The sequence below is a fragment of the Rhizobium sp. BK538 genome (genome assembly GCF_014197575.1).
In the GTDB taxonomy this organism is placed as follows: Bacteria; Pseudomonadota; Alphaproteobacteria; order Rhizobiales; family Rhizobiaceae; genus Rhizobium.
Genome location: NZ_JACIFT010000001.1, coordinates 1 through 113,046, shown reverse-complemented (window position 1 = coordinate 113,046; position 113,046 = coordinate 1). Strand labels below are relative to the sequence as shown.

Genomic DNA, 113,046 nt, shown 5'->3' with positions numbered 1-113,046 from the left:
GCGAACCCATCATCACCCGCGTCTACAACGACCTGCCCGTCGACCGGGCCCAAAACAACGGCTTCGGGCGCAACGAAACCCAGCTTCATTTCCACAACGCGCACAATGGCGCTGAGAGTGATGGTGCCGCGAATGTGCATCATTTCCCCGGCACGTTCTACGATTACCGCTGGAGCACGACGCTTGCCCGGCGCGACAAAATCAACACGCAGGCAACCGATCGACGGGCATCAGGACCGGACGACAACACCAGCCTTGTCAACGTCTCTGGAGATTTCCGCGAACTGCAGGGCAGCATGTTCGCGCATGATCACCGTTTCTTCTTCACGGCGGAGAACGTCTATAAAGGTAACCTTGGCGCTATCAACTACTATAGCGGCCCCGACCGTGGCAACGAGGCGTTGTCGGACGGCGTCAATCTACGGCTGCCGAGCGGCAAATTGCTGGGTTGGGGAAACGTCGATTTTGACGTCAATCTGATATTTTCCGATGCCGTATGCGACGCTGCGGGCCAGCTTTTCTTCGACATTTTCGACACTGACGGAATGCTCGGGGACGTGCCATTGGTCAATTTCGGCTATGCGCCATTCTTCGAAGTGCTGCCGCGAAAGTACCGTTTCCGCACCCTGAACGCGTGCGTGTCGCGATTCCTGAAACTCGCACTCGCGGATGCCAGGGGAAATGCCGTCCCCATCAAATTTATTGCCAATGATGGAAATCTTGTTGTCAACACCCTGACATTAAAGTCGCTTCCTTTGCAGGGGATCGCCGAACGCTACGACTTCGTCGCTGATTTTTCCGGTTTCCGCATTGGTGACAGAATACAGGTGGTCAATCTGATTCGTCACGAAGACGGTCGTGGTCCCAAGGAGGAGCTCAGCCTGGCCAACGCGCTGCGGGGCGTTTCCTCCGATCCGGTCGTCGGACCAATGCTTGAGTTTCGCGTGGTTGGCGCAGTCGAAAGCGTGGATGTCCCCGGTGTCATCCACCGCGCCACGGACCCGGACAGCAGTCAGGTTCCGCCCAAGTTGACTGAGCAGATTCCGATCGTCGCTCCGGTGCGCACAAGACTCGTCGAATTCGGCAGGTCGGGGAAGGGAGATGCCCGCGGGGTCAACGGATGCGTGCCCGATTGCGGCGAATTCGTCAGCTTTCCGTGGACCATTCGCGTCAACGGCGAGGCTTCCCACTCGATGAACGCCAACAGGATTTCCCTGCTCATCCCGAAGCCTGGCGAGGTTGAACATTGGACCTACAAGAACGGCGGCGGCGGGTGGGATCATCCCATTCACCTTCATTTCGAGGAGGGGATAACCATTTCGCGCAACGGAATGAAACTCGATGCGACCGAGAACCTGCAGAGGAAGGACGTCTGGAGGTTGGGCGAAGGCGGCAGCGTCACCTTCCAGGTTCAGTTTGGCGAATTCGGCGGCGCCTACGTCAACCATTGCCACAACACGGTGCATGAGGATTTCTCGATGCTGGCGCGGATTCAGCTGCTGACCGGTGTCGCTGGCACGCCTCAAGCTGCGGTGACCCCAACTCCCAATCCAACCCAGGACGGTGTGTTTTTCACCACACCGGAAATTCTGCCCGAAGGCGTGCCGAAAGGCTGGATCAACACGCAGTTGCAGGCGGCCGTCCAGGTCGGAAGCGTTGTGAACCCTTGATAGGGCGGTTATTCGAAGTGTTATTATACCGACGAGCGCCGTTTCCGGACTCTCATGGTTTCCCAAAATGGCGCGAATCTGAATCTGGAGGGGTCGATTCCGGCAGGGGCGAAATGACAGTGCGCCGGGAGACCGGCAAGGCGTTCCTCGAACTTAATTGCGAACGTCGCAATGCTGGCATCACCGCACCAGTGCGCGAAAATGCTTTTCTGATCGCGCTTCACTGATGGTCAGCATGCTGGAGACGATCGCAAACAGCGGCCATGACTTTCCGGTTCATTACGTCCATGGTGCCGAGAACGGGCGGGTCCATGCGACGATATCGCACGTACGCGACATCGCCAAAGATTGGAAGTCTTTTAGAACGGCAATCTTTTATGGCAATCCGCATGTTCGAGACGAGAGAGGCATTTACTTCGACCACGATGGCTACACCACTGTCGATTGACTGGCCGAGAATACACCGATCGCGGAAGCAGACTTTTACCTTTGCGGCCCAAGACCTTTCCTGGCCGCTTTTGTGAGCGGTCTCGCAAAGGCTGGGGTCCCGCAGGACAGGATCCACTACGAATTCTTCGGCCCGGCCGACGAACTCGAAGCCGCATAGGCATTCGAAACGGCGAAGCGGTCAGGAATGGCCGCTTCGCTAATTGATGCATCGTTTGAATATCTTTATGCCAGTGCCTACGATTTTCGTGAAGGATCTGCGAATGCGTCTGACCGTCTATTCCGACTACGCGTTGCGGCTCATGATTTATCTGGCGCTTAAAGGGGAGCGGCTGTCGACGATCGCAGAAGTCGCCGAAGCCTATGATATCTCCAAAGCGCATCTGATGAAGATCACCCATGAGCTCGGGCAGAAAGGTCTGATCGATACGGTGCGCGGTCGTCAGGGCGGCATGCGGCTAGCGCGTGGTGTCGAGCAGATCGGTGTCGGCGAGATCGTTCGGGCCTGCGAGCCTGATTTTGCGATCGTGCCTTGTATGGAAAACACCAGCGAGATTGTCTGTGTCGTGCAGCCTGCCTGCGTGTTGAAACGAGCGTTGGCCGCCGCCGCGGCTGCATTTCTCGATGTGCTCGATGGCTATACGCTGGCAGACCTTACCCGACCGTCGATGGCGTTGCGTCGTCTGCTTGCACTGCCGGAGCCGGACGCCCGCGCGGGACGGCCGGCATAACCGAAGGTGGTAGGCGATCGTTACGCCGGGCGGGCGTGAATGGGTTCCGCGCGGTGCCAGTTTTCCAGGATCCGACCATCGGTGTGGCTTTGCTTGGCCCAGCGGATGCCGTTCGCGATAACCTTGTGCACGGTCTTGTCGTGGTAGATCGGATAGGTCTCATGTCCAGGGCTGAAGAAGAAGATGCGGCCACGACCGCGCTGGAACGTGCAGCCGCTGCGGAAGACCTCGCCGCCGGAGTACCAGGAGATGAAGACGAGCTCGTCGGGCTGCGGGATGTCGAAAGGTTCGCCATACATTTCCGAGGCGTTGACCTCGAAATAGGGCGGCAGCCCCTGTGAAATCGGGTGCGCCGGATTGATCACCCAGACCCGCTCGAGATCGCCTTGCGGTGTTTCGCGCCAGGAGAGATTGGCGTTGGTGCCCATCAGCCGGCGAAACAGTTTCGAGTGATGGCCGGAATGCAGGACAAGAAGGCCCATCCCCCTGAGAACACGCTGCTGGATGCGGTCGATCAGGCCATCGCTCACTTCCTCATGCGCCATGTGCCCCCACCACAGCAGCACATCTGTGTCGTTGAGCAGGGAATCCGGCAGCCCTTGGTGCGGATCGTCGAGCGTGCCGCGGCGGATCTCGAATTCCGGGTGAGCAATGCCGGCTGCGATCGCACCGTCGATCCGATCAGGGTAGATTTCCTGAACCTCTTTGTGCAGCTGTTCGTGGCGGCCTTCGTTCCAGATGGTGACCTTGATTGACATGGGATCCTCGATGTTATGAAGCTTGGGCCGGACGGATGACGCGGCCGGCGGAATCAAACAGATGGCAGGCGGATGTATCGGCTGTGAGCGACACGCGGTCGCCCGGCCGCAGCGCGATGTCGCCTTCGGCGCGGACGACGATCGGCTGCTCTTGCGAGCCGACGGTCATGTAGGTTTCAACGCCGAGACGTTCGACAATGATAACCTCTGCCGAAAAGTCGCCCTGCCCGTCCGCTGCAATCTTCAGATGCTCCGGACGGATGCCAAGTGTCGCCTGGCCCTGCGGCACAATTCCGCCGGGATCGGGCAGGTCGAGCGACAGACCGAGCGCGCTTCGGGCATGAACCTTGCCGGCGATCGGTTTCGTGACCGTCACCGGAATGGTGTTCATCTTCGGAGAGCCGATGAAGGTCGCGACGAAGTCGTTGTCGGGCTGGTGGTAGAGGGTCATTGGCGCGCCCTGCTGGGCAACGACGCCTTTGTTGAGAACCACGATGCGGTCGGCCATCGTCATGGCCTCGACCTGATCATGCGTCACGTAGACGACAGTCGCCTTCAGCTCGCGATGCAGGCGCTGCAGCTCGGCACGCATCTGCACCCGCAATGCCGAATCGAGATTGGACAAAGGCTCATCGAAAAGGATCAGCGATGGCTTCTTGATGATGGCGCGACCAATGGCGACGCGCTGTCTCTGGCCGCCCGACAAGGCAGCGGGGCGGCGATCGAGATAGTCGGTGAGCTGCAGAATTTCGGCGACGGCTTCGACCTGGCGGCGGATTTCCGCCTCCGGAACCTTCTTCAGGCTGAGGGAGAAGCCGATATTCTCCGCAACCGTCATATGCGGATAAAGCGCGTAGGATTGGAACACCATGGCAATGCCGCGCTTGTCAGGGGGAACATCGTTGATGCGCTTGTCATTGAGGATGAGGTCGCCAGCATCGATGCCCTCAAGACCCGCGATCATGCGCAGCAAGGTGGACTTGCCGCAGCCCGAGGGGCCGACGAACACCGCGAACTCGCCGTCTTCCACAGTGATATCGACGCCCTTGATGACCTCCAATGCGCCGTAGAACTTGCGAACGTTCCTGAGATTGATCATCGTAAAACTCTTTCTGGTGTCAGCCTTTGACGCCGCCGGCAAATGTCTGCACGAGGAAGCGACGTGCAAAGCCGAAGGCGACGACGGCCGGCAGGAGGTAGATGAAGGCGAGCGCGGCAAGTAGACCGTAGTCGATCTCGTTGATGCGCAGGAATGCGCGGAACAGGCCGAGCGGCAGCGTCTGCAGTTCCGGCGAGGAGAGGAAGATCAGCGGTAGCAGGAAATCACCCCAAGCCGACATGAAGGCAAATAGTCCGGCGGCCGCCAGTCCCGGCAGCGCCAGAGGGATGAGCACACGGCGAATGCGTTGCAGGAGTGTCGCGCCGTCCATCAGCGCCGCCTCTTCATAGTCGCGCGGCAGGCCGTCGAAGAAGGTCTTCATGATCCACAGCGCCAATGGCAACTGCATTGTCGCAAGCACGAGGATCAGTCCGAGATAGCCATCGATGAAACCGGTCCAGCGCATGATCGGCCTGGTGTATTCGCCAAAGATTGGTCGCAGGACGGCGCCTTCGGCATTGTTTAGCGTTAGAAGGAACTTATAAAGCGGAACGACGAGCGCCGTCGGCGGCAGGACGCGGATCAAGAGGATGGCGTAAAGGAACGGCAGCTTCCACCAGGCCCTGGTGCGCGACAGTGCGTAGCCGCCGAGGCCGGCCAGCACCATGACCAGCACGGTTGCGCTGCCGACCACGAAGAGCGAGTTGAACAGCCACTTGGCGCCGTCTTCCTTGGTGAAGACACGCAGGTAGTTGGCGAAGCTCCATTGCTCGGGCCAACGAAGGAACAGTTGGGCGTTGCCATCGAAGGACGCAAGAAGCACCCAGAAGAAGGGAACCGCGCAAAAGATCGAGATCAGTGACAGCGTTGCATAAGCAAGCAGGTCAGACCGGGTCTTGTTGGCATTGTCGCTCGGGGAAATCACAGCCATCTCAGACTTCCACCTTCATGGCTCTGACATAGCCAATACCGAGGACAAGCGAGATCAACAGGGCCACTACCGCCACAGCGGCGCCGTAGCCAAGTTGGAATGCCGTAAAGGACTGGTTGTAGATATAGATGCTGACCAATTCCGTCGCCCCGCCCGGGCCGCCGCGGGTCAGCGCGTAGACGAGACCAAAGACGGCGATGGTCGAGACGGCGGAGATCAGCATGTAGAGCAGGATCGTCGGCATCATCAACGGCAGGGTGATACGGCGAAACATCTGCGAGGGTGTTGCACCATCCATGCGGGCAGCCTCATAAATCTCGTTGGGGATCGTGCTGAGGCCGGCGGTCAAGAGGATCATCGCCGTGGCGATCCCACGCCAGGTGTTGACGATGATGATCATCGAAAGCGGAAAGACCTGTAGCCAGTCGGCCGGCGTTACGCCAAAGAAGCTGACGATGCGGCTGAGCGTCGCTTGCTCGCCTCCCGCCAGCATGGAGATCCACATGAAGCCGGCAACAACCTCCGGCGCGGCGTTCGGCAGAAGAATGATCGAGGAGAAGAGCCGCCGGAAGTGGATGCGACGACGAAGCGCCATCGCACAGACCAGGCCGAGCACGAACTGGCCGATCACCGCCGAGCCAACGACAAACAGGAAGGTGACGAGCAAGGCATTCCAGAATTTCGCGTCGTTCAGCAACCGTGCGTAGTTGCGAATGCCGACAAAGCGGGGACGAAGCGCGGCAGCGCCGGTCAGCGCTTCATTGGTGAAGCTCAGATAGACGGAGTAAAGCGCGGGATAGATCACGAAGGCCAGAAGCAGGGCAAGTGATGGCAACAGGATCAGAAGAAGCTGCCGTTCTGCGCGCCTTTCGTGGACGTTTCGGGCCATGGAAAGCTCTATAACTCGTTCGAACGGAAATCTGGAGACGTGGGCTTACCCACGTCTCCCTCGCGTTAGGGGTAAGCCACAGCTTACTTTACGACGTCGTCGCCCAGTGTTTCCTTGACGTAGTCGACAAGAATCTTCTGTGCGCCGGCGGCATCGGTTTCCTTGCGCAGCAGCGCTTCTGTAGCGCGCGCAACACCTTCCGAAACGGTACCGAAGCCGGAGGCCTGCTTGAGGAAGGTGCCGTTTCCTGCTGCGGCATGGATCGGAACGAGTTCCGTCAGCTTCTGGAAGTCGGCGTTTTTAGCCGCATCCTTGCTGGATGGAATGTTGCCGATACGGGCTGCATATGAGACTTGTGTCTCCACAGAGCCAATCTCTATCAGCGCCTTTTTGGCGAGTTCCACGTTGGCAGACTTCGAGTTGACGGCCCATGGCGCTGCCAGGTTGGCAAGGACATACTGACCACCGGTTTGGCCCGGAACGGTCCAAGTGCCGACGACCTTGGTCACCTCAGGAATCGGGTTCTTGCTTTCACGGCCCCAGTCGAAGATGTAGCACCAGGAACCGCAGGTGGTTGCGGCCAGCTTGCCGGCTGGGAACATCTGATACTTCGGCACGACCCAAGGCTCCGGTCCGAGCAACGGCTGCGTTGGCATCAGGTCATTGTCGATGAGCTGCTTGTAGACATCAAAGACATCCTTGATGCCCTCGCCGCGAAGATCGAGCTTGCCGTCGGCATCGACGAGCTGCGGCGTCTTGGAGCCAACGACCAAATGCTGGAAGCCCTCGTCGAAGGCCCCGCTTCCCCAGGAAACACCGGCCGGGAAGAGCAGACCATAGGCGCCGGTCTTCTTCTTGATTTCAGCGGCTCGATCGAGAAGGTCCTTCCAGCTCTTCGGCTGCTCGGTCGAGATACCAGCTTTGTCGAGAACGTCCTTGCGATAGTAGATTTCTTGGATGCCGAGCATGAACGGCATGACATAGGTTTCGCCGTCCGGGCTGACCGCCAGCTGCTTGGCGACATCATAGAAATTGGCATAGCCGTCCCATGCCTTGATTTCCTTGGTCACCGGCGCGAGGTAGCCAGCCTCGACCATGTCGGCGACGGCGGCCGTTGTCGGGATGGAAAAGAGGTCAGGCGCGTTGCCGGCGCCGAGCTCGGTCAACAGCTTCGTCAGATAGTCCTTGTCAGGCGCGGGGTATTCGACGACCTCGACGGTCACGCCGTATTTCTTCTCGATCTTCTCGACCGTCGACTTCATGGCGTCGATGCCGGCCTGACCATGATTGGCAATTCGGATTGTCTCAGCATGCGCCAGCGTCGAAACGGCGCTGAGCAAAATGGCGCACAGGCTACCAATGACCGTCTTCTTCAACGGAAGTCCTCCCTTTTTGGTTCGCGGCGCCCTCCAGCACCACAGCTGAAAATGTACACGCATTCCAATTGCTGGCAAGTTGGTTTTTGATCGGACTTTGTATGCATTGATAACTAATTGAATTTACGTCATTTAATAGACCTTGTCTTCATGGTGCCATTTGTGTAACCGTATACAAACTGCATACGGGAGGATTTTTCATGTCACGAAAATTGCGGCTTGGTGTCATTGGCGCAGGCCTGAAAGCGGCTGAGTATGCGGCAAGCTGGGCCCGCATGCCCGAGATCGAATTTGTCGCGCTTGCCGATACGACCCCTTCATCTCGCCAGCGTCTGATCGACGTATGCATTGCCGCTGGTGCGCCAGCGCCCCGAAGCTTCGATGATTGCCGAGAAATGCTGGCGTCTTGCCGGGGCGAGCTTGATATCGTCTATGTCTCCACGCCACATGCGTTTCACGGCGAGCAGGCAACGGCTGTCGCAGAAGCCGGGCTCGATCTCTTCCTCGAAAAGCCGATGGTGACGACGGTAGCGGAAGCCGAACGGCTGATCGCGGCACAGAAGAAGAGCGGTGTGACCATTGTGACCGCTTTCCAGGGCGGTCTCTCTCCCCTGGTGATCGATACGCGTAAGCGGGCGCTTGCCAACGAGTTCGGCGATCTGATCGCCATATCGGGAATGATCTGGGAAAGCTGGTCCAGCAACTATGACGGTCACTGGAAGCAGCAGCCGGAGATATCGGGTGGCGGCTTCATGTTCGACACCGGCGCGCATATGATGAACACCGTGTGCCTGCTTGCCAATTCGGATTTCGAGAGTGTGTCGGCCTATATGAATAATCATGGCAAGAAGGTTGACATCGCCACGGCCGTTTCCGCCCGCCTCAAGAACGGCGCGCTGGCGACGCTGACGGCGGCCGGCGAAGGTCCTCCCGGCTGCGCCTCCTACATCACCTTCTTCTATTCAAGAGCGATCGTTCGCATCGACGCCTGGGGCGGCTGGCGGGAGATCAGCGTCGGCCGTACGTCGAAGCCGCGCGAAGAGGCGGAAATTCTCGACAATCCGATGAAAAACTTCCTCGCCATTCGCGCTGGGACGATGGAAAACACCGGCTCCGTTGAAATGGGCCTGCGATTCGCTAGGCTCTGGGATGCAATCAAGGAATCGGCTGCGGCGGACGGGATGCCCGTCAGGATTGCCGCACCATAGCGATGGCTGGAATGCTTGGATGAACAAGAGACGGATCACCTCGAAGGAACTGGCAAAGCTCGCCGGGGTGTCATCCGCCACGATATCACGGGCGTTCGCCCCCGATTCCAGAATCGGCAGCGCGACCCGCGACCGCATCCTGGCGGTCGCTCGCGAGTATGGGTATCAGCCGAACGCGATCGCCCGCTCCCTCAACAATCAGCGATCGCGGCTGGTGGCGCTGGTCGTCAATGCAATCGGAAATCCGTGCGAGGCAGAAGAGCAGCAGCTTCTCGTGCATCGGCTGCAAGCCCGGCAGCTTCTTCCAATCATTCTGTGCTGCGCCGACCATGATGACCGGCTGCAGCTCATGCGGCTTGCCTCCACCTATCAAGTGGATCACGTCGTCGTCTTTTCCGACATGGTATCGATGCAGGATGCAGTCGATATTTTCCACACGACGAAGCCGATCATCGTTTCCTTCGAACCGCTCGACAATGAGAAGGTCTCAAGCATCCGGATAGACGGGTCGGCGGCCGCTGACGAGATTATCGACAAGATTGTCGGCGACGGAAAGAAGCGGTTCGCCTACCTCTCGGGAACGAAGTCGAGCTGGATCGACAAGCTGCGGCGCAAGTGGTTTGTCGATGCGCTGGCCAAACGTGGCCTGACCCTGCAGGCGGAGGCCTTTGGTGACTACAGCTACGATTCCGGCTTTAAGGAGGCCGTTTTGCTTCTCCACCGCACCAAGGTGGATGCCATCATCTGCGGCAATGACGTGATGGCGATTGGCGCTCGTGATGCGGCCCGGCGCGTGCTCGGCAAGAGCACGCCTGATGATATTGCCATTGTCGGTCAGGATGGGATTGCGATGGCGGCGTGGGACTGCAACGACTTGACGACGCTCAGTCTCGACCATGTCGCCTTCATCGATGCGGTCGTGGAACTCATCGAGCGCCACGATGCCGAACTGGAAGGCCCCCATAGCATTACGCTAACCTGCACGGCGCGATGGGGATCGACGGCGTGAAGCGTCCAACGGCCTCTGGACCTACCGAGATCGCGCGCTCACAACGTTTTCGGCCTCTTCGCGGCTCATGCCAAGCACGATCCTTCCTATGTCGAAGCTGAAGCCGTTGCGCGCGAATGCGGCCATTTCTTTGGTTGCGCGCTCCCGATCGGTGTCGGGACGGCGGAACGGCCCGAAGGCGCGCTTGCGTGCAAAGACGACGGCAGCCAGCAAGTCATCCGCTTCATCAAGCGCAGTCGCAATGACCTCTCGATCGACGCCCTTCTGTGACAGCTTTTGAGCGATGCGCCGTTTTGATCTGCCGTTGCGAACGCCAGAGCGCGCGCTGACTTCGGCATAGGTAGCGTCGTTCAGACCACCGTGGTCACGGGCGAAGGTCACGGCCGAGTTCGCAACCGCCTTGAGTTGCATCTCGCTGATATCCTCGAATTTCTGTTTCGCTTTCCTGACAATGGCATCGAACAGTTGCCTTTCGGTCAGCATCCGCCGCTCAAGCCGATAGATGGTCGAGTTTCTGGCCCAGCTCAGCATCCGTGCCGTCGGGAGGTCGGACGGCGTTTGATCGTCACTCACGGTTCGGTCGGGTCCTTGATGCTTACCTGCGAGAGCAGCCAGGCGGTAAATGCCAGGCCAAGCGCATGTTCACGCTTACCGTCGGGTGTCACGACGTAATAGCTGTTTTCTGTCGACATCGGCTGATCGAAGACGATCTGCAGCTTTCCGGAGCTCAATTCTTGCTCGATCAGATAGAGTGGCAGAAGCGCAAACCCCATGGACATTGCAGCGGCTTCGATGATCATCGAGAACTGGTCGAACCGATTGCCACGATATGAGGGATCAACGTCGATGTCGCAGTGTTCGAACCACTGTCGCCAAAGTCGCGGGCGAGTGGCCAGATGCAGCAAGGGCTTGTGTGCGAGTTCCACCGGACGGGCAACCGGATCCGATTGCAGCAAGGTCGGGCTGGCGACGGGAACGATTTTCTCGTCGCAGAGAAACGTGCAGGTTGCCCGTGCCCAGATCGGTTGGCCGTAGTGAATGGCGAGGTCGAAGCTCTCCTGATCGAAATCGAACAGCTCCGAGCGCGATGCTATGTCAACGAGCGAGCCGGGATGGGCGGCCAGGAAATCCGGCAGCCTGGGCGTCAGCCAACGACTGCCGAAAGTCGGCAGGGTGGCGACCGAAAGCGTTGCTGTCGCGTCCGCGCCGGATGCCGCGCGGATCATCATCTCTTCCGTCTGATGCAGCAGTCGCCGTGCCTCCGGCAGCAGCCGCTTGCCGGCTTCCGACAGGATCGCCCGCTGCCGAACGCGCTCGAAGAGCAGGACGCCGAGCTGGGTCTCCAAATCCTTGATCTGTCGGCTGATCGCGCTTTGGGTCAGATTAAGTTCGAGAGCTGCCCGCGTGAAGTTGCCGTGGCGAGCGGCAGACTCGAATGACTGCAGCGTGGTCAGGTCGGGCATCAGCTTTCGAGGCAACGTCATTCCAAAACCGCATCATCTCAGCTTCATTTATCGTTATTCATCTACTCCACGCACGATATGATCGCAATCCAGAATGAACTCTCCATTGGTACTGTGAGATAAAATATGTCGACCAGAAGTTTCGTCTCTTCCTGTGACATCCGCTCTGCATTCTCCGCGGCGATGTCGGCCATGTACCGTACCGAAGTTCCCGCCTACGGTACGCTGATGAACATTGTTGCCAGGGTGAACGCGGCGACGCTTGCCGCTGATCCGGCTCTCAAGCAGAGGCTGGAGGAAACCGACTCGCTCGAGCGCGTCTCCGAAGAGCGCCACGGCGCCATCCGCCTCGGGACCGCTGCCGAACTCGCGATGATGGGACGCGTCTTTGCGGTGATGGGGATGTACCCCGTGGGCTACTATGATCTCAGCGAAGCTGGGGTCCCTGTTCACTCCACTGCGTTCCGTCCGGTCGGCGACGAGGCGCTCAAGCGAAATCCGTTCCGTGTCTTCACGTCCCTGCTGCGCCTCGACCTGATTGCCGAGGAGAAACTGCGCGCCGAGGCCGAGGCGATCCTGCGCAAGCGTCAGATCTTTACCGCTGGTGCCATCGAACTGACGGAAAAGGCCGAGCGCCAGGGCGGTCTCGATGATGACGATGCCAAGCGCTTTGTCGCGGACGTGCTGGAGACCTTCCGCTGGCATCATCACGCCAATGTCGACCTCGCCATGTATAAGCGTTTGCATGATGCGCACCGGTTGGTTGCCGACGTCGTTTCCTTCAAGGGGCCGCATATCAACCACCTGACGCCACGTACGCTCGACATCGACGAGGTGCAGCGATTAATGCCGGAGTATGGCATTGCGCCGAAGGCGGTCGTCGAAGGTCCGCCCAGCCGTCGCTGTGCGATCCTGCTGCGGCAGACGTCGTTCAAGGCGCTTGAGGAAGCCGTCTCTTTCAAGGATGCAAGTGGCAGCTGGCAGGAGGGCACGCATACGGCCCGGTTCGGCGAGATCGAAAGCCGCGGCATTGCGCTGACGCCGAAGGGCCGCGCCCTTTACGACAAACTCCTGACGGGTTCGCGCAAGGTCGTGCGCCCGGCCGCGGACGGCTCGAATGCAGCCGCCTATGAGAAGGCGCTTGCCGATGCCTTCGTTCCCTTCCCCGATAGCTGGGCCGAGATCCGCCAACAGGGCCTTGGCTATTTCCGCTACTCGCTGACGGAGAAGGGCGAGAGCGCAATTGCCTCAGCCGATGCCGGCATCGATCAGCTGGTGGCGGACGGTCTCGTCTGCTTCGATCCGATCGTCTACGAGGATTTCCTGCCGGTCAGCGCAGCCGGCATCTTCCAGTCCAACCTCGGCGACGAGGCGGCGCAGGCGTTTACCGCAAGCCCCAATCAGCAGCGCTTCGAGCGCGACCTCGGCATCCCGGTTCTCAACGAATTCGATCATTACGCCGGTATCGAGGCTCAATCGATCGCCGAATGCCAAGCACGCCTGACCGCTGCCCAAGCGGCCGAGTGAAACGGCGCCACCGACAAGATTCAAACACTTAAACAGAGGGTCGTTACATGACCGTAGCAGCAAGAACAGTGAACGTGACACAGGAAGCCGTTGCCCTTCTCGATAAGATCGGTGTCGACAAGGCGCTTTACACCGGCGGAGACATGGCCTCTTACAGCCCGGTCACCGGTGAGCAACTGGCAGCCCTGAAAACCGACAGCCGCGACGCAGCCACGGCGAAGATCGAGAAGGCCGCTTCAGCGTTCCAGTCCTGGCGCCTTGTTCCTGCGCCCAAGCGCGGCGAGCTCGTCCGCCTGCTGGGCGAGGAGCTGCGTAGCGTCAAGATGGAGCTTGGCCGCCTGGTCTCGATCGAAGCCGGCAAGATCCCGTCCGAAGGTCTCGGAGAGGTCCAGGAAATGATCGACATCTGCGATTTCGCGGTGGGTCTGTCCCGACAGCTCTACGGCCTGACCATCGCAACCGAACGCCCGGGACATCGGATGATGGAAACCTGGCATCCGCTCGGTGTCGTCGGTATCATCTCTGCCTTCAATTTCCCGGTCGCTGTCTGGGCCTGGAATGCTGCCCTTGCGCTGGTCTGTGGCAACGCGGTGGTGTGGAAGCCTTCCGAGAAGACGCCGCTGACCGCACTTGCCTCGCAGGCCATCCTGCAGCGAGCCATTGCGCGTTTCGGCGATGCGCCGGAAGGCTTGAGCGAAGTGCTGATTGGCGATCGCGCCATCGGCGAGGTGCTTGTCGACCATCCGAAGGTGCCAGTTGTTTCGGCAACGGGATCGACGCGCATGGGCCGGGAAGTCGGTCCGCGTCTCGCCCGCCGCTTTGCTCGTTCGATCCTGGAGCTTGGCGGCAACAACGCTGGTATCGTCTGCCCGTCTGCCGATCTCGACATGGCGCTGCGCGCCATCGCCTTCGGCGCCATGGGTACGGCCGGCCAGCGTTGCACGACGCTGCGCCGTCTCTTCGTGCATGAGAGCGTCTACGACGAGCTCGTGCCGCGCCTGAAGAAGGCCTATGCCAATGTCTCTGTCGGCAATCCGCTCGAAAGCACGGCGTTGGTCGGCCCGCTGATCGACAAGCTCGCCTTCGATAACATGCACAAGGCGCTTGGTGAGGCGAAGGCCCATGGCGGTCAAATCAACGGCGGCGAGCGCGTCGCGCTGCCCCACGACAAGGCCTACTATGTGAAGCCGGCCCTCGTGGAAATGCCCTCGCAGCTCGGACCGGTGCTCGAGGAAACCTTCGCGCCGATCCTCTACGTGATGAAATACACCGATTTCGACAAGGTCATCGAAGCGCACAATGCCGTCGGTGCGGGTCTGTCGTCGTCGATCTTTACGCTGGACCTGCGGGAAGCCGAACGCTTCCTGTCGGCCGACGGATCCGATTGCGGCATCGCCAACGTCAATATCGGAACGTCTGGCGCCGAGATCGGTGGTGCGTTCGGTGGCGAGAAGGAAACGGGCGGCGGCCGCGAATCCGGTTCCGACGCGTGGAAGGCTTACATGCGCCGCGCCACCAACACGATCAACTACTCCAAGGCGCTGCCGCTCGCGCAGGGCGTCTCCTTCGAGATCGAGTAGGTGCAACCATGACGATCGACGTGAAAATTGAGGAGGCGGGCCTAAAGCCCGCCTCAAGGATATCCGCTATCGGTGTCTCCGAAATCCTGCAGATTGGCGCGCGCGCGGCAGCCATGAAGCGGGAAGGCAAGCCAGTCATCATCCTGGGCGCCGGCGAACCCGATTTCGAAACACCGGACCATGTCAAGCAAGCTGCCTGGGATGCCATGCAGCGTGGCGATACGAAGTATACGGCGCTCGACGGAACACCGACGCTCAAGGAAGCCATCCGCACCAAGTTTCAGCGCGAGAACAATCTCTCTTTCGAAGTCAGTGAGATAACTGTCGCCACCGGCGCAAAGCAGATCCTGTTCAATGCGATGATGGCGACCGTCGATCCCGGTGATGAGGTCATTATCCCGACGCCGTACTGGACGTCATACTCCGACATTGTTCAGATCTGCGAAGGCAAGCCCGTTCTCGTTGCCTGCGATGCAGACAGCGGCTTTCGGCTAACCGCGGAGAAACTCGAAGCGGCGATCACGCCGCGGACGCGCTGGTTGTTGCTGAATTCGCCGTCCAATCCTTCGGGTGCGGCCTATAGCGCCGATGACTATCGACCATTGCTGGACGTGTTACTCAGACACCCACATGTCTGGCTCATGGTGGACGATATGTACGAGCACATCGTCTATGACGATTTCCGCTTCGTCACGCCGTTGCAGTTGGAACCGCGCCTGCGTCAGCGTACGCTGACGATCAACGGCGTGTCCAAGGCCTACGCCATGACCGGCTGGCGTATCGGCTATGCCGGTGGCCCGAAAGTGCTCATCAAGGCGATGGCCGTGGTACAGAGCCAGGCAACGTCCTGCCCGTCCTCGATCAGCCAGGCCGCGGCTGTTGCGGCGCTGAACGGGCCGCAGGATTTTCTCGCGGAGCGGACGGAGAGCTTCAGGCGGCGGCGCGATCTGGTCGTTTCGGGCCTCAACGCGATCGATGGTCTTGATTGCCGCACTCCCGAAGGCGCCTTCTACACCTTCTCCGGATGTGGCGGAATTCTCGGCCGGACGACGCCGGGCGGCCGCAAGATCACGACGGACAGCGAGTTTTGCGCCTACCTTCTTGAAGAGGCCAATGTCGCGGTGGTACCAGGCTCGGCTTTCGGCCTTTCGCCCTTTTTCAGGATCTCCTACGCCTCGGCGGAATCGGATCTCAAGGAAGCACTGGAGCGGATCGCGACGGCGTGCCGTCAGCTTGGTTAAACTGGCAAGGAGGCAGGGAGTTCCGTTGCCTCCATCTTTCGTTTCAAGTGATTTACAGCTTCGACACAAAAACGCCCGGAGATTATCCGGGCGTTTCTTATTGGCTACGCTATACCGACACGCTTAGCCGGCGATCTTTTCGCCATAAGCCTTTTGCGCATAGTAGTGGCCGAAGCGGCTGTCCAGGAACGCATCGAGACCGATGTCTTCCTGCCGTACGAAGCCCTTCGTCGGCAGCTCTTCCTTGGCCAGCATGTCAAGTACGGCGCAGATGCTCGATGCGGTGGTGATCTGGATGGCGCTCATCATGCGACCTGCAACGACAGCGCTGTAGACCTTGTTGGCGTAGGTCTCCTGCACAAGTCGACCATTCTTCCAGCCGGAAACCGTCACGAAGATGATCACGACATCCTGCATCGTCGAGGGTAGCGCGTGCTCCAGAATATCCTTCAGTACTTCGCGGCGGTGGCGCAGGCCAAGATCGCTAAGCAGCGCCTTCATGATGGCCGCATGACCGGGATAGCGGATGGTGCGGTAGTTCAGGGTCCGCACCTTGCCCTTCAGCGTTTCGCACAGGGTGCCGAGGCCGCCGGATGTGTTGAAGGCCTCGTAGGTCACGCCATCAAGGGAGAACTCTTCCCGCTCTTCCAGAGCCGGAACTTCGATCAGTTGTCCGTCGACAATGGCCTCGCAGGGCTCGATGTACTCGTTGATAACGCCATCGGTGCTCCAGGTCAGATTGTAGTTCAAGGCATTCGAGGGATACTGCGGGAGGGCACCAACGCGCATGCGGACGCTGTCGAGCGTGTCGAAGCGGCTGGCGAGATCGTTTGCAACGATCGAGATGAAGCCCGGAGCCAGGCCGCACTGCGGAATGAAGGCGGTTGACGCGCTGGCCGCAATCGCCTTGACCCGGCGCGTGGATTCGACGTCCTCCGTCAGATCGAGGTAGTGCACGCCCGCCTCGGCGGCGGCCTCGGCAATTGCGATCGTCAGATGGAACGGGGCGGCACTCAGGACGGCAAACTTGCCGGAGAGAAGTTTGACCAGCGAAGCGTGGTCGGCAATGTCGACTTCCGCAAGGCTGAGGGCGGAATTCGCCTCCATGTGATCCAGCTGCTGTTTGCTGCGGTCGGCCAGCGTGACGTGGTAGTCGCCGGAATGGATGAGAAGACGGGCGATCGTCGAGCCGATCTTGCCGGCGCCAATGACGACGATGTTTTTCATATGCGTTCCCTCTACTGGATCAAGAAATCTTTATGCCTTCTTTATTCCTGTCTGTTTGGTTGATTCACAGCGCGAGAATGATAAAATCGACTGGATTTTGTTGGCGTATCGCCGGTGGGATTAGTCAATATGACGATGAGTGATAAGGATCGGCAACTTCTGTCGATTCTCAGCGAGAATGCCCGTATGCCAACCGCCGTGCTGGCGCGCAGGCTTGGCTTGTCGCGCACCACGGTGCAGGCGAAAATCGAGCGCCTGGAACGGGACGGCGTTATTGCAGGCTATGGCGTGCGGCTATCGGATGATTTCGAGGGCGGCCAGATAAAGGCGCATGTGCTCATCACCTTGGCGGCCAAGGCACTCGGGCGCGTTACGCAAGAACTGCAGTCGATTGCGCATGTCCGTTCCGTCCATTCGGTGAGCGGCAGCTTTGATATGATCGCGATCGTTGCGGCGGCATCGATCAGCGAACTCGACATGGTCATCGACAAAATTGGCGATATCGATGGCGTCGAGAAAACGCTCTCGTCGATCATCTTGTCGACGCGTATCAATCGCTAGCGTCTTTAAGTTTGGCGCGCCTATCTTGCGTAATGGAAACTCGATCGCCGTCGCGCCCGCCGCCATACGCGGGCTCAAGACGCTGGATTGGATCCTACTGATAGGTCCATCCTGTGAACATGAGTGGAGGCTATCGTGAGGCCGGGCGCTATCCGGACGAGGAGTGGAATCGCGGCCTGACGACGATCTTGCTGGTAAAGCCGCTGTGGCGCCTCGACAGTCAGGTCCCTTGACGTCCGCATGTCGGACCCACCGCTAGGCGCGATAGAGGACAGCTGCACCGGTAAGTCCGGCGCCAGCCGCCGCAAGAAGGAGGGTTTCACCATTCTGAAGAGGTCGGTTGGCGGCATCCAGCGATAAGGAGAGCGGGATCGTTGCGGCCGAAGAGTTCCCAAATCGGTCAAGCGAACAGACGGTCCGTTCGGCTTCTATCCCGAGGTTGGCTGCGACCGCCTGAAATATCCGGACATTAGCCTGGTGCGGCACGAAGCGAGTGATTTCGCCAGCGTCTACGGCGGCTCTTTCGAGCGCCCTTTGTGACGCAGAACTCATCATTTCGACCGCCCGCGAAAACACCTCGCGTCCATCCCGCATTGTCATGAGAAACGCGTCGGCGGCCATGCTGGGGGCGAAAGGCCTGTTGCTGCCGCCGGCTGGGATCGAAATCAGGTCGTAGCCGCTCCCATCCGAACATAGGTCAGCGCCAAGAACCCCGGCGGCGGGATCACTTGATGGTGTCAACACGACTGCCCCCGCCGCATCCGCAAACAGAACGCAGCTGGCGCGTTCTGCGGGGTTGATGCGCCGGCTGAGGATATTGGCGGCGATGACAAGAACGGCCCTGCCCTGCGCGCGCACGAAGGCGTCTGCGAGCGTCAGTGCGTACAGGAAGCCGGAACAGGCGCCGGCAAGGTCGATTGCGCCGGAGTGCTCTAGTGCGAGCCTGTGCGCCACGAGCGGCGCTGTTGGTGGCAGCAGGTGATCCGGTGTGGAGGTTGCCAGCAGCGTCAAGCCGATCTCAGAACGGCTGATCCCGGCATTGTCGAGCGCCATGGCTCCTGCTTCTGCGGCAAGGCCGCTCAGGGTGTCGCCCTCTTCGACCCAGTAGCGAGTGCGAATGCCCGTGCGGCGCTCGATCCAGCCGGTTTCCAGTCCGAGGGATTGTTCGATTTCGGCGTTTTCGACGCAACGGCCGGGGACCCTGTGCCCGAAGCCTGCCATGCGCGCGGAGCGGACGTTCCTCATGCCGGAGTTCCGATCAAGACGCTTGCCGCCTCGTCGATCGCATCATAGAGGCGGTCGCTCTCGGTTTCCGATACGCAGTAGGGCGGCATGAGATAGATGACATTTCCAAGCGGGCGGATGAGAAGCTGACGCTCTCGGAAGAAGGCGCGCAACCGCGGTCCTATGTCGGCTAAATATCCGTCTGAGGGAACAGCCATGTCCAGAGCGGCAATGGTTCCGGACTGACGCACATTCCTGAAGCGCCGATCTTCGGCAAAGCGTGCTAGCCGCGTCCCTTGCAGGGCAACGAGGCGATCGATGCGTGCCTGAACCGGCTCCTGCGACCAGATCTTCAAATTCGCGACCGCAGCCGCACAGGCGATCGGATTGGCGGTGTAGGAGCTCGAGTGGAAGAAGGTCTTGCGGCGGTCGGTCGAAAGATGCGCATCAAAGATCTCGCCTGTGCAAAGTGTTGCGGCAAGCGGCAAAGTGCCCCCGGTCAATCCCTTCGATGTGCAGAGGATGTCGGGACAAATGCCCGCCTGTTCGGAGGCAAAAAGTGTGCCCGTCCTGCCCCAGCCGGTCATCACCTCGTCGGCGATCAGGAGCACGCCGTGGGATTGGGCGATCTTGCTGAGTTCGCCAAGCAGCGAGGGCTCGTACATCTTCATGCCACCGGCGCCAAGCACCAGCGGCTCGATCAATAGTGCGGCAACACGGCCGGAGCGGCAGGTGAGCTCGAAGGCGTCAAGCGTGCTTTGCTGCGTACCTGGCTCTGGAAAGGCAAGCCGGTCGACGCCAAACAGCAAGGGTTCATAGGCCGCATTGAAGACGCCCCTTTCGCCGACGGACATGGTGCCGATCGTGTCGCCATGATAGCCATGCTCCATGACGACGATCCGGTCGCGACGTTGCCCGGTGTTGTGGAAGAAACCGAGTGCCATTTTCAGCGCGACTTCGACGGCCGTCGAGCCACTGTCGGAATAAAAGACGTGCTCAAGCCCTGCCGGGCTTACGGCGATCAGTCCACGAGCAAGATCCTCCGCCGGGGCGTGAGTGTATTCGGCAAGGATGATTTGGTCATAGCACTCCGTTGCCGTGCGGATAGCCTCCATGATTGTCGGGTGCCGATGGCCGTGGGTGACCACCCACCACGAAGAGATGGCATCAAGAATGCGGTTGCCGGCCTCGTCGATGAGATAGGCACCTTCGGTCCCCACGACCTTCTTCATCGTTGGCTCAAGGGCATGCTGCGTGAATGGATGCCATACGGGGGAGCGTGTCATGACTTCGGGCTCCGAAACATCGCGACGTCGAAACCGCGATGAAAGGCCGCCATCAGTCGGTCGTGGGTAAGCGGGCTTGTTGGCTCCAGGCGACCCAGCGCGCGCGCTCCGCTCATGTGGACAATGATCTTCTGCGTCTCGATGTTCTCTTCGCCCACAAAGGCAATACCGAAGATGGGAACCGAACGTCGCTGCAGTGCTTCCACCGACATCAGCGTATGATTGATGGTGCCGAGCGAGGTTCTGGCGCACAGGATGACCGATGCCTGCCATCGGGCGAAAACGTCGGCAAAAAGGATGTCTGATGTCAGCGGGACGAGAACGCCGCCGGCGCCTTCAATGACAAGCGGGCCGGAGGGCGTCGGCGGCACAAGTGCGTCCGGATCTATCCTCACGTCGTCGAGCGCTGCCGCGTGGTGCGGGGATGCAGGCGTCTTCAGCCGATAGGCCTCAGGGACAATCCGGTCGGGTGATACCCTGCCCAATCGGGCGACGATTTCAGCATCAGTCTCCTCGTTGAGCCCCGCCTGAACAGGTTTCCAGTAGTGTGCCCCGAGCGCAGCTGTCAAAGCGGCCGAGAAGACCGTCTTGCCGATACCCGTATCGGTGCCGGTAACGACGAAGCGCTGCGTCATTGCGGCTCCTCCCGCAGGGTGACGGCGAGGTGTTCGAACAATCGGGAGACGGTCGTTTCATCGACGTTCAAGGTGATGGAGATGCGCAACCGCGCCGTGCCTTCGGGCACGGTTGGTGGACGGATGGGCCTGACGTCGAAGCCCGCGCTGCGCAAGCGCTCGGCGATGAGCACCGCGCGACGATTGTCGCCGATCACAACGGGCAGAATCTGCGATTTGCTCGCGTGCATCCCGGTTGCCGCTTCCATCTCGCGACTGGCGAAAGATACGAGTCCGGCAAGCTTGTCGCGCCGCTCGGGCTCATCGGCGAGGATCCTCAACGCCTCTCGCACCGTCGCAGCCATGAGCGGAGATGGTGCTGTCGAATAGATGAAATTCCGGGCGCGGTTGATAAGGAAATCGCAGATGATTGCCGGTCCAAGGATGAGTGCGCCTGATGCGCCAAGCGCCTTGCCGCAGGTATGCAGGGTAATGCAGTTTTCGGGATGAACGAGACCTTCCGACAGACCGCGCCCGCCCTGGCCGTAGATGCCCGTCGCGTGCGCCTCGTCGATGATAAGAAAACCATCATGCTGCGTTGCAAGATCCATCAGCTCGCGAAGCGGGGCGCGGTCGCCGTCCATGGAATAGAGGCTTTCGACGGCGATCCACGGGCGCCCAGTGCCGCCGGCACGACGCCATGTGCGGATCGCATCGGCGACTGCGTCCACGTCGTTGTGTGTGGTTGCGACCGACGGTGCGCGACTTTTCGAGACCCCCTCATGGGCGCTGGCATGGATCAGCGCGTCGTACACGATGATGTCGTCGCGCTGCGGCAAGGTCGAAAACAGCGCCACATTGGCGGCATAGCCGCTGCCGAAGTAGAGAGCCCGCGCCGCTCGGAAATAAGCGGCTGCCTCCTGCTCCAGCGCCTCATGCTCGGGATGATTGCCGCGAAGCAGCCGCGAGCCCCCTGCCCCGACCGGCACGCCGCGATCCATTGCGTCGCGAAGCGCGTCCTTGAGCCGCATTGAATCGGCCAAGCCGAGATAGTCGTTCGAGGTGAAATCGGTGCCGGATAGCGCGACGAGGCTCCGGCTCCTCCCCTTGCGATCGAGGCCGGCGAGCTTGCGCTCATAGACCGCAAGGCTGGCGGTGGTCATTCCGCTCGCTCCAGTTGCTCGGCCTTCAGCCCCAGGCGACGAAAGAGTGCCGCATCCTGATCCTCGCCGGGATTGTCCGCGGTCAGCAGGGTCTCGCCCACGAAGATCGAGTTGGCGCCCGCAAAGAAACAGAGCGCCTGGGTCTCGTCCGACATGTCCGTCCGACCTGCGGACAGGCGCACATAGGACGTGGGCATCAGAATGCGTGCCAGTGCGACGGTGCGAACGAAATCGATCGGGTCGATCGGCTGAGCATTGGCGAGCCTCGAGCCGGCGATCGGAATCAGCATGTTGATCGGCACGCTCTCGGGGGGCGTCGGCAGGTTTGCAAGCGTGACAAGCATCGAGATGCGATCTTCGGCCGTCTCGCCCATGCCGAGAATACCGCCGGCGCAAACCTTGATGCCCGCTTCACGGACATTGGCGAGGGTCTCCAGCCGATCGGCAAAGCTGCGGGTCGTGATGATTTCGCTATAGAAGCGCTCGGAGGTATCGATGTTGTGATTATAGTAGTCGAGGCCGGCGTCGGCGAGCCTGGCGGATTGCTGCGGCGTCAGCATCCCAAGCGTCATACAGGTCTCCATCCCCAGCGCGCGGACGCCCGCGACCATCGCGACAATCGCATCCATGTCGCGGTCCTTGGGGCTGCGCCAGGCGGCACCCATGCAGTATCGCGTGGCGCCCGCGTCCCTGGCTTTTCGTGCTTCGGTGAGAACGCGCTCGACTTCCATCAGTTTTGAAGCCTTGAGCCCGGTCGGATAGTGGGCGGACTGGCTGCAATAGCCACAGTCTTCGGCGCATCCGCCGGTCTTGACCGAGAGGAGGCGGCTCATCTGCACCGCGTTCGGGTCGAAATTGGCACGGTGGACGCCGTGAGCACGATGGAGAAGGTCGTTGAAGGGCAAATTATAGATAATCTGAGCTTCTGAGTCGGTTGCGAAGTCTAAGGGAGCGCTGTTGCCTTTAATCTCTTGCGTCAAATTCGCTGAGGGGGGCTGCATTGGTTCAAAATCCTCTCGTCATGAAGCTTCGATTCGTAGATAGAAGACAGTTTTATCTATAATTGTCTGAAACGGTATTAGGCAAGCGTGTTTTTCTGCTCATCCGTAATGACCGGAGTTGGCCGCGAAGCAGGCGCTCGTTCGGGCCTGCAGCATCAGGACGTCTGGCCCTGGCTACCGCAACAGCCGGGATCAGGCGCGCCTGCCAGGAGCGAGCCTGCCGTGACTGGCGGTAAGGGTGCCGCAGGACGGTCGACTGAGCTCATCCATTTCGGGCGTTGCAGGCGCTGCAGTGTGGCACCATTGGACCGGGTGTAAACCACGTCGGGCTTTCCGGTCGTCGACACTAGCCGACGATCGCAAACCGCTCGCGGGAGGCATGCTGCAGTCGCCGCGGCGGTCCCCCGATCCATTGCACGTGCCGCTCCAACGCAGTCACGGCATTTTCGACCTTGCCGGCACGAAGAAATGTGAGAATCGTGCGATGATCGTTGTCGACCCGCGGCTCCCAGTCCGTCAGCCAGGTGGCGAACAGAAATCGAGCGCTCGCGGCATGGAGGTCGTCAATGGCGGAGAGCAAGCGCGGCATACCGCAAGGCTCGAGGATGAGCCGGTGGAATCTGCGATTGGCCTCTTCCCAGGTGCGGACATCGCGCGCATTGTCGCCGTCGATCGTCGCCTGTTCGGCTTGATCGAGACGTGACGGCGTGAGGTGTTCGGCCGAGTGGCGCAGTGCCAGACCTTCGAGGGCGGCGCGCATCTTCGCAACCTCCTGCACCTCCTTGAGATCGAAGGAGGCAACACGAACGCCGCGGCGCGGTTCGCTGACGGCGAGGCCTTGGGCTTCCAGGCGGCGCAAAGCCTCGCGTACGGGGACGTGCGACGATCCGAATTCCTCGGCGATATGGTCCTGCTTGAGCTTGGAGCCGGGCGGCAGGGCGCCTGTCACGATGCGCTCTGCGAGCGCGCGACTTATACGGCCAGCTATCGTGTCGTCGTTATGAATAGTCATATTTTAGAGATAGTTCCTGCGCTCGACGCTGTCGAGGTGCGTGCCACGCGTGGCTGTGGATTTGTCTGCGGCATCTATCCGACGGTTTGGAAGACGATGGATCATGACAATCTGGCCGGCAGCATCCTTGGCTGCTGTTGGCGGCGTCGCCAAGCGGTTTCAGGCGTCTCGCGGAGGGGGATTGCACGTATCCTGCGTGGCCGATTGACTGCTCAGCATCGCGGCGGCGATGGTCTTAGAAGCAGCTTTCCAGACATTGAACGGGAGCTCAAGCGTCATTTCGTTTCCGGTCGCTACGCGGCTGCGAGAGGCGTCCGAACGAGAGGGAGTGGCTCGCTGCCGCCACGCGATCGACGAGGTGGGGTCGCCGCTCGCCGGCCGCCACGATTGGCCTGATCCAAGCGGGCGTTGAAGGCCGTTCGCAAGAGATATTCTGCCGCGTTGACCAAATGCGCCCGCCTTGCGGATCCACGGATGTGACCCGATGGAGGGGTCGTGTTGTTGGGAACCGCCACGGTGGTATGCCGGGGCGAGGTGCCGAGGCAAACAGAAGACGGATTGCCGGCCGCAACCGGGCTTCAAGCCGTTGCTGACGGTGAACTCTGGTCGGCACGAGCGAAGACACTTGCGGATTGATGAGGCACGTTCAGGGGTAGTCGCCATAGCGTCCGCCTTGGCGATATACCATGCAATCGTGGTCGGCCTGCGCGAGGCAGTGTGCGCATCCCGGCGCCTTGGGTTGGCTGCGCAGTTTGTGATCGCGCCATCTGCTTGAAGCTGGATAGCGGGCTCGGCAGAAGCTGTTTGCTGATCATCTCAGCTTACATCGATGTCGTTGCGTTGAGCCGGCGTCGCGCGAACGCGGTGCGGCCGTGGGCCTCCCTGGCCCTGGGAGGTTTGAAAGGGATCCGCAATTTCACGTAGGCCGGGTGCCGAATTTGAGGCGCATGTGCAAGCTGCTTTTGGCGAATACTGGCGGTCATCGTGATCCTTTGATGGGACGCTTTTCCTGGCAGGGGCCTCTGGCGCTCAGGCAGACTAGCGCAAGATGTTCGGCGCATAGGCAACGGCATACGATCACCGGGAATGCCTGGGGCATTTCGTTCGCCTGCCGCCAGTGATGAGGTCGACAGTGGGAAACACCGGTTCGTAGGCGTGCATTGGCGAGGCCTCAAGGTAGGGTGAGGCCGTGGCATCGTCGTTGGTTTGCGGCTGGTGTCGGATGGGCTTGGTAGGCTCATTGGTGGCGAGACGGGCGGCTGTCATTGTGCAGTTAGGCAGAGTTCCCCGCGGGGAACATTTGGGGAGCCATCGGTCCTGTGCTGCCGTTGAACGGGGCGCAGGTTCGCCCGACAGCCCGCCACGCTAGGTTTTGCTGGCTGCCGATTTCGCAGATAGCCGGCGGAATGCGGTTGACAAATCACTGTCTCGTCCCCGATTCTATCAATAGTTCACGATGCAGGATCGTTCGCAGGAGGCGAAAGCGGTTCATTTCTGGACCCGATGCCCCCGCAAGGCACCTTTGGCGGCATTTTTCCAGCCTCTGCCGCCGGTCAAAGCAATAAGGTCTAGCGGAAGCGAATGCGGCTTTAATTGCCGTAAGCGAAAATACGCACGCTTAACCAATGGTTTAGTCAACGTAACGCTGACCTCGTCAGCAGGCGCTTCGGAAGCGATCGACGCACGTCGAAAGCACTTTTTCTCCCGGCCGTTTCCACCAGTTCCCCGCCGAAAAGATCTCCACTTCCTGCGGACCGCGATAGCCGGCCGTTTCGAGGGCGCGGCGGATTGCCTTGAGGTCTATGACACCGTCTCCCATCATCCCGCGGTCGAGTAAAAGATCCGTTGTCGGAACCAGCCAGTCGCAGATGTGGTGTGCCAGGATCCGGCCAGACGCGCCGGCGCGCGCGATCTGCTGCTCAAGTTTCGGATCCCACCAAACATGGTAGACGTCGATGGCAACACCGACGCCGTGGCCAAGTAGGTCGCAGATATCGAGCGCCTGCTCGAGCGTATTCACGCAGGCGCGATCGGCGGCATACATCGGATGCAGCGGTTCGATCGCAAGCGGTATGCCGGCGGCGCGCGCATGCGGCAGGATTGCGGCGATACCATCGGCCACCATTTCGCGTGCGTGCGCGAGATCTCGGGATCCTGCAGGCAGGCCGCCAACGACCAGGACGAGGCAGTCCGCGTTGAGAGCGGCAGCCTCATCGATGGCCTTCCTGTTGTCGTCGATTGCTGCGGCGCGTGCCGCAGCGTCGGCCGCGGGGAACATGCCGCCGCGGCAAAGGCCTGTCACCTGCAACTTGTTGTCGGCCACGATGCGGGCGGCTTCCGAGAGGCCGATGGCGTGAACCTGATCGCGCCACGGGGCGATTGCAAGGATATCCTGCTTGAGGCAGGCTTCGACAGCCTGTCTCATGTTATACTGCTCGCGAACGGTCGCGAGATTGATCGAAAGGCCGTCGACTGCCATGCGTGTTTCTCCCTCACCTCGCCGGTGCGAAGTGGATGCCGAGGTGTCTCAAATCCCTGCTGTGGCGAGGATTGTTTTCATTCTGTCGGTGGCGAGGTCCGGGTCGCGCAGGACGCGAGCCTGGTCGGCAAGGCGGAAGAGTTCCGCAAGATGCACCACCGAGCGCGCGCTCTGTTGGCCGCCGAGCATCTGGAAGTGGTTCTGGAAGCCATTGAGATATGCAAGGAAAACGACGCCCGTCTTATAGAACCGCGTCGGCGCCTTGAAGATATGGCGCGATAGTGGCACGGTCGGAGCCAGGATATCATGGAAGCCGACGAGATCGTCTTCGGTAAGCTTTTGTAGGGCTGCGCTCGCCGCAGGTGCGACGGCATCGAAAATGCCGAGCAGCGCGTGTGAGTACCCCTGCTCGTCCCCGGCGATAAGCTCGGCGTAGTTGAAGTCGTCTCCGGTGTACATCTTGACCGCCGGATCAAGCCTCCGGCGCATGACGATCTCCTTTTCCGCTGAAAGCAGAGAAATCTTTACGCCGTCGACCTTGCTTGCATGATCATTGATGATGGCGACCGCCGTTTCCATGGCCTGCATATCATTGCGCGAGCCCCAATAGCCGGCGAGCGCAGGATCGAACATGTGGCCGAGCCAATGGATGATCACTGGCTGGCGAACCTGCTGCAGGATGCGGTCATAGACACGCACGTAATCCTCGGGGCTCTTGGCGGCCGCGGCGAGAGCGCGGCTTGCCATGAGGATGATCCTGCCGCCCTGCTCTTCGACATAGGCGACCTGCTCTTCATAAGCGTGGGTCACATCGTCAATGCTCACCTCCGGACCGGGGGGCAGATGGTCGGTGCCGACCCCGTAGGCGATCAGCGCATCAGGGCGTTTGCGCGCTGCCGATTGGACATTGGCGATCAGTTCCTTGGCGCCCGTCCAGTCTAGCCCCATGCCGCGTTGGGCCGTGTCCATCGCCTCGGCCACACCGAGGCCGAGATCCCACAGGTATTCGCGGAACGCAACCGTGCGCTCCCAGTCGATGTTGCGATCGAGCCAGGGATCGTTGTCGGCCAACGGATCGACCACCACGTGCGCGGCCGCAAAGGCGACGCGGTTGAAGGCGTGCCCGCCGGCCGGGCGTTCCGGTGCGGCAAGCGGTGTGTTGGCGACCGTGTAATCCTGCAGGGTACCGCCGGAAACGGGAAGACGAAGTGTCGCTGCCATGGTCGTCAGGCAACCTTGCGGACGGAGGAGTCGGCGAGCGAGGGGACATCCACCCAGCGGCGTTCCTTCCAGCTTTGGTGTGCCAGTTCGGCAAGTTGAACGCCCTTGGCGCCTTCGCGCAAGGTGAACTTCCACGGTGCATCCTCGACGACGTGGCGCAGGTAGTCTTCCCACTGCGCCTTGAAGCCGTTGTCGAACAGCTGGGTTTCCGGCACCTCGTCCCAAGTCTTGTAGAAGTCGATCGTCTGCGGCTGGTCAGGGTTCCAGACCGGCTTCGGCGTATTGACGCGATGCTGGGTCCAGCACTTCGTCAGGCCGCACACGGCCGAGCCATGGGTGCCGTCGACCTGGAAGGTCACGAGGTCGTCACGACGCACGCGAACTGCCCAGGAGGAGTTGATGTGGGCGACGATCCCCCCTTCGAGCTCGAAGGTCGAATAGGCCGCATCGTCGGCATCGGCCCGGTAGGTCTTTCCATTCTCGTCGACGCGACTTGGGATATGGGTGGATGCATAGCAGCTGACGGCCTTGACCTCGCCGAACAGGTTGTCGAGCACGTAGCGCCAGTGCGGGAGCATATCGAGGATCATGCCGCCACCATCGGCCGCGCGATAGTTCCAGGAGGGGCGTTGCGCCTTCACGCCCCAATCACCCTCGAAGACCCAATAGCCAAATTCGCCGCGCACAGAGAGTATCTTGCCGAAGAAGCCGCTGTCCCTCAGCAATGCGATCTTGCGCAGACCCGGCAGGTAGAGCTTATCCTGCACGACGCCATTCTTGACGCCGCGCTGCTCGGCGAGCGTCGCAACGGAAAGCGCCTCCTCGAGCGTCTCGGAGATTGGCTTTTCGCAATAGACATGCTTGCCCGCCTCGACTGCCTTTTTCAGCAGCGCGACGCGCATTTGCGTCGAGCCCGCATCGAAGAAGATCTTGTTGTTCGGATCCGCAAGGGCGCGATCGAGATCAGTGGTGGTGCGCGTCAGGCCGTGCTTGCGGGCAATCCATTCGATCTTGTCGGCGTTGCGTCCGACGAGGATCGGATCGGGCATCAGGTAGTCGCCGTTGGAAAGCTGGAGGCCCCCCTGCTCGCGGATTGCCAGAATGGACCGCACCAAATGCTGGTTATAGCCCATGCGGCCGGTGATCCCATGCATGATAATGCCAAGCGAAATCGTCGCCATCTGCGTCTTCCTCCCAAGTAAATAACTATTTAGTTACATAAGTGACATGCGCTCCCCATGCTGTCAACCCGGCCCAAGAAACACGGACTTGTCGTGGGACTGAACTCCCCGAAAGTCGCTTGCATGTCGTTGCAGCAATCCTGTAGCGCAATCCCTCCGTTTCGCCCTGAACGCCGAACGCAAACCGCTGGATATCCGTGGCGGAACCCCTTATGCGGTAGGCTAGGTGATTGGTTTGAATTCCGGCAAGTCGAGTATATGAAGGCAATTTCTGGCACCAACCTAGAGCAGGCGAAATCGCACAACCGGCGTGTCGTGATCGAAGCGATCCGAACGAACGGGCCGTTGTCGCGGGCGGCACTGGCTCGGTTGACGGCACTCAGCACGCAGACGGTATCGAACATCGTCGAGGAGCTGGAAGGGTCTGAGTTACTGAAGGCGGAAGCCCCGTTAAAGGCAGCCCGTGGGCAGCCGATCACGCCCTACTCGATCAATCCGAACGGTGCCTATTCCATTGGTCTGGAGCTGGAACGGGATCATGCAGTTGGCGTGCTGACCGATCTTTCGGGACGTGTCCGGGCCCGGATCGAAAAGGCCGTCGACAGACCGACGCCCGGCGAGGCGATGCCGATCCTTGCCGGTATCGCCGACGAGCTGCAACGGAGCTTCCGCTTCGATCGCGCCCGCTTGCTTGGTGCCGGCATTGCGATGCCGGGGCGTTACGCTGCCGAAGGCGTGACATCGCTCAGCCCCGTGACGCTGCCTGGCTGGCAGGATTTTCCCGTGGCCCGGGAACTTGCCGGTCTTGTCGGCGCGCCTGTCCTCATCGAAAACGACGCGACGGCCGCCGCGATTGGCGAGCGGCTCTACGGTGTTGCGCGCGGGCTAAGCAGCTTTGTCTACCTGTTTCTCGGCGGGGGCATTGGTGCTGGCATGTTTCTCGACGGCCATCTCTACAAAGGAAGCGGCAGCAATGCCGGCGAGATCGGCCATATGATCGTGGTCCCCAATGGTCTGGCCTGCGTGTGCGGCAAGCGTGGTTGTCTGGACCGCTACGTCTCGCTCGGCTCGGCCTACGAATATCTCGACATTCGTGATTTCGAACAGCACGATCCCGAAACTCTTGCCGCCCTTATCGAGAAAGGGAACACTCGGATTGATGCCTGGGCAGAGGCTGCCGCCGAACCCATGCGTCAGACAATCGATTTTCTCGAACTGGCCTTCGACCCGCAGACGATCGTGCTTGGCGGTTCGATGCCTCCCTCGCTGCTGCAGCGCCTCGTTCGTCAACTCGAACCCTTGCATACGCCAGTTAATCCCGGGGCGGAGCGGAACCTGCCCCGCATTATGATCGGTGCGACTGGCAGAGACACGGCGATCTTGGGCGCTGCGGCACTGCCGATTTTTTCGGAAACGAACCCCCAGTTCGATGTCCTTCAAAAGCCTCTAGGCTGATAGCCTCACGGATAGGCGTAGAGGACCGGCATCAGTCCCGAGACCGCCTTGAAGCGCTCCCAGGATTTGTCGACCGGTTTCGTCCAGGCGCTCTCGGCAAGAGCCGAGATCCGCGGAAACACCAGGCGGTCGAAGACGGCACGATCGGTCATCGGTTCCGACCAGATGCAGGCCTGGATGCCGCGCAGCTTCTTCTTCTGCTCGTCGCTCCAGCCTTCCACCGGATCGAAATTGTAAAGCTTCTCCGGCTCCGACCACCCGGCCCAGCTGGCGCCCGGCTCATCCCAATCGGGACTGTTGGCCATGTCGAGGTAGTAGACCTGCCCAGGGCAGACGACCATTTCGTAGCCTTGACCGGCGAGCGCTGCCGAGACTTCGACGCTTCGCCAGCCGCAGAGATAGCTTTTTGCCTTGTCGATGACGTTGCCATGCGCGGCCTCCTCCCATCCGCCGGTAATGCAGCCTTGCTCGGCAAGAAAGGTCTGGATCCGCGCGAGGAACAAAGATTGCAAAGCGGCGGCCCCAGAGCCGTCGATATCATCGGCGCCGTGCGTATTGGTGATGACGTTGAGGCGCTTGGCATGCGCGTCGGCAATGGCGTCTCCGCCGATCTGGCGCAGTCGCGCCAAGGCTTCCGGCGAGCCCGACCAGGCGCCAAGGGGCACCTCGTCGGCGCCGATATGGATCGTCTTGAAGGGGAAGAGTTCGATCAGCTCGCGGAAGATGGTTTCCAGAACCTCATAGGTCTTCTCGCGGGCCGGGTTCACGCAGTTATCAGGGAAGCCCTGGACCGAATAGTAGCTTCCGGCTTCCTGCGGGTCGCGAAGTTCCGGGATCGCCTGCTGCATGGCGTAGCAATGTCCAGGCACGTCGATCTCCGGCACGACCTCGATGCCGAGCGCCTTGGCGTGTGCCACGATCTCGCGAACCGCAGCCTTGGTGTAATAACCGCCGGTGCGGGCTGCGCTGGAACCGAGCAGCGGCGGAATGGCAAGGCCATGTCCGCGCCAGGCGCCGACCTCGGTCAGGGCTGGATAGGCGTCGATTTCGACGCGCCAGGCCTCGTCGTCCGAAAGGTGCCAATGAAAGCGGTTGACCTTGTTCCAGGCGAGGATACTGAGCAACTTCTTGATTTCGGCCGTGCCATAGAACTGTCGGGCGACGTCGAGATGCAAGCCCCGCCATCCCATGGATGGCTCGTCGCGGATCTCGCCTTCAAGCGGGAAGCGGAATGCCTGCGGATAAAGGTGCGCGCCGCGCCAAATCTGCCCCAGAGTGATCAGGCCGTAGAGCAAGCCCGTTTGCGTGCTGGCGGAAATGCGAACGATATCGCCGGCGAAGGAAACGCCATAGGCCTCCGCAGCGAAGCCGTCGATCACATCAAGCATGACAGGCATTCCGCCTTCGGAGGCAGGACGAACAATCCCCTCGACGGCAAAGAGCTGTTCGACAAGGTCGGTAAAGGCAGCCGCTGCGGCAATGGCCTGGGGATTGCTGGCGTTGAGCGCGAACCCCGAAGGGACCGAACGCTTGCCCGACACCGACACCTCGTGCGGCCACGGCACGATCGCAACAGGTACCGGTGGATTGGCCGGCACGGGATAGATTTCTGCGCCACGCTTCAATGGCGCATTGTTGGCGAGCGATCGGGTCGGCTCCACCGATAGCGCAAGCGTGCTGCCGTTGGCAAACGCCACATAGGCGCCGGTTGCCCCATCCGTCCAATGTTGAAATGGCCAGCTGAGGGAGGAGATGGTCAACGTCCATGTCTTGCCGGACTCAAGCTCGAAATTTTCGGGCGGCAGAAATTCAGTGAAGTTCGATAGCCGGCGACCGATCGTGCCACCCTCGATCTGAACTGCTGGATCGACCCGTCCCGGTCCGCTGATGCAGAGCGTGAAATCGGCAATCGACTTCGACGAAAGGTTCTTGAGTGTGAGCGTGTAGGCCTGGGCTCGTTCTTCCGAAGCGGGCAGCCATGAGCTTTCGAGCCGCAGGGCGGGTTGGCGCTGTATCGACATGATCATCTCTTGATAGCGTTGCGGGGGATTAGGTTCTGAGCATTCCGGCATAGACGCCGGGAGCGGAATTGGGGATCGGCATGGCGCCCACCGCCTTCTCGTAGAAGGCGGCAGGCCCGACATCGCCTATAATGGCGTATCCGTAGCCCATGGTTCTGAGATCGAAGAGGCTGGCAAGCAGCAAGGCATGTCCGATCCCCAGCCCGCGCGATCCTTGCTCGACGCCGGTCGGTCCAAAAAAGCTGCGCGCAATGGATTCATGGCAGGCAAAGCCGACCAGGTGCTGGTCACGGATTGCGATAAAGCAGGTTGGCGGCTGGCGGGTCAGTGCGACTGCCGTTTCGCTCGCCCAGCCGTCGCCAAATTCCTCAGCGACCCATTTGGTCACGAGTTTGGCTTCCGGTGCGAGTGGGCGCCGGATCGTCACGCCAAGATCCTTCATCCTGGCGGTGAGATCGGTATTCGGCTCGAGGACCGATAGATTGACGAGATAGTCCAAGGTTGCCTCCCTTAGTTCGATGCAGCCAGTGGGCGGATGAAATGGTTTGGTCCGACCTGTTCGACGGCCGTCGACGGCGGCCGGCTCAGGGCACGGACCTTTTCGGCCTGCTCGAGAAAGCGAGCACTTCCTCCGGTGACGAACGGCTTGCCGCCATCGGGTACGGCCGACAGCAGCAGTTGCGTGTATCGGTGCCGTGGATTGCTGATGACCGCGTTCGTATTCCCCCACTCGACCATTTGACCGGCAAACATGACGACAATTTCCTCAGCGACATGCGCGGCCGTCGCTATGTCGTGTGTGATGTAGAGAAGCGCGAGGTTCTTTTCACGCTTGATGCGCGCAAGAAGCTCGAGAATTCCCATGCGGATCGACACGTCGAGCATGGAGGTTGGTTCGTCCGCCACAAGCACGCCCGGCTGTACCGCGAGAGCACGCGCAATATTGACGCGTTGCCGCTGGCCGCCCGAGAGCTCGTGCGGAAATTTCCGTTTTGTGAGTGCAGGATCAAGTCCGACATCGGCAAGGAGCGTCGAGACCGCATCCGACAGGGCTGCCTTGCCCTCGGCGTGCTTGTGCAGGATGAGCGGTCGCGACAGGTGGTGCTCGATCGAAAAGACGGGATTGAGCGACGAGAATGGATCCTGAAACACCATCTGGACCTCCCGGCGGTAAGCGCGCTCATCCGCAACGGGGCCGACATCGGTGAAATCGCGTCCCCTGAACCAAAGCTTGCCTGTCGTCGGCTGATCCATGCGCGCGATGATGCGGGCGCACGTGGTCTTGCCGCAGCCAGACTCCCCGACCAGCGCAAGAGCCCTGCCGGGATTGAGCGATAGCGAGATCCCGCGCAAAGCGTGAACAGGGCCGAAGCGGCGTTCGATATCGGTCAGACGGATCACCGGCTCGGACAAAGCCGTAGACAGTTGAGGGCTCGTGCTCATGCGATCGCTCCCGCCAGGTGCCGGCCCGGGAGCTGCGGTATGGCGTTCCATAGTTTGCGGGTATAGTCGTGAACCGGCGCCTGGCTGACCTGCCTGACGTCACCGACCTCGACGAGTTCGCCTTTCAGCATGACCCCGATCCGGTGGCAAAGCTGTGCCATCAGGTGCAGGTCGTGGGTGATGAACAGTACCGAGAAGCCGTAGGTTCGCTGCAGGTCGATGACCTGCTCGAGGATTTCCCGCTGCACCACGACGTCGAGCGCGGTCGTCGGCTCGTCCATGATGATCAGTTCCGGCCTCAGCGCCAGGCAGATGGCAATGACGATTCGCTGCCGCATGCCGCCGCTGAACTGGTGCGGATAGTCGGAAAGGCGGCTGGTGGGAATACCAACCAGTCTGAACATCGCTTCGGCCTGTTGGCGCGACTGGTTTTTCGAGCAACCGGTGTGTCGATGCAGCACGTCATGAAACTGTGCATCGATGCGCACCAGCGGGTTCAGCGAGTTCATGGCGCTCTGGAACACCATGCCGACGCGTTTCCAGCGGATCTTCTGCATCTCCACCTGGGGCAACTGCAAAAGGTTCTGCCCATCCAGAAGGATTTCGCCGCTGGCGACCCAGGCCGGCGGTTTCGACAGGCGCGTGATGGCATAGGCGATTGTGCTTTTTCCGCAGCCGGACTCGCCGGCAAGGCCGAACAGCTCGCCTCGGCCGATGCTGAAGGACACATCCTTCACCGCTCGGAACTCGCCCTTGTCGAGCAGATAGTCGACGTTGAGGTCGCGGATCTCAAGGAGATCATTGCTCATCTGGCAGCCTCCAGATTGCGATTGCGTGCACGATTGAGCCTGAGCCAGCGGCTGAGTGCCGGGCCGGAGCGAAGCTGCGGATTGGCGATCTCGTCAAAGGTGAAGTTGACAAGCGCCAGGCCGAGGCCAATCAGCGCGATGCCGGCGGCCGGCGCTCCGATATCCCACCACGCGCCAAGGATGATCGCCGACGAGTTCTGCGCGTTGTAGAGCATGGTTCCCCAGCTCACCTGCAAGGGGTCGCCGAAGCCGAGATATTCCAGCGTCGTCTGTGCGACGATGGCGTAGATGATGCTGCCGACGAGGTTGATGCCGATAAGCGGCAGCAGGTTCGGCAGGAGCTCCACGAAGACGATACGCCAGCCCGGTTCGCCGATCATTCGCGCAGCCGTGACGAAATCGCGGGTCCGCAGCGCAAGCGTTTGCGATCGGGTCATACGCGCTCCCCAGGGCCAGGACGTCAGAGCGATGATTGCCATGATCGCGAGCGGCCCGACTGTGCCGGCAAACGATGCAAGCAAAATGAGGAGCGGTATGTTCGGTATGACAAGGACGGCATTCGTCGCGAGGTCGAGTGCGGCGTCCGTGCGGCCGCCGACATAGCCGGCAATCAGGCCGATCACCGTGCCAAGAACCGTGATGGCGATACCTGTCGCAAAACCGACTGCGATCGATGTGCGCGCGCCCCAGACGAACTGCGTGTAGACATCACGGCCCATCTTCGTCGTGCCCATGACATGCTCGATAGTGGGCGGCTGATGCGACCGGCCAACACGTGCGCTCGGGTTCGCCGGTGCAATGACCGGCGCCAGGATCGCCATCAGGCAAAGTGCCAAGATGATGACGAGACCGACGATCGCCTTGCGCTGCTGGCGGATCAGTTTCAGTGCAGCATTCATTCGGCGGCCTCCCGCAATCTGGGGTCAACGAGACCATAAATGATGTCGACGAGGAGGTTGGCTCCGAGCGTTGCCAGCGTCATTAATAGTAGCTGCCCCTGGATGACGGGATAGTCGCGGGCGACGCTTGCGGTAAACAAGGTGAGGCCTAGACCCGGATAGTTGAAGACGATCTCGGTAACGATCGATCCGCCGAAGACGGCGCCGAGCATCAGCGCAAGGTTCGTCAGCACCGGGAGCATGGCGTTTCTTGCACCGTAACTGAACATCACTGTCATCGAGGTCAATCCCTTGGCACGACCCATGGTGACGTAGTCTTCGCCAAGCACGGAGATCATCGACGATCGCATCGTCGTCTGGAATTCCCCGATGAGATAAGGCGACAGTGTCAGCACCGGCATGATCGCGTGAAAGAAGACGCTTCCGACGAAAGCGAAATTCAATCCGGGGTCCAGGCCCGGATCGTAGGCATAGCCGACGGGAAACCAGCGGAGCGACACGCCGAACACGAAGAGCGTCGTCAGTGCGACGATCACCGGCGGAACGGCGATCATGACGACCGACAGGGGTGAAACGATCGTGTCGAAACGGCCGCCGCGCCGCCACGCGGCCACCGCGCCAAGCGTCACGCCGATTAGCAAGGAAAACAGGATCGCCGTGATGACGAGGAAGGCGGTCCACAGGGTCGAGCGAGCGAGCACCTCGACGACGGTCTGCGGATAATATTTCACCGAAACCCCGAGATCGAGTGTTGCCAAACCTTTCAGATAGTCAACGAATTGGGTGGTGATCGGCGCGTTGATCGCCCCGAAGCGCGCCTTTATCGCTTCGATCGCGGCGGGTGTGGCGCGAGAGCCGAGCTGGGCGATCATCGCGTCGACAGGCGTCCCCGGCATCAACCGGGGAACCGTGAAGTTCATGACAATCGCAAACACCAGCGCGATCGCGTAGACGCCAAGGCGTCGAGAGGAAATATGCATCCTGTCGCTTCCCTAGCCGAGCTTATTGCACGGGCTTCAGACGCAGCAGGTGCACGAGACGCATACGGTTGTTGTCATGGTTTTCCGGGTTCATGACGGGTTCCTTGTCCGTCACCCAGCCGGTGAAGCGCTTGGTCGAATACTGATACCATGTGGGGCCGTTGAACACCGGCACCATCGGCATGTCGTCCGCGACGATCACCTGGATCTCATCAAAGAGCTTCCGGCGTTCGTCATCGCTCGTTGCCTTGCGGTAGGCGTTGAACGCCTCGTCCAGCTTCGGATTGGAGTAGCGCGTCGCCGCGCTCGTGATGCGACCGGCAAAGGCCGTCGACATCGACTGGTAGTAGCCGCGGAAGGGTGTCGAGCCGTCGGCGCGGGAATTCAAGGCGACATCGAAGCTGCCGTCGAGCAACTGCTTCTGCCACTGCTCGTACTCCGGCGTTGCCACCGATACGTTGAGGCCGGCCGCACGCAGCCCTTCCGCGGCAATCTGCGCATCGTCGATCCAGTCGGTCCAGCCGTTGGGGATGATGATCGTGAAGGCGATCGGCTGCCCGCCCGGCGTCGTCCGGAAGTTGTCGGCGCCCTTCTTGTAGCCGGCGTCGTCGAGCACCTTGTTTGCCTTGTCGACATCATAGGCCATCCACTCGTCGGCGGCACCTTCGGCTGCCTTGTTGCGCCAGGCTTCGAAGCGCGGCGGCAGGCCGCTTGCATGCTGGCTGGCGACCGGATAGCCGAAGCCCGCGACATCGACCATCGAAGCGCGATCCATGGCGAGGCTGAAGGCGCGGCGGAAATTGAGATCGTTGAAAGCCTGAGCGTTTGCGCCATTGCCGGTCTTCAGGTTCATCTGGAACGCAACGGTTTCGGCCGGCGGCTGCCAATAGCCGTTGTTCTTGGGATCCAGCGCCACGAATGTCTTGTCGATCTGCGGCAGGAACGAACCGATCCAGTCCATCGTGCCTTCCGGTAGTAGTGCCAGCATCTGATCATTGCCCGATATCTGCGGGAGTTTCAGGCAATCGACATGCAGCGAGGCTGCATCCCAATAGTTCGGATTGCGGCACTGTTCGTAGACTTGTGGCGTGAAACGGCGGATCTCCGTCATCGGGCCGGAGCCGACCGGGTTCTCGTTCTTGAAGGCGACCGGATCGGCGACGTCCTTCCAGATGTGTTCCGGCACGACAGGGAAATCGGCAAGCGATTCGGGGAACTCGGTATTGACGTCCTTGAGGTTGATCTTGACTTCGCTTGGCGACGGCGCCTCGACCGACGCGACTGTCTCACCGACGCCGACGGTATCGGTCGCCGGGTTCTTGAGCATCAGTTCCAGCGTGTACTTGACGTCCGCTGACGTTAACGGCTGGCCGTCCGACCATTTGACGCCATCGCGCAAGACATAGGTGATCGACTTGAGGTCGTCGGAAAACCTGTAGCTTCTAGCCAGCCGGAAAATGGGTTTGCCGCCGTCATCGGCATTGAAGATCACCAGCGGCTCGTAGATGAAATCCATCGTGCTCTGGCGTCGGCCTGCGAGGTCGAAGGGATTGAAATTCCTGACCCAGCTCGTCTGCTCCTCGATATGCATCGACAGCGTTGTCTCAGCGTTCGCCGGCGTTGCGAGGACGCCTCCGCAGGTCATGAAAGAGACTGCGAGGCCAGTCGCAGACAAAAGGATAGCGCGGCGCGAAAACGCGCAATAACGCCTTGTTTTCATGGTCTTAAGTTCCCTCTTTTGAGCTTGATTTTATTTAGTCAATCAATTTGATTTAATCAAACTACGATTTTTCGCATCGGTCAATCCGAGGCGCGGAAAATTATTCGCGGGAACCACAAGTGGCGGTGGAATGCGTTAAAGAATGGAGGAAGAAGCCGCGTGGAGGGCGCCACAGGCAAGGTGAACGATGCTTCACGACCGGTGGAGTTTACGCCGGCCTGACGGCGTCCGGATGGGCTGCCTTGAAGGCCGGCAGTGCATTGCACGCATCGGCAATGCGCGCGACGCGGGGAAACGCCGACATTTCGATCCCCCAGCGACGGGCGTTGTAGACCTGCGGCACGATGCAGAAATCGGCCATTGTCGGCGTGTTGCCAAAGCAGAAGCGGCCCGTCGTCGGATTGTCAAGCATCTGCTCGAGTGCGCGTAGTCCGTTGCCCATGAACTTGATCATCCATTCCGTTCGCGCGCCCTCATCGCCGGTAAGGCGGGCGACGTGGGAGACGACGTTGAGGTTGCAGATCGGATGGATATCCATCGCAACGGCATAGGACAGCGCCCTCACCCGTTGCCGCCCCATGACGGTATCGGGCAGGAACCGGCCTTCTGGTCTTGTCTCGGCAAGGTATTCGATGATGGCCAGCGATTGGGTCAGCGTATGCCCATCGATGCGCAGGCTCGGAACCAAGCCCTGGGGATTGATGCTCAGATAATCAGGATCCCTGTGAGCCGAGGCGAGCAGGTCGATCGGTACGGTATCATAGGCAAGCCCCAGCGTTCGAAGGGCGATGCGGACCCGATAACTCGCCGAGGAACGCCAGTAGTCGTAGAGCACGATCTCTGTCATTGGCGCTCATCCCCACTGTAGCGCTGCACCATCTGCTCGATCGCGCCGAAAATCGATGCACCATGCTTGTCGTTCATCTCGATGCGTACGGTATCGCCGAAGTGCAGGTAGGGCGTCCTCGGCCCGCCGAGCTCGATCGTTTCGATCATCCGGATCTCGGCGATGCAGGAATATCCATTGCCGCCTTCGGCGATGGGCTTACCGGGGCCGCCATCACGCTTGTTGGAGACAGTCCCGGAACCGATGATCGAGCCTGCGGTCAAAGAGCGTGTCTTCGCCGCGTGCGAAACGAGCTGCCCGAAGTCGAATGTCATGTCGACGCCGGCATTGGCGCGGCCAAATGGAACGCCGTTCAGACTGACCAGCAGCGGAAGATGGAGCTTGCCGTCCTGCCAGGCGTCGCCGAGCTCGTCTGTCGTCACGGCCACGGGTGAAAAGGCCGATGAGGGTTTCGATTGGAAGAAGCCAAATCCCTTGGCGAGTTCATCGGGAATAAGGCCCCGCAACGAGACATCATTGACCAGCATCACTAGCCGGATTGCGTTGCGCGCATGTTCGGGCGTCGCGCCCATCGGCACGTCGTCGACAATGACGGCCACCTCGCCTTCCATGTCGATGCCAAAGCTCTCGTCGGCGGCAAGGATCGGATCGCGAGGTGAAAGGAAGCTATCGGAACCCCCCTGGTACATCAGCGGATCGGTCCAGAACGTGCGCGGCATATCCGCGTTCCTGGCTCGACGCACCAGTTCGACATGGTTGACGTAGGCCGATCCATCCGCCCATTGGTAGGCGCGCGGCAGCGGCGAATGCACATGCCGTTGGTCAAAGGGCCGAGATAGCTCTGAGCCGGCTTCCAGTCGCTCGGCAATGCGGGCAAGCCTGGGCGCGGCGGCCGGCCAGTCGTCCAGCGCTGCCTGCAGCGTGCGGGCGACCTCGCCGGCATCGGCAAAGCGTGTCAGGTCTCTGGAGACGACGATCAGCCGGCCGTCCCTTGAAGTGTCTTTGAGTGTGGCGAGTTTCATGGGATCTGTCCGAGTTCGGCTCACTTAATGCCCGGTGTTCCATCGAAGCGCCTTTCCAGGCCATCCCAGCAATCGATGTAATCGTCCTGCAGCGTCTCCAGTTCAGCCGCATATTTCGTCAGCTGCTGCGGGAAACGGGTCTCGAACATGAACGCCATCGTGTGATCCAGCTTGACCGGTTTCAGTTCCGTGTTGGACGCCTTTTCGAAGCCTGATGCATCCGGCCCATGCGGCAGCATCATATTGTGCAGGCTCATGCCGCCCGGAACAAAGCCTTTTTCCTTGGCGTCATATTGTCCATGGATCAGGCCCATGAACTCGCTCATGATGTTGCGATGGTACCAGGGCGGTCGGAAGGTGTGTTCGGCAACCAGCCAGCGCGGCGGAAAGATCACGAAGTCGACGTTCGCCGTGCCCTCTTCGCCGCTCGGTGCCGTCAGCACCGTGAAGATCGATGGATCCGGGTGATCGAAGAGAATGGCGCCGACCGGGGAGAAGGTGCGCAAGTCGTATTTGAATGGCGTATAGTTTCCATGCCACGCTACGACGTCGAGCGGCGAATGCCCGATCTCCGTCACATAGAACTTGCCGCACCACTTCACATGCACCCGGCACGGTGTCTCTTTGTCCTCGAAGGCTGCAACCGGGGTCTTGAAGTCGCGCGCGTTTGCCAAACAGTTGGCGCCGATCGGCCCACGATCCGGCATGGTGAACTTCGCGCCGTAGTTTTCGCAGATGTAACCGCGCCATTCGGGTCCCCCGCCGAGACGCGCGACCTTGAACATCATGCCGCGGGGTACGAGGCAGATCTCCGCAGGCTCGACTTCCATCACGCCCATCTCGGTGAAGACGCTGATGGCGCCGAGTTGTGGAACAATGAGCAGTTCGCCATCGGCATTGAAGAAATAGTCATCGACCATGTCATCGTTGAAGGCATAGGCATGCGCAGCCATGCCGACCTGGGTCATGACATCGCCGGCCGCCGTCATCGTTCGGATTCCGGCAAGAAAGTCCGTGCGTACTGTCGGTGTCGGGACCGGATCCCACCGCAGCTGACCAAGTGGCAAGGAGTGATCATCGAGACATGGCGCCGATTTCCAGAATGGACAGCGCGCATTGGCAAATCTGCGGGCGTGACGCACGCTTGGCCTGATGCGGTAGAGCCAAGAACGCTCGTTCGTCCCGCGCGGAGCGGTAAACGGTGAGCCCGAAAGCTGTTCTGCGTAGAGACCATAATTGCATTTCTGCGGACTATTCTGGCCCTGCGGCAGTGCCCCGGGAAGCGCCTCCGTCTCGAAGTCGTTACCGAACCCCGGCATGTAGGCGAGCGCGGCGGCTGCGGCCCGTGCACGTGGTGCTTCGGTCGTGTCCATGCTTGCATCTCCTCCACTGATATAGTTACAAACGTAACCGTCGATTTTGTAACTATCAAGGAGCGGAACATGGCGGGCGGATTCGAGCTGGACGGCTTCATTCCCTACCGGCTCAACCGGGCATCGGAACTGATCAGCCTGTCATTCGCCCGGCGGTACAAGGAGGAGTTCGATCTGACCCGGCCGGAATGGCGGACATTGGCAGCGCTTGGCAGCGTCGGCGTGATGACGGCAAAGGACGTTGGTGCTCATTCGCACATGCACAAGACGAAGGTGAGCCGGGCCGTTCGCGCGTTGGAACAGCGCCACTGGTTGAAGAGAGTTCCAAGCGACATCGACCGACGCTTCGAGCAGATCGAACTCACGGCGCTTGGCCGCCAATACTATCAGAAGATCACACGCCTAGCGGACAAATACCAAGAGACGGTGCGCCTCATGCTCGGCGAAGAGGCGATCCGGCATCTCGATCTTGCGCTCGCGGCGATCGAGGCCTCTGCAGGGCTGCGACGTAAATCGAAATGAACTATGAGCCAGTCAACGGATAGCCCTCGAAGGTCTTCAAGGTATTGAGGACAATCGAGGTCTTCACGTGCTGGACGGATTCGTGCGGCAGAAGCACGTCGTTGACGAAGCGTGAAAGGCCGGCAAGACCACGGGTTGCGACCTTGAGATGATAGTCCATTTCGCCCGTTAGCGCATAGGCCTCCAGGACCTCCGGAAGACCATTGACCAATTGCGCAAAGCGGCGGGCGTTGTCGCGATTGTGCGTCGCCAATGTAACCGAGATGACGACCAGCAGGTTGAGCCCCAACCTCTCCGGATCGAGATTTGCCTGATAGCCGCGAATGAAGCCCTCGGCTTCCAGCCGCGTTCGTCGTCGCGAACATTGCGAGGCTGAAAGGGCGATGCGTTCGGACAGTTCGATATTGGTCAAACGTCCGTCGCTTTGAAGCTCGGCGAGGATCTTGAGATCGAATCCATCCAGTTGCTCAGGCATTGTATGAAATGTCCATTATGTGCGTGTTCCGTGCGTATAATTTGCCTGACGCGCTCACAATGCAAGCACATTGCATCGAAGCAGGGCCATAATTGCATCAAATTGCTACAGCCGCAGGAGCAGCAAATGGGCCCGTATCCACACGACGCACCGCCGTCTCAGATTACCCCGGACAACCCCGCAGGAACGGATGGGTTTGAATTCGTCGAGTTTGCGCATCCTGAGCCGGAGAAGCTCGCGGAACTGTTCACGCGCATGGGATATCAGGCTGTCGCAAAGCACAAGACCAAGAACATTACCGTATGGCGTCAAGGCGACATCAACTACATCGTCAATGCCGAACCGGGCAGCCATGCCATGCGCTTCGTCGACAATCATGGTCCTTGCGCTCCGTCGATGGCATGGCGTGTTGTCGATGCCAAGCATGCATTCGAGCACGCCGTTGCCAAGGGCGCGACCCCTTATGAAGGGGATGACAGGACCCTTGATGTGCCGGCGATCGTCGGTATCGGAGGATCGCTTCTCTACTTCGTGGAGCGCTACGGTGCGAAAGGCTCGGCTTACGACCTGGAGTTCGACTGGCTGGGCGAGCGTGATCCGCGGCCAAAGGGCGTTGGCTTCTTCTACCTCGACCACCTGACCCACAACGTCTATCGCGGCAACATGGACAAGTGGTGGGATTTTTATCGGGAACTCTTCAATTTCAAGCAGATACACTTCTTCAACATCGACGGCCGCATCACTGGGCTGATGAGCCGAGCAATCACCTCGCCCTGCGGCAAGATCCGTATTCCGCTCAATGAATCGAAGGACGAGACCAGCCAGATCGAGGAATATCTGAAGAAGTACAAGGGTGAAGGCATCCAGCACATTGCTGTCGGCACCGACGCCATCTACGAGGCGACGGACAGCCTCGCCGAGAATGGCCTTCGCTTCATGCCCGGCCCGCCCGAAACCTACTACGACATGTCATGCGAGCGCGTGCACGGACATGACGAACCGATCGACCGGATGCGCAGACATGGCATTCTCATCGACGGCGAAGGCGTGCTCGATGGCGGCACGACAAAGATATTGCTGCAGATCTTCTCGAAGACCGTGATTGGCCCGATATTCTTCGAGTTCATCCAACGCAAGGGCGACGAAGGCTTTGGCGAGGGCAACTTCCGGGCGCTCTTTGAATCCATCGAAGCCGACCAGATACGCCGCGGCGTGATCAAGCCGGCTGCCGCCTAGCGGTTGACGTAACTGCGAAATCAATGGCCGTCGGGGGCAACAGCCTCCGGCGGCACCGTTTCGAGCAGGTTCTTCCGATGAAAGATAAACAGGCCGGCGATGACGATGATCGTTGCGCCTGTGATCACGTAGAGATCCGGAACGTCGCCGAAGAACAGGTATCCCAGCGCAATTGCCCAGATCAGCAGGCTGTATTGCAGCGGTGCCAGCAGTGACGCTGGGGCGAGCTTGAGTGAACGTGTGATCAAAAGGTGGGCGCAGGAGGCAACGACGCCAAGCGCAAGCATCCCACCGAGTTCGACCTGCGTGGTTGGCTGCCAGGTGCCGATTGATAGCACCGCACCGACGAGGAGGGCGGCGATCATTTGCCATGTCACGAGCGTCGTGTCGCTGGTGTTGCGCAGATATCGGTTCAGAACCAGGGCCACCGCAAAGGACAGGCTGCCGACAATGCCGAAAAGCGAGGGCAGCGACAACATCGCCGAGGATGGCCGCAGCGCGATCACCACGCCGCAGAACCCGACGAAGACTGCGAGCCAACGGCGCCAGCCGATCCGCTCGTTGAGGAAGAAATGCGAGAGCGCGGCGACATAGATCGGTCCGGCCATGTAGAAGGTCATCACGTCAGCGAGCGGCAGGTAGGCGACGGCGGCGTAAAACAGGCCGACATCGAGTGTCGCCAAGAGCACGCGCAGGACCTGCAGCCCCTTCAGCTCTACCTTGACAAGCTGGGCAGGACCTTGCCGAGCGATAAGCGGCCCCAGAATGATGAAACTTCCGAGTGAGCGGATGAGCAGCACTTGCCCGACAGAGAAGTTTGTCACCAGCCACTTACCCATCGCGTCGTTGAGGGCGAAGAGAAAGTCCCCGAGCAGCATCAAAACAACGCCCATCAGTACGAAGTTCTTGAAGGCAGTCGCGGTAGGCTGCGGTTGCATGTCGGATTCCCGTCGTCGGCCGCCGCCTCGTTGCGGCAGGCGTGGCGTCGCGCATATGGTCTGGGGTGTCAAGTCGTTGCGGAGGCTATTGCGACTTGCCGCGGAGCATTTCTATGATCGCCGAGAAATCGCGGCCGCCGTTCCCCTGTTTCTCGAAAAGGGCGTAAAGCTGGGAGGCTTCCGCCCCAAGCGGCGTCGATGCACCGGTGGAAAGTGCCGCCTCCTGCGACAGCCTCAGATCCTTCAGCATCAGTGCGGCCGCAAAGCCCGGCTTGTAGTCGTTGTTCGCGGGCGACGTCGGCACCGGCCCCGGGACTGGGCAATAGGTGCTGATAGACCAGCATTGTCCCGACGAGGTCGAGGCGACGTCGAACAGTGCTTGATGCGAAAGGCCGAGCTTCTCGCCGAGTGCGAAGGCCTCGCAGACACCGATCATCGATATGCCGAGGATCATGTTGTTGCAGATCTTGGCCGCCTGTCCGGCACCCGCCTCGCCACAGTGAACGATTTTCTTGCCCATCGCTTCCAGGATCGGCTTGGCCTTCGCAAAGGCGTCGTCGGAACCTCCAGCCATGAAGGTCAGCGTACCAGCCGCGGCCCCGCCGGTGCCGCCGGAAACCGGGGCATCGAGGGAAAGGCAGCCGGCATTGCTTGCCATTTCGTGCGCCTTGCGGGCGCTATCGACGTCGATCGTGGAGCTGTCGATCACAAGCGTACCGGCGGGAATGGAGCGAAGGATATCAGTCCAGGCGCTGAGCACGTGCTTGCCCTGCGGCAACATCGTCACGACGATCTCCGCGTCCGAGACAGCCTGGCTGATATGGCTCGCGGCCGTCACGCCATGTGCTTGCGCGGCCTGCAGGACAGGGGCTGCCAGATCGAAACCCGTGACCTGATGACCCGCCTTGACGAGGTTGGCGGCCATCGGCCCGCCCATGTTGCCGAGCCCGATGAAGGCGATCCTTGCCATGACATTCTCCTATCTGTTGTCTTCCAGGATCATGGCCGCCGCTTTTTCGGCGATCATGATCGTCGGCGAATTGGTGTTGCCCGACGTGATCGTCGGCATCACGGAGGCGTCAGCGATCCGAAGCTTCGACAGAGCCCTGAACTTCAGACGGGGATCGACGACACTTTCGCGATCCGAGCCCATCCGACATGTTCCGACGGGATGGAAGATCGTGGTGCCAATGTCGCCGGCCGCCTGCGTCAGTTCAGCATCCGTGCGGTAGCTCGGGCCGGGCTTGAACTCCTCCGGATTGAACCGCGCGAATGACGGCTGTGCTACGATTTTCCGCGTCAGGCGTATCGAACGGATAGCTATGTCGCGATCGCGTTCGGTCGAGAGATAGTTCGGGCTGATCGTCGGTTGGGCGGCAAAATCCGGGCTCGCCAGATGCACCGAACCACGGCTCTCCGGCCTCAGATTGCAGACGCTCGCTGTGATGGCCGGGAACGGGTGGACTGGATCGCCGAACTTGTCGAGCGACACTGGCTGCACGTGATATTGAAGATCGGGCGTCTCCTTGTCGGGACCGGAGCGGGTAAAGACGCCGAGCTGGCTGGGTGCCATTGCCATCGGTCCTGAACGCCTGACGAGATATTCCAGGCCGATCGCCGCCTTACCGATGAGCCTTGTTGCCTTCTCGTTCAACGTCGGAACGCCGGTGACTTTGTAGGCCATCCGAAGCTGCAGGTGATCCTGCAGGTTCTCGCCGATGGCCTTCACCTCGATGGCGACCTCGAGGCCCGCATTCTTGAGCACCTCACCGCGGCCAAGGCCCGACAATTCCAGAATATGCGGTGAACCGATCGCGCCGGCTGCCAGGATCGTTTCCCGTGCCGCGTCAGCACGCTTCGTGGTGCCGCCATGCTTGTAGTCGACACCAGTGACGGCGCCCTCCTCGATCACCAACCGGGAGACCTGAGCCTTTGTCAAAACTGTCAGATTGCCTCGTCGCATGGCAGGACGCAGGAATGCCTTGGCGGTGTTCCAGCGAATGCCGGACCGTTGATTGACGTCGAAGTAGCCTGATCCCTCGTTGTTGCCGGTGTTGAAATCCGGGCTTTCGGGAATGCCCGCCTCCTTGGCGGCGGCCTGGAATGCATCGAGTACCGCCCAGCGCACGCGGGCTTTTTCCACGCGCCACTCGCCGCCTGTGCCATGCAGCTCGTTTTCGCCGCGATAGAAGTCCTCCGATTTGCGGAAAAACGGAATCACCTCGTCCCAGCTCCAGCCGGTGCATCCCATCTGTCGCCAGAGATCATAGTCGCGCGCCTGGCCACGCATGTAGATCATGCCGTTGATCGAGGAGCAGCCGCCGAGCACCTTGCCGCGCGGATAGTTGAGCGCGCGTCCGTTCAATCCATCCTGTGGCGCGGTCGTGAAGCACCAGTCGGTGCGCGGGTTGTTGATGCAATAGAGATAGCCGACGGGGATATGGATCCAGTGGTAATTGTCGCTGCCGCCAGCCTCCAGCAAAAGCACACGCGTGTTCCGGTCTTCGGACAGCCGGTTGGCGAGGACGCAGCCGGCGCTGCCGGCGCCGATGATGATGTAGTCGAAGCGATCCATGCGAATGCCACCCCGCGGCTTAGCGGCGGTAGACGAAGCCGAGTTTCCGACCGAGGCGCGATGCGTAGAACTCACCGATGATGCCGCGGCGGAATATCAGCACGCAAATCATGAACACGATGCCGGTGATGATCGTCACCGGAAATTCTGATGTCGCCAGATAGTTTTCGAGCGTGACGACGAGGCCAGCGCCAAACAGCGGGCCGATCAGCGTGCCGATGCCGCCAAGCAGGGTCATCAGGATCACCTCGCCCGACATCTGCCAGGCAACATCGGTCAAGGTCGCGAACTGGAAGACCAGCGATTTGACCGCCCCGGCCAGGCCTGCAAGAGCGGCCGACATCACGAAGGCGCCAAGCTTGTAGCGGGCGACGGAATAGCCGAGCGATATCGCCCGCTGCTCGTTCTCGCGGATCGATTTGAGGATCATTCCGAATGGCGAATTGATGAAGCGCCAGATGATCAGAATGCCGGCGACGAAGACGGCCAGCACGAAATAATACATGTTGGTCGAATTATTGAGATCGAGGAGGCCGAACAAATGGCCGCGCGGCACGGATTGGATTCCGTCCTCGCCATGCGTGAACTCCGATTGCAGGCAGAAGAAGAAGAACATCTGCGACAAGGCCAGCGTGATCATGGCAAAGTAGATGCCTTGGCGGCGGATCGCGAAAAAACCCATAACGAGACCGAGGACGGCGGCACCGGCTACACCGACCACGATGCCGAGCTCCGGCGAAAATCCCCATTCCTTGACGGCATGGGCCGTGAAATAAGCCGCTCCGCCGAAGAAGGTCGCATGGCCGAACGACAGAAGGCCAGTATAGCCGAGCAACAGATTGAAGGCGCAGGCAAACAGCGCAAAGCACAGAAGCTTCATCAGGAAGATCGGATAGAAGAAGAATGGCGCCAGCAGCAGGAGCAGCAGGCCGATGATGAGGAAGGCCGCCTGCACCGAAAGGGCGGTGCGGCTCTTTTCCGGTCTCATCGTTTCAGTGATCTCTGTCATCGTCATGCATCCCGGCCGAAGAGGCCCGCAGGCCTGATGAGAAGAACAATCGCCATGATGACGAAGATCACGATGTTGGAAGCTTCGGGATAGAAGACCTTGGTGAGACCTTCGGCAATACCGAGTACGTAGCCAGTGATGATCGCCCCCATGATCGAGCCCATGCCGCCGACCACGACGACGGCGAAGACGACGATGATCATGCTGGAGCCCATCAGCGGCGACACCTGATAGATCGGTGCGGCCAGCACGCCTGCAAAGGCCGCGAGACCGGCTCCAAGCGCATAGGTCAATGTCAAGAGGACCGGCACGTTGACGCCGAATGCCTGGACAAGGGTCGCATTCTCGGTGGCGGCCCTCAGATAGGCACCGAGCTTCGTCTTCTCGATCAGGAGCCAGGTGCCAAGGCAGACGACAAGCGACACGACCACGACCCAGCCGCGATAGATCGGCAGGAACATGAAGCCGAGATTGACTGCACCGGCAAGAGCGGCGGGTTGCGCATAGGGCTGCCCGGAAGAGCCATAAAGGTAGCGGAACGTGCCCTCCACGGCGAGTGCGAGCCCGAAGGTGAAGAGCAGGCCGTACAGCGGATCGAGGTCATAGAGCCGGCGAAGGAACAGTCGCTCGATCACCGCGCCGGCAAAGCCGACAATGACGGGCGCCAGGATCAGCGACGGCCAATAGCCGATGCCGGCGTAAGCAAGCAGAAGGTAGGCAGCGAAGGCACCGAGCATATACTGCGCGCCGTGCGCGAAATTGATGACCCGCAACAGACCGAAGATAATGGCGAGCCCAAGACTGAGGAGAGCGTAGAACGAACCGTTGATCAGGCCGATCAACAATTGGCCCATGAACGCCTGCAGGGGAATGCCGAAGATCATCGTCATCAGATCACACTCCCAGAACCTTGTGCAACGTATCCATCCGATCGGGTAATTCGCCCACCGGGAACTCTGACACCATCTGTCCGTGGTCCATAAGATAGAAGCGATCGGCGATCCGGCTAGCGAAGCGGAAATTCTGCTCGACGAGCAGGATCGTCATGCCGCGTTCCTTCAGTTCCTTCAGGACTTCGCCGATGCGCTGGACGATGACGGGCGCAAGCCCCTCGGTGGGTTCGTCAAGCAGGAGCATGCGAACGCCGGTGCGCAGAATGCGGGCAATCGCCAGCATCTGCTGTTCACCGCCCGACAGCTTCGTGCCCGGACTGTTGCGGCGTTCGTAGAGATTTGGAAACAGCTCGTAGATTTCGTCGACGGTCATGCCGCCGGGGGCAACGACCGGCGGCAGCATCAGATTCTCGGACACCGTCAGCGTCGCGAATATGCCCCGCTCCTCCGGTACGAAGCCGATGCCCCGGTGTGCCGTCTTGTGCAACGGCACATGCATCATGTCCTCGCCGGCAAAAGTCAGCTTGCCCTTGCGGGCGCGCACGATGCCGGTGATGGTGCGCAGTGTCGTCGTCTTTCCGACGCCGTTGCGGCCAAGGATGGTAATCGTCTCGCCTTCGGCGATACGCATGTTGACGCCGTGCAGGATGTGGCTTTCGCCATACCAGGCGTTGAGCCCCTGGACCTCCAGAAGTGTCGTCATCAACCCTCCTCCGAGCCCATATAGGCCTGGCGCACCCGCGCATCGGCGCTGACTGTCGCGTAATCGCCCTCGGCAAGGATTTCTCCACGCTGCAGCACGGTCACATGCTGGCAGATGTTTGCGACGACAGACAGATTGTGCTCGACCATCAGAACGGCGCGGTCGCGCGCCACTTCACGGATCAGCGCCGAGACAACGCCCACATCCTCGTGCCCCATGCCAGCCATCGGTTCGTCGAGCAGAAGCACCCGTGGATCAAGGGCAAGCGTCGTTGCGATCTCGAGCACACGCTTGCGGCCATAGGAAAGATCAGCCGCGATCGCGTCACGCTCCTTGGAAAGACCGACTTTCGCCAGCAGCTGTTCGGCGCGATCGTTTAACGCGTCAAGGGCCGAAAGCGGGCGCCAGAACTGCGTCGACAGGTTGTTTGGCCGCTGCAGTGCCACGCGGACATTGTCGAGAACGCTCAGGTGCGGAAATACGGCCGAAATCTGGAACGACCGCACCAGCCCCATGCGCGCGACCTTGTCAGGCGCCGTTTTGGTGATGTCCGTGCCCATCAGCGTGATCGTACCGGCAGTGGGCTGCAGGAACTTCGTCAGCAGGTTGAAGACCGTGGTCTTGCCCGCGCCGTTGGGGCCGATCAAGGCGTGCACACTCGCATCGTGAACATCCAGATCGACATTCTTGACGGCGGTGAAGCCGCCGAAATCGCGGCGCAGGCCACGGGCGGAGAGCACCACCCGCGGCATCGCATTTGATTGTGTCGCGGAAACCGCCATCGGTTCAGTTCACCAGGGCGCAGCCGCTCTTGGCGGGATCGATATAGGCTTCCTTGCCGGGGATGGTCGCCAGCACGTTAAAGTAGTCCCACGGCTCCTTGCTGTCGGCCGGTTTCTTGACTTGAAGCAGGTACATGTCATGGATCATGCGGCCGTTCGGGCCGACCGTTCCGCCGCGCCCGAAGACGTCATCCACCGGCATTTCATGCAGTTGCCTGGCAACGGCATCGGTGTCGTCGGTACCGGCCTTCTGGATCGCCTTCAGGTATTGAAGCACGGCCGAGTAGGTGCCCGTATGGACCATGTTCGGCATCCTGCCTGTTCGGGCAAAGAACTTCTTGCCGAACTCGCGGCTCTTGTCATCGAGGTTCCAGTAGTAGCCTTCGGTCAGTGTCAGCCCCTGTGCGGCATCGAGGCCGAGGCCATGGACTTCGGCCAGTGTGAAGAGCAGCGCCGCCAGATGCTGGCCGCCCTGGGTGATGCCGAATTCGGCTGCCTGCTTGATGGCGTTGGAGGTATCGAGGCCGGCATTGGCAAGGCCGATCACCTTGGCACCGGAGGACTGGGCCTGCAGCAGGAAGGATGAGAAATCCTGGTTCGACAGGGGATGGCGGACGGAACCAACGACCTTGCCGCCGGCGGACTTGACGAAATCGCTCGTCTGCTGTTCCAGCGAATAACCGAATGCGTAGTCGGCCGTGAGGAAGAACCAGCTGTCACCACCCTGCTTGACGAGTGCGCCGCCCGTGCCGACGGCGAGCGCATGCGTGTCATAGGCCCAGTGGAAGCCATAGGGCGAGCAAGCCTTGCCGGTCAGATCCGTGGTCGCCGCGCCGGTGACGATGTCGATCTTCTTCTTTTCCTTCGCAATGGCCTGAACCGCGAGCGCTACGGATGAGGTGGTCAATTCCATGATCGCGTCGACCTGCTCGGTGTCGTACCATTGACGAGCGATGTTGGAGGCGATGTCGGCCTTGTTCTGGTGGTCGGCATCGACGATCTCCACCGGTACGCCGAGCACCTTTCCGCCGAAATCCTCGACAGCCATCTTGGCTGCTTCGACGGAGGATTTGCCGCCGAAATCGGCATAGACACCGGACTGATCGTTCAGGATGCCGATCTTCACCTTGCCGTCCGATGCACCATCGGCGAGTACGGCGGTACTGCTTGCAAGCAGAAATGCCAGCGACGCAATGAGATTCTTTCGCATATTCCTCTCCTCCCAGAGATTGGCCAGAATGCGGATCTGTTCAAATTTGGCCAGCCACCCTCCTCAAAGCCGCCAGCCCATCCCTTACGATCATGGAATTGCACTGATCAGGCAAGGCCGCTTTACAACTAATTCCAAACAGTATCTGTTCGTTTTTGAACAGAAGCGCTGTTCTGTCGCAGGTCCGGCCCAATGAATGCAAATCGTTAGGGTGCTTTCGTTGGAACCTAGGGTAGACCGCGGCGAGGTGCAGCCTGTGCCGTATTAGACGAAAGACCAATATGGCGCGGCCGAGCGATGCCAGGCCGACAGGGAGCTCGCATGAACAATCCGCCGCAATTCACGTGGGACGACCTGCAGTTCTTTCTGGCGGTTGCTCGCACCGGGCAGCTGTCGACCGCCGCGCGGCAATTGCGCACCAGCCATGCGACGGTCTCGCGTCGCATCGACCGGCTGGAGTTTGCTCTCAAGGTCAAGCTCTTCGAGCGCAACCCGCGCGGATACGTGATGACGGCGATGGGCGCGCGCTTCGTCGAGACTGCCGAGAAGATGGAGCAGGAAACAGAGCGGCTGCGTGCCGATCTGACCGACGGCGCAACGATGCAGCGTGGGGTGGTGCGGCTCAGCGCGCCGGAGGGCTTCTCCAACTTCTTTTTTGCCCGCGTGCTGCCGCAGTTTGTGGCAAGCCAGCCCAATTTGTCGCTTGAGTTGGTGACGATCCAGCAGATCATGTCGCTGTCGCGCAAGGAGGCCGATATCACTGTCGTTCTCGATGAGCCGAAGGGCGGACCATACTTCTCGGACAAGCTCACCGACTATCATCTGCAGGTCTATGGCTCGAAGGAGTACCTGCGCCGGAGCGCGCCCATTGCCTGCCGCGACGACCTGTTGGATCATCCGTTCATCAGCTACATCGAAGAAATGATCTTCGCGCCCGGCCTCGACTATCTCGGCGACGTGCATCCGCGCATCAAGCCGCAGTTTCAAAGCTCGAGCATCTTTGCGCAGCTGACGGCAACCCGAAACGGCCTCGGGCTTTGTGTGCTTCCCTATTTCTTCGCCAGTCGCTACCCCGAGCTCGAACGGGTCCTTCCCGACGACATCGATCTCAGGCGGCACTACTGGATCACCTGTCATCGTGACCTTCGCCAGTCGCCACGGGTGCGGGCGGTCATCGATTTCCTGCGCGAAGCGGTCGTCGGCGAGGATGTCAGGTTCATCCCGCCATGGGCGAAACGGTAGATTGACGTCGAAATCTCGTGGCGAGTTGACCCTTCCAACCTGCGGGTCTATGCCCGAAGGATGTCGCACCCGCAGGGGAATGAGGAGGAATGACCATGCAGCACACCCGCGAGATCTTCGACTGGGCCGATCCGTTCCGGCTGGTGGAGCAGCTTACGGACGAGGAGCGCATGGTGCAGGAGACGGCGCACGCTTATGCGCAGGACAAGCTGGTGCCGCGCGTGCTCGAAGCCTTCCGTCACGAGAAGACGGATCCGAAGATCTTCCGCGAGATGGGTGAGCTTGGGCTGCTTGGACCGACGATCGCCCCGGAGTATGGCGGGGCGGGCCTTGGCTACGTTGCCTATGGCCTGATCGCCCGCGAGGTCGAGCGCGTCGACAGCGGCTACCGCTCGATGATGAGTGTGCAGTCGTCTCTCGTCATGGTGCCGATCGATGCCTTCGGTTCGGAGGCGCAGAAACAGAAATATCTGCCAAAGCTTGCGACCGGCGAATGGATCGGCTGCTTTGGCTTGACCGAACCCAACCACGGCTCGGATCCGGGCTCGATGGTGACGCGGGCAAGGAAGGTCGATGGCGGCTATAGCCTGTCGGGCGCCAAGACCTGGATCTCCAATGCCCCGATCGCTGACGTTTTCGTCGTCTGGGCCAAGACCGAGGACGGTGTCATCCGCGGCTTCATCCTGGAGAAGGGCTGGAGGGGCCTGTCGGCGCCGGCGATCCACGGCAAGGTCGGTCTGCGCGCCTCCATTACCGGCGAGGTGGTGATGGATGATGTCTTCGTGCCGGAAGAGAACCTGTTGCCGAACGTGTCCGGCCTCAAGGGTCCTTTCACCTGCCTGAACTCGGCCCGCTTCGGTATTGCATGGGGGGCGCTTGGCGCTGCCGAGGACTGCTATGCAAAGGCGCGCCAATATGTTCTGGACCGCAAGCAGTTCGGCCGGCCGCTCGCCGCCAACCAGCTGATCCAGAAGAAGCTTGCCGACATGATAACGGAAATCTCGCTCGGTCTGCAGGGTTGCATCAGGCTCGGCCGTATGAAGGAAGACGGGCACCCGCCGGTGGAGCTGACCTCGATCGTCAAGCGCAATTCGTGCGGCAAGGCGCTCGACATCGCGAGGCTTGCCCGCGACATGCTGGGCGGCAACGGCATATCCGACGAGTTTGGCATTGCCCGCCATCTCGTCAATCTCGAGGTCGTCAACACTTATGAGGGCACCCACGACGTCCACGCCCTTATCCTCGGCCGCGCCGTCACCGGCATTGCGGCCTTTGCGAATTGAGCCGTATCGACCATCGTGCAAATTGAAACCTGCGCGACAATGTGCCAGCCTCCCATGACCGCGATTAAATCGAGCGCGGCATGGGGGATTGCACATGCTTTTGTTTCTTGCATTTCTGATTGGAATGATTGCGGGGCTCAGAGCGATGACGGCGCCGGCTGCTATTGCCTGGGCGGCTGCTCTCGGCTGGTTTGACGTTTCGCAGACACCCCTTGCCTTTATGGGATATCGTTGGACGCCGTGGGTGTTCACACTGCTTGCTGTTGTCGAGTTGATTACCGACCAGCTGCCATCGACCCCGTCCCGCAAGGTTCCCATGCAGTTTGCGGCCCGCTTGATAATGGGCGCGCTGACGGGTGCCACGATCGGCACCTCCGGCGGCTCGTTGGTCGGCGGGCTCATTGCAGGTGTCGTCGGCGCCGCGGTTGGCACGTTCGGCGGAGCGGCGGCTCGTGGTAAGCTCGCCGCCGCCTTCGGCAAAGATACACCGGCAGCGCTGATCGAGGATGCGGTTGCGATCATCGGCGCACTCATCATCGTGGGAGCTGTGTGATGCCTGGTTTTGACTCCATCGTCATCGGGGCCGGCCAGTCCGGTCCCTTCCTCGCCGCCCGCATGGTCGCGACGGGCATGAAGGTGGCGTTGATCGAGCGCAAGTTCCTCGGCGGCACCTGTGTCAATGCCGGCTGCATGCCGACCAAGACGCTGGTGGCAAGTGCCCGCGCCGCCCATGTGGCGCGACGCGGTGCGGACTTTGGCGTGGTGATCCCGGGTGGCGTGGGCATCGACATGTCGGTGGTGCGCAAGCGTGCTGAAACCGTGACGATGGACGCCCGCAACGGCCTGATCAACTGGTTTGCCGGCATGGACGGCATGACCGTCATCTATGGGCATGCCCGTTTCGAGGACGCCCATACCGTGACCGTCAACGGCGAGACGCTGACGGCCCCGAAGATCTTCCTGAATGTCGGCGCGCGGCCGACCATTCCCGATATGCCCGGTATCGGCGATATCGATTATCTCACGAGCACTTCGATCATCCATCTCGATACGCTTCCCACGCATCTGACGATTATCGGCGGCAGCTATATCGGGCTTGAGTTCGCGCAGATGTATCGCCGTTTCGGGGCCGAGGTGACGGTGATCGAACGCGGCCCGAAACTTGCCTCGCGCGAGGATGCCGATGTCTCCGACGCGATCGCCGATATCCTGCGCTCGGAAGGCATTGGCGTGCACACGGATGCCGACGGGATCGGATTCTCAAAGACGGCCGATGGGATCGAGGTCAGCATCGGCAATGGTCAACCGGCAATCGAGGCGAGCCACGTGCTTGTTGCCACCGGACGTACGCCGAATACCGATGACCTTGGTCTCGACAAGGCTGGTGTCGTTACCGACAGCCGTGGCTACATCACCGTTGACGACAAGCTTGCCACCAATGTCGAGGGTATCTGGGCGCTCGGCGATTGCAACGGCCGCGGGGCCTTTACCCATACATCCTACAACGATTTCGAAATCGTCGCCGCCAACCTGCTCGACGGCGAGGACCGCAAGCTCAGTGACCGCATCCTCGCCTATGCGCTCTACATCGACCCGCCGCTCGGCCGTGTCGGCAAGACCGAGAAGGAAGCGCGCGCCTCCGGCCACAAGATCATGATCTCGACCCGGCCGATGAGCCGGGTCGGCCGCGCCAATGAGCGTGCCGAGACCATGGGCTTCATGAAGGTGATCGCCGACGCTGAGACACAGCAGATCCTCGGCGCTGCGATCCTTGGGATCGAGGGTGACGAGGCGATCCACGGTTTCATTGATGCGATGAATGCCAAGGCCCCTTACCCGGTGCTGAAATGGGCCGTGCCGATCCATCCCACGGTGTCTGAGCTGATCCCGACACTGCTCGGAGATTTGAAGGCGGTTTAGCCTGCAATCGCCGCTGTCACGGCTCGCCACTTGATCCTGCATTTCGCTCGGACGGGGCGCTGGAAATTGCCTCGCTGGAGTAAAACAGTATGGCGCTTCCCAGCGCCCCGTTCGGCGGTTTGTGCCCCAACTCCGGCCTCTCTTTATCCGCCGGCCGACGCTTTCGCGTCTCCGGCAGCTTGTGTGCCGCACAGGCACGTCCGGGGCGACACTCGACGCAACATTCGCGCAACGCCGCCGTCCCCGGAGGGAGACCATTTTCTGCGAGCCCCGAATGCGGAAGCCTACGTCCTTCTTCCGCATTCGGCGCCGATCCCGTCTCGCTGCAACGTCTTGCGGTGTATCCGCGACGGGACGATCTCAGTATGGCAGCGATCTGCGCGGCGTGGACAAAAGCAGGTCCCCGGTTGATGACGTTGGAGGCACCATACGGGCTTATCCTCCACCTGCGGGCGTTCAGTCGCCGTTTGCGACGGCAAGATCGTCGTCGAACGCCGCCAATATGCTATAGGCTGCCTTTACTCGCTCGCTGTTTGGATAGTTCTTGTTTGCGAAGAGGGCGATACCGATGCCCTTGGATGGGACGAAGGCGACATAGGCGCCGAAGCCGCTGGTCGACCCGGTCTTGTTGAAAAGCACATTCTTTACCGGCGGCCGTGGCGGCGACAGCTTCTCGATCTCGTTGGCTTTCAGGGCCATGTCGGCCGAGTTACCGGCCAAAAGCTGGTCGAGGGTTGTTGGATAGGCGTACATTTCCCAGCCGAGGCCCTGGGTCATGCCGCCAACCTTGTAGTAGCCCGTATGGGTGGTGGCGATCGCCGATTGCACGGTCTTGTCGAGATCGGAGCCATCCATGTTGGCTTCGATGAAGCGCAGCATGTCGCTTGCCGACATCTTCACGCCGTAGGCCTCCGAATCCAGGACTCCCGGCGAAACGCGAATGGCCTTGCCGGCTTTTGAATATCCATAGGCATAGTTCTCGTCGTCAGCTTTTGGAACCGCAATGAAGGTGTGGCTGAGGCCAAGTGCCGGAAACAGCTTCTGCTGCATCAGATCATCGAAGGGCCAACCCATGGCCTTTGCCGCGGCATAGCCGAACAAGCCGATGCTCGGATTGGAATAGACGCGATGGGTTCCCGCAGCATAGGCCGGCTTCCAGTTCTTGTAATAGCCAACCATCGCCTTGTGGTCGGTCACGTCGTTTGGAAACTGCAACGGCAGGCCACCCGCCGTGTAGGTCCCAAGGTCGAGCAAGGTGGCTCCGGCAAGGTGGCTGCCGGCGAATTCCGGAAAATACTTGCTCGGGCTGTCGGTGAGCGAAAGGTCGCTGCTGGCCTGTGCGTAGCCTGCCAGGGTTGCGGTGAACGTCTTGCTGACCGAGCCAATTTCAAACAACGTCGCGTCGGTGACCTTCCGACCACTCGCCTTGGACGCGACGCCGTAATTGTAGACGTATCGCTTTCCCCCGACTGTGATGGCGATCGACATGCCAGGAATATCGTTTCTCGCCATCAGAGGGACGGCTACCGCATCGACAACGCGGGCAAGCTCATTCTGGCGTTCGGCCGCATGCGCACCGGCGCCGAGAAAGACTGAAGCGGCGGTGAGGATACCAAGTGTGGATTGCGGAATATTTCTCATAACAGATACCGTGCCTCGGGTTCGTGGAATCGCCGCGGTCTCGCCGCAGCGGTTAGGACATTCAAGGCAAAAAACCTTGAGATATGAGGTAATCCGGCGTTTTCGGCAGTTCTCGCCGAAACGGGTTGGGTCAGGCGGGATTTGTATACGAGGCCTGTACGGCCGTCTCAAACGACGATATCTAGCGTGAGGCATTAGAAAAATTTGGATATCCGATGGTTCGTCCGCATTTGCCGCTGAATGCGCTGCGTGCCTTTGAAGCGTCCGCTCGGCACCTCAGCTTCACCAAGGCAGCGATCGAGCTGTGCGTGACGCAGGCCGCCGTCAGCCATCAGGTCAAGGGTCTGGAAACGAGGCTGAACGTCACGCTGTTCGAGCGGCTGCCGCGCGGGCTGATGCTGACCACTGAGGGCGAGACGCTGTTGCCGGCGCTCCGCGACGCCTTCGACCGGATTGCCGGAACGCTCGAGCAGTTCGAGGGCGGACACTATCGCGAAGTGCTTCGGGTCGGTGCTGTCGGCACCTTTGCCGTTGGCTGGCTGCTTGCGAGGCTGCGAGCGTTTCAGGCTCAGCATCCCTTTATTGATCTGCGCCTCTCGACCAACAACAACCGTGTCGATATTGCCGCCGAGGGTCTGGATTATGCCGTCCGCTTCGGTTCGGGCGCTTGGCATGGGATCGAGGCGTTGCGCCTGCTGGAGGCGCCGCTGTCGGCGCTCTGCGTTCCCGAGATCGCGACGCAGCTTAACTCGCCGGCCGACCTTTTGAAGCAGACCTTGCTGCGGTCGTATCGCGCCGATGAGTGGTCGCGATGGTTTGCTGCTGCCGGGATGGAGGCGAACCTGCCGCCGCTGAAAAACATCGTCTTCGATTCATCGCTTGCGATGATGGAGGCCGCGCTGCAGGGCGCCGGCGTTGCCCTGGCGCCACCTCTGATGTTTTCCCGGCTTCTGCTTGCCGAGGCCATCCGCCAGCCCTTCGACATCACGGTTACCATGGGCAGCTATTGGCTGACCCGTCTGCAGTCTCGCCCGGAGACGCCGGCGATGTCGGCCTTCCGCCTATGGCTGTGCGAGGCATCGGGGGCGTCTGCGGTCTGAGACCTGCTATGCCGTCCTGTGGACCTAGCGGTGGCAACGGCGTAAGATACCGTCGACGTTGAGGGGCTCTCCGAAGGACGCACGCACGTGGCTATCTTCATGGACCGGCATGATCTTGCGGGGACATCCGCTGAAGACATTGCCGAGGCGCACCGCAGGGATCTGGCGGTTGAGGATCGGTATGGGGTGAAGTTCCTCACCTACTGGTACGATCAGCGGCGCGGGACGGCGTTCTGTCTGATCGATGCACCGAATGCCGAAACCGCGCAATGCGTTCATCGCGAGGCACATGGTTTTATCGCGGCCGAAGTGGTCGAGGTGGCGCTGTCGGCGGTCGAGGCGTTCCTCGGGCGCATTCACGAACCTGAACACAAAGCGGGCCAGACCGGCGTCGAAAGGGATGCAGGGCATAGGGCGATCCTGTTTACCGACATTGTCGGTTCGACGGAGATGACTTCGCGGCTCGGTGACCGCATGGCTGCCGAGCTGGTACGGGCGCATGACGCAATCGTACGACGCTGTCTGGCGCAGTGCGAAGGCAGAGAGGTCAAGCACACCGGTGACGGCATCATGGCCTCCTTCGTCTCCACGCACGCCGCGGTCGGCTGTGCGATGAGCATCCAGCGCGAATTCAGGACCTACAACGGCGGCACGCCGGAACCCATCCATGTCAGGATCGGGCTTGATTGTGGCGAGCCGATCGAGGACAGCCACGATCTCTTCGGCTCAACCGTGCAACTGGCTGCGCGGCTCTGTGCGGCAGCCGGCGGGGATCAGATCCTCGTATCGGAGAGCATCTTTAGAGAGCACGGTGCGGCCGATCTCTTCGCCAATGCGACGCGCAAGCGCCTCAAGGGGTTTTCGAAGCCGGTACTGGCGTTCGAGTGCGATTGGGCCGATGCGGAAGCGGCTCGACCGACGTAAGTCCCGATCCCACCATTCCAGATGATAGCAAGGCTGGCCGCCGTCCTCAAAACGGTGCCGGCCTTGCGCGTGTCGGCATCGCGCTATTCCATCACGATCTGCAGCTTCACGTCGCTCGGACGTGCCTCGACGGCGCGATCAAAGGCCGTGATGGAGTCCTCGAAGGTGAACGTCTCTGAAATCAGCGGCTTCAGATCGACACGGCCAGAGCCGAGCAGCGCAATCGAGCGCTCGTACTGATGGGCGTAGCGGAACACGGTCTCGATTCGGATTTCCTTTGTCGAGGCCGTCGAAACGTCGAAGCCGATCGGGTTGACCGGCAGGCCGACGGCAACGATGACGCCGCCCGGTCTCGGCAGTTCCATGATGGTTTCCCAGGCCTTGGGCGAACCCGAGCATTCGAAGATCACATCGGCACCCCAGCCATCGGTCAGCCGCGCCACCTCTTCGGCGAGGTTCTTCTCGCGGATGTTGATCGGGATGACGCCCTGGTATTGGGCGGCAATGTCAAGTTTCGGCTGGGCAAGGTCGGCGACGATCGCGCGGGCACAGCCGCCGGCAAGAGCAGCGACGGCCACCATCGTGCCGATCGGGCCGGCACCAAGCACGATGGCCGTGTCGCCGGGGACGATCTTCGCCTTCGTCGCGGCTTGCATGCCGACCGCGAACGGTTCGACCATGGCGCCTTCGGCAAAGCTGACATTGTCGGGAAGCTTGTAGGTGTAGTTGGCAGGATGGACGACCTCGGGCGTCAGGACACCATGGATCGGCGGCGTCGCCCAGAAGATCACGGCCGGATCGACATTGTACATGCCGAGCCGGCTCGCCCTGGAATTGGGATCGGGAATGCCTGGCTCCATGCAGACGCGGTCGCCGACCTTCAGATGCGTGACGCCGGCACCGACCTCGACGACCGTGCCGGCGGCTTCATGGCCGAGCACCATCGGCTCGTTGACCACGAAGGGGCCGATCTTGCCGTGGGTGTAATAATGGACATCGGAACCGCACACGCCGACCGTATGGATCTTGATCTTCACCTGTCCCGGACCGGTGTCCATCGGCAGATCGATGTCGCGAAGCGCGAGTTCATGCTGGCGCTCGAGCACCAGCGCGCGGACTTTGGCCATTGTCTTTCCTTCCCGGTTGCCTCCCCGCGCCGTCTCTCAGTCGGCGCGGCTTTGGAATGACTATAAGACCCGAAGCCGCAGCAATTCAATCGTATTGAAAAGGCTTTTGCCCATGAAATGATGAATTGCTCATCTCGCACGAGGATATCCCCGCGAGGAATCAGCCGAACTTGACGAGGTTCAATGCGGGCAACGGCCCGCCCGGAAACTGCACCAGGCTGCCGCCGAGGGCGAGCGGGCCAAGATCGATGCCGAAGAAGCCTAGCCTTTCGATCAGGGAGCCGATCCGGGCCTTGGCGCTTGCGTCGTCGCCGGAATAGAACAGGACGCGCTTGCCGCCTTCGGCTGCAGGGTTGCCAGAGAGAAGATGCGGCTGCAGATGATTGAATGCCTTGACCACACGAGCGCCGGGTACGTATTCGGAAAATATCGCGCTGGACAGGCGGCCATCCAAGGCAGCGGGCTTGAAGAGCGGCGCCTCGATCGGATTGTTGGCGTCGATAACAATACGGCTGTGCCAGTCCGGCAAGCCGGAAAGCGCCTGCGGCAGTTTCGACCAGGGAACGGCCACGAGCACGATGTCGGCCTTTGCTGCCGCTTCCACCGTAGTTGCGGTCACAAAAGGCTGAAGCTCTGCGGCTAGCGCTGCGAGCGTTTCGGGCCCGCGGCTGTTCGATATGGCGGCATGAATGCCAGCCCGGGCGAGCGCGCGGGCAAAGGCGGCGCCGATATTGCCGGCGCCGATGATACCGATGGACATTGGTTTTCTCCTGCGATGAAAGCTTATGATCAGGCGGTGAAGCCGCCATCGGCGACGATGTCGGCGCCCGTGACGAAGGCGGCATCGGGGCTTGCGAGATAGGCGACGACGCTGGCGATCTCATAGTCCTTGCCGTAGCGCCCGATCGCCAGGCCGGGGCCGACGATCTTCGAGACCGGACCGCCGTCCGGATTCATGTCGGTGTCGGTCGGCCCGGGATGGACGGTGTTGACGGTGATGCCCTTCGGACCGAGGTCGCGCACGAGACTGCGGTTGAAGCCGGCGACGGCGCCCTTGGTCAGTGTATAGAGCGAGGCGGTCGGGAAGGCCGCATAGCGGAACATCGACGAGCCGATGTGGATGATACGGCCGCCCGGCTTCATTCGGCGCGCGGCCTCCTGCGTGGCGACGAAGACGCCCGTGACGTTGACGGCGATCATCCGCTCGTAGTCTTCGAATTTGATGTCCTCGATCGGCCCGCCAAGCGCGATGCCGGCGTTGTTGACGAGGATATCAAGCGAGCCGAAGGTTTCTTCCGTCGTCAAGACGGCGGCACGTACGGCCGCTGGATCGCCGGCATCCGCCCGGATCGCGATAGCGCGTCCGCCGGCGTCCTCGATCTCCCGCACGACAGCCGCAGCCTTATCGGGCGATGCGCTGTAGGTGATAGCGACTGCAGCACCTGCTGCCGCCAGATGCCTTGCGATAGCAGCGCCGATGGAGCGCGAGCCGCCGGTGACGAGAGCGGTTTTGCCGCTAAGGTTTTCGATTCTGGTCATTTCGGTCACTCCAGGGTTTCGTTGTTCGACGGAGTGAATATCGGTCGTCGATTCATTCTCAATAAGCGGGTAATCACTTGAATGATCTTCAAGCATTCATTGAAAATTTGGATGATCTTTATGTGGTGTTTATATTTGTGGTCGCCTATCACGCTCGAACCTTTATCTCGTCCCGGCATATGAACGCGGGAGCAATGCGGCCCGGGAAATCAGTTTGCGGCAATGGCAACGATACTCGGGTGCGAGCTCGGCGCTCGCCGGCGTCCTCGCACAAATGACAAGAGAGACTTCATGGACCTTTCGATGATCATCCGTCCCGAGCACAGCTTCATCGGCGTGTCGGTGGCGACGAAGTGGAGAGGGCTGCAGTCTATCGCGGAGAAGGCCGCCGCCGCCTTCGGCATCGAAGAAAAGAAGATATTGCAGGCCCTGGAAAGCCGGGAGAGCCTTGGCTCGACCGGCATCGGCAATGGCGTAGCCGTTCCGCATGCCGTCGTCGAAGGGATGACGCATCCGCGTGGCTTGCTCGTACGCTTCGCGCGGCCGCTCGATTTTGAGGCCGTTGACGACGTGCCAACCGATATTGCCTTCGCGCTCCTGTTTGGCGAGGCGAACCGCGGTGAGTATCTGAACGTGCTGGCGGCGATCGCGCGTCAGTTGCAGACACCGGGGGTTCTGGCCGCCATGCGCCAGGCAAGAACCGCGGAAGAGCTCTATTCTGATTTCTTGGCCGACTCGCGCGTTTGACGATCAGATGGATGCGGTGGATCGGTCAGACATCGCGCTTGAAACCGGAGGAAGCCTTCCACAGGCGGTCCGGCAACGCCCAGCGTATTCGGCCCCTCGCCGGGCTTGGGGTCGTAGGGGTCCTCCAGTTCGTCCAGAGCGATACCAGCGGTGATGACGTCGCCTTCGTACTGATAGCGGATCGAAACATGGTTCGTCTCGTTGCTGGCGACCACATCGGTCTCGCTCTTGGAATTGAAGGCCTCGCCAATATGAAGGGTAAGTGCTGGCAGACGGAGACCTTCGCATGCCCTGTCTTTCGGATTTTGCCGTGGCCAAGGAGAGCACGTCCATTTCCAAAGCGCGCCTCAAATGGGATGCCATTCCAGACTCAGGCTTGGAACAGAAACATTCTTCGTTTCATTATACGACCAACTTGGTAGAGTTTCGGCCACAAACGAAGGAGGTTTTCCATGCAGTCGATAAGGATTACACGGCTTCTCGCGGCTGTGGCGCTGGCAGGCAGCGTCGCAATCGGGGCTGTCGCTCCCGCATTCGCGGACCAGACGCTTCTCAACGTATCTTACGATCCGACGAGAGAGCTGTACAAGGATTTCAACGCCGCCTTCGCTGCGAAGTGGCAGAAGGACACCGGTGAGGCGGTGACGATCAAGGCGTCGCATGGCGGGTCCGGCGCGCAGGCGCGCTCGGTCATCGACGGGCTTGATGCCGACGTGGTAACCCTTGCCCTCGAGGGTGATATCGACGCGATTGCCACCAAGACCGGTAAGATTCCCGCTGATTGGAAAACGAAATTCCCGAACAATTCGACGCCCTACACGTCCACGATCGTCTTCCTTGTTCGCAAGGGCAATCCTAAGGGCATCAAGGATTGGGCCGATCTGGTGAAGGACGACGTCCAGGTCATCACGCCTAACCCGAAGACCTCAGGCGGCGCCCGCTGGAACTTCCTCGCGGCCTGGGCTTGGGCCAAGCAGGCAAATGGCGGCGATGACGCCAAGGCGAAGGAATACGTGACGAAGCTCCTGCAACATGTTCCCGTTCTCGATACCGGCGCGCGTGGCGCAACGACCACCTTCGTCCAGCGTGGTCTCGGCGACGTTCTTCTTGCCTGGGAAAACGAAGCGTATCTTTCCCTGGAAGAACTCGGTCCCGATCAGTTCGAGATCGTGACGCCGACTTTCTCGATCCGCGCTGACCCGCCAGTCGCCGTTGTTGACGGCAACGTCGACAAGAAGGGTACCCGCAAGGTCGCGGAGGCCTACCTGAACTATCTCTATTCGGACGAGGGCCAGAAGATTGCAGCCAAGCACTTCTACCGGCCGACCAAGCCCGAAGCGGCCGATAAGGCAGACATTGCGCGCTTCCCGAACCTGAAGCTGGCGACGATCGATGATTTCGGCGGCTGGAAGGAAGCGCAGCCGAAATTCTTCGGCGATGGCGGCGTATTTGACCAAATCTACAAGCCGGCACAATAATACGTCGCATGAAAGCACATAGCCCCACGCGGTGGCGGTTCAGACGGCCGAGCGTCATTCCAGGCTTTGGAATGGCGCTCGGCCTTACCTTGACCTGGCTCACCCTTCTGATCCTGATACCGCTTTCAGGCCTTGCCTGGCGGTCAAGCGAGCTTGGCTTGGCAAAGTTCCTGGCCATTGCCTTCGATCCTCGCACCCTGAGCGCCTTGCGCATCAGCTTCGGCGCCGCTTTTGCGGCGGCCTGCATCAATGCTGCCTTCGGCGTCGTGCTGGCCTGGGTGCTGGTGCGCTACCGCTTTCCCGGCAAGCGCGTCATCGATGCCATGGTGGACCTGCCTTTTGCGCTGCCGACCGCCGTGGCCGGTATCGCGCTTGCGACGCTTTACGCACCGAACGGCTGGATCGGACAGTTCCTGACGCCGCTCGGCATCAAGATCGCCTTCACGCCACTCGGTATCGTCATTGCTCTCGTCTTCGTTGGCTTGCCTTTCGTCGTGCGCACGGTGCAGCCTGTCATGGAGGAGATCGACAAGGAGGTCGAGGAGGCCGCCGCTACGCTCGGCGCCACTCGTCTTCAGACCATCTTTCGTGTGCTTCTACCCGGATTGGCGCCACCTGTTTTGACGGGCTTCGCGCTCGCTTTTGCCCGTGGGGTCGGCGAATATGGCTCGGTGATCTTCATTGCCGGCAACCTTCCGTTCCGGTCGGAAATCGCACCGTTGCTGATTGTCATCAAGCTTGAAGAATACAATTATGCAGCCGCGACAGCCATCGCCGCCGTGATGCTGGTGATCTCGTTTGTCATGTTGTTGATTATCAACCTTATCCAGAGTTGGCGCAGACGGAGGTATGGCTATGGCGCTTGATACAAGCCTTCAGCCAACAAAGGTGCGTTCCGCCGTTACCGAGCACCGGTTTGCACGTTGGACGCTGATCCTTGCCTCGCTCATCTTCCTGACGCTCATCCTGCTTCTACCCTTGGCGGCAGTCTTCGTCGAAGCGTTCCGTAAGGGTGCCGGGGCGTTCCTCGAGGCATTGCAGGACGAGGAGACCTTTTCGGCCATCCGCCTGACCCTCATCGTCGCCGGCGTCAGCGTGCCTCTCAACCTGATCTTTGGCCTGGCGGCTGCCTGGGCGATTGCCAAGTTCGAGTTCAAGGGTAAGGCCTTCCTGACGACGTTGATCGACTTGCCCTTTTCAGTCTCGCCTGTCATTTCGGGTCTGGTGTTCGTCCTTTTGCTTGGTGCCAACACTCATCTTGGCCACTGGTTGAGCGCCCACGACATCAAGATCCTGTTTGCCGTTCCCGGGCTGATCCTCGCCACCATGTTCGTCACCTTCCCCTTCGTGGCACGCGAACTGATCCCGCTGATGCAGGAACAGGGAACGGGCGACGAAGAGGCGGCGCTTTCGCTCGGTGCCAGCGGCTGGCAGACTTTCTGGTATGTGACTTTGCCCAACATCAAATGGGGTCTGCTCTACGGCGTGCTGTTGTGCAATGCTCGCGCGATGGGCGAGTTTGGCGCCGTATCGGTGGTCTCCGGCCATATTCGGGGACAGACGAACACGATGCCGCTGCAGGTGGAAATTCTCTACAACGAGTACAATTTCACCGGCGCGTTCGCCGTTGCCACCCTGCTTGCGTTGCTTGCACTCGTGACCCTTGTTTTGAAGACGCTGCTCGAGATGCGATACAGCGAAGAAATAGCCGCCAGCCGGCGGCACTGAAGGAATAAGTAATGGAAGTTCGCGTACAAAACCTGCGCAAGGAATTCGACCGGTTTCCGGCGCTGCATGACGTCTCGCTCGACATCCGCTCCGGCGAACTGATCGCACTGCTGGGGCCGTCCGGCTCCGGCAAGACGACCTTGCTGCGCCTCATCGCCGGTCTGGAGAGCCCGACGGAAGGACTGATCTACTTTGGCGACGAGGACGCGTCGAAGAAGACCGTGCAGCAGCGCAATGTTGGCTTTGTGTTCCAGCATTATGCCCTGTTCCGGCATATGACCGTGCTCGACAATGTCTCCTTCGGCCTGAACGTGCGTGATGGCGCGCGACGGCCACCCAAGGCGGAAATCCGCAGGCGGGCGCTGGAGCTTCTCGACCTTGTCCAACTGTCCGGTCTTGAGAAGCGCTATCCGGCCCAGCTATCCGGCGGCCAGCGCCAGCGCGTCGCGCTCGCGCGCGCTATGGCGGTCGAACCAAACGTGCTCCTGCTCGACGAGCCCTTCGGCGCGCTCGACGCCCAGGTGCGCAAGGACCTGCGCAAATGGCTGCGCGAGATCCATGATCGCACGGGTCACACGACCGTTTTCGTCACGCATGACCAGGACGAGGCGATGGAGCTTGCCGACCGCGTTGTCGTCATGAGCCAGGGCGCGATCGAGCAGGTCGGAACACCCGATGAGGTTTATGACAACCCGAACTCTCCCTTTGTCTTCGGCTTTGTCGGACAGTCCAATTGTCTCGACGTGCAGGTCAATGGTGGAGAAATCTGGTTCGAGGACCGGCCGCTTGGGCTCAAGGTCGAAAACGAAGCGGATGGGGATGCCCAGCTCTACTTTCGGCCACATGACATCGAACTGCGAGATGGTTGCGGTGGCTGCATCGCTGGCTTGCTGACGACCAGCCGGCGCGTCGCCGGCACGCGCCACATCGAGGTTGACATCGGCAAGGGGCATCCACCGATCGAACTGGAACTGTCGCCATCGCAGGCCGGAAGCCTCGATCGCAGCCGGATCGCCTTCCGACCGAAGCGGTGGAAATTGTTCCACGCAGCGCGATAGGGATAGGAACGGGGCTCATGCGGTTTGGTGCGCCCCGAATCAGCGTGTGACGACAGGCTGATTTCGACCATTGCGGACGTCACCTGCAGTAGCGACTATCCTCGCTTTCAGTGCGTTATGCGATCGCGAATCAGCCGGCTCAGCAGGCAAAAGGCGGCCAAATCAAATTGTGATACTAATTGGGTTTGAAATTTACCCGAAACGCAGGTAGAAAAGCGACCACTTAATCGAGAAGGGCTTACTACTCCAGATAGGGGGCACCTGCCATTGAGGGCGCATCTAGCGTTGGGAAAATCTCTCGCCGGGATTTTGTTTGCGGGCATGGCGGCTGCGAGCTGCACGACCGCCCAGCAACCGGCTCCAAAGGTGGCTAGCCAGGCCGCCAAGTCAAGGAACGCGGCGCAGACGGCGCAGCTGACAAAAGTCACCTTCAATTATAATGCCAAGGATCGCGATTGCCTAAAGCGGGCAATGTACTTTGAATCCGAGCATTCGGATCGCGACGGCTATATGGCGGTCGGAACCGTGGTCATGAACCGGCTGACGTCGGGTGCCTATCCCGATTCGATCTGCGGCGTCGTTGCCCAGGAGAGGCAGTTCGCCCCTGGTGTAATGACGCGCGAAGTCGAGCCTATGGCCGAGATCGAACTGACAGACGCTGCCGACGCAATCTTGCGTGGCGAACGGCATCCGGGTGTCAAGGACGCGATGTTCTTTCACACAGACGGTCTGAAGTTCTCGTACCGGAACATGCATTACGTGGCGATTGCCGGCGGCAATGCGTTTTACGAGAAGCGCGGCCGGGACGGCGAGCTGCAAACGCCAGCGCCCCTGCCCTCGTATGAAGTTGCCATGAACTATCTGCCCGGCCAGAGCCTGATGCCAGCACAGTTTGCGGCGCTCGTTCCAACCACCGTCCCGGTGCCGATCCCAATGCCGGGGTCAGGGGCCACATTGGGAAGAGAACCGGCCGTGCCGACGCCGACGGAAACAGCCGTGCCCATCACCCCTGAAGCGGTGATGCCGATCGCCATTCCGACGCCAAGACCAGCCTTCAATGACGCCGTGCTGCGCGGCAGCCTTGCCCACGGCTGAGGCTCGTTTCCTATTTTGCTCTGTTTCCATCCGTGTCGAAGACGTGCAGATGCTGCGCGGGGAACGACACGTTGATCGTTGGACCGGCTGTCAGCGCAGCACGGTCGAGCGTGAAGATCTTGAACGGCAGACCGTGCAGCGACAGATGCAGGATGATGCCGAATCCCGTCGGTTCGACCAATTCGACGTTTGCATTCAGACCGCCCTGATCGGCAATGACGACATGCTCCGGCCGGATCCCCAACGTGACCTTGGCGCCGTTTGCGAGTGACAGCGGCGCAGCCAAAGGAACGATCGTTCCATCCTTCAGACGGACACCGCCGTCAGCATAGGTCGCGTCGAGGAAATTCATGCCCGGCGAGCCGATGAAGCCGGCGACGAAGAGGTTGGCAGGGCGATCGTAGAGTTCGAGAGGGCTGCCGACCTGCTGCACGACGCCGGCATGCATGGCAACGATCCTGTCTGCCAGCGTCATCGCCTCGATCTGGTCATGGGTGACATAGATCGAGGTCGCCTTCAGGTCGCCGTGCAGTTTTTTGATCTCCGCGCGCATCTGTTCGCGCAGTCGGGCGTCGAGGTTCGACAGCGGCTCGTCGAAGAGGAAGGCCTTCGGCTGGCGCACGATGGCGCGACCCATGGCGACGCGCTGGCGCTGGCCACCCGAAAGCGCCTTCGGCCGGCGTTCCAGCAGTGGGTCGAGGCCAAGCTTGGAGGCGGCTGCACCGACTGCGCTGGCGATCTTTTCCTTGGCCGTTTTCCGAAGCTTCAGGCTGTAGCTCATGTTGCCGGCGACATTCATGTGCGGATAGAGCGCGTAGGACTGGAACACCATGGCGATATCGCGGTCCTTCGGATGCAGTTCGTTGACCCGATTGCCGGCGATGCGGATCTCGCCGCCGGTAACGTCCTCCAGACCTGCGATCATGCGCAGCAGGGTGGACTTGCCGCAGCCCGACGGGCCGACGAGTACGACGAACTCTCCGTCCCTGATCCTGAGGTCGACGTCGTGCAGCACCTTGACGGGACCGTAGGCCTTCTTGACGTTCTGGATATCGATCGATGCCATTTTGATTAACCCTTGACCGCGCCGGCCGTCAGGCCCTGGACGAGATAACGCTGGATAAGCAGGAAGAAGAGACCGGCCGGGATGAGCGCGAGCACGCCCGCCGCCATCATCTGCCCGAAATCCACGGAGAATTTGGAAACGAAGGTCAGAAGCCCGACCGGGAAAGTTGCCGCGTCGTTGCCGTTGATCAGCATGAGGGCAAAGAGCAGTTCGCTCCACGCAGCGGTGAAGACGAAGCCGAGCGTTGCCGCGATGCCAGGCAGCGTCAGCGGCAGGATGATCTGCCGGAAGGCAGTGAACTGCGTTGCGCCGTCGATCATCGCCGCCTCCTCGAGATCCTTCGGGATACCGTCGAAGAACGACTGCATCAGGAAGGTGGCGAAGGGCACGTTGAAGGCGGTGTAGACAACGACGAGACCGGTGAGGCTGTTTGTCAGATGCAACGGCGTCAGGATCTTGAAGATCGGTGCAACCAGCATGACAAGCGGGAACATCTGGGTCAGCAGCATCAACGCGACGATCCAGTACTTGGCCCGAAAATTAAATCGCGACAGGGCGTAGCCGGAAAGCGAGGCGCAGATCGTAACGACGACGGCGGTCGAGGCCGACACGATCAGGCTGTTCTTGAAGAAGGTCGGAAAAGCGCTGTGCTGAATGACGAAGGAATAGTGCTCCCATGTCGTCCTCGATGGCCACATCCTGACCCCCTCCGTGTAGAGTAGGTCATTCGGCGTCACCGACACCTTGAGCAGCCAGAACAGTGGAAACAGCGCAAACGCGATGTAGCAGAGAATGGCCAGGCGATGCGCGAGGGTGGGGAGAATGGACCGCTTCATAACATCAATCCTTGTTCAGCAGGGTCTGCCGCAGCAGGATGATCAGCATCGAATAGGCAAGCAGCAGCACCAAGAGCACCAGCGCGATCGCCGAGGCGTAGCCGAAATCGAGGCGCCTGAAGGCCTGCGTGAAGATGTAGCTGGCGACGATTTGCGTCCGGTCGGCCGGTCCGCCGCCCGTCATGACGACGATCAGGTCGGCAAAATTGGAGACCCAGACGGTGCGCAGCAGCACGGTGATGGCAATGGTCGGCGCGAGGAAGGGCAAGGTAATCGAGCGAAAGCGCTGGAACCAGCTGGCGCCATCGATGGAGGCCGCTTCATAGAGGTCACGCGGGATCGCCTGCAGAGCCGCGAGCAGCGTGATCGCGAAGAAGGGTATGCCCCACCAGACGTTGGCGATGATCGGTCCCCACATGGCATGTTGCGGATCGGAGAGGATGTTTCCTGGCTCGCTCATCAGGCCGAGCCCAAACAGCCAGTGCGGGATTGGTCCGATCACGGGATTGAACAGCCACGCCCAGTTCAGACCGGCGAGGAAGGAAGGAACCGCCCAGGGCAGGAAGACGAGAGCCTGCACGACGCCCCTGCCCCAGAACGGCTTGTCGAGCAGCAGCGCGAGAATGAGGCCGAAGACGAATTGCAGGAAGACGGAGGCGCCTGTCCACAAGAGCGTATTCTTCAGAGCACCGTAGAAGGCCGCGTCTTTCGAGAGTGCACGGAAGTGATCAAGCCCGATGAAGCCGCCCGAAAACGGATTCAGCAGCTGGATGTCGCGAAATGCGTAGGAAATCCCGATCATCAGTGGCACCAGCATCACTGCAATGATCAGGATGAGCGACGGCGCACTATAAAGATAGGGTTCAGAGGCATCGGCGACGCGCTTCAGCCAGGGGCGTCTATCCTGGCGCCTGTCTAGCGTATCGGCAGTGATGGTCATCGGGCAAAGTCCGTTTCGCGGCGCGCTTTGCGCCGTCGCAAGAAACTGAAGGGGCGGCGGACAGGTCCGCCGCCGGTGGTCCGTTACTTCTTGGCGAGGAACTTCTGCTGTGCCTTGGTCAGATAGTCTGCCCACTGGTCAGCCAGTTCCTTCGGCGTGATGTCGCCGAGAAGCGCCTGCTGCGTCGTCTTGATGGCGAGCGAGTCCTTGAAGAAGGCGAATTCCTCGAGATAGGTCGGCATCACCGTCGGAACGACGTTGGGATCAGCCAGTTCCTCGAACCAGCCTTTGAACTGCTCGCCGGCATAGAAGGGATCCTTCTCTGCCGAGGTGTGGACCGGCAGGGCGCCGGTGCGCTTGTTCCACTCGATGTTGCCTTCCGGGCCCTCAAGCGTTTCGATGAGCTTCCAGGAAAGATCCTTGTTCTGGCTCGTCGTGAACATCGACCAGCCAGCGAAGCCGATCGTCGTGAACGCCTTGCCGCTCGGACCAGCCGGCATCTTGGTGACGCCGAAATCATCCGGCTTCATGCGCTGGGCGATGGCGATCAGAGCGTCTGGGTCCTGGTCGAGCATGGCGCAGGTGCCGGAGTAGAAGCCGGCGACGGTTTCATTGAAGCCCCAGTTGACACTGTCCTTCGGCGTCAGGCCCTTCTTGTAGAGATCGACGACCCATTCGAGACCCTTTGCCCAGCCTTCGCTGTTCATGGTCGAGGTGCCGTCCTCGTTAAAGAACTTGTTGGAGCCGGCCATCGTCGCGCCGAACATCACCCAGCCATTGAGACCGCCCGGACCACCGCGCAGGCAGTAGCCGGACTTGCCGGGGAGCTTGGAGACCTTCTCGGAGGCGGCGACGAAATCGTCGAGCGTCTTCGGTGGTTCGGCAACACCAGCTTCCTGGAAGAGCTTCTTGTTGTAGAACAGCGCACGCAGGTAGAAGCCATAGGGCAACATGTAGGCTGTGTTCTTGACGTCGCGGCCGAGTTCAAGCGCGCGCGGCGTCAGGCCCTTGGTGTGCTCCCACTTGGCAAGATAAGGCTCGAGGCTTTCGAGCATGCCGTTGTTGGCATAGAGCGAAAGCCAGGTGTCGGGCATTTCGATGACGTCAGGCGTGTCGCCGGCCGAAACCATTGTCGCGAACTTCTGGAAGGCTTCGTTCCAGGGCAGCGAGATGATGTCGACCTTGGTGCCGGGGTTTGCAGCCTCGAATTTGCCGACGATCGACTTCAGCGTCTCGGTGCGTTCGGGGCTGGTGATGACCTCGACCAGCTTGAGCGTGGTGTCGGCGAGTGCCGTACCGGCCATCATCGTGGCGAGTAGAGTGGCGGTAATCAGTCTCTTCATGCTTGCTCCCCCTTTTCAGGTTTTTGAGGTTGTGAACTTAAGAGGCGACCGCCAATGCCGCCTCGATGTCCTTCCACAAGGCCTCGGTTCCTTCGAGGCCAATGTGAAGACGTACGGACCGCGCATGGATCCCGAAGGTATGCGCGGAATTCGGTTGCGCCTTCTGCTGAAGGACGACCTCGCCTGGTACGATCAGGCTTTCATGCCCACCCCAGCTCACTCCCAGTTTGAAGAGCTTGAGGTGATCGGCGAAGGCGCGGATATCGACGCCCTCGCGGAATATGAAGGAGAACAGGCCCGATGTGCCGTTGAGGCCCGCAGGCAGGCGATTGGCAAGGCCCGGATGGCAGACAGTCTCCACCACGTCGAGCTCCTGCAGGCGTTTGGCGATCGTCATCGCGGCCGCCTCATGCGCTCGCATACGGATCGGCAGGGTACGCAGGCCGCGGATCAGAAGCCAGGCATCAAACGGCGAGAGTTTGCCACCGAGATAGGGATAGGCCTCTGCCTTGATGCGGGCGATCATCTCCTTCGAGCCGGCGACGACACCGGCGACGACGTCGCTGTGGCCGCCGAGATATTTCGAGGCCGAATGGATGACGATATCGACGCCGAGTGAGATCGGCTGCTGGAAGTAGGGGCTTGCCCAGCTGTTGTCGATCATGGTGACGATGCCATGCTTCTTGGCGAGTGCCGCGAGCGCGCCGACATCGTGGGCTTCCATCACCCAGCTCGTCGGGCTTTCCATGTAGAAGACCTTGGCGCCGGGCAGCGCTTTCGCCACGGCTTCCTCATCGCGACCATCGACATAGGTCACCTCGACCTTCATGCGCTTCAGGATCGTACCGAACAGGCGGAAGGCATCGGGATAGACATGCTTGACGGCAACAATCCGGTCGCCCGGCTCGACGAAGGACAGCACCGCCGAAGAGATCGCCGCCATGCCGCTTGCAAAGCCGAGCGCATCTTCGGCACCTTCGAGCTTTGCCAGCATTTCCTCGAACATGCGAACAGTCGGATTGAGGCCGCGGGTATAGATCGGCCGGACCTTCTCGCCCCGATAGGAGGAGATCATGTCGTCATAGTCGGAAAAGGTGAAAAGCGATGTCTGGAAAATCGGCGGCACGACGGCTTCGGCGAAGTTTCCTTCGTCGTGTGCGGTGATGAGCGAGGCAAGATCGAACGCGTCTGCGCCGTTATTCATTTGGACATTTCCTTGATATCTTCCTCGACAACTTCGAGGATTTTCAATGTCTCTTTGCGTGCGGCCTCGGCGTCCCGGGCGGCGATCGCGTTGAAGAGCGTACGGTGAAAGGGGAAGGAGCGGCGGGCAAAATCCTCGCGCTCGAAGGGGTGCTCCCAGAACTGCCAGAAAGTCTCTCGCATCTGCTCGAGAAGCTGGCGGAAAAGCGGATTGTGGGTGGCGTCGTAGATTGCCAGATGGAAGGCGAGGTCTTCCGGTCCCGATGTGCCCTTCTGGATGTGGACACGTTCCATCTCGTTGAGGTTCTGCTCGATCAGGATGAGATCCATGTCGGTCCGCTTTCGCGCGGCGACCATGCAGGCCTCGCATTCGATCCCGCGGCGCACCTCGAGCGTTTGCAGCAACGCATCGCGCAGATGGCCGGTATCAAGCGACAGCGGCATGTGGATCGTCGCCTTCGAAACCGGTTTCAGCAGGTAAGTGCCGCTGCCCTTGCGGGTTTCGATGACGCCGAGCGCCTGAAAGTGACGGATCGCTTCGCGGATCGTCGAACGGCCCACCATCAGCGCTGACATCAGTTCACGCTCTGCCGGTAGCCGATCGCCGGCCTTCAGCTGCGCGCTCTGAACATAATCGGCCAAGGCGTCTGTCACCTGACGTGCCCGATCGATTGCCGGAAGCGGCCGGATAATCGGCCTGTCGCTGCTTGATGCCTTCATGGTTCCCCAAATTTTTTATAGGCAGCCCGACCTTCAAATTGGTCTGACATCTTAGCATTTCGCAAAGATTGGCTAGCGTCAAGTGCGAGCTTTGTAGGTTAGCGAGATCCTCGTGTTCGCTCTAGTCGTACGATCTTTGCCATCCGATAGGCTCCTTATCGCCAGTGTCGGCTGACGCTAGGCGCGCCGAACGCGCGCCGCAATGAAGGCCTCTGCATGACATTCCTGCAAGTGCACCAATGAGGTTAGCCAACATCAGGCGTGAGAGTGCCGCCCTTCCACGTCTTCAAAAGCACCTCGATGAACTTTCCGGCAGCGGGCGACAGTTGCGCACCGCGTCGGCGGACGATACCGATGGTTCGGGTCACCACCGGGTCGATGATTGGGCGCGAGACCAAGTACGGGTGCTCTTCTTGAGGCGTCGCTAGCCGAGGAAGAACTGAAATACCGAGCCCGGCTTCGACCAGTCCTAGCGACGTGTTGAGATGAGTGACCTCATAGAACCAGTTCAAGCGAAGATTATGCTTCGCAAGAGCGCCGTCTAAAAGGACCCGGTTACCGCTCGAGCGATCAACGACTACGAGAGGGTAGCCGTCGAGTTGCCCCCAATTCACCTGGTCATGAGCTGCGAGCGGGTGATCCTTGCGCATGGCAAGCACGAAGGGGTCATCGATCAAAGGTTCGAACGAAAGGTCTGGGTCCGAATTTCCCATCAGATTGATGCCAAACTCGACCTCCCCGCGAGCCACCGCCTGCAGCCCCTCGTTGGCTGTTAGATCGCGGATACGCAGCCTGATATGGGGATAGTCAGTGCCAAACTTCTTGATGACCGTTGGCAGAAAATAGAAGGCAGCAGTTGGAACGCACGCCATCGTGATCAGTCCGCGCCGCTGCGAACCGCCATCCTTGAGGGCAAAAAGAGAACCATCGAACTCCTCGAGCATCCGCCTCACTAGCGGAAGTAGCTCCTGCCCGGTCGCCGTGGCAGCTACATGTCTGGTCGTCCGATCCAGCAATGGCGCGCCGATCGACTGTTCGAGCTTCTGGATGCGCCTGGTGAGAGCCGGCTGTGAAATATTGAGAGCCTCGGCAGCTCGGTGAAAGCTCTCAAGGTCTACCACCGCCTGAAAGGCACGGAGATCCAATACTTCGCAATTGATGCTCATATCGCAATAATCCCTTCAAAGATTGCATTTCACAATTAGGCCGACGTTCCACATATTGCAATAAGCAAGACCATTAATCCGACTTGCGCAATATTCGAGGACCTGTAATGAACGACCTAATACGCATACCATGCGTCCTTATGCGCGGCGGCACTTCGCGGGGCCCGTTTTTTCTGGCCTCCGATTTGCCTGGCGATCAAGCTGGTCGCGACGCAGCGCTGCTTTCCATCATGGGATCGGGGCACCCGCTGCAGATTGATGGGATCGGAGGAGGAAACCCGGTGACGTCGAAAGTTGCCATCATCGGTCCAGCTAGCGTTCCTGGAGCGGACGTCGACTACCTGTTTGCACAGGTGCGCACCGACCGACAGATCGTGGATTACTCGCCGAATTGCGGCAACATGCTCGCCGCTGTCGGTCCGTTCGCAATCGAGGCCGGTCTAGTAGCAGCCGCGAATTTTGACACTGTCGTGCGCATTCACAACGTCAACACGGGAAAAATCATCGAGGCGAAGGTTCCGACACGGAAAGGCGAGGTCATCTATCTGGGCGACGCTTCGATCGATGGAGTACCGGGCCTCGCCGCTCCAATCGCCCTCACCTTCCTGGACGCGGCCGGCGCTAAAACGGGAAAGCTCTTCCCCACTGGCAACCCTTCGGACGTCATCGCAGGTATCGAAGTTACCGCAATCGATTGCGCCATCCCGATGGTCCTTGTTCGCGCTGCAGACATGGGCGTGACCGGTTACGAAGACGCCGCCTCGCTATCGGCGAACCTTCAGCTTATCGACCGCCTCGCCTCCATCCGCACCGAGGCAGGTCGTTTGATGGGCATGGGAGACGTGTCCGACATGATCATTCCTAAGCCTGTCCTGATCTCGCCGGCGCGGAACGGCGGGACTTTGTCAGTGAGATACTTCATGCCCAACGACTGCCATCCGGCCCTCGCTACCACCGGTGCAGTCGGAATCGCTACCGCCGCCACTACCTCAGGAACGGTAGCGTCACAGATCGTCGGCGAAAACGGACTGCCGACGCTGGTTCGTATCGAACACCCCAGCGGACGTATCGACGTGCAGCTGGAGACGCGAAACGGATCGACAGTCGCGGGCCTAGTCAGGACCGCGAGGAGACTGTTCGAAGGCTATGCCTTCGCCAAGCCGAACGAGCGTGTCGAACACGCTGCATAACCTGCTCCGGCGAGGACCGGAGCAAATAGGGAGGAAATCTCATGCGTAAATATTTCTTGGCAGCAGCTACCGCGCTGTCTCTCGCTACCGCAGCTAATGCCGACTCCGTTCGCATGAGCGTGGGCTCCTATAATCTAAACAACCTACCTTTCCCTGTCGCCGAAAGCCTGGGATTCTATAAGCAAGAGGGCCTGGACGTCACGACTGAGAACTTCGCGCAAGGCGGCTCGAAAGTACTCCAGGCCCTGGTGGCCGGATCGACGGATGTCGCTGTCGGTTTCTACGACCACACGATCCAGATGCAGTCCCAAGGCAAGCATGTTGTCGGCTTCGTCCAGCTCGCAAGGAATTCAGGCCTTGTTCTCGCGGGCAAGAACGATAGCGATTTCGATCCGGCGAAACCGGAAACAATCAAGGGAAAGAACGTCGGCATCACCTCGCCCGGTTCCTCGTCCGACTTCTTCATCCGTTATTACCTCAAGCAGCATGGCCTGAGTGACAATGACATCTCGATCATAGGTGTCGGCTCGGGAGCCGCGGCTGTCGCCGCCTTGCAGCAGGGCAAAATCGACCTCCTGGTCAACTACGACCCCGCCGCCACGATCGTCGTAGAGCGTGGGCTTGGCAAAATACTTATCGATGCGAGGAGCGACGAAGGTGCCAAAGCTGTTTACGGAGGCATCTATCCGACGTCAGTGCTCTATGCCAACCAAGATTACATCAACGAGCACCCTGAGGTCATTCAGAAGGTTACCAATGCGACGGTGAAGGCGCTTCATTGGATGAAGGAACACTCTGCCGAGGAGATCGTCGCCCAACTCCCCGACGACTTCGTCTCGGGCGATAAGCAGACCTACATCAAGGCAGTGGAGAACGCCAAGGCGATCTTCTCCCAAGACGGCCGGTTCACGCCCGCCGACCTCGAGGTTCCCCTCGCAGTTCTCAAGAGCTTTAACGAAAGCGTCGGCAAGGCCACGATCGACCTCAATACGACCTACACCAACAAGTTCGTCGAAGCCGCTGGCCACAGTGCTGAAAACTAAGGGGTTAAATATGTCAAACGCAGCAAGGAAGATCGAGGCGGCGTCTCAACCTAGCCTTCCCCCGATGGTCACCATTGACAAAGTCACCATGGCGTTCGGAGCCTTTGTCGCAGTCGAAAACGTGAATCTCACGGTTGGTAACGGTGAGTTCCTTTCCATTGTCGGTCCTACGGGGTGCGGCAAGTCGACCATTCTCAATGCAATCGCGGGCCTGTTGAAACCCGCAAAAGGCGAAGTTTGTATCGATGGGACGCCCGTAAAGGACGTCCAGAACAACATCGGATATCTATTCCAGCAGGACGCGTTGCTGCCGTGGAAGACGGCTTACCAGAACGTAGAGTTGGGACTGATGTTTCGCGGTGTGGCGGCAGAAGAACGTCACCCTAAGGTAATGGCCTGGCTGGAAAAGGTTGGGCTGAAGGGTTTTGAGAGCCGCTTCCCTCACCAACTTTCAGGAGGCCAGCGCAAGCGCGTACAGATGGCGCAGGCGCTGATCACCGAGCCCAAGGTAATCCTGATGGATGAGCCTTTCTCAGCGTTGGACATACACACGCGGCATTTGATGCAGAACGAACTGCTGAAACTTTGGCAGGAAGACAGACGTGCCGTGGTCATGATCACGCACGATCTCGAAGAGGCAATCGCGCTCGGTGATCGCGTGGTGGTTCTGGCTGCCGGCCCGCGCAGCCGCGTCATCGAGAGCTTCGGTGTCGATCTAGAGCGCCCGAGAGACGTGGCCGAAATCAAGCTCGACCCCAAGTTCATGACCCTTTATCGCGATATCTGGGCGTCCCTGAGGGGCGAAGTGGAGAAAAGCTATGCAGGCCATTAACGTCCGTCTAATCCAAGTTACACTTTTGGCCGTGATCCTCGGCGCTTGGCAAGTTGGTGTGACATCCGGCGTCATCGATCGGTTCTTTTTCCCGGCACCATATGACATCGTCAACCAAGTAGTCAGCTGGGTTGTCGATCCGGGCTTTTACAAGCACGTCGGCATCACTCTCAGCGAGACTGTTCTGGGCTATCTGATCGGCACGGGTCTCGGCGTTGCGGCGGGCGTCTGGTTGGGACTAAGCCCGTATGTCGCTCGCATCCTTGACCCGTTCATCAAAGCGGTGAACGCTATTCCCCGCGTTGTGCTCGCCCCAATCTTCGTTCTCTGGCTCGGCCTTGGCCTGTGGTCAAAGGTTGCGCTCGCGGTCACGCTCGTGTTCTTCGTGACGTTCTTCAACGCCCTGCAGGGCGTTCGCGAAGTCAACCCGGTCGTCCTGTCGAACTCGCGCATCCTCGGCGCGCGGCGGTCCGACCTGTTGCGCCACGTCTACTTTCCTGCAGCCGCCACCTGGATACTTTCCTCGCTTCGCACTTCTGTCGGCTTCGCGGTCGTCGGCGCGATCATTGGCGAGTACCTTGGCGCATCCGCCGGCCTCGGCTACCTGATCGCCCGTTCGGAAGGCAACTTCGACGCGGTAGGCGTCTTCGGTGGCATTATCATCCTTGCAGTGTTCGTTCTGATCATCGACCTGTTCCTCGATGTCGCCGAAAAGCGTCTCATCACATGGAAGCCGCGGGCTGGAGAAGAACGGCCGGCCTAACTGACCATCGCGATTGTCATGCAGAAGGGCGGCTCACCATCAGCCGCCCTTTTCTTTGCAACGCGATGTGGCGGAAGCAGCGTCACGCTCAAGCCTGCTCGTTTTCACCTTCACGAAGATAAACTTGACGTGTCCGAGTCTAGTCGATCGCTCATATTTACGACTGCACGGGATTTGCCGAGACACTCCGCCCCGGTGGTTCTTGCAGCTGATGACCGGGCTCTTCATCTTCAGCTGCAAGCGGTTAGCCACGTACAATGCGACACCGCCCTGCGACGACATGAAGATGGTCGTATTGTACGGGGTGCGCCGCAGCTGTATCCTGTGGCCTGACAGGTGCAGACGACGCAGTGCGTAGCCGGAGCAAAAGTCCGGTCGCGTGTTTCAACCCGTGAACAAGCAGCCGCGGATCATGGAACTCCTATTGGCCATCGGATTGATCGTCTTCAAGGTCGCGTTGCTGATCGCGATGCTGCTGCTGCTGCCCTTGCCTCTAACCTGGCTGGAACGCAAGATCGCCGGACACATGCAGCAACGGATGGGACCGATGCGCGTTGGGTGGCATGGGCTGCTGCAACCGATGGCGGACGGAATCAAGCTTCTAACCAAAGAAGACCACATCCCGGCCGAGGCAGACCGCTTCCTGTTTAAGGTGGCTCCCATCCTGGCGCTCGCTCCGCCCTTTGTCGTCTTTGTCGCGATCCCCTTCGGCGAAACCGTCTCGGTCCTCGGCGCCGAAGTCACGCTCTACGTTTCCAATATGAATGTCGCGCTCCTTTTCGTCTTCGCGGTGATCGGGATCGAGGTGTATGGCGTTATCTTCGGCGGCTGGGCCGCCAACAGCAAATACGCGGTCCTGGGCAGCCTCAGGACCTGCGCGCAGATGATAAGCTACGAGATCCCAATGGGGTTCGCCGTGATCGGCGTCGTCATGTTGGCGCAATCCATGAGCCTGCTCGAGATCGTGCGAGCGCAAGCCGATGTCTGGAACATCGTCTACCAACCGATCGGATTCTTCGTGTTCTTCGTCGCCGGACTGGCCGAAGCACAGCGCATTCCCTTCGACCTGGCAGAAGCTGAAGGCGATCTCGGCGCCGGGTTCCATACCGAGTATAGCGGCATCCGTTTTGCGTTCTTCATGGTCAGCGAATATGCCATCGTACTGCTGGTGTCGGTCCTGGCAGTAATCCTGTTCTTCGGCGGTTGGAACGGCGTACTGATCCCCTTGCCACCGCTCCTCTGGTTTGCGCTCAAGGTCGCGTTCTTCGTCTATTTGTTCATGTGGTTCCGCTTCACGTTCCCTCGCTACCGCTACGACCAGCTGATGGCGATCGGATGGAAAGTCTTGCTTCCTTTGTCGATGGCGAACATAATCATAACTGGTCTTGTTTTCTTTTAGGGGCCGCAGCGGCTCCGTAGTGGAGCGCCGATGTCGCGCGCACGAGACAGCATTGGAACATGGATCGGCTGGGCTTTCTTCGCCGATCTGGCGAGCGGCTTGGCTCTGACCTTTAGCTACATGTTCTCCAGATCCGTGACCATGCAGTATCCTGACAAGGAAAAATGGTTGCCCTACTCGCGTTACCGCGGGCATCATTTCTTAAAGCGCGACGAAGAGGGCGAGATCAAATGCGTGGCCTGCGAACTCTGCGCGCGAATTTGTCCCTGCGACTGCATCGAAGTCATCCCCTACGAGGACGAGAAGGGCAACCGTCACCCGGCAAAATTCGAGATCGATACGGCACGGTGTCTCTTCTGTGGCCTGTGCGAGGATGCCTGCCCGGCCGACGCGATCGCGCTTGGCCAGCAGTACGAATTCTCGAGTTTTTCCTCGCGTGACTTGGTGATTGGACGGGACGATCTGCTCGCCAAGCCGGGCAAAGCTGTGACCGGCGGCGGCGTGGTCTCGGCGCGCCTGAACACTGAACAGGACGTTCTGGTCGAGACGAGCGAGCCACAAGGGTACAACTGGTGGCAGAATATCCGACGAACGTGAACGCGCGCCAGCCATCAAGCCGAAGCGCGCAGACAGGAGGTCAAAATGCTTGTCTGCCAAATCTTGAAGACCAAATCCCCCGAGATCGTCTCGGTCACGCCGGACCATACAATGGTTGAGGTCCTGAGGTTGTTTCGCGAAAACAACATCGGCTTCGTTATTGTCGGCCGTTCCCCCGGGGAATGCCTGGGAACGGTGTCGGAGCGGGACTGCTGCAACGCAGTCGCTGAATACGGAATCGAAGCGCCCGTCATGCGCGTCGGCGAGATCATGAACCGCCGTGTGGCGACCTGCTCGACCGACGATTTACTGCCTCTTGTCATGGCGATCATGACCGAGCGGCGCACGCGCCATGTGCTGGTCATGGATGGCGACAAGATAGCCGGCGTTGTCAGCATCGGCGACGTGGTCAAGTACAGGCTTGAGGAAGCGATGCGCACGGAGGAGGATCTGTACAATTACATTTGCGGAACTGCTCATTACCACTGACGCTGCCGGCAAGCGCAAGGTTATGGCTCAGCTCGGCCTCTCGGGCTCTGCCCCGAACCCGGCGACGGTGGTGATCTCGAATGGTACGTGCACCTTTTTTACGTCCACCGGACAGGGATATTCGCCTCGCCGCATCAGGCTGTTGAGGCGAAGGGCTCTGTAATTTTCGGGAATGAACACAAGTCCCTGCGGGAAATGCCTGTCGATCTTGAGCTTTGCCGTCAGTTCGTGCTGGGCGGATCGTACAGCCACCTGATCGCCATCCGAAAGGCCAAGTTGTGCCGCGTCCCACGCACCCATTGCGACATAGGGGTCGTCGGCGACCGTGTTCAGGATTTCCGAGCGCTCGGAAAGATACCCATTGTGGAACAGGCAGTTGCCAGTGACCAGCATGAGCCTGTCGGTTGCAATGGGCACCGCCGGTGGGGCGAAGAACCTGCCAGCCGGGAGCACGAGAGCCGCCTTGGTGAATGCTCCCTCAGCGTCTAGCCCATCCTGCGTCAGGCCTTCATAGGCGGGAACCAGCCGGGCGATCTCGTCGAAAATCTCGGTTTGAACCGATGGCCGCAGTGTATGGCTTTGAAGTGCTGCGACAAAGTCGAAGATCGCCAGATTGCCTCGGACCTCGGCGACCGGCTCACGGAACTTGCGGACCTTCTGGAGCCGGCCTTCGTTGTTGGTGAAAGTGCCGGATTCCTCGCCGTAGCTCGCGGCGGGCAGCACGACATCAGCGAGGCCCGCCGTATCCGTGAGAAATGCGTCCTGCACGATCAGCAGACCCGCGGCACGAAGCGCCCGCTGCACAAACTCCCGGTCGGGATAGGACATCAGGGGGTCGCTTCCAACGATATAGAGCGCACCCATTCGCCCCCTGTCGCAGAGTTGCAGCATCCCGTCGAAATCCACGCCTGGTTCCGACGGAATCTCGGCGCCCCAGGCCCGTTCGAGAGTTGCGCGCGCGGCATTATCGGCGACCGTACGCAGTCCCGGCAGAGCGGCTGGTAAAACGCCCATATCCCAGGCGCCTAGCTGGTTGGCGCGATCGAAGAGAAACTGCATCGTCGGGTTCTTGCCGAGCAGGCGGAGAACCTGCAGCAGGTTGTTGAGCTGCTGCAGCGTCGCGCGCGCTGTTGGTGACCTCAGGAGGTCGGCGCTGACAAGCGCTGTGACGCTCCCGCCTTCCAGCAGCGCCGTGGCCAGACGGTACGTTGCGTCGCTGCCGGTGGCCGCCGGCCCGCCAATTGTCGCTCCGATGTCAGCAAGAACGTCGTCCGGCAGGTCCTTTCCGGCCGCTACGACAGAGGCCACGACTGCGGCAAGGCTCGCTGCCTCACAGCCCGGCGAAACGCGAACGACCGCCCGTGCATCGGCGTCCAAGCGGGACGGCCGCACCGAGAGCATGAGCAATCTCGTCTGGCGGCGGCGTGCAGCGTCGCGCAGGAGATACTCGGTGACCGGATTCTCCTCGGTCACGTTGCCACCGACGACGAGCACGCAGGCGTTTCCAATGACGTCCTGGAGCGGCGCGCGGCTGAAAAAGCTAGTAACCAACGGACCGAGCACATCGAAAGGCGTGGACCAGCGCGACGAGCAGTCAATATTGTTTGTTCGGAACATCGTCCGCATCATTTTCTGGAATTGATAAAGCGTCTCGTTGGGAAGGCGTGGCGAGGCAAGCCCGCCTGCTGCCCTTCCCTCAACCGCCGAAAGGCGCTGTCTTAGGTAGTTCTGCGCTTCTTCCCAGGAAACCGGAACGAGGGCGCCATCACGGCGGACCATCGGCCGCTTGATCCTGTCCAGGCTCGCGACGAAATCGAGGCCAAATCGTCCCCGCACGCAGAGGGTTTCGCGGTTGAGACCCTCGTCCCACTTCGAGCGGACCCGCATGAACTCGCCCTTGCGTGTGCCGACCGTCAACTGGCAGCCGGTGCCGCAATGTGGGCATACCGTGTCGGTCTCGGCCAGATCCCACGGGCGGGCCTTGTAGCGATAGGGGAAGCTCATCAGCGCGCCGACTGGACAGACCTCGACGCAGTTGCCGCATTGGTCGCAACTTGCAAGACTACCCTCGAAGCCGGTCACGGCGGTGTCCATACCTTTTTCGACCGTGCCCAGGGCGACCGCGCCGACCACCTCCTCGCACATCCGCACGCAGCGTTGGCACTGGATACAGCGGTTGACGTTCATGATGATGACAGGGCTGAGGCGGATGTCCTCGGAGTGGAACACCCGTTTGGCATCACGAAACCGGCTTTCGCGCGGCCCGTATGCCATCACCTGGTTCTGAAGCTCGCACTCGCCGCCTTTATCACATATCGGGCAGTCGAGCGGATGGTTGGCAAGCAGCATGTCGAGCATGGACGAGCGGGTTTCCTCGATCAGCGGCGTGTTGGTTCGCACCACCATGCCGTCGGTGACTGCGGTGGCGCAGGACGGCTGCAGCCTGCGCTGCCCCTCGATTTCGACCAGGCACATGCGGCACGAGGCGAGCGGCGGCAGCCGCTTCATGTAACAGAAGGTCGGGATGTCGATGCGCAAACGCTCGGCGGCCTGCAGCACCGTGGAGCCAGCTTCCACTTCCAGCATCTGTTCATCGATCGTAATGCGAACCATGGCTTCCTCGCGGTCTTCTTCCAGCGCACCTCAGTGAAACGGGCACCTCCGCTCCTCGATATGGGCGACGAACTCATCGCGGAAATGCTTGAGCGCGGCCCGCAGCCCCATAGCCGCGCCGTCGCCCAAAGCGCAGAACGTATTCCCGAAAATGCCCTTACAGAGCGCGTCCAGCTGTTCCAGATCGCCCGGCTCCCCCTGCCCCGCCTCGACCCGGCGCAACACTTTCACGACCCAGTTCAGCCCCTCGCGGCAAGGCGTGCACTTGCCGCAGGACTCGTGGTGGAAGAACTCGATGATCCGGGTGGCGACCTTGACCATACAGGTCGAGTCGTCGATCACGATCACGCCGGCCGAGCCGAGCATCGAACCGGCGGCAGCGAGCGAGTCGAAATCCATCCCCACCTCAAGCCCGCTTTCCGGGATGACCGGCGCCGAGACACCGCCCGGGATCACCGCCTTGATCCTGCGTCCGGGCAAGGGACCGCCGGCATGGTTCTCGATCAGCTCCCGCAGCGGTATGCCCATCGGCAATTCATAGAGACCGGGTTTGCGCACTTGTCCGCTGAGGCAATAGAGCTTCGGGCCGGGGCTCTTGTCCGGGCCGATCTCCCGAAACCACCTCGAGCCCCGCATCACGATATGCGGCACGCAAGCGAGCGTCTCGACATTGTTGATGACCGTCGGGCTGGCGTAGAGCCCCTCGACCGCCGGAAACGGCGGTTTCAGGCGGGGCTGCGCCCGCTTGCCCTCGAGCGAGTCGAGCATCGCGGTCTCCTCGCCGCAGATATAGGCGCCAGCGCCGCAATGGATATGCACGGCGAAATCGAAATCGGAGCCCAGGATATTCCGCCCGAGGTAACCTCTTTCGTGAGCCTCGGCAATCGCCTGCTCCAGGCGACGGATCGCCGTCACATACTCTCCGCGGATGTAGACATAGGCGGTCTTGGCGCCGATCGCGTAGGCGCTTACCGCCAGCCCCTCGATGAGCTGGTGCGGGTCGCGCTCCATGATGATCCGGTCCTTGAAGGTGCCGGGCTCGCCTTCGTCGGCATTGCAGCACAGATATTTCGGCTTGTCGCCCCGCTTCGGCACGAAGCTCCATTTCATGCCCGTCGGAAAACCGGCGCCGCCGCGACCGCGCAGGTTTGATTCCTTGACGAGGTCGACGATCTCATCGGGCGTGTTCTCGCGCAGCACCTTCTTCAGCGCCTGATAGCCACCGCCCGCCTCATAGGTCGGCAGCAAATGACCATCCGGCACGTTCATGTTCTTGAGGAGAACCGGCTCGAACATGGCGCTACTCTCCCGGCGGCTGCGCGCAAACATGCTCAATGCTCGCCGCCCGCGCTGCTGTAGCCCGAAGATTGTCCAACAACGCGTTTACCCGCGCGACATCCAGATTGCCGTGGTAATCGTCGCCGACTTGCATTACCGGAGCCATCTCGCAGGCGCCGAGGCATTCCACAGTCGAAAGCGTGAACATCCCATCCGGGGTGGTCTCACCCTTGTTGATCGCCAGGACCGCTTCCAGGTGCTTCAGCAGGTCCTCCGATCCGCACAGCATGCAGGAAACGTTATCACAGAGCTGCAGGTGGAACAGACCCACCGGTTCGGTATGGAAGAGCGTGTAGAAGGTCGCCAGTTCGTAAACCCACATCCGCTCGACGCCGAGGATGTCGGCGACCTCCTCCAGCACCGGACCGGGCAGATAACCATGTTCCTTCTGCGCGATCAGAAGCGCGGGCATGATCGCCGAGCGCTGGTTCGGATACCGCGCCGCCGCCGCTTTTATCTTCTCGCGCATGCTCATCGCATCCAAATCTCCTGCTACTTGTCCACCTCCGCCATCACCGGGTCGAGGCTGCCCAGCACGGCGATCATGTCGGCCAGGTAGCGTGCGTTGGTGACCCCGAAGAGGCCCTGAAGGTTCACGAAAGACGGTGCTCGCACCTTCATGCGGAACGGTTTCGGCGATCCGTCGCTGATGATGTAGAACCCCAACTCACCCTTTGGCGCCTCGATCGCCGAATAGACCTCGCCTTTAGGTACCTTGAAGCCATAGGCCGACAGGTCGAAATGCTGGATCAAAGCCTCCATCGAGCAATGCACGCGTTCCTTGTCTACCGGGAACGCGATGGTCGGCATGTCGATCTGGAACGGTCCTTCAGGCATCTGGTCGATACATTGTTCGATGATCGCGATGCTTTCGCGCATCTCATCGACGCGGCACCGCCAGCGCGCGTAGCAATCGCCCTCGTTGCGGGTGATGACGTTGAACGCGAGCCGGTCATAAATCTCGTAGGGCTCGTCACGGCGGATATCCCAGTCAACGCCGGAGGCACGCAGGTTCGGGCCACTGAGACCCAGATCGATTGCGTCTTCGCCGGAGATCACCCCGATCCCCTTCGTGCGCTTGAGGAACACCCTGTTGTCTTCGAGCAATCGCTCATAGTCGCGGATCCGGTTCGGGAAGATGTCGCAGAACTCCCTGATCTTGGGAAGGAATCCGTCAGGCAGGTCCTCGCGCACTCCGCCAACCCTGCAGAAGGATGTGTGCATGCGCGCACCGGTAATCATCTCCAGCAGGTCCATGATCATCTCGCGCTCGCGCATGACGTAAAGCAGCGCGGTCATTGCACCCAGATCCATCGGCAGCGCACCAGTGATCAGAAGATGACCGGAAATCCGCGCCAGCTCGGCCATCATCACGCGGATGTACTGCGCCCGGATCGGTGCTTCTATGCCAAGAAGCTTCTCCACCGCCAGCGCGAAGGCCAGATTGTTGGACGGTGGGCAGAGATAGTCGAGCCGGTCCGTCAGCGGGAAAATCTGCGTATAGGTGAAGCTCTCGGCGAGTTTTTCCGTGCCGCGGTGGAGGTAGCCGATATGCGGATCCACACGCTCGACGTACTCGCCGTCCAGTTCGAGGACGAGCCGGAGTACCCCATGGGTGCTGGGGTGCTGCGGGCCGAGATTGAGGAGCACTTCCTTGGTATTAAGCGCTTCGCCTTCCGGCCTACTGAGCTCGGTGACTTCGGTCATCTCAACTCTCCGGCGTGGAACGGCCTCCTTCTGGAATGTCCCTGGTGGCAATGTCTGGCTGCGTTGGCGGCGGGCCCTCGGCACCGAAGGGATTCAGTTTGTCCTTGTAGCCCCTTAAGGGAAAATCCTTGCGCTGGGGAAAGCCCTCGAAGCCTTCCCACATATAGATCCGGCGCAGATCGGGATGGCCTTCGAACTTGATGCCATACATGTCCCAGGCCTCGCGCTCGTGCCAATTGGCAGTGCGCCAGACCCCCGTCACCGACGGGACGCGAGGCGGATCACCAAGCCGGCACTTGATGCGAACCCGCCATTTGTTCGGCAGCGAATAGAGGTGGTACACCGCCTCATAGCGTGGCAACTCCGGGTAATGATCGACCCCACAGATGTCAGACAGGAAATTGAACCGGAGCGCCGGATGGTCTTTCAGAAATCGGCAGAACTCAACGATCTTTTCGGGTGGAACGGCAAAGGCGTAGATGCCGTGCACGGCGCCGAGGTCCTCGATTGCGGCTTCGAAATGCTCCATGATCAGAGCGCGATTGAGAGACGGCTCCACGCTCATGAGGCTGCAATCCGATCCAGAGGCGTCCCGGCTAGCGCGCGGGATCTCTTGATCTTCTCCTGAAGCAGCAGGAAGCCGTGCATCAGCGCCTCGGGCCGCGGCGGACAGCCTGGCACATGCACGTCGACGGGCACGAAGGTTTCCGACCCCTGCACCACGGCATAGGTGTTGTAGACCCCGCCTGAGATGGCGCAGGTGCCCATTGCGATCACCCAGCGCGGCTCCGGCATCTGGTCATAGAGCCGGCGCACGACGGGGGCGAACTTCCGGGTCACGGTGCCGGCGATGATCATCACATCGGACTGGCGCGGCGAAGGCCGGAACACCACGCCGAACCGGTCGAGATCATAGCGCGCGCATCCTGCCGAGATCATCTCGATGGCGCAGCAGGCAATACCGAAGGTCTCGGGCCAGAGCGCGGATTTTCGGCTCCAGTTGATGATGCTCTCGGCCGTGGTGAACAGCACGCTGTCGCGGATCGCATTGTTTACGCCTCCCATTCCAGCGCTCCCTTCAGCCAGGCGTAGGCGAAACCCACGATAAGCAGCAACATGAAGACGAACATCTCGACATAACCGACCAGACCTATGTCTTTCAGGACGACGGCCCAGGGAAACAGGAACATCGTCTCGACGTCGAAGACCACCAGCAGGATCGCCAGCACAAAGAACTGCACCCTGAAACGGCCCCCGGCGGCTTCGCCCGCTGGGTCCACGCCGCACTCATAGGGCATGTTCTTCTCGGGATAGGGATTGGACGGCCGCAGCAACGAGGAGAAAAATAGCGTCGCCGCCGTCACCAGAACAATTCCGGCAACCATGAAAAGAACCGGCAGGAACTCCATTGCAGCCATAGTCATATCGCATTGCCCCGGTCACCCACCGAGAGCTTTCTTCAGGCCGCCGCCGGCCCCATCCGGAACCGGTAGTGCGGTCGCCCCGGGAAGCGACTTTGGCAATCCTTTCTTGAATTATCAGTGTATTCCGTCGGGTGGATCATTGCAAATTCAATAGATCAGCCGCCGAACACGGAATGCTGAGCAAGCCTCAGAAACCACGCTGGAAACAGGCCAATGCCGATGGTGCCGGCGGCGGTGAAGGCCAGCGTGGCGCGCACCATAGGCGTCAGCGCCGGGTCGAACATCTTCTCCGGCTCGCGCATGTAGATCACCATGACGATGCGGATATAAAAGTAGGCGGCGACGACGCTCAGCAGCACCGCGATCACCGCCAGCATGACGAAACCTCGCTCGACCAGCGCGACCAGCACGTAGAACTTGGCGAAGAACCCGGCCGTCGGCGGAATGCCGGCCAGCGAGAACAGATAAAGCAGCATCACAAGCGCCAGACCGGGATGCGATTTGGCGAGACCCGCATAGTCTTCGACAACCTCGCCCGAGAAATCGGAGTTCCGCATCATGATGATGGTACCGAAAATGCCGAGATTCATGAAAGCGTAGATCAGCAGGTAAAGCATCACGCTGGCGATACCGTCCGCACCGCCGGCCGCCACGCCGAAAAGGGCGAACCCAGCATGGGCAATGCTGGAATAGGCCAGGAGGCGCTTGAAATTATCCTGCACCAGAGCCACGAAACTGCCGAGCGCCATTGTCACCACCGCAATGACCGCGACGATGATCCAGACATCCGAGGCTGCGATCAGAGGGTTGAGGAACACCCGCAGGATCACCGCGAACCCCGCCGCCTTGGGGCCCACCGACATGAAGGCGGTGATCGTGGTTGGCGCGCCTTCATAGACGTCCGGCACCCACATATGGAACGGCACCGCGCCGACTTTGAAGACCAGCCCCGCGACAATGAAGACCACCGCCAGCAGCAATCCGGGATCGAGGGGATCGCCGGTCACCGCCGCAGCCATCCCGTCGAGTTGTGTCGTGCCGGTGAGCCCGTAAACCAGCGAAACGCCGTAAAGGAAGATCCCGGTCGAGACCGCGCCGAGGATCACATATTTCAGCGCCGCTTCGTTCGATCGCCGCTCCTGCCGCAGGAAGCCGGTCAGCACATAGGTGCAGAGCACCATCAACTCGAGGCCCACATAGATCGACATGAGATCGGTCGCCGAGGCCATGATCATCATTCCCGAAAGCGCCAAAAGCAGCAGGACATAGTATTCGCTGCTGCCGATCCCTTCGATATCGGCATATTTTCGGGAAAGGAGGAATGTCAGGACGGTCGCGATGTAGAACACGAACTTGAAGAAGACCGCGAAGCGGTCGGCGATGAACATGCCGGTGTAGGCCGGCCGTACTTCGCTCGCCAGCATGAGTGTCGCCGCGGCGGCCATCAGCACAATGGCGACGGAGGCCCAGACAAGGAAGTGTTCCTGCCTCTTTTGCACGAATTGCCCCAGGATCAGCAGGATGCAAGCTCCGATGATCACCACGATTTCGGGCAGGCTCGCCACGATCGACTGGAAAAGCGCGGTGGCGGTCATCGGCCGCTCCCCTCGCCGTGCACGTGCGCCAGCAGATGGTGAACCGATGCGTCAATGATGTTGAGAAAAGGTTTTGGATAGAGCCCGACCCAGAGCACGAAGACGGCCAGCGGCAGCATCGCAGCGACCTCGCGGGCATTTACGTCACGTATCTTGAACCGCACGCCGACGCTGGGCGGACCAAGCGCGACTTTGCCATACATGCCAAGCAGATAGGCCGCGCCCAGTAAGGCACCCAAGATGGCTGCCGCGCCGACAGCCAGGTTGGCGGCAAACCCGCCCGCCAGCACGAGCAACTCGCCGACGAACGAATTCGTTCCCGGCAGCGCCATCGATGACAGAATGAACAAGGCAAGAAACGCGCTATAGACCGGCGCCACCTTCATCAACCCGCCATAATCGGCGATGCTGCGGGTGTGGGTCCGCTCGTAGATCAGGCCGACGAACAAAAAAAGGGCGCCCGTCGTTACGCCGTGATTGAACATTTGCAGGATGGCGCCCTCGAGCCCTCGCAGGTTCAGCGCGAAAATCCCCATCGTCACGAAGCCCATGTGGCTGATGCTGGAATAGGCCACCAGCTTCTTGAGGTCGTCCTGCGCCAGTGCAAGCAACCCGCCATAGACGATTGCAAGCGCTGAAAGCGCCAGCATCAGTGTCGAATAATATAGCGATGCCTCCGGTAGCATCGGCAGCGAGAACCGCAAGAATCCGTAGGCGCCCATTTTCAGGAGCACTCCGGCGAGAATAATGCTGCCTGCCGTTGGCGCCTGCACATGGGCGTCCGGCAGCCAGGTATGGACCGGGACCATCGGCACCTTGACCGCGAAGGCGACAAGGAAGGCGAAGAACAGCCACGACTGGACCCCGAACGGCAAGTCCTTCGCTGTCAGGGCGAGGATGTCGAAGGTCTTGCCGCCGTTGATGTAGAGCACGATGACGCCGATCAGGAACAGGACGCTGCCCGCCAGCGTATAGAGGAAGAACTTGAAAGCCGCGTAGATCCGGCCGTCTCCGCCCCAGACGCCGATGATCAGGTACATCGGGATCAGCATCGCCTCCCAGAAAACATAGAACAAGAACAGGTCGAGCGCTGAGAACACCCCAAGCATCAGCGCCTGCATGACCAGCAGACTGACCATGAACTCCTTCACCTTGCGGTCGATCGCGACCCACGAGGCGAGCACGCAAACCGCCCCCAGCAGCGCCGTCAGGAACACGAAAAGCGCGCTGATCCCATCGACACCGAGCGCAAAGGTTATGCCGAGTGCCGGCACCCACGGCCGCACCTCGGTGAACTGCATTTCGTGGGTCGAGGTGTCGAAACCGGCCAGCATGGCGATGCAGAAAGCGAGGTCGAGGACGGTGACAGCCAGCGCCGTCCACCGCACCGCACCGTCGCTGCGTAGAAACATCAGGACCGCTGCCCCGACAGCGGGCGTGAATACGATGAGGCTCAGGAGCGGTAACCCCATGGATCCCCCCTACCGCCACGCTACGGCGAAGACGACGGTGGCTACGATTACACCGACAATCATCGCCAGCGCGTAATGGGTAACGACACCCGTCTGTAGCCGCCGCAGCGTCCCGCCGCCGCGCAGGATCGTTTGGGCGACGCCATTCACGATGGCGTCTACGCCGATGAGATCGATCCGCAGTCCCGCCCGCGCTGCACCATATAGGAAGGGCAATGCCGCGGTCTCGGACACGTCGCTCACCGCCTTCTCATAGCGTGCCAGCGGCTTTTCGGCGAACCACATGAAGAGCCGCGCCCCCTTGCGATAGAACCAGTCAGTGTCGAGGCTGATCGTCTTCTCCGGGTCGAGGGCCTTGAGGAACAGCACGAACCCGAAGGCGGTGAACATCAGCAGGCCGAGGCTCTCCGTGACATGACTGCCCGTATAGGGTTCGAAGTCCACCTGATAGGGAAGAAGCGCATAAAGCGGCTGCGGGAATACGCCGATCGCAACGCAGAGGACCGCCGCCATGCCCATCGCAACCAGCATGTTGCGCGGCGGCTCCCGCGCCTGAAGCTTCCGGTCTGTGCCAAAAAACATGTAATACGGGAGCTTGAGCCCGGTGTGCAGAAACGTCCCCGACGAGGCCATCGTCAACGCCAGTACCACCAGCGCGCGATGATCCTGTCCGGCAGCGGCTATCACCATCGACTTGGTGACGAAGCCCGAGAAAAATGGAAAGGCCGAGATCGCGAAGGCGCCGACCATGTAGAGCGCCACCGTCAGCGGCATGTTCTTGTAGAGCCCGCCAAGCTCGGTGAGCTTGCGCTGCCCGGTGACGTAGATGACCGCCCCGGCCCCCATGAAGAGGAGAGCCTTGTAGAGGATATGCGCGAAGGCATGGCTCGTGGCACCGTTCACCGCCATCTCGGTCCCGATCCCGATGCCGGCCACCATGTAGCCGACTTGGCTGACGATGTGATAGGCCAGGAGCCGCCGGCAGTCGTTCTCCAGCACCGCGTAGATGACACCGTAGAGCGCCATCGCGGTACCGAGCCAGACCAGAAGCTCGGTCCCGGGAAACGCGCGCGCCAACACATAGACGGCGGTCTTGGTCGTAAAGGCGCTCATGAATACCGCCCCGGTGACGGTCGCCTCTGGGTAAGCGTCGGTCAGCCAGGCGTTGAGGGGTGGTACCGCGGCGTTAAGAAGGAACCCGGCAAGGATCAGGTAGGCGCCGGCGCCCATCCCCGCCTCGATCGGTCCGAAGAGCAGCGATCCTGTCGAGGTTCCATGGAGAATGATGCCCCCAAGCAACACGACGCCGCCAGTGACATGGACCATGATATACCGGAACCCGGCATTGATCGCCTGTCGACCGCCCTGGGCGAAGACCAGATAGGCAGAAGCAAAGGCCATGGTTTCCCAGAACAGGTAGAGCGTCAGGTAGTCGCCGGCGAACACCACGCCGAGCGCGCCGCCGACGTAGGCGAAGGCAGCGACATGCTGGCCGGGACGAGGCAAGTGCAGCGCGTAGACCGTTCCGATGAGAGCCATGATGGCAAAAACGGTGGCGAAGACGATGCTCAGCTTGTCGACCTTGGCGATCAGGATTTCCTGCCCGAGGAAGTGCGCCGCTCCATAACTGCCCGGCTGGACCGTTACCACTGCAAGGATCGCCAGCGCCGGGATCAGCAGCAGATAGACCTTCCGGATCGATCCGGTGAGGAAAGGGATCGGCAGGGTGCCAAGAATGAACAGCAGGGCCGGATGAGCGAAGTCAATCATAATAGTCCTCGCGCCGCATGAGTCCGCCCTGATGGCCAAGGAACTTGGAAACGAAGATCAGCAGAACGCAGGATAAGAAGCCATAGACGGCCGACCAGCCCGGCAGGCGGTCCCACAGATAAACCGCGTGTTCGCGGGGGACCAGAAAGTCGGCGATGACGATCAGAACGAGCACCAGATAGAACAGCCGGCGCCGCTGGTTGGCGTATTCTTCGTCACCAAAGAAATCGACCACGCGCTTGATCATCTGACAACTCCTTCCGCCAGGGCGAGGAAATAGTTGGGGAAGATGCCCATCGACACCGACAGGATGGCAGTTGCCACCAGCGGGATCGTCATCATCGGGATTTCACGGACCGTTGCCGGGCTTTTCTCGGCCTCCGTCTTGAAAAAGGCGAGATAGGTCACAGGCAGGAAATAGGCGGCGTTGAGAACCGAACTCACCAGGAACACAATCAGGAACGCGACGTCCCCCGCCTGCATCGAGCCCAGCGTCAGATACCACTTGCTGACGAAGCCCGCGGTCGGCGGCACCCCGATCATGCTCATCGAGCCGACGAAGAACGCGCCCATCGTCCAGGGCAGCCTGCGGCCGATACCGGCCATGTCGCTGATGTTCCGCTTGCCGGACGCACAATAGATCGACCCGGCGCAAAAAAAGAGGGTGATTTTGGAGAAGGCGTGAGCCGCAATGTGGATGATTCCGCCGACCATAGCGACCGGCGAGAGCAAAGCCGCGCCCAGCACGATATAAGAGAGCTGGCTGACCGTCGAATAGGCGAGCCTCGCCTTCAGGTCGTCGCGCGTCAGGGCGTAGACGGACGCCATCAGGATCGTGAACGAGACCAGATAGGCCGTGGCGATGCCCAGGTGCAGACTGTCCATCAGCCCTGTGCCGAAGACATGGAACACCACGCGCAGCACGCAGAACACGCCCATCTTGACCACGGCCACCGCATGCAGGAGCGCGCTGACCGGTGTCGGCGCCACCATCGCCGCCGGCAGCCAGGCGTGCATGGGCATTATCGCGGCCTTGGCGAAGCCGAAGAGATAGCAGAAATAGACGACCGTCAGCAGCGGCGCCGAGGCATTGACGCCCGCCAACAATCCGCCTGCCCTGAAATCGAGCGACCCCACAATGGAGTAGGTCAGCGCCAGCGCGGCGAGAAGCGCGCTTTTCGAGGCGCCCATCAAATAGACAAGGTACTTGCGGCTGCCCGTCCACGCCTGTTTGTCCTCGTGGTGGTAAACGAGCGGATAGGTCACGAGGCTGAGCATCTCGTAGAAGATCACCAGCGTGAACAGGTTGGCGGCGAAGGCGCCGCCCACGGCCGCCGCGAGACTGGTGGCAAAGCAGGCGAAGAAGCGGGTCTGCGCGTGTTCGTTCAAGTGCCGCATGTAGCCGATGGAATAGATCGCCGCCGCGATCCACAGCAGCGAAGAAACGGTGGCAAACACCATGCCAAGCGCATCGACCCGGAAAGCCAAGTCAATCCCCGGCAGGATCTCGAACAGGCGCAAGTCGATCGTCCCGCCCGAAAGCACCGTCGGCGCCATCGAGGCGACAATTGCGAACATGGCGATAGCCGCCAATGGCGAGACGAGATCGCGGAGTCGTTCGCGGTTGTTCAGGAGGAGAATCGCAAGGGCCGCCAGACCTGCGACGGCAACGGCAAGCAGCGGCCGGATCGATATCACCGGGTCCAAACCGCTATCCTTTCATGATGGTCACGTCGTCGACCTTGAGGGTGGACTTGTTCCTCACGAGGGCGACCAGGATACCGAGGGCGACGGCAACCTCCGCCGCTGTGATTGCGATGACGAAGATCGCGAAGATCTGCCCGCGGAAATCGTCGTCGTAACGCCCGAAGGCGATGAAATTGATGTTGACCGAGTTGAGCAGAAGCTCCAGCGACATCAGCACGACCAGGATATTGCGCCTGATGAGCACGCCTGCCGCCCCGATCACGAACAGGACCACTCCGAGCAAGATATACCAGGAGAGCGGAACCATCACTCCTGCTCCTTCCGCGCCAGCACGATGGCACCGACCAGGGCGGCGAGCAGGATGACGGAGGCGGCCTCAAACGGCAGCAGGTAGTCGGCAAAAAGCGTCGTGCTGAGCTGCCTGATCTCATCGCCACCGCGCACAGCGGCGGGCTCGGTGACCGAAAAGCGCTTGCTCCACAGCACCAGCACGAGCATCTCGACACCAAGCAGGACGAGCAGCACCAGCGCCGGCAGGTTGCCGCCCGGCAAGAACCGCTGCAAAATCGCTTCGCGCACATCGATCATCATGATCACGAACAGGAACAGGACCATGATCGCGCCGACATAGACGAAGATCTGGATGACCGCGAGCAACGGCGCGTCGAGCAAGATGAAGATAGCAGAGATTTGCAGGAAACAAGCCATCAACGCCAATGCGCTGTGAACCGGACTGCGCGCCATAACCACAGTCAGGGCCGCAATCACGGACACCGTCGCGAACAGAAGAAAGAACCCCTGACCCATCGACGCGACCCTCCCACGACAACTGTGACCCAGCGCGAGACGGCCGGATTTGAGATAGTTGCGCACTTCAGGTGCATTTATAAATTGTGCCCTAGTCTCGGATTTTTCACAAGATTATTGTCATTGGTGGAGCAAGACCGGGCCGATCCGATTGTGGCGAGCCCCGCTCGCGAGAGGCTGGCGGAGCGAGCCTGCGCCCGATGGTCAATATGCTCCCCGAATATGCGCAGCCGCGCCGACCTTCGCTGCGGGCGGGGTGCCGCCCACCGCGGCCGCCAAGACAACGCAGGCCGATGACGATGTCCAATGGCTGATGATCGGCCGGCCCGTCACCGCTTTGAAGGCCTGGCTCTCTCAAGCGAAAATCGAAGCTGGACCAGTCTTTCGACGCATCGATCAACGGGGCAGTATCGATCGGCGGCCACTGACGCCCCAGTCGGTCACGCCGCCGAAAGGCCAACCTGGAGCCGGACAAGTTCCCGGCGCATGGGTTTCGGTCCGGCTATCTGACCGAGGCAGCCACACGGCAGGTGCCGCCGCAGGAGGCGATGCAGCGGTGCAGTGCTAGTCAATCAATCAGGCCGCATCGCACCAACATTCTTGCATTCCTTTCTTGCAAATATGGAGTAAAGCTCCATAAATACAAGGATGATTAAGCGTAGAATTGAACGTGAACTGAACGACCTGATCGGCTCTCAGCCTGCCGTCGCACTCATTGGCCCGCGGCAAGTGGGCAAGACAACGCTGGCGCTCGACATCAGCCAAACACGACCGTCGATCTACTTGGACCTGGAGTCCGATGCTGACCGCGCCAAGCTCAGCGAGCCAGAACTCTATTTGAGCCAGCACAGCGATAAGTTGGTCATCCTTGACGAAGTACAGCGTTTGCCGAACCTGTTCCAGAACCTGCGAGGTCTTATCGACCGCGGCCGGCGATCCGGCCGCAGAGCCGGTCAGTTCCTGCTCCTTGGATCAGCGTCCATCGAACTGTTCAAACAGTCGGGCGAAACACTGGCGGGCCGAATAGCCTATCTTGAAATGCAGCCAATCGATGGCCTCGAGATCGCAGAAGCAGATCTCAATGCACTGTGGCTTCGCGGCGGGTTCCCCGATAGCTTCCTGGCCCCTAGCGATAAGGCAAGCCAACGCTGGCGGCAGGATTTCATTCGCACGTATTTGGAACGAGATATCCCGCAGCTCGGTCCAAGAATTCCAGCCGAAACGCTCAGGCGTTTTTGGACTATGCTCGCGCACCGCCAATCCAGTGTTCTGAATGCAGCCGATTTTGCCCGCGCACTCGGCGTTGACGGCAAAACCGTCGCATCCTACCTCGAATTGCTGGTCGATCTCTTGCTCGTGCGTCGGCTTGAACCTTGGCATGCTAACCTCGGCAAACGTTTGGTGAAGTCGCCCCGCATCTATGTTCGCGACAGCGGCATCACCCACACCCTGCTCGGACTCGCGACCGAGGAACAGTTGCTTGGTCATCCGGTGGTAGGCGCAAGTTGGGAAGGATTTGTCATTGAAACGCTGATTGCAGCCGCTCCAAGCGATACGCAGGCGCATTTCTATAGAACCGCGGCAGGCGCAGAAATCGATCTGCTGCTGACGCGACCAGGTGGCCGTCCCTGGGCCATTGAAGTCAAGCGGAGCCTGACACCCAAAGTCGAAAAAGGATTCTACCTTGCGTGCGAAGACCTTCAGCCCGAAAGGCGGATTGTTGTCTATCCGGGTCGGGAAACCTATCCGCTCAAGGGTGACGTCGTTGCAATGTCTCTTCCGACAGCAGGAACGCTTTTGCACGACACCGATTGAACGAGGGTCTACGAGCCGGGCGACCGTCCCGAGGATGCCGTTGCGACCCGCATTTCGGAAACCATCCAAGGTATCCGCCAGCTGTGCTTGATTGACGTAGAGCGATCATTTTCGACGCTCCACGATGCCACGCCCGGTGCGGAAGCGAATAAGGCGGCGGTGAAGACCAAGGATCGAAGCAATGGTGTGCCATTATCAGCCAAGTAGGTCTCCCTGCGTGGAAAAGACGGCCGCGTTCGCAGCCGAGCCTAAGATAATGCCAATGACGAGAATCTGAACGAAAAAGCGCCGCGACATCGACGGTCGCGGCGCTTTGTATCGTGTCGTTTATTTCAGAATTCGCGCCAATCTTCAGCCGCCGCACCGCCAGCAAAAGCTGTCGAGACCTTCCGTATCTTTGCCGCTGGAGCGTTTCTCTGTGGCAGTCGCGGTGCATGGGCAGATTGCGTCGTCCCGGCAGAGCCCTGAAAGCGGAATTTTGACAGCTGGCTTGTCAGCGAACCCGCTTCGTCAGCCAGCTTGTGGCTGGCTGCGGATGTCTCTTCGACCATCGCCGCATTCTTCTGCGTGGATTGATCGAGTGAATTGACCGCGGCGTTGATTTCTTTGAGCGCCGTAGACTGTTCCTTCGCAGCCTCGACGATTGAGCTCACGTGGCGGTTGATTTCCTGCACTTCACTGACGATCTCCGTCAGCGCCGTACCAGTCTCGCCGACCAGGGTCACGCCGGAACGCACTTGATCACCGGAATTGCTGATCAGTTGCTTGATTTCCTTCGCTGCATGGGCGGAGCGTTGTGCAAGTTCGCGAACTTCCTGAGCGACGACTGCAAAGCCTTTGCCCGCCTCGCCGGCCCGGGCAGCCTCGACGCCGGCGTTTAGTGCCAGCAGGTTGGTCTGGAATGCAATGTCATCAATGACGCTGATGATATTGTTGATCTCGTTCGAGGAACCTTCGATCTGGCTCATCGCGGCAACCGCACGCTTCACGACTTCGCCCGAGCGCTCGGCATTTGTGCGTGTTCGTGCAACAAGGTTGCCGGCCTCTTCGGCGCGACGGGTCGAGTCATTGACCGTCGTCGAAATTTCATCGAGCGCTGCGGCAGTCTGTTCAATTGATGCGGCCTGCTGTTCGGTGCGCTTTGCCAGATCATTCGAAGCTCCGCTGATCTCGCGGGCACCGGCATCGATCGACAAAGCGTTATCGCCGATCGTCTTCAACGCCGATTGAAGCTTCTCGACCGAGTTGTTGAAGTTAAGGCGCAGCGTATCGAGAGATGCAGCGAACGGCTTGTCGAGACGGATATCGAGATTGCCGGCGGCCATTTCCTCAAGTGCTTGGCCGAGCTGTTGAACGGCATCGTTCGTCTGCGCCGATAGCGCCTCGCGTTCCGCCGCGGTTGCTTCGAGCCGCGCATTCTCATCAGCGGTGCGCCGGGCGTCGGCTGCGGCGCGCGCCTCAGCCTGCGAGGTCACGGCCTCGCGCACGGCGCCAACGGCCTTCGCCAAATCGCCGACCTCGTCACTGCGGGCCTCGATATCGCTGGTGCTTTCGTTGTTGCCCTCTGCCATCCGCTGCAGGGCGATCTGCAGCTTGGCCATCGGCAAAGTGATCGAGCGGGTCGCGAGGAACGCAGCGGCAATAGCCATAAGCACGGCGCCTCCCAATGACCCCAGTGCCAGCGTCTGGAAGCCCGCGACGACGACGCTGACGCCACTGCCGACTGACTTGTTCAAGTTTTCCTGATAATCGATGAACTTGTTGATGGCCTTGAGCCAGTTGACGAAGAGAGGCGTTGCCTGCTCGATTAGCATCTTCTTGGCTTGCACCGGGTCATTCGCCATCTGGCGCGCGATGATATCTGCGACAACCGGATTGGTTTTCGACTGAACGTCGGCAATCTCCGCAACGATCGCCTTCTCGGGCTCAGTCGCAGCGCCCGGCATCGAGATCATCGCATTCATCTTCTGCTCGTTTTGCGCATAAGTCGCGGCAAGCTTTGCAATGAGATCGATCGCGGTCTGACGGCCGGCAGGGTCATCGCGCAAAACGACATCGCGAATGGCAATTGCCCGGTCATGAACGCTGCCCCGGAAATTGATGGCAAAGCGCTGCTTGACGCTGTTGACCTCGTTAATCTGCACGAGGTCGTGGTCGACATAGTTCATCTTTGAAATGGAAAAGAGCGTCAAGCCAATCATGAGCAGCAGCAGGAAACCGAAAGCTGCATAAAGGCGGGGGCCGATGCCAAAACGGAAAGTCATTTGCAATCCTCCAAGCGCAAATAGCCGCGCAAGCAACGAATTGCGCGATGCCGCAACGATGAGTGTTATCCGGGGGCACCCGGCCGAGCGCCGTTGAACTCATTTCTCGCTTTGTCTGAAGAAAGCACTCGTGAATAAACAGATAATGAAAGATGGTTAATAACTATAATATGAGCAAAATAATTATACTCTGGCCAAACAATGTGTCGCACAAGTATTGCAGGTTGCAATTCAAAAGCTGCTTGGTTTTCTTGATCCGGCTTTGAATCACTCTGTTTGCAGCTGATACCAGTGCTTCCAGCGATGCCGCGACAGTACGTGTATCTTCCGGGAGCGATCGCTTCCTCAGATACTGGTATGGTTGGTGAGTTCCTCGAGCCGGAAGGGGGCGTTAGCATGAGGAGAGGCATTAGTGTCGCAAAGAACTGCACAACCTGGCGGCACTTCAATTGCCGTCGACCACGACCATGCCCGTCGCGTTAGTTGTGTGCACCTGGAGCACCAACTTGGCAATCTCGATTCCAATCGTGGGAATCTCTTCCACCGACAGGGCCTTCTCATGCGTCATGCGTCATGGGGTCAGAACGTTACGTGGCTACGCCGCGAAGGCTGACTGCTCGATTTGACGACATGATCGTGAACCGCCCTGCTCGAACTAGAAACAGCTGAGGCGCGCCTTCGACTGCGCCTGGCCGGGCGTTGCACCGATACGTCCAAGGCGCAGTCTACTCAGTACGACATTGCAGGGTGAAGCAAGGCGTCTCTACGCGGTCTCAAGCCTGAGACTTGCGGTATCGGCAGCTGCTACGATGTTCTCCAGCACGGAAATTTCCTCTTCTGTCAGATCTGTGAGTGGAGCCCGGACAGAGCCGGGATCGCGGCCTATCACCTTTAGCCCGGCCTTGATGATCGAGACTGCATAGCCTCTTCTTCGGTTGCGCAGGGCAACGAATGGGAAGAAGAAATCCTTGAGAATCCGGTCGACGGTCCTTTGGTCGCCGTTTCGCAGCGCCTGATAAAAACGTTGTGCCAGTTCCGGGACAAAATTGAAGACGGCTGACGAATAGGTCGTTACACCAGCGGCGAAATAGGCCTGAGCATAGACTTCGTGCGTCGGCATGCCGCCAACATAGACGAGGCGGTCGCCAATCTTGGTGGTGATCTCAATGACGCGGTCGACGTCCCCGACCCCATCCTTGAAACCGATCAGGTTGGGGCATTCGTCGCAGAGTTGCGCAAGACTGTCTGCCGACAGGATGGCGTTATCACGGTTATAGACGATCACCCCGATCCCGACTGCGTTACAGACTGCCTTTACATGCGCAACCAGGCCGGCCTGTTCCGAAAACATCAGATATGGCGGCAGGAGCAGCAGCCCATCGGCGCCGGCCCTTTCGGCTGATCGTGCAATCTCGACTGCAAGCGAGGTCCCATAGCCTGTTCCCGAAATGATTGGCGTCTTGCCGGCTGCCTTCTTGGCGGCACGTATGACCAGCGGCACCTCCGCAGGATTGAGTGAGAAGAACTCGCCGGTACCGCCGGCTGCAAAAAGTGCGCTTGCCTGAAAGCCAGCCAGCCAGTCGACGTGTGTGCGGTATGCCGCCTCGTCAAACGTGTTGTCGCTGTCGAAATGCGTCACGGGAAAGGAAAGCAAGCCGTCGCCGACCGCTTTCTTGATGGCATCGGGTTCCATGTCAATGTCCTTGAGTTATTGCTCTATCGAAGGATTTGGAGGCGCGATCACAGATGCCCGGCTTCCATGGCCTCAAGCAGGGCGGCGATGTAACCATAGCAAAAGCTGAAGGCTACACCGCTGGCATCGCGACCGCTGATGCTCGGTACATGATCCGGCATGACCATGTATTTGTAGCCGACCTCCTTATACACTTTCAGCGACCGGACCATGTCCATGTCACCCTCGTCGGGGAAGGTTTCCATGAAGGAAAGCGCGCCGCCGCGAATGTTGCGGAAGTGCAGGTTGAAGATCTTGTCGCGTGTGCCGAACCAGCGAATGATGTCGTTGATCTCCTCACGCGGATTTTCGAGCATCTCGCCGATCGACCCTTGGCAGAAGTTCAAACCGTGATAGGGGCTTTCCCGCATCTGGACGAACTTCTTGAGCCCGTCGACCGTCCCAAGCACGCGCATGACGCCGCGATAGCCGGGAGGCGTGTAGGGATCGTGGGGATGGCAGGCAAGGCGAATGCGGTTGCTTTCGGCAACGGGAACGACCCGTTCGAGAAAGTAATCGATACGCTCCCAGTTTTCGTCCTCCCGGAGCACTCCCGCAAGGCCAGGCGCCGCCTGGTGGTCCGCCTTGTCCCAACGAAATGCCTCGTTGAGCGATCCGCCGCGGCCTTTTTCGAGTTCGGTGCGCGGAATGCCGATCAAATTGAGATTGTATTTGGTCGCAGGTATGCCTGCCTTGGCGCAGTTCTCGATCATCTGGCAGACAGCGTCGATCTGCCGGTCGCGCTCGGGCCCGGCCAAGAGGATATCGGGATAGGATGCGTTCTCGATCGGTTTCGACGGCAGGGGAAGCTGGATCATGTCGAGCACAAGCCCAAAGCTTTCCACATGATCACGATGACGCTCTAGATCTTCCAGCGTCCAGCTTGACGGGGCGCCCGGCGGATCGGCCGATATATGCTTCACCCCAAGCTGAGCAAAAACACGAAAATCGTCATCGTCGCGCACTGCGACCTGCGTTCCCAAATACACCTTCATCCTCCCGAATGATCAGATCATGTCATATGACATAATATGAATTTCGGAGGCTGTCGAGTATTATTGCTGCTCTGCGAGCATTCGATAGCGTCGCTGGCTTGCCATCATGTGGGCGCGCATGGCCTGGCGGGCCCGATCCGGATCCTGATCTGCGATGGCCGAGAGGATCTCCCCATGCTCGGCATGGACCTTTTCGAGATAGGCGCGGTCATTGGCTTCCGGCAAGGTCGGAAACTGTCCGCGCGGTATGGCACGAGGACCGAAGTGGCGCAGAACATCGACGTAAAACCGGTTGTTCGTAGCGGCAGCGATGGCCATGTGAAACTCGTAGTCGGCCTCGACGGTCGGTTGCCCAGCTTCAATCAAATTCGCCATCTTCCTGTTGGCCGCGCGGATGGCGGCTTCTTGCTCGGCTGTCCTGCGATAGGCTGCTATGGCCGCGGCCTCGCCTTCGGCAGCCATTCGAAATTCCAGCAATTCAAGGGTCTCTGGGATGCTTTTTACTTCGATTGGCGTGAGCGAGAGACCCGTCTTTGTTTTGGGGTCGGCGACAAAGACACCCTTGCCTTGAACCGGTTGGACAAAGCCTGCCGCGCGCAGGTCGGCAATTGCCTCCCTGACGACCGTCCGGCTGACGCCAAAGGTAGCCTCAAGCTGCGGCTCGGTTGGCAGTTGATCCCCCTCTCGCAGCTTTCCCGTCTCGATCTGCAGGCGCAGTTGATCGATGACCTGCTGTGCCAGCCGCTGCCTGCCGCGATTGATCGTTACCATCATGCCCGTCCCAATCTATCCATCCGGTCTCGTCCGCACGACGCTTGCAAAGCGCTCTGATCTTCGATAAATCATAATACGACATACGGACGACATATTATGTCTCGTATAGTAACTCAGGGAGGAGTTGCAATGAAGTATTTTCCCAGAAGTCTGTTTGTAAGCGTCGCCTTAAGTGCGCTCACCATGGCGGCCCAGGAGCTCAAGGCGGCCACGCCCGCTGACCAGCTTGTTATCGGGACATCGCTGGCCCAGGTTCTGTCGCTCGACCCGCAGCAAGCGACGGAAGGTAAGGCCGTCGAGATCATGTCAAACCTCTACGATCGGCTGGTGGCAACGACGCCGGACGGAAAGATCGTGCCGCAGCTTGCAGAAAGCTGGCAGGTCGATGACAAGGGGATCACTTTCAAGCTGCGTGAAGCAGCGTTTGCCTCAGGCAATCCGGTCACGTCGAAGGACGTTGTCTATTCTCTAGGGCGACTTCTAAAGCTCGACCAGGCTGCGGCAGCAAACCTGAAGCGAGTCGGCTACACGAAAGACAATGTCGACCAGTTGGTCAAAGCGATTGACGTCAAGACCGTGCGTATCGATCTTTCCGACACGGTGACGTCGGAACTTTTGCTTTACCGGCTCGCCATGGCGATTGCGAGCGTGGTCGACAGCGTCGAGGTCGAAAAGCACGTCGTCAACGACGACTATGGAAACGCCTGGCTTAGAACCCATTCTGCCGGCTCCGGTCCGTTCACACTCAATCGCTGGTCGCCGAACGAGCTCGTCATTCTTGACGCCAACAAGGACTATGTCGCGGGCGCGCCGAAGATGCGCCGTGTCATCGTCCGGCATGTGCCTGAAAGCCAGGTCGAACGCTTGATGCTGGAGCGCGGCGACATCGATCTTGCCAGCGCCCTGACGGCGTCTGATCTGGCGATTTTCAACGGCAGGAAGGGCTTTGAGGTTCAGCGCGTGCCCACCGGCGGTTTTTATGTTCTGGCGATGAACGCGGGCAACAAGTATCTCGCCAATCCAAAGGTGCGCGAAGCGATCGCCTACAGCATCGACTATCAGGGTATCGAAAAGACGATCATGGGGCCGTACGGTCGCGTCAGGACGGTCCCGGTACCAGAGAATTACGAGTATGCGGTACCAAGTCCGGACTGGCACCTCGATGTGGCCAAAGCAAAGCAGCTGTTGGCCGACGCGGGTTTCAAGGATGGCTTTTCCCTGACGCTGAAGACCATAGCTCAGACACCTCGTGTCGATCTGGCAACGGCCATTCAGGCCTCACTCGGCCAGATCGGCATCAAGGTCGATGTCCAGCAGGGAAATGGCTCCGACATCATTTCGGCCCACCGGGCGAGAAACTTTGATCTCCTGATCCCACAGACTGGCGCCTACATGCCGAACGTCCTCGGTGCGATGGAGCAGTTTGCATCCAATCCGGACAATTCGCTCGAAGCCAACAATGCCGGCAACTTCGTGTGGCGCTCGGCCTGGGACATTCCGGAATTGACCGCAGTGACGGCAAAGGCGTCGATGGAGCCTGACCCCAAAAAACGCGGCGAGCTTTATGTTGAGATGCAGAAGATGTTCATCGACCAAAAGCCCGCCGTGCTGCCGATGTTCGAGCGTTTCGAACCCATCGTCTTGAACAGCAAGGTTCAGGGCTATGTCGGCCATCCCAATCTGATAACGCGCCTTGAAGGCGTGACCAAGGCCGAGACCGAATAAACAAGGTCGCCGATCATGAAAGAACTGTCCGTAACCGAACTGGGATGGCGGCTTTGGCATCTCGTTCTCAGCCTCTTCATCCTTCTGTGCGTCACTTTCGTGATCGGCCGCGTCTTGCCCGCCGATCCTGTCGGGGCCATCGTCGGCGAGCTTGCAGATCCGGCTGCCTACGCCGCCATGCGCCAGAAGCTCGGCCTTGACCTGTCGATCTACCAGCAATTTCTGATCTATCTGAAGGGGCTCGCTCAGGGCGATTTCGGGACGGCGGTTCTGACCGGCAATCCGGTATCGGCGGATCTCGCCCAAGCATTCCCGGCGACATTCGAACTTGCCACCCTGGCAATTCTCATCTCGACGTTTGTTGGTGTACCCTTTGGCCTGACTGCCGCGCTTTTTCGCGACAGTTTCATCGACAAGGTTGCTCGCGTGATTGCACTTGTCGGTCATTCGATCCCGGTCTTCTGGTTCGGAATTGTCGGCCTGGTTATCTTCTATGCCGGCTTGAACTGGGTTGGTGGCCCTGGACGCATGGATGTCTTTTACGAGGGCCTCGTCACGCCGCAGACGGGCCTCTTGCTGGTCGACAGCCTTTTGCAGGGCGAAACCGAGATTTTCTGGAACGCACTCGGCCACATCATTCTCCCAGCTGTCATCCTTGCCTATGCGGCCATGGCCTACATTACCCGGATGACACGCAGCTTCACGCTGGAACAGCTAAGCCAGGACTATGTGATTGCCGCGCGCGCAAAAGGCGTCGGCCCGGCAAGGACCGTCATCAGCCACGTTCTTCCCAACATTGCCGTACAGCTCATCACCATTCTTGCGATCTCCTACGGTGGGCTTCTTGAAGGCGCGGTCGTGACCGAGATCGTCTTTTCATGGCCAGGCATCGGTCAATACATGACGAACGCGCTGATGATCGGCGACATGAATGCCGTCGTTGCAGGTACGATCGTCATCGGTTTCATCTTCATGTTTCTGAATTTCCTCGCGGATATCGCCTATGCGATCTTCGATCCGCGCACGAGAGAGGCGGCGCGATGAGCGAGGCAATTGACACCAATCTTCCTATTCGTCCACCGAGCCTTCCAGCACGCATCATAGCGTCTTCGGCCCGTATCGTCTCGAAGCTTGTGCAGGAGCCGCTCGGTCTTGCAGGCTTCGTCATTCTTGGGCTGCTCTGCATCGTCGCGATTATTGCCCCTTGGCTTGCGCCCTACGATCCGAATATCCAGGTTCTTTCCGACGCCTTGCAGCCGCCGAGTGCCGCGCATTGGGCCGGCACCGACGAGTTCGGGCGCGACATTCTGAGCCGGCTGATTTACGGAACGCGGATCACCGTTCACACGGTACTCTCGATTTCTCTGATTGTAGGTCCCATCGGTCTCCTGATCGGCGTGGTTGCTGGCTTCTTCGGTGGCCGCACCGATGCGCTGCTGATGAGAGCGACAGACATCGTTCTTTCCTTTCCTTCGCTGATCCTGGCGCTTGCGTTTGCCGCGGCCCTTGGCGCCGGACTGACCACTGCGATCATCGCCATTTCCCTGACTGCCTGGCCGCCGATAGCCCGGCTGGCACGCGCCGAGGCTCTGGTTGTCAGGAACGCCGACTACGTCGCTGCTGCGCGGCTTTACGGAGCCTCGCCGCTGCGCATCCTGCTCGTCTACATCGCGCCCATGTGCATCCCCTCGGTGATCGTTCGCCTGACGTTGAACATGGCCGGGATCATCTTGACGGCCGCCTCCCTCGGCTTTCTCGGACTGGGTGCACAACCTCCGGCGCCGGAGTGGGGCGCAATGATATCGAACGGACGCAAGTTCATGCTGGACTACTGGTGGGTTGCCGTCATGCCGGGCTTGGCTATCCTGATTTCCAGCCTTGCCTTCAATATCGCGGGCGATGCGCTTCGCGACATTCTGGATCCTCGCCATGCAAGATCATGAGATGAGACCCCTGCTTTCCATCAGGAAATTGAACGTGAGTTTCGCCAGGAGCGCGGTTCCCGCCGTGTCCGACGTAAGCTTCGACGTCGGGCGTGAGCGCGTCGGGATCGTCGGCGAGTCCGGCTCGGGCAAATCGACGACGGGACGCGCGATCATGCGCCTTCTACCGCCGAGTGCTAATGTCACGGCGTCGCGTCTCGAGCTTGACGGGCGGCCCCTTCTGTCGCTGCCGGAGCGGCAGATGGGCAAGATTCGGGGCAAGGACATCGCGTTGATCATGCAGGATCCTCGCTACTCGCTCAATCCGGTGCTGACGGTCGGCAAGCAGATCGCCGAGGCGGCTCGCCTGCATCTTGATCTGCGCGGCCGCGCTGCGCTTGCCGCCGCAACCAGAGCGCTCGAGCGCGTGCGGATCAACGACCCGGAACGCGTGATGACGCTTTATCCGCACCAGATTTCCGGCGGCATGGGGCAACGCGTGATGATTGCCATGATGCTCCTTGCGAAGCCGAAACTGGTCATTGCCGACGAGCCGACATCGGCCCTCGATGTCAGCGTCAGGAAGGATGTGCTGACACTGCTCGATGAGCTCGTCCGGGAGAATAATTCCGGACTGCTGTTGATCAGCCACGACATTCGCATGGTCGCAGCTTTTTGCGAGCGGATTATCGTCATGTATTCCGGGCGCGTGATCGAAACGCTGACCCGGCTCGAAGACGCGCGCCATCCCTATACACGAGGACTTATGGCAGCGATGCCGGATCCGAAAAATCCGGTACGGCGCCTTGCTGTTCTCGACCGGACAAAGCTCGATCTGGAGAATGCATGATGATTGAAGTAGGCGATCTCGATGTCGTGTTTGCTTCGGGCAAGCAGGAAAATCACGTGGTCAAGGAAGTGAACTTCAAGGTGGCGCGTGGTGAGACCCTGGGCATCGTCGGCGAGTCTGGCTGCGGCAAGTCCACCCTGCTGCGCTGCCTTGCTGGTATGGAACGGGGCTGGTCAGGAGAGATTGCGCTGGCCGGCAGGGTCGTCGGCAAGACGCGCAGCCGCGAGGACCTCAAATGTGGGCAGATGGTTTTCCAGGATCCCTACGGTTCGCTTCACCCCCGTCATCGGATCGGAACGGCGCTCGCCGAGCCTTTGAGGGCTATGAACCACGTCGATATCTGGCAGAAGGTGGACAAGGCCCTGCGCCAGGTCGGTCTGCCGGCAGGCTTTGCCAACCGCTTCCCCCATGAGCTCTCCGGTGGGCAGCGCCAGCGCGTTGCGATCGCCAGGGCCCTGATACTTTCGCCACCCATTCTCCTGCTCGATGAACCAACCTCGGCGCTGGATGTTTCCATACAAGCGGAAATTCTGAACCTCCTGGCAGATCAGCGTGATGAGCGAGGCCTGACCTATGTGCTTGTCAGTCACGATCTCGCCGTCATCGCGCACATGTGCGATCGCGTTTTGATCATGAAGGACGGCCGCTTCGTCGACGAGCTCACCAAGGCGGATCTGCAGGCGGGGGTAACCCACCACGCCTATGGCCGCGAATTGTTCGGCGCAAGCTTCATCTGACCTAAGATCGCGTGAGCGATCGAACCGCACGGATTGGTGAGGCGCTCTTCGACGGCGCCGATTGAATGTGATGTCCTTCGTGGCATGCAACATGCGCGACGCGATCGCCAGCGCGCCGGATAGCATGACCCTTGCAGTTCGTCGTTCCGCGACTTGAACTTGAAGAAAATCCGACGATGCGGGCAAGCCGCGTTCAAGCCCTCACCGCTTCAGATCCCCCGACGCATCCTCCACTGGAAGCCGTTGACGTTGTGTGATTGGAGACAATCGGTCTCGATAGCGGCCAGATGTTTTACCCACATCGGTCCGGCAAGTATCGGAGGTTCAAAAAAATATGGTCATAATCTCAGTCCGTTGACAGGTTGCGCGATGCATATTGGAACAAAGGGCTTCCTCATCCATAAGTTACTCTATAAAAATAGTCGTGTAATTATGGCACTGACAGCCTTGGACAAAAGGCCTGAGAGGAGACAGACATGACAAATGCTTTGCCCCCGCTTCATGGAGGACATGCTCCAATTACGCTTCAAGAGCTTTTCCGCGAGGCAGTGTACGTCTTCGAGGAATGGGACGACGAATTGGTCGAGCCGATCGTTACCTTCGAAGGACGGGTGATCCCAATCAGCCATGTGTTTGAGGCTATGCGGCACTGCAACGACATCGTTCCAATGCACATGGCCGGCGCAATCGCCGACCGCCTGACAAAGCCATGGGAGGGCGATGGACCACTGGACCAGATGAGCTTTTCGACTGCCGCAAGGGTCATGGCCGTATTGGTTCGCAAGCGCCTGCTTTTCGGCGAAATGCATGGATTCGCATCGTTTGCGATAGTCGGAAGCCAGCGAAATTCGCGCCGCTGATGGAGCCGGGCAAAGCGTCGGACAGCCTTTCCTGCCCGGCGCGACCTATCTCATCAAATGCAGGCCATGGCCGCGCGAGCGTTGCAAGAGAATGGCCCGAAAGGACACGGCCGCCCGACGATCGCGCTGACCGCGACAAAGATTTCCGCACCAGTCCGATTGCGGTTTGCAGCGCCCACCGCGAAGGAAGCCCGTCGTCATCGATCAGGCATCGAGCGCGACAGCCTTCGTCAAAGTGCGTTCGGCGGCTGATGAGAAGCGGAGTATTCCCTATGGAGGGACGGGCACTCTTTGGGCGCCATCGGAGCCAGACTGCCGGGAACCGCTGATCAGACGATCAATCGACGTCGGATCGCCTCGGCTATGGCCTGGGTCCGATTGGATGCGCCGAGCTTCTTGGCCGCCGACTTGATGTAACTGTTCACAGTCTCGACTTGGTATCCGGTCGCCTTTGCAACACCCTGGCTGGTTAGTCCGAGGCTCGCCTTCGACAAGCACGCTATTTCACCTTTCGACAACCGCAAATGGTTTGCAGCGAAGCGGTCGACAAGCGGTTTTGTGACCGCGGTGTGGATCGCCTCGGCGATCAGAGCAAGGAACGTGATCTCGTCGTCGTTGAACGGAGTGGACCGCGTGAAGCCGACTGCTCCATAGACGGTACTGTCTCGAAGGATTGGAACGATGGTCCTGTTGTGGACTGCGAACGTCCGTTGAAGATACAGGAGCCTTTGGGGAACTTCCTGTTTCTGATACACGTCGCTCTCGATTACCACCGCCGTTGATGACTTGCTGGCCTGGACGAGCGGGTCCACGAACAGGAGTTGATCGGCCATATACGCTTCGATGAACGCGGGTGGCAGATCGGTGTCGATGGAGAAGCCCCCTCCGAAACGGTAGTGGTCGACATCGAGTCCTGAAATGAAAATGTAATCGAAGGGCACGGCCAACCGGAGCCTATCGATGAGTTCGTTTTTTCCAAAGTAGCGGTGCTTCGGAACCGAGCGAAGGTCTATGTAGTCGTCCAATGCGTCTGGAGATAGGATCGAAATGGCGTTGACGGGCATCGGGGCAGCTTCGGTTATTGCAGAATCTACCCCAGTTATGGCGCTCGGCAGTTAGCCGAAGCTTAACGACTTGATGAAGGTCGTGTGCCGGGTAATAGATTGCTATTGGCTTGGCATCTGGTCGAACGCCGTCGCCCACCGCGCAAGGCGTCACGCTTCCTTCCGACCGCTTTCGCCACGGTCCTATGCGGCGTTCTTATCATGCTCTGGACCGTCCGGTGTCTTGAACTGCAGTTCAGCCAGACGCTTGTAGAGTCCCCCGCCGCGCAAAAGCGCAGAATGCGTGCCTTGCTCCACGATCCGGCCTCCGTCCATCACCCGCATCCTGTGCGGCGCGCGATTTCTTGCGCACAGACCGTCCGAAGTAGATCAGCGGCGCAATTATGAGCGGAATTACGCCGACGGCGATCGTCGATAGGCGCGGGCTGGTGACGAACATCATGCCGAGCGCGCCCGCACAGAGGATCGCGTTTCTCAGAGCCACGGACGCCGACAGGCTGACCGCCGCTTTGATCTGGGTGGCGTCTGCTGTAAGGCGCGACGCTATCTCTCCCGAGTGGTTGCAGTCAAAGAACCGAGCTGGAAGACGAACGATATGATTGAAGACCTTGGCGCGAAGGTCCGTCACGATCCGCTCACCGAGAGTGGCGACAAACTAGTAGCGTAGCGCGCCGGCTACGGCCACGCGACAGCCAGAGCCATCACCATGAGAAAGTATTTGTCGATGAACGTCCCGTCGGGTTGCCCGAAACCATTGTCGATCATGCGACGAACGGCCATCGGCAGAGAGAGCGAAATCAACGCGGCGCACGTGAGCGCCAGAACCGCGCATATTGTCAGCCCGCGATGATGTCGCAGGAAAGGAGCGAGGCGTACGAGGCTGGCCGCGGCTCGTTTTTGCGAGGACGCTAGATGCCGGCTTCCGTCGTCGCGTTCGAGCGACTGGTCTTTGAGACTGGAAGTCTGTCGGTCGTGCTGGGCTACCATCAACACCTTGATCTCCGAATAAATGTGACGGTGCCCTTGTCCACCTGACGGACTGCAGCGTCTTTGATGATGATCAATTATTGGAGAGCGTTTCGAAACCGGACGCCCTTAGGCTTACTAGATCGATCCCGCGACGGCGTCCCGTCGACCGCCCTGCCCTTAACTTTTCATAAGTAAATCAACCCTATTTATGGGGTGCGTTTCGTATCCTCCGGAGGCGTACGCAAGAACCTCGCATCAAGGACCGGGCATTGGCAGAATCGTCGGCGTCTTCTTCAGCGCGCGTGGCTTCCTTAGTTGAGGCGCTGCTCGGGGCTGGATGCGATATGTGGTCTGTTGGAACGGGCTATTTTGTGGGAGAGCCGCGGGAGGAACCCGCGGCAACGCGTGCTCAGGAAATTCTGCGTGAGTTTGGTCCGAGGGACCACTTGAGGACCGAAATCTCAAACCACCTGCGGGCGATCGGTCGCGACATCGCCCGCGATTTTGTCGTGGACTAGGCTAAGGCGGCTACGCCACGTGCCGCGCCAGGGCGCAGCGCGACCAGAGCGAATGCAGGGCATCGACGAGATGCTCGATGTCGGCGTCGCTGTGCAGCGGCGTCGGGGT

At 60.2% G+C, this 113,046-nt stretch carries 106 protein-coding genes and 3 pseudogenes (1 of these 109 only partly in view); 39 read left to right on the top strand and 70 right to left on the bottom strand.

All coding sequences use genetic code 11. From position 1 onward, the window contains the following. The 3 genes from FHX09_RS00535 to FHX09_RS00525 form a co-directional block, all read left to right on the top strand. Positions 1-1,670 carry the 3' portion of a multicopper oxidase domain-containing protein gene (locus tag FHX09_RS00535; RefSeq protein WP_246699357.1) on the top strand. 865 nt of this gene lie to the left of the window's left edge, so the window shows 1,670 of its 2,535 coding nt (coding positions 866-2,535); its start codon lies off the left edge, out of view; its stop codon occupies positions 1,668-1,670. A gap of 235 nt (positions 1,671-1,905) precedes the next feature. Then, complete coding sequence (locus FHX09_RS29510) at positions 1,906-2,118, top strand: hypothetical protein (RefSeq protein WP_246699356.1); 213 nt, start codon at positions 1,906-1,908, stop codon at positions 2,116-2,118. 262 nt (positions 2,119-2,380) lie between these two features. Further along, positions 2,381-2,848: an Rrf2 family transcriptional regulator gene (locus FHX09_RS00525; protein ID WP_132588103.1), complete on the top strand. Its 468-nt coding sequence runs from the start codon at positions 2,381-2,383 to the stop codon at positions 2,846-2,848. 20 nt (positions 2,849-2,868) lie between these two features. Here the strand turns inward: FHX09_RS00525 and FHX09_RS00520 are convergent, their stop codons facing one another. From FHX09_RS00520 to FHX09_RS00500, 5 genes are all read right to left on the bottom strand, one after another. Next, on the bottom strand, positions 2,869-3,606 hold the full coding sequence (locus FHX09_RS00520) for a ThuA domain-containing protein (RefSeq protein ID WP_132588104.1): 738 nt from the start codon (positions 3,604-3,606) through the stop codon (positions 2,869-2,871). Between the two features lie 13 nt (positions 3,607-3,619). Further along, on the bottom strand, positions 3,620-4,705 hold the full coding sequence (gene ugpC / locus FHX09_RS00515) for a sn-glycerol-3-phosphate ABC transporter ATP-binding protein UgpC (protein ID WP_132588105.1): 1,086 nt from the start codon (positions 4,703-4,705) through the stop codon (positions 3,620-3,622). Between the two features lie 19 nt (positions 4,706-4,724). Continuing rightward, a complete protein-coding gene (locus tag FHX09_RS00510; RefSeq protein ID WP_007800492.1) occupies positions 4,725-5,636 on the bottom strand; it encodes a carbohydrate ABC transporter permease in 912 nt (303 codons plus the stop codon). Position 5,637: 1 nt separating this feature from the next. After that, positions 5,638-6,525 carry a sugar ABC transporter permease gene (locus FHX09_RS00505; protein ID WP_007800494.1) on the bottom strand — a complete coding sequence of 296 codons (888 nt, stop codon included), beginning with the start codon at positions 6,523-6,525 and terminating at the stop codon, positions 5,638-5,640. A gap of 83 nt (positions 6,526-6,608) precedes the next feature. Continuing rightward, positions 6,609-7,901 (bottom strand): extracellular solute-binding protein, encoded by a 1,293-nt coding sequence (locus tag FHX09_RS00500; RefSeq protein ID WP_132588106.1) that lies wholly within the window; start codon positions 7,899-7,901, stop codon positions 6,609-6,611. 200 nt (positions 7,902-8,101) lie between these two features. Between FHX09_RS00500 and FHX09_RS00495 the strand changes: the two genes are divergently transcribed. After that, positions 8,102-9,109 carry a Gfo/Idh/MocA family oxidoreductase gene (locus FHX09_RS00495; protein ID WP_132588107.1) on the top strand — a complete coding sequence of 336 codons (1,008 nt, stop codon included), beginning with the start codon at positions 8,102-8,104 and terminating at the stop codon, positions 9,107-9,109. 19 nt (positions 9,110-9,128) lie between these two features. Beyond that, positions 9,129-10,118, top strand: a complete 990-nt coding sequence (locus FHX09_RS00490; protein ID WP_132588108.1) for a LacI family DNA-binding transcriptional regulator — start codon at positions 9,129-9,131, stop codon at positions 10,116-10,118. A 21-nt stretch (positions 10,119-10,139) separates the two neighbouring features. On the opposite strand, the gene recX is transcribed toward FHX09_RS00490, so the two are convergent. Together recX and FHX09_RS00480 are read right to left on the bottom strand one after the other, a co-directional pair. Then, entirely contained in the window at positions 10,140-10,691 is a 552-nt protein-coding gene (gene recX / locus FHX09_RS00485) for a recombination regulator RecX (RefSeq protein WP_132588109.1), read from the bottom strand. Beyond that, on the bottom strand, positions 10,688-11,602 hold the full coding sequence (locus FHX09_RS00480) for a LysR family transcriptional regulator (RefSeq protein ID WP_132588110.1): 915 nt from the start codon (positions 11,600-11,602) through the stop codon (positions 10,688-10,690). The genes recX and FHX09_RS00480 overlap by 4 nt, the downstream gene beginning before the upstream one ends. A 105-nt stretch (positions 11,603-11,707) precedes the next feature. Here FHX09_RS00480 and FHX09_RS00475 point away from each other — a divergent pair, with 105 nt between their 5' ends. From FHX09_RS00475 to FHX09_RS00465, 3 genes are read left to right on the top strand one after another with little or no spacing between them, the layout of a single operon-like run. Next, positions 11,708-13,108, top strand: a complete 1,401-nt coding sequence (locus FHX09_RS00475) for a VOC family protein (RefSeq protein WP_184448992.1) — start codon at positions 11,708-11,710, stop codon at positions 13,106-13,108. Positions 13,109-13,155: 47 nt separating this feature from the next. Beyond that, on the top strand, positions 13,156-14,688 hold the full coding sequence (locus tag FHX09_RS00470) for an aldehyde dehydrogenase family protein (RefSeq protein ID WP_132588112.1): 1,533 nt from the start codon (positions 13,156-13,158) through the stop codon (positions 14,686-14,688). 8 nt (positions 14,689-14,696) lie between these two features. Beyond that, positions 14,697-15,929, top strand: coding sequence for a pyridoxal phosphate-dependent aminotransferase (locus tag FHX09_RS00465; protein WP_184448990.1), 1,233 nt, complete (start codon positions 14,697-14,699; stop codon positions 15,927-15,929). A 123-nt stretch (positions 15,930-16,052) separates the two neighbouring features. Here the strand turns inward: FHX09_RS00465 and FHX09_RS00460 are convergent, their stop codons facing one another. Then, positions 16,053-17,156: a saccharopine dehydrogenase family protein gene (locus FHX09_RS00460; protein WP_132588114.1), complete on the bottom strand. Its 1,104-nt coding sequence runs from the start codon at positions 17,154-17,156 to the stop codon at positions 16,053-16,055. A gap of 129 nt (positions 17,157-17,285) precedes the next feature. On the opposite strand from FHX09_RS00460, the gene FHX09_RS00455 reads away from it, so the two are divergent. Further along, positions 17,286-17,717: an Lrp/AsnC family transcriptional regulator gene (locus tag FHX09_RS00455; protein WP_007800514.1), complete on the top strand. Its 432-nt coding sequence runs from the start codon at positions 17,286-17,288 to the stop codon at positions 17,715-17,717. Between the two features lie 255 nt (positions 17,718-17,972). Here the strand turns inward: FHX09_RS00455 and FHX09_RS00450 are convergent, their stop codons facing one another. From FHX09_RS00450 to FHX09_RS00405, 10 genes are all read right to left on the bottom strand, one after another. Next, on the bottom strand, positions 17,973-18,962 hold the full coding sequence (locus tag FHX09_RS00450) for a beta-ketoacyl-ACP synthase III (protein WP_184448988.1): 990 nt from the start codon (positions 18,960-18,962) through the stop codon (positions 17,973-17,975). Then, positions 18,959-20,227, bottom strand: a complete 1,269-nt coding sequence (locus tag FHX09_RS00445) for an adenosylmethionine--8-amino-7-oxononanoate transaminase (RefSeq protein WP_132588116.1) — start codon at positions 20,225-20,227, stop codon at positions 18,959-18,961. Before FHX09_RS00445 ends, FHX09_RS00450 begins: the two co-directional genes overlap by 4 nt. Continuing rightward, complete coding sequence (bioD, locus tag FHX09_RS00440) at positions 20,224-20,862, bottom strand: dethiobiotin synthase (RefSeq protein WP_184448987.1); 639 nt, start codon at positions 20,860-20,862, stop codon at positions 20,224-20,226. Before bioD ends, FHX09_RS00445 begins: the two co-directional genes overlap by 4 nt. Beyond that, positions 20,859-22,004 carry an 8-amino-7-oxononanoate synthase gene (locus tag FHX09_RS00435; RefSeq protein WP_132588118.1) on the bottom strand — a complete coding sequence of 382 codons (1,146 nt, stop codon included), beginning with the start codon at positions 22,002-22,004 and terminating at the stop codon, positions 20,859-20,861. The genes bioD and FHX09_RS00435 overlap by 4 nt, the downstream gene beginning before the upstream one ends. Continuing rightward, positions 22,001-22,984, bottom strand: a complete 984-nt coding sequence (gene bioB / locus FHX09_RS00430) for a biotin synthase BioB (RefSeq protein ID WP_348649154.1) — start codon at positions 22,982-22,984, stop codon at positions 22,001-22,003. Before bioB ends, FHX09_RS00435 begins: the two co-directional genes overlap by 4 nt. A 367-nt stretch (positions 22,985-23,351) precedes the next feature. Beyond that, positions 23,352-24,017 carry a GntR family transcriptional regulator gene (locus FHX09_RS00425; protein ID WP_007800526.1) on the bottom strand — a complete coding sequence of 222 codons (666 nt, stop codon included), beginning with the start codon at positions 24,015-24,017 and terminating at the stop codon, positions 23,352-23,354. Between the two features lie 3 nt (positions 24,018-24,020). Next, positions 24,021-24,170 (bottom strand): hypothetical protein, encoded by a 150-nt coding sequence (locus FHX09_RS00420; protein WP_184448983.1) that lies wholly within the window; start codon positions 24,168-24,170, stop codon positions 24,021-24,023. A gap of 1,501 nt (positions 24,171-25,671) precedes the next feature. After that, entirely contained in the window at positions 25,672-26,496 is an 825-nt protein-coding gene (locus tag FHX09_RS00415) for a sugar phosphate isomerase/epimerase family protein (protein ID WP_184448981.1), read from the bottom strand. 48 nt (positions 26,497-26,544) lie between these two features. Then, positions 26,545-27,717, bottom strand: coding sequence for a dihydrodipicolinate synthase family protein (locus tag FHX09_RS00410; protein ID WP_184448979.1), 1,173 nt, complete (start codon positions 27,715-27,717; stop codon positions 26,545-26,547). Positions 27,718-27,722: 5 nt separating this feature from the next. Further along, positions 27,723-28,898, bottom strand: a complete 1,176-nt coding sequence (locus tag FHX09_RS00405; protein ID WP_184448977.1) for a Gfo/Idh/MocA family oxidoreductase — start codon at positions 28,896-28,898, stop codon at positions 27,723-27,725. A 258-nt stretch (positions 28,899-29,156) separates the two neighbouring features. Between FHX09_RS00405 and FHX09_RS00400 the strand changes: the two genes are divergently transcribed. Further along, positions 29,157-30,353, top strand: a complete 1,197-nt coding sequence (locus FHX09_RS00400) for an ROK family transcriptional regulator (RefSeq protein WP_184448975.1) — start codon at positions 29,157-29,159, stop codon at positions 30,351-30,353. Positions 30,354-30,358: 5 nt separating this feature from the next. Here the strand turns inward: FHX09_RS00400 and FHX09_RS00395 are convergent, their stop codons facing one another. From FHX09_RS00395 to hmgA, 10 genes are all read right to left on the bottom strand, one after another. Continuing rightward, positions 30,359-32,380, bottom strand: a complete 2,022-nt coding sequence (locus FHX09_RS00395) for a family 20 glycosylhydrolase (RefSeq protein ID WP_183718675.1) — start codon at positions 32,378-32,380, stop codon at positions 30,359-30,361. 22 nt (positions 32,381-32,402) lie between these two features. Beyond that, the gene (locus FHX09_RS00390; protein ID WP_132588125.1) at positions 32,403-32,873 is read right to left on the bottom strand and encodes a GNAT family N-acetyltransferase; all 471 of its coding nucleotides are present in this window, start codon (positions 32,871-32,873) and stop codon (positions 32,403-32,405) included. Positions 32,874-32,884: 11 nt separating this feature from the next. Continuing rightward, positions 32,885-33,817, bottom strand: coding sequence for an ABC transporter ATP-binding protein (locus FHX09_RS00385; RefSeq protein ID WP_007795545.1), 933 nt, complete (start codon positions 33,815-33,817; stop codon positions 32,885-32,887). Continuing rightward, positions 33,814-34,626, bottom strand: a complete 813-nt coding sequence (locus tag FHX09_RS00380; RefSeq protein ID WP_184448973.1) for an ABC transporter ATP-binding protein — start codon at positions 34,624-34,626, stop codon at positions 33,814-33,816. Before FHX09_RS00380 ends, FHX09_RS00385 begins: the two co-directional genes overlap by 4 nt. Further along, a complete protein-coding gene (locus FHX09_RS00375; protein WP_132588127.1) occupies positions 34,623-35,525 on the bottom strand; it encodes an ABC transporter permease in 903 nt (300 codons plus the stop codon). The genes FHX09_RS00380 and FHX09_RS00375 overlap by 4 nt, the downstream gene beginning before the upstream one ends. Then, a complete protein-coding gene (locus FHX09_RS00370) occupies positions 35,522-36,505 on the bottom strand; it encodes an ABC transporter permease (RefSeq protein WP_132588128.1) in 984 nt (327 codons plus the stop codon). Before FHX09_RS00370 ends, FHX09_RS00375 begins: the two co-directional genes overlap by 4 nt. Positions 36,506-36,527: 22 nt before the next feature. Then, positions 36,528-38,150: an ABC transporter substrate-binding protein gene (locus FHX09_RS00365; protein ID WP_245505404.1), complete on the bottom strand. Its 1,623-nt coding sequence runs from the start codon at positions 38,148-38,150 to the stop codon at positions 36,528-36,530. Between the two features lie 283 nt (positions 38,151-38,433). Next, entirely contained in the window at positions 38,434-39,072 is a 639-nt protein-coding gene (gene maiA / locus FHX09_RS00360) for a maleylacetoacetate isomerase (protein ID WP_184448971.1), read from the bottom strand. After that, positions 39,069-40,094, bottom strand: coding sequence for a fumarylacetoacetate hydrolase family protein (locus FHX09_RS00355; protein WP_132588131.1), 1,026 nt, complete (start codon positions 40,092-40,094; stop codon positions 39,069-39,071). Before FHX09_RS00355 ends, maiA begins: the two co-directional genes overlap by 4 nt. Positions 40,095-40,114: 20 nt before the next feature. Then, entirely contained in the window at positions 40,115-41,467 is a 1,353-nt protein-coding gene (gene hmgA / locus FHX09_RS00350; RefSeq protein WP_132588132.1) for a homogentisate 1,2-dioxygenase, read from the bottom strand. Positions 41,468-41,536: 69 nt separating this feature from the next. On the opposite strand from hmgA, the gene FHX09_RS00345 reads away from it, so the two are divergent. Next, a complete protein-coding gene (locus FHX09_RS00345; protein ID WP_132588133.1) occupies positions 41,537-41,989 on the top strand; it encodes a MarR family winged helix-turn-helix transcriptional regulator in 453 nt (150 codons plus the stop codon). A gap of 1 nt (position 41,990) precedes the next feature. Here the strand turns inward: FHX09_RS00345 and FHX09_RS00340 are convergent, their stop codons facing one another. Further along, entirely contained in the window at positions 41,991-42,464 is a 474-nt protein-coding gene (locus FHX09_RS00340) for an Lrp/AsnC family transcriptional regulator (protein ID WP_184448969.1), read from the bottom strand. 126 nt (positions 42,465-42,590) lie between these two features. Here FHX09_RS00340 and hppD point away from each other — a divergent pair, with 126 nt between their 5' ends. Further along, positions 42,591-43,700 (top strand): 4-hydroxyphenylpyruvate dioxygenase, encoded by a 1,110-nt coding sequence (gene hppD, locus FHX09_RS00335; protein WP_132588134.1) that lies wholly within the window; start codon positions 42,591-42,593, stop codon positions 43,698-43,700. A 20-nt stretch (positions 43,701-43,720) separates the two neighbouring features. On the opposite strand, the gene FHX09_RS00330 is transcribed toward hppD, so the two are convergent. The 8 genes from FHX09_RS00330 to FHX09_RS00295 form a co-directional block, all read right to left on the bottom strand. Next, positions 43,721-44,638 (bottom strand): DMT family transporter, encoded by a 918-nt coding sequence (locus tag FHX09_RS00330; RefSeq protein ID WP_132588135.1) that lies wholly within the window; start codon positions 44,636-44,638, stop codon positions 43,721-43,723. A gap of 85 nt (positions 44,639-44,723) precedes the next feature. Further along, entirely contained in the window at positions 44,724-45,608 is an 885-nt protein-coding gene (gene mmsB / locus FHX09_RS00325; RefSeq protein ID WP_007795511.1) for a 3-hydroxyisobutyrate dehydrogenase, read from the bottom strand. A gap of 9 nt (positions 45,609-45,617) precedes the next feature. Further along, complete coding sequence (locus tag FHX09_RS00320) at positions 45,618-47,213, bottom strand: FAD-dependent oxidoreductase (protein ID WP_132588136.1); 1,596 nt, start codon at positions 47,211-47,213, stop codon at positions 45,618-45,620. Between the two features lie 19 nt (positions 47,214-47,232). Continuing rightward, positions 47,233-48,222, bottom strand: a complete 990-nt coding sequence (locus tag FHX09_RS00315) for a branched-chain amino acid ABC transporter permease (RefSeq protein WP_132588137.1) — start codon at positions 48,220-48,222, stop codon at positions 47,233-47,235. 2 nt (positions 48,223-48,224) lie between these two features. Further along, complete coding sequence (locus FHX09_RS00310; protein ID WP_007795501.1) at positions 48,225-49,112, bottom strand: branched-chain amino acid ABC transporter permease; 888 nt, start codon at positions 49,110-49,112, stop codon at positions 48,225-48,227. 4 nt (positions 49,113-49,116) lie between these two features. Then, entirely contained in the window at positions 49,117-49,818 is a 702-nt protein-coding gene (locus tag FHX09_RS00305) for an ABC transporter ATP-binding protein (RefSeq protein WP_132588138.1), read from the bottom strand. Beyond that, on the bottom strand, positions 49,818-50,600 hold the full coding sequence (locus tag FHX09_RS00300) for an ABC transporter ATP-binding protein (RefSeq protein WP_184448967.1): 783 nt from the start codon (positions 50,598-50,600) through the stop codon (positions 49,818-49,820). The genes FHX09_RS00305 and FHX09_RS00300 overlap by 1 nt, the downstream gene beginning before the upstream one ends. 4 nt (positions 50,601-50,604) lie before the next feature. Then, positions 50,605-51,810 carry an ABC transporter substrate-binding protein gene (locus FHX09_RS00295; protein WP_007795493.1) on the bottom strand — a complete coding sequence of 402 codons (1,206 nt, stop codon included), beginning with the start codon at positions 51,808-51,810 and terminating at the stop codon, positions 50,605-50,607. A 321-nt stretch (positions 51,811-52,131) separates the two neighbouring features. Here FHX09_RS00295 and FHX09_RS00290 point away from each other — a divergent pair, with 321 nt between their 5' ends. From FHX09_RS00290 to FHX09_RS00275, 4 genes are all read left to right on the top strand, one after another. After that, positions 52,132-53,052, top strand: a complete 921-nt coding sequence (locus FHX09_RS00290; RefSeq protein ID WP_132588140.1) for a LysR family transcriptional regulator — start codon at positions 52,132-52,134, stop codon at positions 53,050-53,052. A gap of 95 nt (positions 53,053-53,147) precedes the next feature. Next, positions 53,148-54,335 carry an acyl-CoA dehydrogenase gene (locus FHX09_RS00285; RefSeq protein ID WP_132588141.1) on the top strand — a complete coding sequence of 396 codons (1,188 nt, stop codon included), beginning with the start codon at positions 53,148-53,150 and terminating at the stop codon, positions 54,333-54,335. A gap of 94 nt (positions 54,336-54,429) precedes the next feature. Further along, positions 54,430-54,888 (top strand): DUF4126 domain-containing protein, encoded by a 459-nt coding sequence (locus tag FHX09_RS00280; RefSeq protein WP_132588142.1) that lies wholly within the window; start codon positions 54,430-54,432, stop codon positions 54,886-54,888. Then, complete coding sequence (locus tag FHX09_RS00275) at positions 54,888-56,255, top strand: FAD-containing oxidoreductase (protein WP_184448965.1); 1,368 nt, start codon at positions 54,888-54,890, stop codon at positions 56,253-56,255. The genes FHX09_RS00280 and FHX09_RS00275 overlap by 1 nt, the downstream gene beginning before the upstream one ends. Before the next feature lie 456 nt (positions 56,256-56,711). Here the strand turns inward: FHX09_RS00275 and ampC are convergent, their stop codons facing one another. Then, complete coding sequence (gene ampC, locus FHX09_RS00270; protein WP_184448963.1) at positions 56,712-57,896, bottom strand: class C beta-lactamase; 1,185 nt, start codon at positions 57,894-57,896, stop codon at positions 56,712-56,714. A gap of 215 nt (positions 57,897-58,111) precedes the next feature. Between ampC and FHX09_RS00265 the strand changes: the two genes are divergently transcribed. Both FHX09_RS00265 and FHX09_RS00260 read left to right on the top strand, forming a co-directional pair. Next, entirely contained in the window at positions 58,112-58,996 is an 885-nt protein-coding gene (locus FHX09_RS00265) for a LysR family transcriptional regulator (protein WP_132588145.1), read from the top strand. An 87-nt stretch (positions 58,997-59,083) separates the two neighbouring features. Beyond that, positions 59,084-59,920, top strand: a complete 837-nt coding sequence (locus FHX09_RS00260; protein WP_007795465.1) for a nickel-binding protein — start codon at positions 59,084-59,086, stop codon at positions 59,918-59,920. 83 nt (positions 59,921-60,003) lie between these two features. On the opposite strand, the gene FHX09_RS00255 is transcribed toward FHX09_RS00260, so the two are convergent. The 3 genes from FHX09_RS00255 to FHX09_RS00245 all read right to left on the bottom strand — a co-directional run bounded on the left by FHX09_RS00255 (position 60,004) and on the right by FHX09_RS00245 (position 62,586). Then, the gene (locus tag FHX09_RS00255) at positions 60,004-61,047 is read right to left on the bottom strand and encodes an NAD(P)-dependent alcohol dehydrogenase (RefSeq protein WP_007795463.1); all 1,044 of its coding nucleotides are present in this window, start codon (positions 61,045-61,047) and stop codon (positions 60,004-60,006) included. 160 nt (positions 61,048-61,207) lie between these two features. Further along, positions 61,208-61,807 (bottom strand): NAD(P)-binding domain-containing protein, encoded by a 600-nt coding sequence (locus FHX09_RS00250; RefSeq protein ID WP_132588146.1) that lies wholly within the window; start codon positions 61,805-61,807, stop codon positions 61,208-61,210. Between the two features lie 29 nt (positions 61,808-61,836). Further along, positions 61,837-62,586, bottom strand: coding sequence for an SDR family oxidoreductase (locus tag FHX09_RS00245; protein ID WP_132588147.1), 750 nt, complete (start codon positions 62,584-62,586; stop codon positions 61,837-61,839). A 291-nt stretch (positions 62,587-62,877) separates the two neighbouring features. Between FHX09_RS00245 and FHX09_RS00240 the strand changes: the two genes are divergently transcribed. Continuing rightward, positions 62,878-63,333: a PTS sugar transporter subunit IIA gene (locus FHX09_RS00240; RefSeq protein WP_132588148.1), complete on the top strand. Its 456-nt coding sequence runs from the start codon at positions 62,878-62,880 to the stop codon at positions 63,331-63,333. 68 nt (positions 63,334-63,401) lie between these two features. Here FHX09_RS00240 and FHX09_RS30390 read toward each other — a convergent pair. Further along, positions 63,402-63,557: pseudogene (locus FHX09_RS30390) on the bottom strand (porin); the annotation flags it as partial. 228 nt (positions 63,558-63,785) lie between these two features. Between FHX09_RS30390 and FHX09_RS00230 the strand changes: the two are divergent. From FHX09_RS00230 to FHX09_RS00210, 5 genes are all read left to right on the top strand, one after another. Next, complete coding sequence (locus FHX09_RS00230) at positions 63,786-64,811, top strand: sulfate ABC transporter substrate-binding protein (RefSeq protein WP_184448959.1); 1,026 nt, start codon at positions 63,786-63,788, stop codon at positions 64,809-64,811. Between the two features lie 8 nt (positions 64,812-64,819). Next, positions 64,820-65,677 (top strand): sulfate ABC transporter permease subunit CysT, encoded by an 858-nt coding sequence (cysT, locus tag FHX09_RS00225; protein WP_132588150.1) that lies wholly within the window; start codon positions 64,820-64,822, stop codon positions 65,675-65,677. Beyond that, complete coding sequence (gene cysW / locus FHX09_RS00220) at positions 65,667-66,539, top strand: sulfate ABC transporter permease subunit CysW (protein WP_132588151.1); 873 nt, start codon at positions 65,667-65,669, stop codon at positions 66,537-66,539. Before cysT ends, cysW begins: the two co-directional genes overlap by 11 nt. 11 nt (positions 66,540-66,550) lie before the next feature. After that, a complete protein-coding gene (locus FHX09_RS00215) occupies positions 66,551-67,597 on the top strand; it encodes a sulfate/molybdate ABC transporter ATP-binding protein (protein WP_132588152.1) in 1,047 nt (348 codons plus the stop codon). A 267-nt stretch (positions 67,598-67,864) separates the two neighbouring features. After that, positions 67,865-68,692 carry a cell wall hydrolase gene (locus FHX09_RS00210; RefSeq protein WP_184448957.1) on the top strand — a complete coding sequence of 276 codons (828 nt, stop codon included), beginning with the start codon at positions 67,865-67,867 and terminating at the stop codon, positions 68,690-68,692. A 10-nt stretch (positions 68,693-68,702) separates the two neighbouring features. On the opposite strand, the gene ugpC (FHX09_RS00205) is transcribed toward FHX09_RS00210, so the two are convergent. From ugpC (FHX09_RS00205) to FHX09_RS00175, 7 genes are all read right to left on the bottom strand, one after another. After that, a complete protein-coding gene (ugpC, locus tag FHX09_RS00205) occupies positions 68,703-69,758 on the bottom strand; it encodes a sn-glycerol-3-phosphate ABC transporter ATP-binding protein UgpC (RefSeq protein WP_007795431.1) in 1,056 nt (351 codons plus the stop codon). A gap of 5 nt (positions 69,759-69,763) precedes the next feature. Further along, positions 69,764-70,594 (bottom strand): carbohydrate ABC transporter permease, encoded by an 831-nt coding sequence (locus tag FHX09_RS00200; protein ID WP_184448955.1) that lies wholly within the window; start codon positions 70,592-70,594, stop codon positions 69,764-69,766. Positions 70,595-70,598: 4 nt separating this feature from the next. After that, positions 70,599-71,534: a sugar ABC transporter permease gene (locus tag FHX09_RS00195; RefSeq protein WP_184448953.1), complete on the bottom strand. Its 936-nt coding sequence runs from the start codon at positions 71,532-71,534 to the stop codon at positions 70,599-70,601. Between the two features lie 83 nt (positions 71,535-71,617). Next, positions 71,618-72,877 carry a sugar ABC transporter substrate-binding protein gene (locus tag FHX09_RS00190; protein ID WP_132588156.1) on the bottom strand — a complete coding sequence of 420 codons (1,260 nt, stop codon included), beginning with the start codon at positions 72,875-72,877 and terminating at the stop codon, positions 71,618-71,620. Positions 72,878-72,914: 37 nt separating this feature from the next. Further along, positions 72,915-74,081 (bottom strand): PLP-dependent transferase, encoded by a 1,167-nt coding sequence (locus tag FHX09_RS00185; RefSeq protein WP_007795419.1) that lies wholly within the window; start codon positions 74,079-74,081, stop codon positions 72,915-72,917. Then, the gene (locus FHX09_RS00180; RefSeq protein ID WP_184448951.1) at positions 74,078-74,800 is read right to left on the bottom strand and encodes a FadR/GntR family transcriptional regulator; all 723 of its coding nucleotides are present in this window, start codon (positions 74,798-74,800) and stop codon (positions 74,078-74,080) included. The genes FHX09_RS00185 and FHX09_RS00180 overlap by 4 nt, the downstream gene beginning before the upstream one ends. 245 nt (positions 74,801-75,045) lie before the next feature. Further along, complete coding sequence (locus FHX09_RS00175) at positions 75,046-75,966, bottom strand: LysR family transcriptional regulator (RefSeq protein ID WP_132588158.1); 921 nt, start codon at positions 75,964-75,966, stop codon at positions 75,046-75,048. Positions 75,967-76,073: 107 nt separating this feature from the next. On the opposite strand from FHX09_RS00175, the gene FHX09_RS00170 reads away from it, so the two are divergent. The 7 genes from FHX09_RS00170 to FHX09_RS00140 all read left to right on the top strand — a co-directional run bounded on the left by FHX09_RS00170 (position 76,074) and on the right by FHX09_RS00140 (position 82,279). Continuing rightward, positions 76,074-77,156: a 4-oxalomesaconate tautomerase gene (locus FHX09_RS00170; RefSeq protein WP_165933031.1), complete on the top strand. Its 1,083-nt coding sequence runs from the start codon at positions 76,074-76,076 to the stop codon at positions 77,154-77,156. A gap of 41 nt (positions 77,157-77,197) precedes the next feature. Continuing rightward, complete coding sequence (locus FHX09_RS00165) at positions 77,198-78,199, top strand: ABC transporter substrate-binding protein (RefSeq protein ID WP_165933032.1); 1,002 nt, start codon at positions 77,198-77,200, stop codon at positions 78,197-78,199. Positions 78,200-78,263: 64 nt separating this feature from the next. After that, positions 78,264-79,031, top strand: a complete 768-nt coding sequence (locus FHX09_RS00160) for an ABC transporter ATP-binding protein (RefSeq protein WP_037083189.1) — start codon at positions 78,264-78,266, stop codon at positions 79,029-79,031. Then, positions 79,018-79,794, top strand: a complete 777-nt coding sequence (locus FHX09_RS00155; protein WP_007795397.1) for an ABC transporter permease — start codon at positions 79,018-79,020, stop codon at positions 79,792-79,794. The genes FHX09_RS00160 and FHX09_RS00155 overlap by 14 nt, the downstream gene beginning before the upstream one ends. Positions 79,795-80,206: 412 nt before the next feature. Next, positions 80,207-81,193, top strand: coding sequence for an NADH-quinone oxidoreductase subunit NuoH (nuoH, locus tag FHX09_RS00150; RefSeq protein ID WP_132588159.1), 987 nt, complete (start codon positions 80,207-80,209; stop codon positions 81,191-81,193). A 30-nt stretch (positions 81,194-81,223) separates the two neighbouring features. Then, a complete protein-coding gene (locus FHX09_RS00145) occupies positions 81,224-81,790 on the top strand; it encodes an NADH-quinone oxidoreductase subunit I (RefSeq protein ID WP_132588160.1) in 567 nt (188 codons plus the stop codon). A 45-nt stretch (positions 81,791-81,835) separates the two neighbouring features. Then, a complete protein-coding gene (locus FHX09_RS00140) occupies positions 81,836-82,279 on the top strand; it encodes a CBS domain-containing protein (protein WP_132588161.1) in 444 nt (147 codons plus the stop codon). A gap of 27 nt (positions 82,280-82,306) precedes the next feature. Here the strand turns inward: FHX09_RS00140 and nuoG are convergent, their stop codons facing one another. The 14 genes from nuoG to FHX09_RS00070 all read right to left on the bottom strand — a co-directional run bounded on the left by nuoG (position 82,307) and on the right by FHX09_RS00070 (position 96,712). Continuing rightward, the gene (nuoG, locus tag FHX09_RS00135; RefSeq protein WP_183718669.1) at positions 82,307-84,892 is read right to left on the bottom strand and encodes an NADH-quinone oxidoreductase subunit NuoG; all 2,586 of its coding nucleotides are present in this window, start codon (positions 84,890-84,892) and stop codon (positions 82,307-82,309) included. Positions 84,893-84,922: 30 nt separating this feature from the next. Next, positions 84,923-86,188: an NADH-quinone oxidoreductase subunit NuoF gene (nuoF, locus tag FHX09_RS00130; protein ID WP_132588163.1), complete on the bottom strand. Its 1,266-nt coding sequence runs from the start codon at positions 86,186-86,188 to the stop codon at positions 84,923-84,925. A gap of 4 nt (positions 86,189-86,192) precedes the next feature. Continuing rightward, the gene (gene nuoE / locus FHX09_RS00125) at positions 86,193-86,705 is read right to left on the bottom strand and encodes an NADH-quinone oxidoreductase subunit NuoE (protein WP_132588164.1); all 513 of its coding nucleotides are present in this window, start codon (positions 86,703-86,705) and stop codon (positions 86,193-86,195) included. Positions 86,706-86,722: 17 nt separating this feature from the next. Then, on the bottom strand, positions 86,723-87,937 hold the full coding sequence (gene nuoD, locus FHX09_RS00120; protein ID WP_183718667.1) for an NADH dehydrogenase (quinone) subunit D: 1,215 nt from the start codon (positions 87,935-87,937) through the stop codon (positions 86,723-86,725). A gap of 1 nt (position 87,938) precedes the next feature. Continuing rightward, entirely contained in the window at positions 87,939-88,502 is a 564-nt protein-coding gene (locus FHX09_RS00115; RefSeq protein ID WP_007795371.1) for an NADH-quinone oxidoreductase subunit C, read from the bottom strand. Continuing rightward, entirely contained in the window at positions 88,499-89,002 is a 504-nt protein-coding gene (locus FHX09_RS00110) for an NADH-quinone oxidoreductase subunit B (RefSeq protein WP_007795368.1), read from the bottom strand. The genes FHX09_RS00115 and FHX09_RS00110 overlap by 4 nt, the downstream gene beginning before the upstream one ends. Further along, positions 88,990-89,355: an NADH-quinone oxidoreductase subunit A gene (locus tag FHX09_RS00105; RefSeq protein ID WP_037083187.1), complete on the bottom strand. Its 366-nt coding sequence runs from the start codon at positions 89,353-89,355 to the stop codon at positions 88,990-88,992. The genes FHX09_RS00110 and FHX09_RS00105 overlap by 13 nt, the downstream gene beginning before the upstream one ends. A 161-nt stretch (positions 89,356-89,516) precedes the next feature. Beyond that, positions 89,517-90,956, bottom strand: a complete 1,440-nt coding sequence (locus tag FHX09_RS00100) for an NADH-quinone oxidoreductase subunit N (protein ID WP_184448949.1) — start codon at positions 90,954-90,956, stop codon at positions 89,517-89,519. Continuing rightward, positions 90,953-92,428: an NADH-quinone oxidoreductase subunit M gene (locus FHX09_RS00095; RefSeq protein ID WP_184448947.1), complete on the bottom strand. Its 1,476-nt coding sequence runs from the start codon at positions 92,426-92,428 to the stop codon at positions 90,953-90,955. The genes FHX09_RS00100 and FHX09_RS00095 overlap by 4 nt, the downstream gene beginning before the upstream one ends. Before the next feature lie 9 nt (positions 92,429-92,437). Beyond that, complete coding sequence (locus tag FHX09_RS00090) at positions 92,438-94,198, bottom strand: Na(+)/H(+) antiporter subunit D (RefSeq protein ID WP_184448945.1); 1,761 nt, start codon at positions 94,196-94,198, stop codon at positions 92,438-92,440. After that, the gene (locus FHX09_RS00085; RefSeq protein ID WP_007795354.1) at positions 94,191-94,445 is read right to left on the bottom strand and encodes a hypothetical protein; all 255 of its coding nucleotides are present in this window, start codon (positions 94,443-94,445) and stop codon (positions 94,191-94,193) included. The genes FHX09_RS00090 and FHX09_RS00085 overlap by 8 nt, the downstream gene beginning before the upstream one ends. Continuing rightward, entirely contained in the window at positions 94,442-95,905 is a 1,464-nt protein-coding gene (locus FHX09_RS00080) for a monovalent cation/H+ antiporter subunit D family protein (RefSeq protein WP_184448943.1), read from the bottom strand. Before FHX09_RS00080 ends, FHX09_RS00085 begins: the two co-directional genes overlap by 4 nt. Before the next feature lie 4 nt (positions 95,906-95,909). Next, entirely contained in the window at positions 95,910-96,212 is a 303-nt protein-coding gene (gene nuoK / locus FHX09_RS00075; protein ID WP_007795349.1) for an NADH-quinone oxidoreductase subunit NuoK, read from the bottom strand. Beyond that, entirely contained in the window at positions 96,212-96,712 is a 501-nt protein-coding gene (locus FHX09_RS00070; RefSeq protein ID WP_184448941.1) for an NADH-quinone oxidoreductase subunit J, read from the bottom strand. The genes nuoK and FHX09_RS00070 overlap by 1 nt, the downstream gene beginning before the upstream one ends. A 277-nt stretch (positions 96,713-96,989) precedes the next feature. On the opposite strand from FHX09_RS00070, the pseudogene FHX09_RS29505 reads away from it, so the two are divergent. Beyond that, positions 96,990-97,368: pseudogene (locus FHX09_RS29505) on the top strand (hypothetical protein); the annotation flags it as partial. Then, positions 97,361-98,527 (top strand): ATP-binding protein, encoded by a 1,167-nt coding sequence (locus FHX09_RS00065; protein ID WP_184448939.1) that lies wholly within the window; start codon positions 97,361-97,363, stop codon positions 98,525-98,527. The pseudogene FHX09_RS29505 and the gene FHX09_RS00065, both read left to right, overlap by 8 nt. Positions 98,528-98,859: 332 nt before the next feature. Here the strand turns inward: FHX09_RS00065 and FHX09_RS00060 are convergent, their stop codons facing one another. The 4 genes from FHX09_RS00060 to FHX09_RS00045 all read right to left on the bottom strand — a co-directional run bounded on the left by FHX09_RS00060 (position 98,860) and on the right by FHX09_RS00045 (position 104,289). Beyond that, positions 98,860-100,791, bottom strand: coding sequence for a methyl-accepting chemotaxis protein (locus FHX09_RS00060; protein WP_184448937.1), 1,932 nt, complete (start codon positions 100,789-100,791; stop codon positions 98,860-98,862). Between the two features lie 763 nt (positions 100,792-101,554). Further along, complete coding sequence (kdgD, locus tag FHX09_RS00055; RefSeq protein WP_183718666.1) at positions 101,555-102,484, bottom strand: 5-dehydro-4-deoxyglucarate dehydratase; 930 nt, start codon at positions 102,482-102,484, stop codon at positions 101,555-101,557. 47 nt (positions 102,485-102,531) lie between these two features. Next, complete coding sequence (locus FHX09_RS00050) at positions 102,532-103,512, bottom strand: mannonate dehydratase (protein ID WP_184448935.1); 981 nt, start codon at positions 103,510-103,512, stop codon at positions 102,532-102,534. Between the two features lie 66 nt (positions 103,513-103,578). Continuing rightward, complete coding sequence (locus tag FHX09_RS00045) at positions 103,579-104,289, bottom strand: FadR/GntR family transcriptional regulator (RefSeq protein ID WP_132588282.1); 711 nt, start codon at positions 104,287-104,289, stop codon at positions 103,579-103,581. 132 nt (positions 104,290-104,421) lie between these two features. On the opposite strand from FHX09_RS00045, the gene FHX09_RS00040 reads away from it, so the two are divergent. The 6 genes from FHX09_RS00040 (at position 104,422) to FHX09_RS00015 (ending at position 110,386) form a co-directional block, all read left to right on the top strand. Beyond that, complete coding sequence (locus tag FHX09_RS00040) at positions 104,422-106,017, top strand: ABC transporter substrate-binding protein (RefSeq protein ID WP_132588174.1); 1,596 nt, start codon at positions 104,422-104,424, stop codon at positions 106,015-106,017. Between the two features lie 15 nt (positions 106,018-106,032). Next, the gene (locus tag FHX09_RS00035) at positions 106,033-107,061 is read left to right on the top strand and encodes an ABC transporter permease (RefSeq protein WP_132588175.1); all 1,029 of its coding nucleotides are present in this window, start codon (positions 106,033-106,035) and stop codon (positions 107,059-107,061) included. Then, positions 107,058-107,960: an ABC transporter permease gene (locus FHX09_RS00030; RefSeq protein ID WP_132588176.1), complete on the top strand. Its 903-nt coding sequence runs from the start codon at positions 107,058-107,060 to the stop codon at positions 107,958-107,960. Before FHX09_RS00035 ends, FHX09_RS00030 begins: the two co-directional genes overlap by 4 nt. After that, positions 107,947-108,789, top strand: coding sequence for an ABC transporter ATP-binding protein (locus tag FHX09_RS00025; protein ID WP_184448932.1), 843 nt, complete (start codon positions 107,947-107,949; stop codon positions 108,787-108,789). The genes FHX09_RS00030 and FHX09_RS00025 overlap by 14 nt, the downstream gene beginning before the upstream one ends. Next, entirely contained in the window at positions 108,789-109,526 is a 738-nt protein-coding gene (locus FHX09_RS00020) for an ABC transporter ATP-binding protein (RefSeq protein ID WP_184449242.1), read from the top strand. The genes FHX09_RS00025 and FHX09_RS00020 overlap by 1 nt, the downstream gene beginning before the upstream one ends. A gap of 476 nt (positions 109,527-110,002) precedes the next feature. Next, positions 110,003-110,386: a hypothetical protein gene (locus tag FHX09_RS00015; protein ID WP_184448930.1), complete on the top strand. Its 384-nt coding sequence runs from the start codon at positions 110,003-110,005 to the stop codon at positions 110,384-110,386. 329 nt (positions 110,387-110,715) lie between these two features. Here the strand turns inward: FHX09_RS00015 and FHX09_RS00010 are convergent, their stop codons facing one another. The 3 genes and pseudogenes from FHX09_RS00010 to FHX09_RS00005 all read right to left on the bottom strand — a co-directional run. Beyond that, entirely contained in the window at positions 110,716-111,450 is a 735-nt protein-coding gene (locus FHX09_RS00010) for a LuxR family transcriptional regulator (RefSeq protein WP_184448928.1), read from the bottom strand. Between the two features lie 183 nt (positions 111,451-111,633). After that, positions 111,634-111,765 carry a hypothetical protein gene (locus FHX09_RS30250; protein WP_281040941.1) on the bottom strand — a complete coding sequence of 44 codons (132 nt, stop codon included), beginning with the start codon at positions 111,763-111,765 and terminating at the stop codon, positions 111,634-111,636. Between the two features lie 7 nt (positions 111,766-111,772). Further along, positions 111,773-112,437: pseudogene (locus FHX09_RS00005) on the bottom strand (ABC transporter transmembrane domain-containing protein); the annotation flags it as partial. Between the last annotated feature and the right edge of the window lie 609 nt (positions 112,438-113,046).

Bases quoted from the DNA above. Each gene is read 5' to 3' on its own strand.
- FHX09_RS29510 (WP_246699356.1), top strand. From the start codon at position 1,906: ATGCTGGAGACGATCGCAAACAGCGGCCATGACTTTCCGGTTCATTAC.
- FHX09_RS00525 (WP_132588103.1), top strand. From the start codon at position 2,381: ATGCGTCTGACCGTCTATTCCGACTACGCGTTGCGGCTCATGATTTAT.
- FHX09_RS00520 (WP_132588104.1), bottom strand. From the start codon at position 3,606: ATGTCAATCAAGGTCACCATCTGGAACGAAGGCCGCCACGAACAGCTG.
- ugpC (WP_132588105.1), bottom strand. From the start codon at position 4,705: ATGATCAATCTCAGGAACGTTCGCAAGTTCTACGGCGCATTGGAGGTC.
- FHX09_RS00510 (WP_007800492.1), bottom strand. From the start codon at position 5,636: ATGGCTGTGATTTCCCCGAGCGACAATGCCAACAAGACCCGGTCTGAC.
- FHX09_RS00505 (WP_007800494.1), bottom strand. From the start codon at position 6,525: ATGGCCCGAAACGTCCACGAAAGGCGCGCAGAACGGCAGCTTCTTCTG.
- FHX09_RS00495 (WP_132588107.1), top strand. From the start codon at position 8,102: ATGTCACGAAAATTGCGGCTTGGTGTCATTGGCGCAGGCCTGAAAGCG.
- FHX09_RS00490 (WP_132588108.1), top strand. From the start codon at position 9,129: ATGAACAAGAGACGGATCACCTCGAAGGAACTGGCAAAGCTCGCCGGG.
- FHX09_RS00480 (WP_132588110.1), bottom strand. From the start codon at position 11,602: ATGACGTTGCCTCGAAAGCTGATGCCCGACCTGACCACGCTGCAGTCA.
- FHX09_RS00475 (WP_184448992.1), top strand. From the start codon at position 11,708: ATGTCGACCAGAAGTTTCGTCTCTTCCTGTGACATCCGCTCTGCATTC.
- FHX09_RS00470 (WP_132588112.1), top strand. From the start codon at position 13,156: ATGACCGTAGCAGCAAGAACAGTGAACGTGACACAGGAAGCCGTTGCC.
- FHX09_RS00465 (WP_184448990.1), top strand. From the start codon at position 14,697: ATGACGATCGACGTGAAAATTGAGGAGGCGGGCCTAAAGCCCGCCTCA.
- FHX09_RS00460 (WP_132588114.1), bottom strand. From the start codon at position 17,156: ATGAAAAACATCGTCGTCATTGGCGCCGGCAAGATCGGCTCGACGATC.
- FHX09_RS00455 (WP_007800514.1), top strand. From the start codon at position 17,286: ATGACGATGAGTGATAAGGATCGGCAACTTCTGTCGATTCTCAGCGAG.
- FHX09_RS00450 (WP_184448988.1), bottom strand. From the start codon at position 18,962: ATGAGGAACGTCCGCTCCGCGCGCATGGCAGGCTTCGGGCACAGGGTC.
- FHX09_RS00445 (WP_132588116.1), bottom strand. From the start codon at position 20,227: ATGACACGCTCCCCCGTATGGCATCCATTCACGCAGCATGCCCTTGAG.
- bioD (WP_184448987.1), bottom strand. From the start codon at position 20,862: ATGACGCAGCGCTTCGTCGTTACCGGCACCGATACGGGTATCGGCAAG.
- FHX09_RS00435 (WP_132588118.1), bottom strand. From the start codon at position 22,004: ATGACCACCGCCAGCCTTGCGGTCTATGAGCGCAAGCTCGCCGGCCTC.
- FHX09_RS00425 (WP_007800526.1), bottom strand. From the start codon at position 24,017: ATGACTATTCATAACGACGACACGATAGCTGGCCGTATAAGTCGCGCG.
- FHX09_RS00415 (WP_184448981.1), bottom strand. From the start codon at position 26,496: ATGGCAGTCGACGGCCTTTCGATCAATCTCGCGACCGTTCGCGAGCAG.
- FHX09_RS00410 (WP_184448979.1), bottom strand. From the start codon at position 27,717: ATGGCAGCGACACTTCGTCTTCCCGTTTCCGGCGGTACCCTGCAGGAT.
- FHX09_RS00405 (WP_184448977.1), bottom strand. From the start codon at position 28,898: ATGGCGACGATTTCGCTTGGCATTATCATGCATGGGATCACCGGCCGC.
- FHX09_RS00400 (WP_184448975.1), top strand. From the start codon at position 29,157: ATGAAGGCAATTTCTGGCACCAACCTAGAGCAGGCGAAATCGCACAAC.
- FHX09_RS00395 (WP_183718675.1), bottom strand. From the start codon at position 32,380: ATGATCATGTCGATACAGCGCCAACCCGCCCTGCGGCTCGAAAGCTCA.
- FHX09_RS00385 (WP_007795545.1), bottom strand. From the start codon at position 33,817: ATGAGCACGAGCCCTCAACTGTCTACGGCTTTGTCCGAGCCGGTGATC.
- FHX09_RS00380 (WP_184448973.1), bottom strand. From the start codon at position 34,626: ATGAGCAATGATCTCCTTGAGATCCGCGACCTCAACGTCGACTATCTG.
- FHX09_RS00375 (WP_132588127.1), bottom strand. From the start codon at position 35,525: ATGAATGCTGCACTGAAACTGATCCGCCAGCAGCGCAAGGCGATCGTC.
- FHX09_RS00370 (WP_132588128.1), bottom strand. From the start codon at position 36,505: ATGCATATTTCCTCTCGACGCCTTGGCGTCTACGCGATCGCGCTGGTG.
- FHX09_RS00365 (WP_245505404.1), bottom strand. From the start codon at position 38,150: ATGACCTGCGGAGGCGTCCTCGCAACGCCGGCGAACGCTGAGACAACG.
- maiA (WP_184448971.1), bottom strand. From the start codon at position 39,072: ATGACAGAGATCGTGCTCTACGACTACTGGCGTTCCTCGGCGAGTTAT.
- FHX09_RS00355 (WP_132588131.1), bottom strand. From the start codon at position 40,094: ATGAAACTCGCCACACTCAAAGACACTTCAAGGGACGGCCGGCTGATC.
- hmgA (WP_132588132.1), bottom strand. From the start codon at position 41,467: ATGGACACGACCGAAGCACCACGTGCACGGGCCGCAGCCGCCGCGCTC.
- FHX09_RS00345 (WP_132588133.1), top strand. From the start codon at position 41,537: ATGGCGGGCGGATTCGAGCTGGACGGCTTCATTCCCTACCGGCTCAAC.
- FHX09_RS00340 (WP_184448969.1), bottom strand. From the start codon at position 42,464: ATGCCTGAGCAACTGGATGGATTCGATCTCAAGATCCTCGCCGAGCTT.
- hppD (WP_132588134.1), top strand. From the start codon at position 42,591: ATGGGCCCGTATCCACACGACGCACCGCCGTCTCAGATTACCCCGGAC.
- FHX09_RS00330 (WP_132588135.1), bottom strand. From the start codon at position 44,638: ATGCAACCGCAGCCTACCGCGACTGCCTTCAAGAACTTCGTACTGATG.
- mmsB (WP_007795511.1), bottom strand. From the start codon at position 45,608: ATGGCAAGGATCGCCTTCATCGGGCTCGGCAACATGGGCGGGCCGATG.
- FHX09_RS00320 (WP_132588136.1), bottom strand. From the start codon at position 47,213: ATGGATCGCTTCGACTACATCATCATCGGCGCCGGCAGCGCCGGCTGC.
- FHX09_RS00315 (WP_132588137.1), bottom strand. From the start codon at position 48,222: ATGACAGAGATCACTGAAACGATGAGACCGGAAAAGAGCCGCACCGCC.
- FHX09_RS00310 (WP_007795501.1), bottom strand. From the start codon at position 49,112: ATGACGATGATCTTCGGCATTCCCCTGCAGGCGTTCATGGGCCAATTG.
- FHX09_RS00305 (WP_132588138.1), bottom strand. From the start codon at position 49,818: ATGACGACACTTCTGGAGGTCCAGGGGCTCAACGCCTGGTATGGCGAA.
- FHX09_RS00300 (WP_184448967.1), bottom strand. From the start codon at position 50,600: ATGGCGGTTTCCGCGACACAATCAAATGCGATGCCGCGGGTGGTGCTC.
- FHX09_RS00295 (WP_007795493.1), bottom strand. From the start codon at position 51,810: ATGCGAAAGAATCTCATTGCGTCGCTGGCATTTCTGCTTGCAAGCAGT.
- FHX09_RS00290 (WP_132588140.1), top strand. From the start codon at position 52,132: ATGAACAATCCGCCGCAATTCACGTGGGACGACCTGCAGTTCTTTCTG.
- FHX09_RS00285 (WP_132588141.1), top strand. From the start codon at position 53,148: ATGCAGCACACCCGCGAGATCTTCGACTGGGCCGATCCGTTCCGGCTG.
- FHX09_RS00280 (WP_132588142.1), top strand. From the start codon at position 54,430: ATGCTTTTGTTTCTTGCATTTCTGATTGGAATGATTGCGGGGCTCAGA.
- FHX09_RS00275 (WP_184448965.1), top strand. From the start codon at position 54,888: ATGCCTGGTTTTGACTCCATCGTCATCGGGGCCGGCCAGTCCGGTCCC.
- ampC (WP_184448963.1), bottom strand. From the start codon at position 57,896: ATGAGAAATATTCCGCAATCCACACTTGGTATCCTCACCGCCGCTTCA.
- FHX09_RS00265 (WP_132588145.1), top strand. From the start codon at position 58,112: ATGGTTCGTCCGCATTTGCCGCTGAATGCGCTGCGTGCCTTTGAAGCG.
- FHX09_RS00255 (WP_007795463.1), bottom strand. From the start codon at position 61,047: ATGGCCAAAGTCCGCGCGCTGGTGCTCGAGCGCCAGCATGAACTCGCG.
- FHX09_RS00250 (WP_132588146.1), bottom strand. From the start codon at position 61,807: ATGTCCATCGGTATCATCGGCGCCGGCAATATCGGCGCCGCCTTTGCC.
- FHX09_RS00245 (WP_132588147.1), bottom strand. From the start codon at position 62,586: ATGACCAGAATCGAAAACCTTAGCGGCAAAACCGCTCTCGTCACCGGC.
- FHX09_RS00240 (WP_132588148.1), top strand. From the start codon at position 62,878: ATGGACCTTTCGATGATCATCCGTCCCGAGCACAGCTTCATCGGCGTG.
- FHX09_RS00230 (WP_184448959.1), top strand. From the start codon at position 63,786: ATGCAGTCGATAAGGATTACACGGCTTCTCGCGGCTGTGGCGCTGGCA.
- cysT (WP_132588150.1), top strand. From the start codon at position 64,820: ATGAAAGCACATAGCCCCACGCGGTGGCGGTTCAGACGGCCGAGCGTC.
- cysW (WP_132588151.1), top strand. From the start codon at position 65,667: ATGGCGCTTGATACAAGCCTTCAGCCAACAAAGGTGCGTTCCGCCGTT.
- FHX09_RS00215 (WP_132588152.1), top strand. From the start codon at position 66,551: ATGGAAGTTCGCGTACAAAACCTGCGCAAGGAATTCGACCGGTTTCCG.
- ugpC (WP_007795431.1), bottom strand. From the start codon at position 69,758: ATGGCATCGATCGATATCCAGAACGTCAAGAAGGCCTACGGTCCCGTC.
- FHX09_RS00200 (WP_184448955.1), bottom strand. From the start codon at position 70,594: ATGAAGCGGTCCATTCTCCCCACCCTCGCGCATCGCCTGGCCATTCTC.
- FHX09_RS00195 (WP_184448953.1), bottom strand. From the start codon at position 71,534: ATGACCATCACTGCCGATACGCTAGACAGGCGCCAGGATAGACGCCCC.
- FHX09_RS00190 (WP_132588156.1), bottom strand. From the start codon at position 72,877: ATGAAGAGACTGATTACCGCCACTCTACTCGCCACGATGATGGCCGGT.
- FHX09_RS00185 (WP_007795419.1), bottom strand. From the start codon at position 74,081: ATGAATAACGGCGCAGACGCGTTCGATCTTGCCTCGCTCATCACCGCA.
- FHX09_RS00180 (WP_184448951.1), bottom strand. From the start codon at position 74,800: ATGAAGGCATCAAGCAGCGACAGGCCGATTATCCGGCCGCTTCCGGCA.
- FHX09_RS00175 (WP_132588158.1), bottom strand. From the start codon at position 75,966: ATGAGCATCAATTGCGAAGTATTGGATCTCCGTGCCTTTCAGGCGGTG.
- FHX09_RS00170 (WP_165933031.1), top strand. From the start codon at position 76,074: ATGAACGACCTAATACGCATACCATGCGTCCTTATGCGCGGCGGCACT.
- FHX09_RS00165 (WP_165933032.1), top strand. From the start codon at position 77,198: ATGCGTAAATATTTCTTGGCAGCAGCTACCGCGCTGTCTCTCGCTACC.
- FHX09_RS00160 (WP_037083189.1), top strand. From the start codon at position 78,264: ATGGTCACCATTGACAAAGTCACCATGGCGTTCGGAGCCTTTGTCGCA.
- FHX09_RS00155 (WP_007795397.1), top strand. From the start codon at position 79,018: ATGCAGGCCATTAACGTCCGTCTAATCCAAGTTACACTTTTGGCCGTG.
- nuoH (WP_132588159.1), top strand. From the start codon at position 80,207: ATGGAACTCCTATTGGCCATCGGATTGATCGTCTTCAAGGTCGCGTTG.
- FHX09_RS00145 (WP_132588160.1), top strand. From the start codon at position 81,224: ATGTCGCGCGCACGAGACAGCATTGGAACATGGATCGGCTGGGCTTTC.
- FHX09_RS00140 (WP_132588161.1), top strand. From the start codon at position 81,836: ATGCTTGTCTGCCAAATCTTGAAGACCAAATCCCCCGAGATCGTCTCG.
- nuoG (WP_183718669.1), bottom strand. From the start codon at position 84,892: ATGGTTCGCATTACGATCGATGAACAGATGCTGGAAGTGGAAGCTGGC.
- nuoF (WP_132588163.1), bottom strand. From the start codon at position 86,188: ATGTTCGAGCCGGTTCTCCTCAAGAACATGAACGTGCCGGATGGTCAT.
- nuoE (WP_132588164.1), bottom strand. From the start codon at position 86,705: ATGAGCATGCGCGAGAAGATAAAAGCGGCGGCGGCGCGGTATCCGAAC.
- nuoD (WP_183718667.1), bottom strand. From the start codon at position 87,937: ATGACCGAAGTCACCGAGCTCAGTAGGCCGGAAGGCGAAGCGCTTAAT.
- FHX09_RS00115 (WP_007795371.1), bottom strand. From the start codon at position 88,502: ATGAGCGTGGAGCCGTCTCTCAATCGCGCTCTGATCATGGAGCATTTC.
- FHX09_RS00110 (WP_007795368.1), bottom strand. From the start codon at position 89,002: ATGGGAGGCGTAAACAATGCGATCCGCGACAGCGTGCTGTTCACCACG.
- FHX09_RS00105 (WP_037083187.1), bottom strand. From the start codon at position 89,355: ATGGCTGCAATGGAGTTCCTGCCGGTTCTTTTCATGGTTGCCGGAATT.
- FHX09_RS00100 (WP_184448949.1), bottom strand. From the start codon at position 90,956: ATGACCGCCACCGCGCTTTTCCAGTCGATCGTGGCGAGCCTGCCCGAA.
- FHX09_RS00095 (WP_184448947.1), bottom strand. From the start codon at position 92,428: ATGGGGTTACCGCTCCTGAGCCTCATCGTATTCACGCCCGCTGTCGGG.
- FHX09_RS00090 (WP_184448945.1), bottom strand. From the start codon at position 94,198: ATGATTGACTTCGCTCATCCGGCCCTGCTGTTCATTCTTGGCACCCTG.
- FHX09_RS00085 (WP_007795354.1), bottom strand. From the start codon at position 94,445: ATGATCAAGCGCGTGGTCGATTTCTTTGGTGACGAAGAATACGCCAAC.
- nuoK (WP_007795349.1), bottom strand. From the start codon at position 96,212: ATGGTTCCGCTCTCCTGGTATATCTTGCTCGGAGTGGTCCTGTTCGTG.
- FHX09_RS00070 (WP_184448941.1), bottom strand. From the start codon at position 96,712: ATGGGTCAGGGGTTCTTTCTTCTGTTCGCGACGGTGTCCGTGATTGCG.
- FHX09_RS00065 (WP_184448939.1), top strand. From the start codon at position 97,361: ATGATTAAGCGTAGAATTGAACGTGAACTGAACGACCTGATCGGCTCT.
- FHX09_RS00060 (WP_184448937.1), bottom strand. From the start codon at position 100,791: ATGACTTTCCGTTTTGGCATCGGCCCCCGCCTTTATGCAGCTTTCGGT.
- kdgD (WP_183718666.1), bottom strand. From the start codon at position 102,484: ATGGAACCCGATGCCATCAAGAAAGCGGTCGGCGACGGCTTGCTTTCC.
- FHX09_RS00045 (WP_132588282.1), bottom strand. From the start codon at position 104,289: ATGGTAACGATCAATCGCGGCAGGCAGCGGCTGGCACAGCAGGTCATC.
- FHX09_RS00040 (WP_132588174.1), top strand. From the start codon at position 104,422: ATGAAGTATTTTCCCAGAAGTCTGTTTGTAAGCGTCGCCTTAAGTGCG.
- FHX09_RS00035 (WP_132588175.1), top strand. From the start codon at position 106,033: ATGAAAGAACTGTCCGTAACCGAACTGGGATGGCGGCTTTGGCATCTC.
- FHX09_RS00030 (WP_132588176.1), top strand. From the start codon at position 107,058: ATGAGCGAGGCAATTGACACCAATCTTCCTATTCGTCCACCGAGCCTT.
- FHX09_RS00025 (WP_184448932.1), top strand. From the start codon at position 107,947: ATGCAAGATCATGAGATGAGACCCCTGCTTTCCATCAGGAAATTGAAC.
- FHX09_RS00020 (WP_184449242.1), top strand. From the start codon at position 108,789: ATGATTGAAGTAGGCGATCTCGATGTCGTGTTTGCTTCGGGCAAGCAG.
- FHX09_RS00015 (WP_184448930.1), top strand. From the start codon at position 110,003: ATGACAAATGCTTTGCCCCCGCTTCATGGAGGACATGCTCCAATTACG.
- FHX09_RS00010 (WP_184448928.1), bottom strand. From the start codon at position 111,450: ATGCCCGTCAACGCCATTTCGATCCTATCTCCAGACGCATTGGACGAC.
- FHX09_RS30250 (WP_281040941.1), bottom strand. From the start codon at position 111,765: ATGGACGGAGGCCGGATCGTGGAGCAAGGCACGCATTCTGCGCTTTTG.